Source organism: Vibrio sp. 1457, from assembly GCF_033340195.1.
Taxonomy (GTDB): domain Bacteria; phylum Pseudomonadota; class Gammaproteobacteria; order Enterobacterales; family Vibrionaceae; genus Vibrio; species Vibrio alginolyticus.
The window spans coordinates 57,672-173,014 of sequence record NZ_JAWOWA010000004.1; the positions used below are offsets into that span (position 1 = coordinate 57,672).

The following is a 115,343-nucleotide window of genomic DNA, read 5'->3' on the forward strand; positions in this document are numbered from 1 at the left end:
CACTGAACCTGCTGACATCCCAGCAAGGAATAAGTAAATCGCGATGATCCAATCCCAGACTAACGAGTCAAAGTGGAATGCACTTTCGAAGCCGTTCATGATGACACCTCCCCTTTGCTATGCGGAATTTTGTACAGTTTAGGTTGCGTACCTAAATGCGATTTATCGCGATAGACAACATGGCTTTCGATAGCTTTGCTCACCTCGCTAGTTGGGTCATTCAAATCACCAAAGATGAGTGCTTTTGTTGGGCAAGATTCCACGCAAGCTGGCTGTTTACCTTGCGCTAGGTTGGTATCACGGCAGAAGTTACATTTATCCGCAGAGTGATCGACTGGATTAAAGAAGCGCACTTGGTAAGGGCAAGCGGCAAGGCAATAACCACATCCGACACATTTCTCTTTGTGCACATCCACGATGCCGGTCGCTTCATCTTTGTATGCAGCGCCTGTTGGACAAACGTACACACATGGTGGGTTATCACAGTGCTGACAGGATTCGCGAGTAAACTGGTATTCCACATCTGGAAATTCGCCAATCGGTTCACTGCGATGAATTTTAAGTCGCGTTACGCCTTCAGGGACTTTATTTACTTCGCGACAAGCATCGGTACAAGCGGTACAGCCAATACAGGCATTTTCATCATGAACCATACCCATGCGTTTCGCTTGTTCACTGTTGCTGGCATAGAGAGAGGAGCTAACAACGGAAGTGCCTGCAACGCCTGTAGTTAAAATCAACGCGCCGCTGCCGGCTAAAAAGTTTCTTCTCGAACATTTCATGCTATCTCTCCTCTTCTTTGGCAAGTTCAGGTTCGACGGCAAATTCAGAGTGACAATCCACACACTGCTTGATCAGTTGTTTTCTGTCGTACGACAACGCTTTGGTTTTCGCTGCGTGTACATCGTGGCAATTTGAACAAGTGAGGTTTTTGGCGTGCACATCGTGCGTCCAGTGGCTTTCTCTCAGCTGTGTCGGTGCGTGGCAATCCACACATTGGCTGTTAGCTTTAAGAATCATGCTTGGATCAAGGAACACTTTGTCGTGTACTTCTTTCGATTGCGCTGCAGAAAACTTAATCACATCAGGCGCACCTTCACGATGGTCGGGACCAATGTTGCTATGGCAATTGGTGCAATTAAGTTGCTTCCCTTGACTCAATAACGCTTGCGAATCATGCGATAGGTTCAGAGTCTCTTTTGCATCCTTATGACATTGCAGACACTTGTAGTCTCGGTCACGGATCAACTCGACTTGATGACGCTCAGCTTGAGCACCTTCAATCGGCTCTGAAGAAGTCGCATGGGCGGCGATGGAGAAACCATAGATGGCAAAGACGAAGAGAAGTTTCAGCATTGTCTCTATGGTCAATTTTATATTGCCCATATTGTTCTTTCCTTAGCTCGATAATAATTGATAACTATTCTCAATTATTTATTTGAGCGACAATTAATTTCCTCTGAAGATATTTTTTAGATCTTCAAATGACATCAATTCTTATTTCGGAAAGCCACAACGCTAAACCTATATTTATAATACCTCTATTATTCATAAGGGGTAGAAACGCCTGCTCAAAAAGCGAACCAAATCACCCTATTTTTAAAAAGGTTAAAAACCCAAAGCATTGCAGAACAATGACTTAACAACTACCACTTTAGAGGTATATAAATTCAAACATGACTGAGATCACTGGTGTAAATTGATCTAAAACAAGACAAGATTCACTCACTATTTCATCTATCCAATTAAGCAATATTATTAATCGTAGATCTCCAGTTCTTATTTGGAATAGCTTCTCACAACGCTGCTAATAAAAACGAATATGGAGATAACACCGTGAGCATAAAACACTGGATGAGCGCACCTATCGCGGTTGCGACCTTATTCGCCAGCCAATTATTTTTGGTCGGCGCTCCGTTGGCGGCAGAAGAAAAAGGCCTCATCGATCCTCGAAATGACGCCTTTGAACAGAACCATCCCGAACAATACCACTCTTGGAAGGCAACATCCGAAAGTGAGCACATTGAAGATGCTCTAAGTGAAGACCCAAACATGGTGATCTTATGGGCTGGCTACGGCTTCGCAAAAGACTACAACAAAGCGCGCGGTCACTTTTACGCACTTGATGATGTTCGTCAAACCTTACGTACCGGCGCACCGACTGATGAAAAATCCGGGCCTATGCCGATGGCGTGCTGGAGCTGTAAAAGCCCAGACGTTGCTCGCGTGATTGGTGAACGTGGTGAAGACGGTTATTTCGAAGGTAAATGGGCACGCTTAGGCTCAGAAATCGTCAACCCTATCGGTTGTTCCGATTGCCACAACACGGGCTCTGAAGCCTTCAAGAAAGGCGAACCCGCGCTGGCACTGACTCGCCCATACGTCGAGCGTGCTTTTGATACTATCGGTAAAAACTTTGATGAACAGTCTCGCCTAGATAAGCAAGCATCGGTCTGCGCTCAATGTCACGTTGAATACTACTTCACCGGCCCAACTAAAGCGGTTAAATTCCCATGGGATATGGGCACCACCGTTAATGACATGGAGAAATACTACGACGCGTTGAATTTCAAAGATTGGACGCATGCCGTATCTAAAGCGCCGATGCTAAAAGCACAACACCCAGGTTTCGAAACTTGGAGAGCGGGTATTCATGGTAAAAACAAAGTGGTGTGTGTGGACTGCCACATGCCTAAAGTGACCAAAGAAGACGGTACGGTGTACACAGACCACAAAGTGGGTAACCCATTTGATCGTTTTGAAGACACCTGTGCGCAATGCCATACCCAAACTAAAGAGCAGCTACAAGGCATCGTCTCGACTCGCAAAGCGCAAGTACTGAACATGAAGCTAACCGCCGAGAAGCAAATCGTAGCGGCACACTTTGAAGCAGGCGCAGCGTGGAAAGCAGGTGCAACAGAAGCAGAAATGGAGCCTATCCTACAAGATATTCGCCATGCACAATGGCGTTGGGACTACGCGATTGCTTCTCACGGTGTTCACATGCATGCTCCTGAGGTAGCGCTTGAAGTACTAGGTACTGCAGTTGATCGCGCCGCTGACGCTCGTACCAAGTTGGTTCGTTTACTAGCAGCCAAAGGCATCACTGACCCTGTTCAAATTCCAGATATCTCTACCAAAGCGAAAGCACAACAAGCACTGGGCATGGATATGGATAAGATGAACGCAGACAAGAAACACTTCCTAGAAACAGTAGCGCCAGAGTGGGATAAAGCAGCCGCTGAACGCGAAGCCACGTATTAATCTAACAAGCAGAGATTAATCTATAGATACAACAAGGGGCGTACTGAACGCCCCTTTTTTTGTTTCTTTGTTATCTTTATTTCTTCATCCCCGATTCTATCGAGAGTGAAAATCGAATGTACTAGCGACGAGGAAGCCTAGGTCTCGGTTGAATATTTGGACGTGCTTTAGGCATCTGCACATTTGGACGAGCAACTGGGCGTTGGATCTTCGTTTCCGGTAATGCTTTTCTTTGTTGAACCTTTTCTTTTACCGCTTTGTCTTGTAAAGCCGCTGGCTCAATACGCTCCGGACGATTCTCCCATTTGGTTTGAATCTCTTGCTTTTGCTCGTCAGGCAATGATTGCCAATGATCGTCGAGTTGGCGTTTCATGTTATCGATATTGGCGGACATATCATCGTCCTTCCAATCCTCGACTTTGTCTTTGATGGATTGCTGTTGGTCTTCATCTAAACCATTCCACCACTCTTCCAGTTTCTCTTTGTATTCGTCGTCGTTGTCGCAACAACCCGGATAGTAATAAATCCAGTAGTCGTCATGATCGTACCACCACGGATCGTAATAACCTGAAGAATAATAAACCGAAGAGGAAGAACCAGAATGATCGGAAGAGCTACAACCCGCTAATACAGAGCCGCACAGCAAAACCAATATGCTTAGTGCCTTATTTTTCATTCGTTGCCCACCTTTCCCTCTACTGCTTATTAAATTGTACGCTTACAACAGCTCTTTTGCTTTGTTAATAGAGTTAATGATTTGCACCCTATCTAAATTTGGATCATTAGAATCTAATAATAGTACCCAGGCATCAATCGCTTCCTGAAATCGGAATGACAGAAAATGATCATTTGCGATCAAAGACAAAGCGGCTTCATTGTGCGGTTCTATCTGCAAAGCTTGCTCCAAAAGCAAGCTAACTTCTTGCGTCATTGATTGCTGGTGAATGTAGTACAAGGTCGTCGCTTTTGCGGCAAGTTGCGTGGCACTGACTGGCTCAGTCAGCTGGATCGCGTAATCAAAACAAATCAGCGCGCCATCAAATTCCCCCTCTAGCAGGTAGCCCTGCCCGAGTTGGAACCACAATTCAGCGTTGTTCGGATCTTCACGCAACTGGTCTTGAATCTCTTTCATGATGTCACGAGCAGTCATCATTCGTGACATTTCCGCTTGTATTGGTTTAGGCGGAGTTTGATGCAGCAATAAGAAACTGGCACTCGTCACGACAAGTACTAACAGGCAAAAGCCAAACCATTGAGTAGGTTTAGCTTTTGATGCACTCAGTGATAAGAGTACGATAAACAACCCCATCAGAGTGATGGCAGCGAAAAACCAAACAGACATAACACGTCCTGTAAACAAAGATAACGTCAGTGTACGCATTTCTTACTTTAAATGCGTTGATACAGATACAAAAAAGCCGAGCAACTAAGGCTCGGCTTTTCATATCAAGATAACGGTGTAAGATTACTCTTCGTTACCTTCCTCTGCATCATCAGCAGCTGGAGCTTCTGAAGCGTCTTGCTGCGTATTTTCGTCTGTTGACTCTAACGCTTCTGCATCTTCATCAGCAGGCAGCTCTTCATCATCAACTTCTTCAATACGTTGCAAACCAACAACTGATTCATCTTCCGCAGTACGGATAAGCGTTACACCTTGTGTGTTACGACCAACTTGGCTAACTTCACCCACACGAGTACGTACTAACGTGCCAGCGTCGGTGATCATCATCATTTCATCACCTTCAACAACCTGGATAGCACCAACTACCGGGCCATTTCGCTCAGAAACTTTGATAGAAACTACACCTTGAGTGCCACGACCTTTTGTCGGGTACTCGCTAAGTGCTGTGCGTTTACCATAACCGTTTTCTGTAACCGTTAGGATGTCGCCTTCGTGCGAAGGAACAATAAGTGATACAACTTGGTCATTTTCAGCCAGTTTCATACCACGAACACCAGAGGCGGTACGACCCATAGGACGAACACCTTTAAACTTGATCTCTGGCTGACCATTCTCATCAAGAACTGGTTTACCATTTTTATCAAGTACTGGAATCTCTTCTGCTTCTTTAAAGCGAACCACTTTACCCGCTTTAGAGAACAGCATGATTTCATTTTCGCCGTTAGTGATATCCACACCGATTAACGAATCGTCTTCACGTAGGTTCACAGCGATTAGGCCGTTTGAACGTACGTTTGCAAACTGGTTCAACGGCGTTTTCTTAACCGTACCGTCACCTGTTGCCATGAAGATGAATTTGTCTTCAGAGAATTCATCAACACGTAGAATCGCGGTAATGCGCTCACCTTCTTCGAGTGGAAGGATGTTTACGATTGGCTTACCACGCGCAGTACGGCTCGCTAGAGGCAATTGGTAAACTTTCAGGCGGTATGTTTTACCACGAGTAGAGAAACACAAGATGTTATCGTGGGTATTCGCCACTAGAAGACGCTCGATATGGTCTTCATCTTTCATCTTAGTCGCACTCTTACCTTTACCACCACGGCGCTGTGACTCGTAGTCGCTCAGTACTTGGTACTTAACGTAACCACCGTGAGATAGAGTAACCACAACGTCTTCACGTGCGATCAGCTCTTCCATGTCAATATCATGGCTCGCAGCTGTGATTTCTGTACGACGAGCGTCACCAAAGCCGTCACGAACCGCTTCAAGTTCTTCACGGATAACTTCCATCAAACGCTCAGTGCTCGCAAGGATATGCATGAGTTCAGCGATTTCTTCTAGAAGTGTTTTGTATTCGCCAAGAATCTTCTCGTGTTCTAGACCTGTTAGTTTATGTAAACGTAGATCTAGGATAGCTTGTGCTTGTTGCTCAGTCAGGAAGTACTGACCATCACGAATACCATATTCAGGCTCTAGCCATTCAGGGCGCGCAGCATCTGTACCAGCACGCTCTAGCATTGCTGAAACGTTGCCTAAATCCCAACCACGAGCGATAAGACCCGCTTTTGCTTCAGCCGGTGTAGGTGCCTTACGGATAAGCTCAATGATTTCATCAATGTTAGCAAGCGCTAGAGCTAAACCTTCAAGGATATGAGCACGTTCACGCGCTTTACGCAGTTCGAAGATAGTACGACGTGTCACAACTTCACGACGGTGATCAACAAAGCACTTCAACATATCTTTTAGGTTGAATAGCTGTGGCTGGCCATTGTTTAGGGCCACCATGTTGATACCGAAAGTGGTTTGCAGCTGAGTCTGAGCGTAAAGGTTGTTTAGAACTACTTCGCCCACAGCATCGCGCTTACACTCAATAACAATGCGCATACCGTCTTTATCTGACTCGTCGCGCAGTGCACTGATACCTTCTACTTTCTTATCTTTAACTAGCTCAGCGATCTTTTCGATCAAGCGAGCTTTGTTCACCTGGTAAGGAATTTCAGTGACGATAATGGTCTCTTTACCATTCTTCTCCACTTCGATGTCCGCTTTCGAACGCATGTAGATTTTGCCACGACCTGTTTTGTACGCGTCTACAATGCCTTTACGACCGCTGATAAGCGCCGCCGTTGGGAAATCAGGACCAGGAATGTAATCCATTAGTTCATCAATAGTGATTTCTTCATTATTGATGTATGCAAGACAGCCATCAATCACTTCGCCAAGGTTATGAGGCGGGATGTTGGTTGCCATACCTACTGCGATACCAGAAGCACCGTTAACCAATAGGTTTGGAATTTTAGTTGGAAGAACCGCTGGGATCTGCTCAGTACCGTCGTAGTTTGGTACGTAGTCTACGGTTTCTTTGTCTAGGTCAGCCAATAGTTCATGGGCAATTTTTGCCATTCGAACTTCGGTGTAACGCATTGCCGCAGCAGAGTCGCCATCGATCGAGCCAAAGTTACCTTGACCATCGACCAGCATGTAACGAAGCGAGAACGGCTGAGCCATACGTACGATTGTGTCGTACACAGCACTATCACCATGTGGGTGGTATTTACCGATTACGTCGCCGACAACACGGGCTGATTTTTTATATGGTTTGTTCCAATCGTTGCCTAGTACGTTCATCGCGAATAAAACGCGGCGGTGTACTGGTTTTAGGCCATCACGCACATCTGGAAGAGCACGACCCACGATGACTGACATCGCATAGTCTAGGTATGAACCTCTAAGCTCATCTTCAATGTTTACGGGCGTGATCTCTTTAGCTAAATCGCTCATAGAGCCATTATCCCTCTATTATCTGATCGTAATTACGATACGTGTAAGGTGCAAAAATATAACACACAATTCATCACTTCGGCATCACTTTCCCTCTCCTTTTATCAGGTTGTGAGCTTGGTTATGAATCAAATGTCGAGAATTTGCACACTCATCCCATATCTTTCTGATTAGTGGTTATATTTCGGTCAATATTGAGCAAAATCGGACCCTTTACGCGGAAAAGCGAGGTAAATTCCTTTAACCACACAACGCGAAAATGCAGGTTTTAGAGTTATTATCACTGGCACCAGTTCAAGGATGAACCAAAAACAATAGTTAGCGCTTTACAAATTACAGGCACCTGTCTCGATTGCCGCGCCAGTGAACTCTGTCATTGTCCCTTAACTAAGCACATCGAGGTTGTTTGGGTGTAAAACGTTGGAGTATACTGGCGCCCTCTAAAGGACTCAGATTGAATGCAATAAAACCAATTATGACTAAAGCACAAAACGTCGACCCAAGTGAAATTAAGAAATTCGAGGACATGGCTTCTCGATGGTGGGATTTAGAAGGCGAGTTTAAGCCGCTTCATCAAATTAACCCACTTCGTTTGAACTATGTACTTGAAAAAGCAAATGGCTTGTTTGGCAAGCGCGCACTTGATGTCGGCTGTGGTGGTGGCATTCTTGCTGAAAGCATGGCAAAAGAAGGCGCTATTGTGACTGGACTTGATATGGGTAAAGAACCATTAGAAGTCGCGCGACTACATGCATTAGAAACAGGTACTCAACTGACCTACATTCAGAGCACAATAGAAGACCACGCTATAGAAAACGCAGGAACTTACGATGTCGTGACTTGTATGGAGATGCTTGAACACGTTCCAGATCCTCTCTCCGTTATCCGCTCTTGTGCTGCGCTAGTCAAACCCGGTGGTCACGTGTTTTTCTCAACTTTGAACCGAAACATTAAGTCGTACTTATTTGCTATTGTCGGTGCTGAGAAGCTTCTTAAGATTGTTCCTGAAGGCACTCATGAGCACGATAAGTTTATCAAGCCAGCCGAAATGATGAAGATGATAGACCAAACTGACCTGACGGAAATGGGCATTACTGGGCTTCATTACAACCTTCTAAATGATAGCTACAAACTCGGTCGTAATGTAGATGTAAACTACATCGTTCATACTAAAAAATACTGAACGCTATTAAGTTAAAAAATGAGTTTTGTGATTGACATTTTTTAAAGAAAATGAATCGGAAGCGGTAGCACAAAGTTGCCGCTTTTTTTGTCTTTTTATGGCTAAAATTCGTGCTCTAGATTCCATTTTGACCAAGCCATTTTTCGTAGATAAAAACGGCCAAAGATCAAGGAAAATATTTTTGCATGCGGTTATTTCTAAACCGATCTCGAAACCGTACTTTTAACCATTCAAGTCTGCCCTTTTCTCATCGGTTAGTGTTCACTTACTGATTTTTTTCATTTTGTCAGTTATCCACAAGTCATCCCCGATCTGTACCTTGATAAATCAGTGTAATAGCACTATCTTGTAACCCGCAAACAAATGAACCCCTATATGTTGTGTTTAAGCGACAATATATAGATAGACTTTGATCACAAAGCCGCCGCAAGCTTTACTCATATTGCACATAAACAAACAAAAATACGGCTTTTATCAGTTTTCTTAGGGAAATAAAGCAGAATGAACCAACAACTTACCGTCACCAAGCGTGATGGCCGTAAAGAAAGTATCGATCTGGATAAAATCCACCGCGTTATCACTTGGGCTGCAGAAGGTCTAGATAATGTTTCGGTTTCTCAAGTAGAACTTCGCGCTCACATCCAGTTTTACGACGGCATCACAACGACAGATATTCACGAGACAATCATCAAGTCTGCGGCAGACCTGATCTCTGAAGAGACTCCGGATTACCAATACCTAGCTGCTCGCCTAGCGGTATTCCATCTGCGTAAAAAAGCGTATGGCCAATACGAGCCACCAACGCTTTATGATCACGTGTCTCGCCTCGTCGATATGGGTAAGTACGATCAACATATTCTAGAAGACTACACAAAAGCAGAACTCGACGAACTTGATGCGTACCTCGACCATAAACGCGACCTAAACTTCTCATACGCGGCAGTTAAGCAGCTAGAGGGTAAGTACTTCGTACAGAACCGTGTTACGGGCCAAATTTACGAAAGTGCTCAGTTCTTATACATCCTTGTAGCAGCGTGCTTATTTGCGAAATATCCAAAAGCGACGCGTCTTGATTACATCAAACGTTTCTACGATGCGACATCGACATTTAAGATTTCTCTACCTACGCCAATTATGTCTGGCGTGCGTACCCCTACTCGCCAGTTCAGCTCATGTGTTCTGATCGAGTGTGGCGATAGTCTTGATTCTATTAACGCAACAGCAAGCTCAATTGTTCGTTACGTATCTCAGCGCGCTGGTATTGGTATCAACGCAGGTCGTATCCGTGCATTAGGCTCAGAGATTCGCGGTGGTGAAGCATTCCACACTGGTTGTATTCCGTTCTACAAGTACTTCCAAACAGCAGTAAAATGTTGTTCACAAGGTGGTGTACGTGGTGGCGCAGCTACTGTGTTCTACCCAATGTGGCACGGTGAAGCACGCTCACTAATGGTACTTAAGAACAACCGTGGTGTTGAAGAAAACCGTGTTCGTCACATGGACTACGGTGTTCAGTTAAACAAACTGATGTACCAACGTTTAGTTGAAGGCGGCAATATTACGCTATTCTCACCATCTGATGTACCTGGTCTGTACGACGCATTCTTCGAAAACCAAGAAGAGTTTGAGCGTCTATACGTGAAGTACGAGAACGATCCTTCAATCAAGAAAGAAACGGTTAAAGCGATTGAAATGTTCACTCTGCTAATGCAAGAGCGTGCATCAACGGGTCGTATCTACATCCAGAACGTGGACCACTGTAATACTCACAGCCCATTTGATTCTGAAGTTGCTCCAGTTCGTCAGTCGAACCTATGTTTAGAAATCGCACTACCAACGAAACCATTAACTAACGTTGAAGATGACTCAGGCGAGATCGCACTGTGTACGCTTTCTGCATTCAACTTAGGTGCTATCAAGTCTCTAGATGATTTCGAAGAGCTATCCGATCTTGTTGTTCGTGCGTTAGATGCACTGCTTGATTACCAAGATTACCCTCTACCAGCGGCATACAAATCGACTATGAACCGTCGTACGCTAGGTGTTGGTGTGATTAACTTTGCTTACTACTTAGCGAAGAATGGCGTGAAATACTCTGACGGTAGCGCGAACGGCCTAACTCACCGTACGTTCGAAGCAATGCAGTACTACCTATTGAAAGCATCTGTAGCACTGGCGAAAGAACAAGGTAAGTGCCCTTCATTCGACGAGACGAACTACGCGAAAGGCTTACTGCCGATTGATACGTATAAGAAAGATATCGACCTAATTTGTGACGAAGCGCTGCACTACGACTGGGACAGCCTACGTAAAGAAATTATGGAGCACGGCCTACGTAACTCAACACTGACTGCGCTAATGCCTTCTGAGACTTCTTCTCAGATTTCAAACGCAACTAACGGTATTGAGCCACCACGTGGTTACGTTTCAGTAAAAGCTTCGAAAGACGGTATCCTGAAGCAAGTTGTACCAGAGTTCACAGAACTTAAAGACAGCTATGAACTGCTTTGGAATATCGGTTCGAACGACGGTTATCTACACCTTGTGGGTATTATGCAGAAGTTTGTTGACCAAGCTATCTCTGCTAATACTAACTACGACCCGTCACGTTACGAGACTGGCAAGGTTCCAATGAAGAAACTACTTCAAGACCTGCTAACAGCGTATAAGTTTGGTGTGAAAACGCTTTACTACCACAACACTCGTGATGGCGCGAAAGATGAACAGAAAGACGCTGTTCAACCACAAGATGACGATTGTGCTGGCGGCGGTTGTAAGATTTAATCTTCCCGTACCTAGCGAACCCGTAAAGACAGACTATCGATAACCTCCCCCTTACGGGGAGGTTTAAAAGGAATTGAGGCATTATGGCTTACAGTACTTTTAACCAAAAAAAGAATGACCAATTGAAGGAACCAATGTTCCTAGGTCAATCAGTAAACGTTGCACGTTACGACCAACAAAAGTTTGAGATTTTCGAAAAACTTATCGAGAAACAACTTTCTTTCTTCTGGCGTCCAGAAGAAGTAGACGTATCTAGTGACCGTATCGATTACAACAAACTGCCAGATCACGAGAAGCACATCTTCATCTCTAACTTGAAGTACCAAACGCTTCTTGACTCTATCCAAGGCCGCAGCCCTAACGTGGCACTGCTGCCGCTTGTGTCTCTGCCAGAACTAGAGACTTGGATTGAGACTTGGTCTTTCTCTGAAACGATTCACTCTCGTTCTTACACACACATTATTCGTAACATCGTGAACGACCCTGCTGTAGTGTTTGATGATATCGTTGAGAACGAGCACATTCTGAAGCGTGCAAAAGACATCGCGCACTACTACGACGATTTGATTCAAGCGACGAATGATTACCATCGCTACGGTGAAGGTGAGCATGTCCTTAACGGTGAAACGGTTAAGGTTAGTCTGTACGATCTTAAGAAGAAGCTGTACATCTGTCTGATGTCTGTTAACGCATTAGAAGCCATTCGTTTTTACGTAAGTTTCGCATGTTCTTTCGCTTTCGCAGAACGCGAACTAATGGAAGGTAACGCGAAAATCATCAAGCTGATCGCTCGTGACGAAGCACTTCACTTAAACGGCACGCAGCACATGATCAACCTGCTACGTAACGGTCAAGATGACTTCACTTTCATGCAAATCGCAGAAGAGGCAAAACAGGACTGTTTTGACCTATTCAAAGAAGCGGCTGAGCAAGAAAAAGAGTGGGCAGAGTATCTATTCAAAGATGGCTCTATGATCGGTCTAAACAAAGACATCCTAAGCCAATACGTTGAATACATCACAAATATTCGTATGCAAGCGGTAGGTCTACCAGCAGCGTATCCAGAAGCAACAACCAACCCAATTCCATGGATTAACGCTTGGTTGTCTTCAGATAACGTTCAAGTTGCGCCTCAAGAAGCAGAAATCTCTTCTTACCTTGTGGGTCAAATTGACAATGAAGTTCGCGCAGATGACTTCGAAGGATTCGAGCTGTAATGGCAACACTCAAAATCAACAAACTGATCAGCATTGAATCCAACCCTTCCAATACGATTTTGGAAACAATGGAGCAAGCTGGCCTATTACCAGAATACAACTGCCGTGATGGGCACTGCGGCGCCTGTCGCTGCAAATTGGAGTCTGGTGAAGTGGAGTATGTTGGTTTTGCCATGGCTTACACACAAAGTGATGAAATATTACCTTGTATCTGTAAAGCAAAATCAGATTTGTCACTTAGCGGCGTTAACTACGCGATGAAAGAAAAGCAGCGCGCATAACGTTGACTCGACGGTATAAAATGCAAAAGCCAAGGTAATCACCTTGGCTTTTTTGTCTCTGTTTTTTGTCTCTCAGACTACTGTAGAGAGCTTTGGTTATAAAGCACTGCTCGGGAGGTGCATCTCTTTAACTTTCTCTAAAAATGCATAATGCGCAAACATCGGTTTACGTTCTAGGTAGCGACGCAACAAGTCTAGTGCTGCCGTGCTGATCACTTTAACTTGATCATTGCGCTGATACTTTTTCGAGAGTTTATATAATGCTCCCCACTCGCCTGACGGTGTCGATAAAGCGACGGAAAAAACGCCCTCTTCAATATGGCCAGTGACGAGTGATAAATCCGTCCCACACTTCTCTCGCGTAGCACCAGCCAGAGCAAACGTTTCTGCTAATGGATCTCCGCTGTTGCCCATCGCCTGAGTCAGGCTCGGTAGTACCCAACCATGCCCTAGTTGCTTTTCAGCGTTTTCATCACTGTTTAGCCAGTACGTTAAGTATCCCCTGCTACTTTTTTCGGAGGTCGACACTGTTAGTCCTTTATCGACCAACAACTGGCCGACATTTTCAACCATAGGTAAATCAATACTAACGGTATTACTCTCAAGGTGTTTATTAATTATCTGTACGAGTTTCAAACGCTGTTCAAGCTGATCTGAAGGACCAAAAAGTTTCACTTCAATAAAAGGCAAGTAAGAGCGATACCCTAGCTCATAGCCTTGAGGAAGTTTTAGCTTATCTAGCTTATCTGAAATACCGGATTCAGACAGACCAAACGTGTAGATTCGGCTACAACATGAACCTTGCACATCGGGAAACACTCTTCTCAGATCGGGAAGAATTTGCGTCTCTGCCATGAGCTTAAATTCACTTGGTACACCCGGTGTGAAATAAAAAATGGCATCATTAATCAGCATTTTGAAACCGCAAGCAGTGCCTATCGGGTTGTCCAATATCTCTGCCGTTTCTGGCAGCATTGCTTGCTTTAAATTACTGTCCGGCATAGGGATGCCACGTCGAGCATACAAACTTTCTAGATGCTGCAACCACTCTTTGAATAGCACCAGTTTACAATCGGCGGCTCTCGCGGCGGCGGCAGCACTCATGTCATCCGTTGTAGGGCCTAAACCACCATTAACAATAACCACATCGTTGTTAAAGCTGAGCATTAAAAACTCTTCAACCAAACTCGATAGGCTATCACCAACCGTTGAGCGCTTTGTTAAGCCAAATCCATGTTGATAAAACAGGCTAGACAACCATGCCGCATTAGTATCAACAATATCACCGTGGAGGACTTCCTCACCAGTACTAAGCATTGCTATTTTCACAACTGACTCCTGAACGTAAGCACAATCCTATTTTCGTTATAGCGCTTATTTTTCTTTTTATTTGGACAAATCTCGCCGAGGTTTGTTGGGACTAAATAAGGGTCAAGTGTTTAAATGATTGATGTTTTGAGGGATAATTACGAGCCCGAACATACACCATTAACTCGGAGACCTTTGTGTCAAAATCATCCATGTTCAAGACGACTCTAACAGGCCTTTGCTTGGCTTCGTCAGCGCTTGCGCAAGCAAGTCACTATGACCTAAGCCGTCATACAGAGTTTTCTTACACACCTGATTGCTTGTCAGGTTACTGCGAAACGACGACTCTGTACACCTTCGAGGCTCAAAATCGCGGTGTTATGTATGAACAGAATAATGATGATTCGCTAAACCTTGACGCAGGGCTTCAGCCTAAACATCTCATCATCCCTCAAGATAAAGACTGGGATTATCTGATGGGTCAAACCTACACCATTCTAGGTCTCAGTATCGCGACCGTAGGCATGATGACTTTTCTTCCAGAAAGTATCACCAAATGGGACGAAGAAGACCGGGACATGAGTAAGTTGGGGCAAAAGTGGAAAGATAATGTCTCTGACGGCCCCGTTTGGGATCGCGATGAACATGTCCTCAACTACATCATGCACCCATATTTTGGCGGCGTTTACTACACGGCAGCACGTCACGCTGGCTATAATGAATTTCAGTCGTTTTTGTACTCCGCAACTATGTCGACGTTCTTTTGGGAGTATGGCGTAGAGGCGTTCGCAGAAGTACCATCTTGGCAGGATATTTTTATCACACCGTTCTTTGGTGCTGTTGTTGGTGAAATGATGTTAACGGCTGAGCAAGACATTATTGCCAACGGTGGCGAAGTTATGGGCTCTGAAACCGCAGGTGATGTTTCGCTCTTCTTCTTAAACCCTGTTGGACATATTCATTATTGGGTAACTGATGCATGGGGCGGTAGTGCAGAACTACAATTCAATTCATCACCTTGGTTTGGAAACCAAGATATTGCAAAATTCGCCATGGACGCAGGTGCAAACTACGACAGTCAATTTTATGGTGTCGAGTTAAAAGTAACCTTCTAATCCTAAGTTGATACTCGGTAAAAAGCAGCCTTACGATGGCTGCTTTTTTGTGCTCTGAACATTGTTTTAATTATTTCCATCACGAATTAGTGTTAAAAATTGACTTTCATCAAACATTACCCGCCCTTAGCACCTACACTAAATAAAAGGATTTATTCCAATAACTTAAGTAGCACGTTTATTCGTACTGCGTCCAAACCTTGATTCCAGGAGGGGACATTATGAACACCGTATTTATTGTTAATTTTGTCGGACAAGCGTCACCCGCCACGATTAAAGAGCTCGCTGCAATCACACACGAAAACGGCGGGAAATGGCTGATCAGCAAAGTAAACTTTATCGAAGACCAAGTTGCAGGTGTCATCAAAGTAGAGCTTCCAAGAGAAAATGCCGACATCGTTAAACAGGCGTTCTCTTCTTGTCAGACTCTTGTTGTTAGGTTCGTCGACTCTGAACCTCATTCATATCGTGAAGACACTATCTTCCAACTTCGTTTAGATGCCAACGATAGAGCGGGTATTGTGAATGAAATTACTCACGTTCTCGATAATCAAGGTATCTCAATTTTAGATATGGATTGTCAGCGTGTATTCATTGCTGGAGGCGGAGGGGTAAGCTCTAGCTTATTCAGCGCTAAAATGGCGATAAAACTGCCTAGCGAGCTAGAAATTGAAGACATAGCCAATGAGTTAGAATCTCTGAGTGAAGACACTCGTGTGATTGTGGAGAGTTAATCACGTACTGTTATCGTTTCCCCAATAAAAAGAGCAGCGATTAAGCTGCTCTTTTGGTGCTTATGGCGCGATACGTCTTATTTCACTGACCACTGAGATAGTGAACGTTTGAAATCAGAGTAGTCAAATTCATTCAGTTTTTGAATGTCACCATTCGAGCGTTCACAGTAGACCGACGGCATACGTAGACCGTTAAACCAGTTCAATTTCACCATGGTGTAACCCGCACTATCAAGAATATGCAGACGTTGTCCAATTTCTAGCGGCTGTTCAAAGTTCGCCACGCAGAACTGGTCACCCGCAAGGCATGAACACGAGCCGATCACATACTCATGTTCACCATTTTCAGACGCTTCTAGAATCGATGCAGGCTCGTCGTAAATCAACGTATCAAGACGGTGTGCTTCTGTTGCTGAATCCACAATCGCGGTTTTCTTTACGTTCTCAACGATATCAACCACAGTGACCACTAGGTCAGTCGTCTTGGTAATGATCGCTTCGCCCGGTTCTAGGTACATTTGCACGCCGTGTTTTTCAGCAAACGCTTTCAGCGCTAGGCCAAGCTTTTCGATGTCATAACCCGGCCATGTGAAGAATACCCCGCCGCCCATGCTCACCCAGTCCAGCTTATCTAGGTACTCGCCAAACTGATCTGAAATAGCATCGAGTAAGCCGATAAACGCATCCACGTCTTTGTTCTCACAGTTCATGTGGAACATTACGCCATCAATACCATCAAAAATTTCCGGTTTGATGTGATCAGCCTGAACCCCAAGACGAGAGAATTGACGCGCTGGGTTTGCTAAGTCTTGCCCTGCATAGCTCACACCTGGGTTTAGGCGCAAGCCAATCGATGCTTTACCTTCGACAATATGACGATAAGCCGCTAGCTGTGACTGAGAGTTAAAGATCATCTTGTCACAGATGTCCGCCACATCGCGAACGTCATCTTCGCTGTAACCCACACTGTATGCGTGTGTCTCACCACCGAACGTTTCGTAGCCAAGCTTCACTTCAAACGGGCCAGAACTTGTTGTTCCGTCTAGGTAAGGCTTGATGATGTCGAATACACCCCATGTTGAGAAGCACTTCAGTGCTAATACAAGCTTCACACCAGAGATGTCTTTTAGCTGTTTTGCTTTCTCTAGATTCTCAATCAGCTTGTCTTCATTGATCATGAAGTATGGCGTTTTTAGTTCGTTTTGTTGCATTTTGATACCTTACGTCCCTTCGCCTTAGCAAAGACACTATAAAATCGAACAAAGCCGACGCAAGTGCATCGGCTTAAACGTACAAATAAGAGTCGCTAAATTCTTACTTCAATTTATGGATAACAGGTTGTCCTGGCTCCAGTTCTTGAACATGCCAATCTAGACCAATAGATGGCATGGTTTCTAGGAATGGGTCTGGATCTAGCTGCTCCATGTTGAACACGCCTTTGTCTGCCCATTTACCACGGAAGAACTGCAAAGCCGCAGTGATCGCTGGTACGCCAGTGGTGTATGAGATAGCTTGGTGTTCAACATCTTCGTATGCGACTTCGTGATCAGCGTTGTTGTAAATAAATACACTGCGCTCTTTACCATCTTTCTTACCTTGAACCCAAGTACCGATACACGTTAGGCCAGTGTAGCCTGGCGCGAGTGATGTTGGATCTGGTAGTAGTGCTTTTAGCACGTGCAAAGGTTGAACAACCGTACCGTCGTGAAGCGTTAGTGGATCTGGGCTGAGTAGACCGATGTCGCGCATCACATTGAAGTAGTTTAGGTAACGGTCACCAAAGCCCATCCAGAATTCGATGCGTTTCGCCGGGATGAACTCTTGCATAGATCGAACTTCGTCGTGCGCCATTGAGTACACTTTGTGTGAACCACAATTCGGGAATTCAAACTCAAGCATACGTGAGTGACAAGGTACTTGTTTCCACTCGCCGTTTTCCCAGTAGAACGAATCGCCTTGAATCTCAAGCATGTTCGTTTCTGGATCAAAGTTAGTTGCGAACTTCTTACCGTGGTCGCCTGCGTTTACATCCATTACGTCGATAGTATCGATTTCATCGAACAGATGCTTCACTGCGTATGCGGCAAACACCGATACTACGCCCGGATCGAAACCAGCACCAAGAATACCTGTAATGCCCGCTTCTTCAAACTTCTCACGGTAACCCCACTGCCAATCGTAAGCTTGAGGTACTTGTTGGCCTTCAGAGCACAAATCAACCGCAACAGATGTATCAAGGTATGACACTTTAGCTTGGTAACATGCTTCCATAATAGACATGTTCACCCAAGGAGGACCTGCGTTGATCACTAAGTCAGGTTGTACTTCTTTAATTAAAGCAACTAAAGAATCTACGTCGTCCGCGTTTACCGCTCGCGCTTCTAATTTCTTAGTTGAATCTTTCAGATTGTTTTTCTTCTGAATCGATTCGATGATTTTCTCACACTTACCTACGGTACGTGATGCGATTGTGATATCACCCAGAACGTCGTTGTTTTGTGCTGCTTTATGTGCAACTACCCAGCCAACGCCGCCTGCACCAATCTGTAGAATTGCCATAGTTTTCCGTTACCTTTGTTAAACTAGCTCTGCCGCTAGCGTATTGATTTTTGAGAGCAAAGATTCAAAGTCCGCCGTCGTCAGACACGGGTTCAAAATCGTAAATTTCAATGCAGTTTTATCGTCGACAATGGTTTCACCCAATACCGCAATACCGCGTGTTAACGCTTCTAAGCGCAACGTTTTGTTCAGTTCATCAAGATCCGCTGATTCATTTGTCGCGCGGAACAGAACCGTAGATAGTGATGGTTCAGCCAACAACTCAAAGTGTTTGGTTTCTCGAATCATGTCCGCCACTTCAAGCGTCTGCTCAAGCAAATGATCATACATATCGCCTAGGGCTTTTGGCCCTACGCTTTGCATCGTCATAAACACTTTGAGCGCATCAAAACGCTTAGTTGTCGCAATAGACTTATCCACCAAGTTCGGTAGTTCGTCGTGTTCGCGGTTCAAATAGTCTGCATGGTGAAGCAGGAATTTAAAGTTAGACTTGTCATTTACCAATAGCGCACCACAACTGATGGTTTGGTAAAACAGCTTATGGAAGTCTACGCTGATGGAATGTGCACGCTCACAACCTTTCAGACGCGCTTTTTGGCTACTTAGAATCAGAGCTCCACCGTATGCACCGTCGACGTGCATCCACATGTCATGTTTCGCTGCCATATCGGCGATAAAGTCTAAGTCATCAATAGCACCGTGGTCCGTTGTGCCCGCTGTGCCAACAATGGCAAATGGGATCAAACCTTCTGCTTTGGCCTGATTGAGAACTTCGTCTAATTTAGTGACATCCATCGTTCCATCGGCATTAGCATCGACAGTCATGACCGCTTTTTCACCCAGCCCCATCCAAGACGCTGATTTTTGAACCGTGAAGTGGGATTTTTTTGAACATACAATACGTAGCTTGTCTGCGTATTCAGGAAGGCCAAGCTTTTGAATTGAGTGTGCACTGAGTTTGTCAGCAATCCAGTCACGCGCTAACATCAAGCCCATTTGGTTACTTTGCGTGCCGCCGCTCGTGAAGATACCGTCCGCTTTTTCACCTAACTCATATTTATCGCATAGCCAGTTCACAACTTTCTGTTCAACATAAGTCGCTGATGAAGCTTGATCCCATGAGTCCATAGACTGGTTCAAAGCCGCAATCATTGCCTCTGCCGCAATCGCTGGCATCAAAGGTGGAGTATGCAGGTGAGCAATACAATCTGGATGTTGAGTAAAAATTGCGTTTTTCGCGACCAGCTCAGCAGCATCGTCGATAACGGTTTTAAGAGGCGCATTTCCATTATCAAGATCAACGTCGTGAATCGCTGCTTCCAATGCTTTTGGATCCATACCTGAATACGGTGCAGTCACTTGTTCAAACACTGACTTCATTGCCGTAGTAGTGTGATTCATCACCGAAGCAAATTCATTGCTGCCCATCTCTCCAGTGTGGATGAAATGCTTCTTCCATTCATCTTGTGGCTGAATTTCGATGTGACTACCGCCAGCGGCTAAAATCGCGTCTTCAAATACACGTAAAGCAAAGTCGATTTGCTCAAACGAGATGATAAGAGGAGGAAGGAAACGAATTACTGCGCCTTCGCGTCCACCTTTCTCAACGATCAAGCCACGCTCGAGTGCTGCGCGTTGAATAGAAAGTGTGAGTTCACTATCCGCTTGAGGTTCACCAAATTTATTGAGCTCACCGTTTGGAGTTTTAATCTCCACGCCTAGCATCAAACCTTTGCCACGAACCTCTGCGATACAGTTCACACGCTTTTGAATACTTTCAAGGCCGTAGCGCAAGTACTGACCCGCAATATTGGCATGCTCAACAAGATTATCACGTTGGATAATTTCTAATGCTTTCGCACCAGAGACCATGGCTAACTGGTTACCACGAAATGTACCTGTGTGCTCGCCCGGCTTCCATGTATCATGTTGCTTGTTGATAACCAATAGCGACATTGGTAATCCACCACCAATTGCTTTTGATAAACACAGAATATCTGGAACAATGCCCGACTCTTCGAACGCGAAATTGTAGCCAGTTTTACCAACACCACACTGGATCTCATCGAAGATCAGTAAGATACCGTGTTCATCACAAATACGACGTAACTCTCGTAGCCAGAATGCTGGCGCAGGAACAACACCACCCTCACCTTGCACTGGCTCCACGATAATCGCGGCAGGCTTCATAATGCCTGACTCATCATCGTTTAAAAGACGATCGATATAGCGAATACTTGCTTTCGCACCTTCATCACCGCCAAGCCCAAAAGGACAACGCAGGTTGTATGGGAAAGGCATAAAGTGCACATCCGACATCAAACCAGTTCGACGAGCTTTCGTGCCTAAGTTACCCATCATCCCCATCGTACCATTAGTCATACCATGGTATGCGCCGCGGAAGGCAAACATAGTGTTGCGACCGGTAGTCTGTTTCGCGAGCTTGATAGCAGCTTCAACCGCATCAGCTCCAGACGGGCCACAAAATTGGATAACGCTGTTCTCGCTTAACTCTTGAGGAAGAAAAGACTTAACAGATTGAATAAACGTCGTTTTTGCTGATGTTGCAATATCTAGCGTCTGATATGGCAGTCCTGAATCTAATTGCTCTTTCAGAGCTTGGTTTATTTCAGGATGGTTATACCCCAAAGCTAGAGTGCCTGCCCCCGCAAGGCAGTCTAGAAAGATCTGTCCACGCGTATCTTCAACCAAGCACCCAAAGGCTTGTTTAATTGCGATCGGCAAACGACGTGGATAAGAACGTACTTCAGATTCATGCTCAGCCTGATCAATCAATACTTGATCTGGCGTTAAGTCATACGTTCCCTCAACGATAGGAACCTGAGACGAAAAAATGTTTGCGATATTGCTATCGACTTCAAAGGCAGTGCTCATACTACATAATCCCTTGAATTATAATAATTCTGTATCCTGTATTAATAATCATTAGAATGAAATTACAGGAGGTGTGAATACCCCTCCGCATTTGTCAGTGCATAAATGACAAATACAGATCATCCGCCACGATACTCGCGACTTTATATGTAAAAGGGATTAATCAAGGTTCTGTAATGCACCCGTTTTGTAAAACAGGACATTTCGGCAGTATGAAGCTGATTAGTGTGTGTTTATTCAAAGGTTTCAATGTTGGGTTTCCCATTAATATGCCGCGTTTACAGCATTAGTATCCCGTCTATCGACAAAAGGCTTTGCCGATACCTACCCTACGCAGTGTCACAATCAGCTTGAATGGTCACTACGCGTATCCCCCAGAGATCAAACGTTGTTAATTACGCTCCGAGATTGCGCGCGAATTTATCACAAAATAAAATCTTCTGGCAACGATTTTTCATATTAGTAACAGTGATGTAAATCACAACAAAACATACCCCATCGCAACTGTCGTGCTCATAGTCGTGAGCTATGCTTTTCTGCTTCTCTCAAACAGCTGTTATTTAAACAAATATTCTTGAGATATCATCACCTCATCCAACAGAGGTTTAAGGTTGTGCTGCTTAATCGTAAAACATTCCTTTCTATATCCGGAACATTTAAAAAGATAGCATTCTCGTCACAGCTTTGCCTGGATCAAGAGTGGTTATTCTCCACAAGTGATGGTTTAAACATAGACTAGTAGGAATGGCTAAGATGCTTTGCAATGGCAGAATGAACAATCACTTGAGTCAATGAGACAAAGGGTTCGTTACTTAACGAAGTCTGTGACAGAAAAGAAGTTTGAGATTTTCAAAAAAATACGAAAAAGGCCTAACATTTTCATGTTAGGCCTTAAATCTGGAGCGACACACGAGGTTCGAACTCGTGACCTCAACCTTGGCAAGGTTGCGCTCTACCAACTGAGCTAGTGTCGCATTTAATATGAGATGGTGCCCCGGGCCGGACTTGAACCGGCACAACGCGAACGTCGAGGGATTTTAAATCCCTTGTGTCTACCAATTCCACCACCAGGGCACACAAATATTCTTTGTGATGCCTTTACAGAAAAGTAAAACACCATCTGATATCGCCAATGCCATATCAATAAAATTTGGAGCGACACACGAGGTTCGAACTCGTGACCTCAACCTTGGCAAGGTTGCGCTCTACCAACTGAGCTAGTGTCGCATTTTTCTCGAAAGCCATTCGCTCTCAAAAGAATAATGGAGGCGCCTCCCGGAGTCGAACCGAGGTCCACGGATTTGCAATCCGCTGCATAGCCACTCTGCCAAGGCGCCTCATTTGTGAATAAAGCTAAGCTTTTTCACCACCCTTTTGAGCCGTGCTCTCTTGGGTACGGGATGCATTCTACGGATTCGAGCGATCGAGTCAACACTATTTTTATTTTTTTAAATCGTTTGACTAGAATTTGTGCGAAAGACGATGGATTGCTTAGTTTTAATACTAAAAATCGCTTAAATACACTTGTTTATCATAAAACTTTGGCTACGCCTTACACTGCTGGCCGTGCGTTGCGTGCATTGGAGTATTAATAATCAGAAGACTCGCCTCTCTAAGACTCTCCAAGGACAAAAACAAGACTTAGATCACAAATGGAACTCTATCGAAGCAAAAGCCCCAGATACAAATTGTAAGCATGGCCGTTAGCAAGCATTGAAAAGCGAGAGAAACAAAAAATGCTGTAGATTGTCTTAGATACAAAAAAGCAGGCTATTAAGCCTGCTTTCTAACATCAGAATTTAATGGTGCTCTTCATTCAACAGATCGTCTTTCGCAGCAGCCAAATATTGAATCATTGACCAATATGTCAAGAAAGTTGCCACATACAAGGCCGCAAAGCCTAGCCAAACCATCCATTCATCGTAACGCCATATCAACACCCATAAGGCGAACATTTGCGAAACAGTTTTTACTTTGCCAACCCAAGATACCGCAACACTCGCTCGCTTACCGATTTCAGCCATCCATTCTCGCAATGCTGAGATAATGATTTCTCGCGCAATCATCGTTACCGCAGGAATGGTCACCCAAATTGAATGATAATGTTCCGTGATTAGAATCAATGCCGTTGCCACTAGCACTTTATCAGCGACAGGATCAATAAACGCGCCAAAACGAGAAGTTTGGCCAAGTTTACGGGCCAACATGCCGTCAAGCCAGTCAGTAAAACCGGCTACCCAAAACACCATTGCTGCTGCAAACGGTGCCCATGAATAAGGTAGATAAAAGACAACCACAAAAACAGGGATTAGGAACAGTCTAAGAAGAGACAGAATGTTCGGGATATTCAAACGCATTTTATTATTCTCTTACACATTGCGGCTTAATGTTGCGCGATTTTCCTTATTGTTTCAATGCTTGGAAAATAATTTCTGCTAAAGAGTGACTTATTCCCGGTACTTTGGCGATTTCTTCGACACTTGCACGTTTAAGTTCTTGTAACCCACCCATGTACTTGAGTAACGCCTGACGTCGTTTAGGGCCGATTCCCTCAATCCCTTCGAGTGCACTCGTACGTCTGGTTTTACCTCGCTTAGCACGGTGCCCCGCTATAGCATGGTTATGACTTTCATCACGAATATGTTGGATAAGATGCAGCGCAGGAGCATCGCTTGGTAAATGAAACTCGTCCCCATCGACTGTAATCAGCGTTTCTAAACCTGGTTTGCGAGTAACGCCTTTTGCAATACCAATCATGATAGGACGCTTTGGCCAATCCCCCCAGTACTGCGAAATGATGTCATGCGCACGATTTAACTGACCTTTACCGCCATCGATAAAGATGATGTCGGGAATTTTCTCTACGTCCAATTGCTTCGAATAACGGCGCTCCAACGCTTGTCCCATTGCTGCGTAGTCATCACCACCGGTAATCCCAGTAATGTTGTAGCGACGATACTCTTGCTTAACGGGGCCTTCATTGTTGAACACCACACATGACGCAATCGTGCTTTCCCCCATCGTATGGGAGATATCAAAACATTCCATTCGAGCTATAGACTCCAAATTCAATGTTTCGCGAAGCGCATGAAAACGCTGATTAATCGTCATTTTGTGATTGATTTTGGTGGTAATCGCCGTTAGTGCATTAGTGTTCGAAAGCTTGAGATACCTTGCTCGAGAGCCAGTTGGCGACGTATGAAAATGAACCTTACGGCCTGCCACTTCACTTAACGCTTTCTGTATTGGCGCAATATCTTCTGCCAACTCTTGATTCAAAATAATACGAGAAGGAATTGTACGTGCTTCGTTATGGCTCAAATAGTATTGAGTCAGAAAACTATCGAACACTTCCTGCTGGCTTGTATTTTGTGGGATTTTCGGAAAATGGCTACGGCTACCAAGCACTTTGCCTTGGCGTATCATCAGGATATGGATACACGCGATACCATTCTCCTGAGCAAACCCGAGTACATCCATATCATCCATGCTGTCTTCTGAGACGTACTGCTGCTCTTGAACACGCCTAATCGCTTGGATTTGATCGCGAAATTTAGCGGCATCTTCAAAGCGCAATTGCTGACTGGCAACTTCCATTTTCTCGATCAGTTGTTTGAGTACTTGCTGATCTTTGCCTTGCAAAAACATGCGCACAAAGCCAACCAACTCTGCATATTCTTCATCAGAAATGATGGTATTAACGCATGGTCCTGCACAACGACCAATTTGGTACATCAAACATGGGCGCGTTCGGTTGGAATAGACAGTGTCTTCACACTGGCGCACAGGAAACATCTTTTGCAGCAAATGCAATGTTTCTCTTACTGCACCAGAATCTGGGTAGGGGCCAAAATATTCACCTTTGCGCTTCTTGGAGCCACGGTGGATAGAAAGCCGTGGGTGCTTATGACCGCTAATAAAGATATAAGGGTAAGACTTATCATCTCGCAGCAACACATTGTATTTCGGTAAATACTGCTTGATGTAGTTATGCTCTAAGATCAGCGCCTCTGTCTCAGTGTGAGTCACCGTGACGTCTATTTTGGCGATATTACTGACAAGCGCGCGAGTTTTCTCACTGTCTACTTTTTTTCGAAAGTAGCTTGAAAGGCGCTTTTTAAGGTCTTTGGCTTTACCTACGTAGATTACAACAGCTTCGGCGTTGTACATTCTGTAAACGCCGGGCTGATGAGTTACTGTTTTGAGAAAGGAAGCCGAATCGAAGGGAGGATTCACGCTAAAGGGTCTCGGTGTCCAGCATTCCGTGGCGAATCGCTAAGTGAGTTAACTCAACGTCACCATTAATGTCCAATTTACTAAAGAGTCGGTAGCGATAGCTGTTGACTGTCTTTGGACTTAAATTAAGTTGCTCAGAAATATCCGTTACCTTTTGGCCTTTGGTGATCATAAGCATGATCTGCAATTCACGCTCGGATAAGTCTTTAAAAGGGTTCTCAGAGGCTGGAGAAAATTGACTCAATGCCATCTGCTGCGCAATCTCTGGCGAGATGTAACGCTGCCCACTATTAACTACACGAATCGCATTCACCATTTCGTCAGGGCCAGCACCTTTGGTTAAATAACCAGACGCACCTGCCTGCATCACCTTGGTTGGAAACGGGTTTTCTGTATGAACGGTAAGTACGATGATTTTCACATCAGGATTCACGCGAAGAATTTTTTTAGTGGCTTCCAAGCCGCCAATTCCTGGCATGTTCATGTCCATTAAAACGACGTCAGCATGATTACTGCGACACCATTTTACTGCATCTTCACCGCTGTCAGCTTCTCCTGCTACGTTCATTCCACGGACGTCTTCAATAATACGTCGTATCCCTGTGCGAACCAGCTCGTGATCATCTACAAGGAAAACATTTATCAAACTTGTATCTCCACACTTTGTATTGGTTCTGCACCCACATAACCATTATTTGTTAAATGTGGATATCAGTATGACTGCCTATATACTAACGTAATCGACAAAAAATTGCTTTCTATGAATATGTGCTGAAACGCAAACTTTAGCAAGAACTTATTCATAAACCACTCTATTATTTTAGAGCGTGATGAGCAGAACCGAAATCTAAGAAAAGACAATTAACAACATTAAGTACAATAAATCAAGTAACTAGGTTTCATATTGCCCAGAGAAACACGCTATAACTTAAAATGACACTGTCCCTCTTGCACCAAAGACTAACTTGTAATCACTAATTCCAGCAAAAATTTGAGACGCTTTCTTTACTGGTTATTTTTACAGTTCTTAGTGTTAAACTAACGTTCTTCAAGTTTTCTAAGGTTTCTCACATTTGAATATTCAACAAGGCTTCCTGCTAACTCGACAGGCACGAGACATCAAAGGTCAAACTCAAATCGAGCTGTGGCTTTCGACAGAAGCAGGTCCTACTCAGTTACTTATTAATGGTGAGAAGCCAGTATTTTTCATCGCTCAGAAACACTCAGAGCAAGCAAAGACACTCGCACGAGAAAAAAACATATTCGTCGACATCCGCCTTTTGGACCTCAAAACCTTTGAACATACGCCTCTTGCTGCCTGCTATACCAATGTAACCAGAGACGCTCTCGCACTCAAAGACACATTCGCTCAAAAAGATATCACTACGTATGAAAGTGATATTCGCCTCGCCGATCGCTACCTAATGGAGCGTTTTATCAAAGGCAGTATCGAGTTTACAGGCAATGTGACTCGCACCAATGGCTACCAACGCGTCCAGAGCGCAAAATGCCGTGCGGGGCAATATGAGCCGAAGTTAAACGTTGTCTCGTTAGATCTAGAATGCTCTGAGAAAGGCATTCTTTACTCAATCGGATTAGACAGCGTCATGGATTCCCGCGTTATCATGATCGGAGAACCAGAACCTTCGGAGACACCGATACAATGGGCTAAGGATGAAAAAGCGCTTCTAGAAGCACTCATCGATTGGTTTAAAAAATTCGACCCCGATGTCATTGTCGGTTGGAATGTCATTGATTTTGACTTTCGTCTGCTACACAAACGAGCAGAATGGCACAACATGAAGCTAATGCTTGGCAGAGCAGACCAAGCCAGCTTTTTTAGAAGTTCATCTCAAAGCCAACAAGGGTTTATCTCCATTCCCGGGCGAGTTGTGATGGATGGTATCGATACGCTAAAAACGGCTACTTACCACTTTCGATCTTGGTCATTAGAGTCTGTATCTCAAGAACTCTTGGGGGAAGGTAAAGAAATCCACAACGTGCATGACCGCATGGATGAGATCAATCGTATGTACCGCTCCGACAAACCATCGCTGGCTAAATATAATTTACAAGACTGCGTGTTAGTGAATAAGATTTTCAATCACACTCACCTGCTTGACTTTGCAATAGAGCGCTCTCGTCTCACTGGTGTCGAACTGGATCGTGTTGGCGGTTCGGTTGCAGCATTCACAAACCTATACATGCCTCAGATACACCGAGCAGGCTACGTCGCCCCAAACCTACACCCTGAAAATTGGATTGCCAGCCCCGGAGGTTACGTGATGGACTCCATCCCTAACCTATATGATTCTGTTTTAGTATTGGATTTTAAGAGTCTATATCCATCGATTATTCGCTCTTTCTTGATTGATCCTATGGGTTTAGTTGAGGGGTTATTGCTCCATATTGGAAAAGAAGAAAATCAGGCTGTACCTGGCTTTCGCGGTGGGCAGTTCCATCGTACGAAACACTTTTTACCAGAAATGATTGAAAAGCTTTGGGCAGCACGTGATGTTGCAAAGAAGAACAATGAAAAAGCTTTTTCTCAGGCAATCAAAATCATCATGAACTCCTTTTATGGCGTACTGGGCTCATCGGGATGTCGTTTCTTTGATACTCGGTTAGCTTCTAGTATTACCATGCGCGGACATGAAATCATGAAGCAAACTAAGGTGCTGATTGAGGAGCAAGGATATCAAGTGATTTACGGCGATACGGATTCCACATTCGTGTCGTTGAATCGACCATACAGTCAAGTAGAAGCTGACGCTGTTGGAAATCAATTAGTTGATTACATCAACTCTTGGTGGCAAGAACACCTGCGTTCTGAGTACAACCTAACATCTATGTTGGAAATCGAGTATGAAACCCATTATCGCAGATTCCTTATGCCAACGATTCGTGGCGCAGAAACTGGCTCGAAAAAGCGCTATGCGGGTTTAATCGGTGAAGGAGAGCAAGAACGGATTGTATTTAAAGGGTTAGAAAGTGCCCGTACTGACTGGACCTCGTTAGCACAGAAATTTCAAAATACACTCTATAGCATGATTTTCCATGGTGAAGATCCAAGCGACTATGTCCGAGAGATGGTTGAGAAAACTAACAACGGTGAATTTGATGAACAGTTGGTGTATCAAAAGCGACTGCGAAGAAAACTGCATGAGTATCAGAAGAACGTCCCGCCACAAGTGCGTGCAGCTCGTTTAGCCGATGAGATAAATGCCAAGCTTGGCCGCCCATTACAGTATCAAAACAAAGGGCGAATTGAATACATTATTACCGTGAACGGCCCTGAACCTTATGAGTACCTCAATAGCCCGATTGATTATCAACATTACATTGATAAACAACTCAAACCCGTTGCGGATGCGATTCTCCCTTTCATTGGGACGGACTTTGACAGGCTTTCAGCGCCACAAATGGGGTTGTTTTAGCCGATACGAAACTCTGTTTTCTGGTACTGTTTGACTAACCAATCACCAAACGCATCAATTAGCCCGATAACAGAACGCTTGGGAATACCCCGGCCAGAAAGTAAAATTTCTAGCCGCTCGATCTCAAGCTGCTTTTCAGGATGATAAGTTAAGAATACCTTGCCACATTGTATAGGGTCATCAAACCAACGTTTATCTCGATACATCACCAAAGAGTATGACGCTCTTAGTAACTTTTTTGCAATCACGCGCTGGGCGGCCACCTGCTCTTCTATCGTCTTCGCTTGTACGATTTTTTTGCGATACACCGTAATCCAATCTTCCACATCCATATTCCAGTGCTTAGCAATTTCCCAACTTGGGACGTAATCACCAAAACAGTCTGCTAGATCATCACCATAAACACAGACACAGCAATGCTTAAGCATAAAGCCCCAAGTGAAAATACTGTCTAAATTAGCCACTTCACTCACTAAGGCTGTACGGACCGATACACCATTAACGTGAGGGTAACTCTGCTGCGCACGCCACTTAATTGTGTTGAGCAAAGTCGCGCGATTGTGCTCAAAGGATGATTGAGTAACGACAACCAGGTCTAAGTTCGACTTCCCAACGATCGCTGTTTTACGAGCAACACTACCGTATACATAAACGCTGTGTAAGTTTTGCCCCAATCCACCTTTGAGACAAGCGGTGACTTCCCTAATTAAAGGCGCAAACTCTGGTTGAAATGGTTGTTTAGGATCGATAACAGGCAGAGACATGACTTAAAACGTGTTCTCAGATGGTTCAAGAAGTTGGGCTATATGTTCTCTTAGCCGACTCACCGAATCAAGTCCATTCAGGTGTTTAGTCATGGGAGTAACAACAAATTTCTGCAATGAATTTTAATGCTAGGCGGCTAACTTAGCGCTATAATCACCGAGTTTTGCTTAATAAGTATGAATAGGAATATACAATGCCAAAGGCAAGTGAAATCAAAAAAGGCTTCGCAATCGAGTCTAATGGTAAAACTCTTCTAGTTAAAGACATCGAAGTAACGACTCCTGGCGGTCGTGGCGGCGCTAAAATCTACAAAATGCGTTGTACAGATCTAAACACGGGCGCACGTGTAGATGAGCGTTACAAGTCTGATGACGTTGTTGAAACGGTAGAAATGAACAAACGTGCAGTTGTGTACTCATACGCTGACGGCGATGAGCACATCTTCATGGATAACGAAGACTACTCACAATACACATTCAAGCACAATGAAGTTGAAGACGACATGCTGTTCATCAACGAAGATACACAAGGTATCCACATTATCCTTGTTAACGGTGCTGCAGTGGGTATTGAACTACCATCTTCTGTTGAGCTAGTGATTGAAGAAACTGACCCTTCAATCAAAGGTGCTTCTGCATCTGCTCGTACTAAACCAGCACGCTTCGCTTCAGGTCTTGTCATCCAGGTTCCTGAGTACATTGCAACTGGTGACCGTGTTATCATTAACACAGCTGAACGTAAATACATGAGCCGAGCATAAGCATGTCTGATTTGATTTCTTACGACGACGTCATCGACGCAGCGTACGACATTTTCCTTGAGATGGCTCCAGATAACCTAGAGCCTGCTGACGTGATTCTGTTTACTGCGCAATTTGAAGATCGTGGTGCCGCAGAACTTGTTGAAACCGGTGATGACTGGGTTGAACATGTTGGCTTCGAGATCGACAAAGAAGTATATGCAGAGGTTCGTATCGGCCTAGTAAATGAGGAAAATGACGTTCTTGATGACGTATTTGCTCGTATGCTAATCAGCCGAGACCCTGAACATAAGTTCTGCCATATGCTTTGGAAACGCGATTAACGTTTCTTCATCATGAACAAAAATACCAGCCTAGTGCTGGTATTTTTTTATCTGTTGTTTTCGTCTAGCTGAGATATTTGTTTATACAAAGCACCCTGCTCTATATCGGCTTTAGATCCTTTTGTTATGTAACAGATAAGAAAAAGGCTTGCCGAATTGGCAAGCCTTTCTGATGTTTTGCTATCGATTAACGATGCTTGTTGCGTGCGCCTTGGTCACCAGCAGTCTTCTTCGGCTTACGACGAGAAGGGTTGTTGCTGCGACCTTTTGGCGTGTTAACACGCTCTTCATGGCGCTTAACTGCGCGACGAATTTTTTGGCTGCGTGCACGCTCACGTTTGCGTGACGTGTTGTCTTTGTTCAGATCAAGCATGGTTTCTTTCTCTGGACGAAGCTCTACAAGCTCACGCAAGTAGTTTACTTCTTTCAGGTCAAGCTCCATCCAACCGCCACGAGGCAGTTTCTTGTCTAAGAAGATGTCGCCGTAACGAACACGTTTCAGACGGCTAACGGTACACTCTTGCGATTCCCATAGTCGACGAACTTCGCGGTTACGACCTTCATTGATAACAACGTAAAACGTGTGGTTCATGCCTTCACCACCCGCGTAAACAACATCTTCAAAGCGAGCTAAACCGTCTTCCAGTTCAACACCTTTTACTAGATTACGAACTTTCTGTTCAGTTACTTCACCGAACACACGTACTAAGTATTCACGTTCAACTTGGCGGCTTGGGTGCATTAAGCGGTTCGCCAGTTCACCATCCGTTGTGAAAAGTAGAAGACCAGAAGTGTTCGCATCCAGACGACCAACTGAAATCCAACGAGAGCCACGAATTTTTGGCAGACGATCAAAAACAGTACGACGACCTTCTGGATCGTGACGAGTACACAGTTCACCCTCAGGTTTGTAGTACGCAAGTACACGACAAATCACTTCTTCTTGAATCTTTGCAGAGACAATGTGACCATCGATACGAACTACGCTGCTCTCGTCTTCAAGTCTTTCACCAAGCTTAGCGACTACACCGTTCACGCTAACGCGACCAGATTTAATTAACGATTCAATCTCACGACGAGAACCGTGACCAGCACGTGCTAATACTTTTTGTAACTTTTCGCTCATTTATCTACCTATGTGTCGTCTTCACAGACGTCTAGACCAGGATTGGTCTGCATTTTGCTATTTACCCATTTCAGTGGGATTTTTCGGTCGGACATTATACGTAACTTTCTTAGTTAATGTAAGCTAAATAGGCGCCATTCTCCACACCAAAATTCACTTCAAAAATGACCGAAATATTTGTCCTATTCTGCAACTTTTTTACTACTTAATGCAGGCATTGCTCAACGAGAATCCCACTAATATCGGTCTTCCTGAACCACTTTAACCACGCTGTACCTGATAAAATTGTCAGGGTTACAACAATAACCACTTGGGGTGTGTTTACTGTTCGTATTGCTAGAAAGCAACGAAGAATAAGCCGTCCCTGTTTGCTGCTAAGTAATACCAATCACCGCAGACAATGAGCGCTCATAGCAAAACAAGGTCGTGGGTAGCAAGACAAAAATTGTCTTTAAGTCATTAGTTCACATCAAAAAATAACACTAATGCTATCGTGTACTCTGACTCTCTAGGTTCGCTCTGCACTCTCGGCGATTGGCATAAATCAGACAAAAAGGAATAGAACAATGTCTATGCTAAATCTCGACCTAAATTGGATTTTTGGGACATCTCAAGATGACGATATGACAGGCACAAAAGGCTCTGAAACAACCGATATTTTCTTCGGCTTCTGTGGTGATGATAAGTTTGTAGGATACGGAGGTAATGATATTGTCTTCGGTGGCTGGGGAGATGATACCTTGCTTGGTGGCCGAGGTAACGACTTTGTTTCTGGCGGCTTTGGAAACGATTTCCTATCCGGCGGATTAGGAAACGACAAACTCTTTGGTGGCTGCGGCGACGACACAATTTTTGATTATTCAGGCAACAACTACTTGAGTGGTGGCTGGGGTAACGACACGCTCGTTGTTGGTGATGGTGAATCAGTACTGAGCGGTGGCTGTGGAGACGACACCTTCGTGCTTACAAACCGCCTGGCTATTGGTGTACCTGATCAGCCAGTGTCTTCCAACGATATTGATGTTAAAGCCGACATTGTCGATTTTAATATTTTCCATGACAAACTTGTCTTTGATATGGGCCGAGACACTGATAACGATGGCATTCGAGATACGTTCTTGGATTCAGCGGATGATCTGACTTTATCTTACAATGAATGTGGCTGGGCAGTATTCTCAAGTGATGAATACAATGTTGAAGTGACACTAAACGGTGTGAGCTCTGCATACATCAACTATGCAGAACAAAATGGTATCGACATTTTCGATTTCGCTTAACCTCAATCAGTTAAGTTCAATGAGATATTCGATATGATAACAAAAATAGGAGGCGCGATACCTCCTATTTTGTTTGACGGTGGTGTGCGTCTACTATTCGAATGGTGCAGGGTCACCAGATCCCAAACGAACCACAACAGGTTCACCTTCGCTAAAGTCAATTACAGTCGTAGGTTGTTCACCTAGGTAACCGCCATTAAGAATCACATCAACCGCATGTTCTAGTTTATCGCGAATATCCTCTGGATCAGATTCTGTTACGTCACTGCCAGGTAGAATCAACGACGTAGACATCATCGGCTCACCTAATGCTTCCAACAAGTCCAAGGCAATTTGATTGTCTGGAACACGGATACCGATGGTCTTACGTTTTGCATTCATCAAACGACGCGGCACCTCTTTTGTGCCTTTGAAGATGAAGGTGTAAGGACCTGGTGTGTTATTTTTCAGCAGTCGGAATGCAGAGTTATCCACTCGCGCATAGAGAGAAAGCTCCGACAAATCACGACACAGTAAAGTAAAGTTATGCTTATCATCCAGACGACGAATCTGACAGATTCGTTCCAATGCCTGTTTGTTCTCCAACTGACAGCCAAGTGCGTACCCTGAATCAGTAGGGTAAACCACAACGCCGCCGTTACGAATGATTGCTACTGCTTGATTAATCAAGCGAGCCTGTGGGTTTTCTGGGTGAACGTAAAAAAACTGGCTCATTGTAATTCCTCATTATCGAGCCTCTCGGCTCTATATTTTTATGGGTTCTCGACTTCGTATTACTGAGTATTATTCAACGAAGGATCTATTCCCCAATCTTTCCAAACTGGTTCGACGCCAGCAGGCAACCATAGGTTCCTTCCTAGCTCCATCCACGGTGATGGGTAGTGAAAATCACTGCCTTGAGAGGCTAATAGTTTGTATTGTATAGCATAATCAGCCAAGTTGCGCCTTTCTTGTTGCGCTTGCTGTGGCTGTGCAACTTCCATCGCATCACCACCCGCTTCGACAAACGCTGCTAGAAGACGCTTAATCCACTTCGCTGTCAACTTATATCTACCAGGATGCGCTAATACCGCCATTCCACCAGCCGCATGGATAGCATCAACCGCATCCTTCATCGAACACCAATTCGGTGGTACATAACCTGGGTTATTACGCGTTAGGTATTTTTTAAACACCATTTGCATGGTTTTTGCGTAACCATTATCTACCAACCATTTCGCGAAATGCGCTCTTGTCACTGGAGCATCACCGGCGATTTGCCTTACCTCTTCAAGCACACCTACTCGAGTTGCTTTTTGTAGTCGCTCTGCAATTAACTCAGATCGTGTTATGCGATGCTGCTTCTGCTGTTCTATGAGGGCAGATAATTGTTCATTTTCCGGATCGATATTCAGGCCGACAATATGAATGTCTTTGTTTTGCCAGACGGTCGATATCTCAATGCCATTGATGATTTTTATCGGCAAATTATTATCTTGAACGTATTGCTTAGCTAACGCCAAACCGTCAACCGTATCGTGATCAGTGATCGCCAAAACCTCGATATCAAAACTCAGCGCCCTTTCCACTAAATCTTTAGGCTCTAACCGACCGTCCGATGCAGTGGTGTGACTATGTAAATCAATTCTCATATTTTTATCGTTTTAATGCCGTTTTGGGGTTGACTTTTTACTCTCGCACTAGTTAACTAGTACACAAATACAAAGTACGTAATTTAAGGTTCACCATGTTACAAGAATTTAACCAAAACCAAAAAGCGAAAGTTGCGGTTTGTCTTAATAAGGCAAACTCATCAGATCTTGCTTGGTGGCGCACTTGGACTAGTTCTTGGTGGGCAAACGTATACTTCTAGTTTATAGAACCAAACGTTGTAAAGCCCGCTACTTAAGCGGGCTTTTTTGTTTTGTTGCTCATTTCACATTCAACTGCCTAAACATTAATCGAATATAGCCAACTCTAGATTGGGAGAACGTTTGCTTTATGCGACTATGTACGGCAGGAAGATTTAAACAGCTACAAGGAGGTCTTGTGAACAAGGCCATTGAAATTAAGAAACTTGGACAGCTTGAAGCGCTAACGGCTTCCGTCCCTTATACTCAAGACCCGACTCGCTTGTTCCACACACTATGTGAGAACAAAACTGACAGCCTATTGCTGGAATCTGCTGAGATCGATTCAAAGCAAAATTTAAAATCCCTGCTGATCGTAGATTCAGCGGTTCGCATTGTTTGCTTCGGCCATACCGTTAGCATGCACGCCTTGACCAATAACGGTAAAAACCTACTGTCTCACCTAAACCAGAACATCCGTGGTGACGTTGAGAGCAAGTTCGATGGCGAAACGCTAACTTTGCAGTTTAACCAGCCATGCGACACGTTAGATGAAGACTCTCGCCTACGTGAAGCCTCTTCTTTCGATGCGCTGCGTTTGGTTCAGCATAGTTTTGATATTTCACAGCAAGACAAACACGCAATTTTCCTTGGTGGTCTGTTTGCCTACGACTTAGTCGCAAACTTTGAGCCGCTTGGTAATGCCGAAGCAACAAATCAGTGTCCAGATTACGTTTTCTACGTCGCGGAAACACTACTTGTTGTCGACCATCAAACGGAATCTTGCCAGCTTCAAGCGACGTTGTTTGTTGATGGTTCAGAGAAAACAACGTTGGAGACTCGTATTGCAGAAATTAGCGCCCAGTGTGCAGCGCCAAAACTGTTGCCGAGTGCAGAGCAAATAACAGATGTAACGGTAGAACCTAGCGTGTCTGATGCAGACTTCTGCCAAACCGTTCGCGACTTAAAAGAGTTCGTAGTGAAAGGCGATGTATTCCAAGTTGTACCGTCTCGTAGATTCACTCTACCTTGTCCTTCTCCACTGGCGGCTTATAAAGAACTGAAACAAAGTAACCCAAGCCCTTACATGTTCTACATGCAAGATGAGCTGTTCACTCTGTTTGGCGCATCACCAGAAAGCGCGCTTAAGTATGAAACCGATACCAACCAAATTGAAATCTACCCAATCGCAGGCACACGTCGCCGTGGTAAACGCCCGAATGGAGAGATTGATTTCGACCTAGATAGCCGCATCGAACTTGAACTGCGCACAGACATGAAAGAAAACGCAGAACACATGATGTTGGTTGACTTGGCACGTAACGACGTCGCTCGTATTGCTCAAGCTGGTACTCGCCACGTAGCAGACCTTCTAAAAGTCGACCGCTACAGCCACGTAATGCACTTGGTGTCTCGTGTGGTTGGTCAACTGCGTGAAGACCTAGACGCCCTGCACGCATACCAAGCATGTATGAACATGGGTACGCTCACCGGCGCACCTAAGATTCGTGCCATGCAGTTGATTCGCGATGTAGAAGGCGCACGACGCGGTAGCTACGGCGGCGCTGTTGGCTACCTCACTGGTGAAGGCACACTCGACACCTGTATCGTGATCCGCTCAGCGTACGTTGAGAACGGCATTGCTCAAGTTCAAGCTGGTGCTGGCGTGGTGTTCGACTCTGATCCACAAGCGGAAGCAGACGAAACGCGCGGCAAAGCACAAGCGGTAATCTCTGCTATCCAAGCAGCGCATAAGTCACAATAAGGAATAGGGTTCAGAGATGGCTAATATCATTTTTATCGATAACTTTGACTCGTTCACCTACAACCTTGTGGATCAGTTCCGCTCGCTAGGTTACTCAGTCAAGATTTACCGAAACAACATCCCAGCAGAAACCATCGAACAAGCGGTAAACGAGCTTGAAAACCCAGTGGTTCTGCTATCACCAGGTCCTGGCGCACCGTCAGAGGCAGGCTCAATGCCAGAGCTTATCCAACGTATGAAAGGCAAAGTGCCAATGATTGGTATTTGTCTTGGTCACCAAGCGATTGTTGAAGCATACGGCGGCACCGTTGCTGGCGCGGGCGAAATCATTCACGGTAAGGTCTCTATGATGGAGCACCAAAACCATGCGATTTACCAAAACCTACCATCACCACTTGCAATTGCACGTTACCACTCGCTGGTTGCGACCAAGGTTCCTGAGAGCCTAACCATCACAGCAGAAGTGGATAACTTGGTAATGTCTGTTGTACATGAAGAAGATAAAGTTTGCGGGTTCCAGTTCCACCCGGAATCTATTATGACGACCTACGGAGCAACACTGTTGGCCAATGCCATCGAATGGGCACTTGAAGAACAAACTTCAGCGAACCCACTCACTGCTTAAAAAGCACTTGGCACATAAGAAATTTAGGAGAGGAAATATGGAAGCAATCATCAACCCTATTATTACCAAACTGTACGAGCAAGAATCGCTTACTCAGGAAGAGAGCCAACAGCTATTCGACATCATTATCCGTGGGGAACTAGACCCAATTTTGATGGCGTCAGCACTAACTGCACTAAAAATCAAAGGCGAAACGCCGGATGAAATAGCAGGTGCGGCAAAAGCGCTGCTGGCAAATGCAAACCCATTCCCTCGCCCAGATTACGATTTCGCAGATATCGTAGGTACTGGCGGCGACGGTCACAACACCATCAACATTTCAACCACTGCGGCGTTTGTTGCTGCAGCATGTGGTCTAAAAGTAGCGAAACACGGTAACCGCAGCGTTTCAAGCAAATCTGGTTCTTCTGACCTTCTTGATTCATTTGGTATCAACCTAGCTATGAGCGCAGAAGATACGCGCAAAGCGGTAGACGATATTGGTGTTGCTTTCCTATTTGCACCTCAGTACCACGGTGGTGTACGCCATGCGATGCCAGTGCGTCAAACCATGAAAACACGCACCATCTTTAACATTCTTGGCCCACTGATTAACCCTGCTCGTCCTAACATCGAATTGATGGGCGTTTACAGTAAAGAACTGGTTCGTCCTATCGCAGAAACCATGCTACAAATGGGTATGAAGCGCGCTGCTGTAGTACACGGCAGTGGCTTGGACGAAGTAGCAATTCACGGTGAAACAACCGTTGCCGAAATCAAAGACGGTGAGATCACAGAATACAAATTAACGCCTGCAGACTTCGGTCTAGACGCGCACCCACTAGAAGCAATCAAAGGTGGCGATCCTGAAGAAAACAAAGCGATCATTACCAACATTCTGACGGGTAAAGGTACAGACGCACAATTGGGCGCAGTGGCAGTGAACGTTGCTCTGCTAATGCGTCTATTCGGCCACGAAGATTTAAAAGCCAACACGCAACAAGCGATTGAGGCAATGAACTCAGGCAAGGCGTACCATTTGGTACAACAACTTGCCGCACACGCTTAAGGAATTGAAGAAGATGACTGACTTCAACACTCAGCAAGCTGACAACCTGTCTGAACACGTTTCTAAGAAAGAAGCAGAAATGGCAGAAGTACTGGCGAAAATTGTCCGCGACAAATATCAGTGGGTAGCAGACCGTAAGGTGTCTCAGCCGCTAAGCACATTTCAGTCTGATTTACTGCCATCGGACCGCAGCTTCTACGATGCTCTGAGTGGCGAAAAGACGGCCTTCATCACCGAATGTAAGAAGGCATCTCCTTCTAAAGGTTTGATTCGTGATCACTTCGACTTGGATTACATTGCATCGGTTTACAACAACCATGCTGATGCGATTTCAGTCCTAACAGACGAGAAGTACTTCCAAGGTAACTTTGACTTTCTTCCTCAAGTGCGTGGCCAAGTCAAACAACCGGTTCTGTGCAAAGACTTCATGGTAGATACCTACCAAGTTTACCTAGCGCGTCATTACAGTGCTGATGCCGTGCTACTGATGCTTTCTGTCCTGAATGACGAAGAGTACAAAGCGCTAGAGGAAGCAGCGCACAGCCTGAACATGGGTATCTTGACCGAAGTCAGCAACGAAGAAGAGCTTCATCGTGCCGTTAAGCTTGGCGCACGCGTTATCGGCATTAATAACCGTAACCTTCGCGACCTAAGTACTGATTTGAATCGTACTAAAGAACTGGCACCGACCATTCGCGAACTGGCTCCTAACGCAACAGTAATCTCAGAATCTGGCATTTATACGCATCAACAAGTTCGTGATTTAGCGGAATACGCAGACGGCTTCTTGATTGGTAGTTCACTGATGGCGGAAGACAACCTAGAACTTGCTGTACGTAAAGTGACGTTAGGCGAAAATAAAGTGTGTGGCTTAACGCATCCAGATGACGCAGCAAAAGCATATCAAGCAGGCGCAGTATTTGGTGGCCTGATTTTTGTCGAGAAGTCGAAGCGTGCGGTCGACCTTGAAGGTGCGCGCTTAACCATGAGCGGTGCTCCACTGAACTATGTAGGCGTGTTCCAAAATCACGATATCGATTTTGTTGCTTCTGTCGTGACCTCTTTGGGTTTAAAAGCGGTGCAACTGCACGGTCAAGAAGACCAAGCTTACGTAAACCAACTCAAAGCCGAACTGCCAGCAGCGGTAGAAATTTGGAAAGCTTACGGCGTGACTGATGCCAAGCCAGAACTGCTAGCAGACAACATTGATCGCCATTTATTAGATGCGCAAGTTGGCACTCAAACTGGCGGAACTGGTCAAGTGTTCGACTGGTCACTGATCGGCGACCCAAGTCAAATTATGCTAGCGGGCGGACTGTCGCCAGAAAATGCTCAACAAGCAGCGACACTAGGTTGCTTGGGATTAGATTTAAACTCTGGTGTAGAAAGCGCACCAGGCAAAAAAGATTCACAGAAGTTGCTCGCGGCCTTCACCGCCATTCGCAGCTACTAAAGCTGGATATCAGCTAAAAAATTTAAAGCTATTCGTAGCGAAAAATACGAGAAGGAATATAACGATGGCAAAACTGAATGCCTACTTTGGCGAATACGGCGGTCAGTACGTTCCGCAAATTCTAGTTCCAGCACTGGAGCAACTAGAGCAAGCGTTTATCGACGCGCAAGAAGATCCAGAATTCCGCAGCGAATTCATGACGCTTCTCCAAGAGTATGCGGGCCGTCCAACGGCTTTGACTCTAACTCGTAACCTAACCAAAGGTACGAAAACCAAACTGTACCTAAAACGTGAAGACCTACTTCACGGGGGCGCGCACAAGACCAACCAAGTGTTAGGTCAAGCTCTGCTTGCAAAACGCATGGGTAAAAACGAAATCATCGCAGAAACAGGCGCAGGCCAACACGGTGTAGCAACTGCACTAGCGTGTGCGCTGCTTGGCCTTAAGTGTCGCGTTTACATGGGTGCAAAAGACGTTGAGCGTCAAAGCCCGAACGTATTCCGTATGAAGCTAATGGGCGCAGAAGTTATTCCTGTCCACTCGGGTTCAGCAACGCTTAAAGACGCATGTAACGAAGCGCTACGCGACTGGTCTGCAACTTATGAAGACGCGCACTACCTACTAGGTACAGCGGCAGGTCCTCACCCATTCCCAACCATCGTGCGTGACTTCCAACGCATGATTGGTGAAGAAACGAAGAATCAGATTTTGGCACGTGAAGGCCGTCTTCCTGATGCGGTTATCGCATGTGTGGGCGGTGGTTCAAACGCTATCGGCATGTTTGCTGACTTCATCGAAGAAGAAAGCGTTCGCCTAATTGGTGTTGAGCCAGCAGGTAAAGGTATCGATACTGACCAGCACGGTGCACCACTTAAGCATGGTAAAACAGGCATCTTCTTCGGTATGAAAGCGCCATTGATGCAAGATCCAAACGGCCAAGTTGAAGAGTCTTACTCAGTATCTGCTGGTCTTGATTTCCCTTCAGTTGGTCCACAACACGCCCACCTAAACGCAATCGGCCGTGCTGAATACGACAACGTAACAGATGATGAGGCGCTAGAAGCATTCCAAGAGATTGCGCGTCACGAAGGCATCATCCCTGCTCTTGAATCTTCTCACGCCGTGGCACACGCACTACGTATGGCTCGAGAGAACCCAGAGAAAGAACAATTATTAGTCGTTAACCTATCAGGTCGTGGTGACAAAGACATCTTCACCGTACACACCATCTTAGAAGAAAAAGGAGCAATCTAATGAGCCGTTATGAGAAGATGTTTACGCGCCTAAACGAAAAGAACCAAGGCGCATTTGTACCGTTCGTAACGGTTTGCGATCCAAACGCCGAGCAGTCTTACAAAATCATGGAAACACTGGTCGAGTCTGGCGCAGATGCCCTTGAACTCGGTATTCCATTTTCAGATCCTCTTGCGGATGGCCCGACTATCCAAGGTGCGAACATTCGTGCTCTAGATTCAGGCGCAACACCGGATATCTGCTTCGAACAAATTGGTAAGATCCGAGCTAAGTACCCAGAGCTACCTATTGGCCTTCTGATGTACGCGAACCTTGTTTACTCTCGTGGTATCGAGAACTTCTATGAGCGTTGTGCAAAAGCAGGCATCGATTCTGTTTTGATTGCAGATGTGCCAACTAATGAAAGTGCCGAATTTGTTGCTGCTGCAGAAAAGTTTGGTATTCACCCAATCTTCATCGCACCACCAACCGCAAGTGATGAAACACTGAAGCAAGTATCAGAGTTAGGTGGCGGCTACACTTACCTACTCTCTCGTGCAGGTGTTACTGGCGCAGAAACCAAAGCAAACATGCCTGTAGGTCATATGCTGGATAGACTGAACCAATTTGATGCACCACCAGCGCTACTTGGTTTTGGCATCTCTGAGCCAGCACAGGTGAAACAAGCACTAGAATCTGGCGCCGCTGGTGCAATTTCTGGTTCAGCCGTGGTCAAAATCATTGAAGCGAACGTTGAGCAGCCACAAATTATGCTCGACAAGCTAGGTGAATTCGTTTCTGCAATGAAAGCTGCCACTCAAAAATAATTTCAGTTTGATATGACACAACAACGCCCGCTTAACATTATGTTTAGTGGGCGTTTTCTTACTATCGCGTTTATACCACGTCATTTTTTGTTCAACGCCCGCACTTTCCAAATCTATCTCAAGCAGAGCACTCAAAGAGTGTTAAGCTTGGGTAACTTAACTAACTCAATAAAGCAATGTGCAGTAAGGTTGCTACATGGAAGAAGTCAAAACACTGCTAGCCAAATGTCCTGTACTATCAGGGCTGCCAGATAAAGGGCTTAGTGAAGCAGCGCAAATGACTAAGGTTCGCAGCTTCGACGAAAAAGCACTGATTTGCAATAAAGGTGCGCTTCAATCTTCTCTTATGGTCATAGCTCAAGGTGCAGTGAGAGTGAACTCAATTAGTTCAAAAGGCAAAGAAGTCACACTGATGATTTTCGAAGCTGGTGGCTGGTTTGGAGACAATGTTTTTTCTCCCGGCATGCCTCGTATTTTTGGTGCGACCGCGCATTCGGACGTGACTGTAATGGAGCTTCCTGGAGATAAATTTCGCCAATTACTCGCCAAATACCCTCAAAGTTACCCCACTATACTCGACTTACTTAGCCGCCGCTTGTGGTCTGCTATTTCTGTTATCGAAGATGACGCGATTAGAGGAATTGAAGAACGAGTCGCCAAAAGGTTGCTGCTACTTGCTGAATACCAACTTAATCAAGCGATCGATACTCGACCATGCGTTGTCAGGGTAACAAGAGAACATATCGCTAACATGATGGGGCTAACTCGTCAGAGCGTACACAAGATACTAAAACGATTAGAAAGTATTGGGATGCTAGAGCTAAACTATGGCTCAGTAACCATTACCAATCCGAAACGCTTAGAAGAATACTTTAAAGAACTCGAGCAATAGATCCATTCAACAAACGGTAAGTATTGTCTAACGATAGCTAAAAACCTTATGCATCTAATTGGTCAAGAGCACAACACCATTTGCACTTAGGCAAGTGGCGCTGCGACACAAAAACCATTGAATTGACTAAGCTATATTCAATTCAGATTTCAACTCACGTTTCAAAATCTTTCCTGTCGCACTCATCGGGAGGTGTTCACGAATTTCGACATAACGAGGATATTTAAACGAGGCTAATTGCTCTTTACCCCACTTTTGTAATGAATCGGCGTCAATGTATTCTTTTGGTTTAAGTACAACGTAGGCTTTTATCTCTTCGCCATACTCTTCATTTGGAATCCCTATCACCGCGACCATTGAAACGGCAGGATGAGTCATGAAAACTTCTTCAATTTCTCTGGGATAAACATTAAATCCACCTCGAATGATCAGATCTTTCATTCTATCGACAATAAATAAATTACCTGAACTGTCAAAGCGGCCCACATCACCAGTATGGAACCAACCATTTTGTAGCGCAGATTCAGTAACTTCTGGGCGGTCAAGATATCCCTTCATAACATTATGACCACGCACAACAATCTCACCTTCTTCGCCTATCGGTAGTGCATTGCCTTCAATGTCGATAACTCTTACTTCGACGCCTTGAACCGGTTGACCTACCGAGCCTGGTATTCGCTCCTGATCTAAATGATTAAAACATGCAATAGGACTTGTCTCCGACAACCCGTATCCTTCTAAGATCGGCACATTAAATGTTTCTTCAAAGGTTCGAAAGATTTCGGTTGGTAATGGCGCACCACCGCTTACTGCAACACGCAATGACGAGGTATCAAATTGATGCTGCACATGAAGCAGACCGATGTACATCGTTGGCACACCAGCAAATATCGTCACCCTATGTTTTTCCACCAGCTCAAGAACATGTTTAGGCTCAAACCTAGGCACTAACACCAATGCTGCCCCGCCCAAAACACTAGCATTTAAGTGGACGGTTTGACCAAATGTATGAAATAAAGGCAAAGTTACTAAGTGAATATCATCGGCCTGGCTGCCCATAATGTTTTGTGCCACCAGAGCGTTCATTATGATGTTCTGCTGAGTCAGTTCAGCGCCTTTTGGTAAGCCTGTCGTCCCTGATGTATACAAAATCACACATGTATCATCCGCATTACGCGGTATATAATCCGGCAACGGTTGGACATCGGCTATAAACGCATTGAGAGTTATTACACCATTCCAATAGCTTTCATCTTGAGATTGAGTCAATACGACTATGCCTTCGCATGTATCGACTTGTTCAAAGGCTTTGACACCCTCTTTTGCCATTGGCAGTTCTTTCGTCCCTTCAAAGCAGAAATAAAACTTCGCTTTTGAATCTTCTAAGTGATACTTAATTTCTCGCGCTTTCAAAAGCACATTTAATGGGACTGCAACCGCGCCAGCTTTTTGTATTGCATAATAAACAAACGCGAAAAAAGGAATGTTTGGGCATGAAATCGCAACGCGGTCACCTGGCTTTACGCCTTTATTGATTAAAGACGCTGCGATCTTGCCGGCGATCGCATCAAACTGCGCATAATTTATCTTTTCAGTGCCACATATCAACGCCGTTTTATCTGGTTTACTCGCAGCATTTCTTTGTAACGCAGCAGCAAGATTCATCATAGTCTCTTCACCTCTTACTTGTCTTTCTCGTCTAATCAGCTCAGGAGCATTAACTAAGCAAGTTATCCTTAACACTGGATCGTCAGCATTTGATTCTCACCAGTCATTACCATTTAACATTATGTTTACAACGCAATCAGGACTAAGAATGTAAAGCAATTAACATTTCAGAAGGCAAATTAATAAAAGTGTGAGCTTGAAAGAGATGAATTGTTATAAATATCACCCCAAGTCACTAAAAACTCTGACTGCAATAGCAAATACAAAAGCGGTTAAAATTAACAAAAAGAAAACAAATAAAGAAAAATAAACTTGAACAATCCCAAGCGTAACCCTTATAAGAAAAATCAATAGCAAACGTTTGCTATTGAACAAAACTTTATCGTTCGTCAATAAAATATCGATTAATCCATCAATAATACCTTGCTGCATATTGCCAATTGTAAACGATAAGTGTAAAAAGCAGGGCGAGATAATTATCCGTAAATCCATTTATGGTTAGTGGGTAATTTTAGGATTTTACATTTTATTAGCACAGAGGTTATGGAAGTGTTAAAAGAAAAGAGTTTGCTAAACAACATTGGCGTACAAGTCGTAATCGCCATGATCGTGGGCACAGCCGTTGGTGCCATGATGGGTCATGATGCGACAGTGTTCGCTCCTTTAGGTGCTATCTTTATCAACTTAATCAAAATGTTGGTTATTCCTTTGGTTGCTGTAGCCTTGATTTCTGGCGCCGCTGGTCTTGGGAACAGCCAGTCAGCAGGTAAAGTTGGTATCGTCACTCTAGGTTATTTTGGTTTAACATCCGCCCTAGCCGTTGCGCTTGCACTATTTATGGGTGAAGTATTCCAACCAGGCATGGGTATCGACGTCTCTGGCGTTGAAGGCATGTTCTCAGCAGAATACGCTTCAAAAGGTGAACTACCGACTTTCTGGGCAACCATCACTGGTATGATCCCAACCAACGTTTTCCAATCACTAAATGAAGCAAACATCCTACAGATCCTCGTTTTCTGTATGTTCTTTGGTATTGCGATTTCTAAGCAAGCAAAAGAGCGTCGTGAACCAATCATCAATGGTGTTAACTGCATCGTTGACGCAATGGTTTGGATGATCAACAAAGTAATGATCATTGCACCTATCGGTGTATTTGGTCTGATGGCAGAAGCCGTCGGTACGTTCGGTTTTGGTGCGCTAATGGTGGTGTTTAAACTGTTCGTTGTTTACGTTGCCGCCATCCTAATCTTCGGTTTCGTTGTTTACCCAGCAATGGTGCATGTTTTCACGAAGACATCTGCGAAGAAATTCCTGTCTTCAATGAAGAAACCGCAAGCAGTTGCGCTTTCAACAGCGTCTTCTATGGCAACACTGCCTGTTACAATGGACACCTGTGAAAAAGAGCTGGGCGTAAAAAATTCAACTGCATCATTTGTTCTGCCTCTAGGCGCAACGATCAACATGTCAGGTAATGCGATTTACTATGGCTTGGTTGCTATCTTCTTTGCTCAACTGTTCAATATCGATCTAGGCATGGGCGCTTACATTGCAATTATCGTAACGTCTACATTGGGTGCGGTTGGTCAAGCGGGTGTTCCTGGCCCTTCTTTCCTAGTGGTTGCCGTGCTTCTTGCCGCTGGCATTCCAATTGAAGGTCTACCGCTGCTATTCGCTCTTGACCGTATTTTCGATATGATTCGTACAGCACTGAACATCACAGGTGATGCTGCATGTGCAGTTATCGTTGATGCGCTAATTGAAGAAGAAACGGCAGAAGCTGAGCTAAAAAAGCAAGAAGCCTAACCCTTTCTTGAATAGACCAAAAACCGCTCATAATGAGCGGTTTTTTTGTCTTTTCTTGCATTACGTAACTATACAAATAGAAACCGATGGCATAAATTTTTCAAAATGATATAAACCATTACAAAATATAACAAAACGTTAGAGCTAGGTTATATCATGAGTCTTGAGCAATCTTTGGAATATCTCACCAAAATAAATTTGCCGATCGAATCAAAGCAGCAGGCCCTGGTTGACTCAGTTATTCTTACCCTAACGAAACAAAAACGAGATGCTCTTTTTCAACAGGTTGCTCTGTATCGAATAAAACTGCTTAAATCTCTCTTTCCTAAACACGCATCAAAAAGTCTTTCTGCACTATTTGAGTTAATGGATTATCGAGATTTAGTGCAACAGTATCCGACAGGTTTCTCCAAAGAGATTCGTTTACTTGAACAACTTGCCGCAGATTGTTACCCGCATTGGATGGTTTTCTGGTGTCAATGCGAGATCGAAGCAATCAAGCAAAAATATCCTTCAAACGAAGCTGCGATTCCTACTCCGCTTCCGTTTGACGACCACAGCTATACTAGCGTGTTAATTGAAGATATCGCAGATTGCGATCTTGAGGTAATGCTGCCAAATCATGCAGCGTTAATGCCGATTTCCGAAGCGATCACACTGAGTAATCTTGAGCTTTTCGTCCAAACTGAACAATGGTTTGAAATCTTGCCTCTTTTATCACTCTCGCAAAAAGGGCAGCACTTTGCCCTCTTGCTCAAATCGTCATCTTCACCAATCATGGTCTCCTCCGCTTTAGTGCAAAGCTGGCATCAACGAAATAACTGGCTCAGTTACTCACCACAGTTTAGTAACGAACAATGGCAGTTTTGCTTTCCTAATCATGGGTACAGTGTTCTCAATCAACTGGGTATTTTGAAGTGTCGTGCTCTAACTCATGAGCACACTCTTATTGAGTTTGATGCTCAGTTTCAATCTCGTGTAAAGAACAGTGAAGCGGTTTGCGAAGTACTGCGTCTTACGGTGGGAGGCAACATTCAACAAAAGCTGTATTTTTTGTATCTGGCGCAAAAAACTATGATGAGCGAGCTCTATAAAGCAGGCTATAAGCTCGGCTTTACCATTATTGAGCAAGTATTTATGTTAAATTTCTATCAATCTATTGATTTAAGTGCCTACTTTCACTCAGGATACCGCGACATTAACGGTGACGGTACCAAGACATACCGCGGTTTCTGGAATTTAGGTATGATGGTTGAAGCATTTCAAGACATACAATTTCGCGACTACAAACATTGCGTACGAACAAAAAGAATGGATAAAAAGGTGAATGAGCATGCTTGATGTTCATTTGCACGGTCTCTTTTACCCAAAAGCAATGGCATTGTACGCGACTGTACTAATAGTATTCGCTTGGCTACTGTATTACTGCTATCGCCTAAAACAGAAGAGTGAATCAATCTTAGGCTCGCATCACGCGCCTTACATCGCTTATTCCAGCTGTATCATTGTTTGGATAAGCAGCAACGCCTATTTCCATACCGATTTATTGCCAGAATTAGGCTCTGTTGGTGGCATTTTTATGGCTAAGTTAGCGAACTTAGCGTCTTTTTTCGCCTTTGCGTTTGCATTCTATTTTTCTTGCCAGTTAACCGCAGATGTTAAAAAAACAGCGGTCAAAGTCTGGCAAAAAGTCGTCTTTGTCGCACTAGCAACGTATTCACTGTACATCAACTTAGTGCCGAATCTTACTGTCGAAAATGTCACCATTAGTGGTCCAAGCCAGTTCGTCATTGAATTTGGCCCACATACCTCATATTTTTTCATTAGTTTGCTAGCTTTCGTGGTACTAACGCTGCTTAACTTGATTGCCATGCGCGCTAACAGCAGCAAGCTCACGCTAGCAAAAAGCAACTATATGATCGCTGGCATTTTGGTATTCATGTTATCTACGGCAGTGATACACCTTGGAATGACGTATTTCCTTGGCGACTTCTCCCTAACTTGGTTACCACCAGCACTTTCAATCAGCGAAATGTTGTTTGTGGGCTATGCCCTACTTACCTCTCGCTTCTACAGCGCTAAATATCTCACGTACTTAACGGTAAGCGCGCTCTTAGTCTGCGCCATTTTTGTTCTACCGCTAGGGGCGATATTTATTCCTATCTCTGAAGATAACCAATGGCTTGTTGCGGTACCTTTATGTGCGCTTATCGGTATCACTTGGCACTTGCTTTTTAAGCGAGTCAGTCGTTACGCTTCGTATTTTATTTATGGGAAACGACACACTCCCGTTCAGCAAATCCTTGGGTTAGAGGAAGAGTTTAAACGCTCAATAGATGATGCTATGCGTCAGTTGGCATCGTTACTTAACATACCAAACAACAAGCTACAGCTAGTCACTAGCAATTACACAGAAACGTTTTACGAAGAGTACCTGCCGTCAAGCAAGTCAGTTCTCGTGCTTGATGAGTTGTCTGAAGAAATTGATTATGCCTCCTCTTCTAAAGGGTCGATGAGAAAGCTCTACGAGCGTATGCGCTCAAGCAATACTGCGCTCGTTATGCCTCTCTTCGGTCGTGGAAAATCTGTTACTCACTTGCTGATTTCTTCACATAAAATAGATAATAAGCTGTTTTCTAATGAAGAAATCTCAGCTCTGCAAACGTTATTAGTTCGCATCCAGAGCACCATTGAAGCCGATAGAAAGGTACGCCAAAGCCGTGCGCTGGCTAACTCCATTGCACATGAAATGCGTAACCCTCTCGCTCAAGTACAATTACAATTTGAAGCTTTAAAACAGCATATAGAGTCAAACGCCTCACTGGATACGCTAAAAAGAGAAATTGATAAAGGTGAAGCCGCTATACAACGCGGTCGACAACTTATCGATATTATTTTACGAGAAGTTAGCGACAGTTCACCAGAGCATGAGCCTTTAGCTCTCACTTCCATACATAAAGCCATCGACCAAGCAGTAAGCCGTTATGGTTTTGAAAACGATCAAATAATAGAGAGAATTAACCCGCCACAGGCACACGATTTTGTCGCGAAGTTAAATGAGACCCTGTTTAACTTTGTCATTTTCAATTTGATTCGTAACGCTATCTACTATTTTGATTCTTATCCCGACAGTCAAATTGAGATTCGTACCCAGACGGGGGCTTACGAAAACATTCTGATCTTCCGAGATAGTGGGCCAGGTATAGATAGCAGTATCTTACACAAGATATTTGATGACTTTTTCTCGTATCAAAAAAGCGGAGGCAGTGGCTTAGGTTTGGGCTATTGCCAACGTGTTATGCGCTCCTTCGGAGGACGAATAGAGTGCCAGTCTGAATTGAACGAGTTCACAGAATTCTACTTGTATTTCCCAGTCGTACCAAACGCACCAAAACCAGAGACATTAAGAGCACCGGACTTTGATAGCTGGAAAGCAACTGCATCACATTCTGAAAATCATTCAGCTCAACACGTACAAGTATGTAAAGATGCACCAACAGTGCTCATTGTAGATGACAAAGAGGTGCAACGCACCTTGGTACAGATGTATTTAAAAAGATTGGGAGTCAACAGCTTACAAGCAAATAATGGAGCCTCTGCGGTAGAACTATTCCACTCTCACAAGATTGATCTCGTTCTTATGGATGTCCAAATGCCGGTAATGAATGGATTTGACGCAAGCCAACGGATTAAGCAAATCACATCCTCCGTTCCAATCATTGCCTTATCTGGTGAGTCTGGAGCTAGAGAGTTGGAGCTAATTTCGACACTCATGGATGACAGGCTCGAAAAGCCCACCACGTTAAATGCACTTCAAGTCGTCATCCAAAGATGGTTACAGAACGAGAATTTTGCACCTTCCAACACTTTTTAATTTGCAAATATAGAATTGGCACTAGATGTGCATTATTGGAGTAAATCGAATTATCCAGAAGGTCAAGCAGGCTGCAAATGAGTAGCGTATGAGCTTGATAAGGAGATCGCCATGTTACTTCATCGACATACATACTACGGCTTGATTCATCATGGAATCAAAACACTGTTAATTGATCGCTTAGGCCACTATACAGAAGAAGAGTATCATCAATATCTGACCCTGATGACTGGTAAATCCACTTGCTTCACGATGTCTCTCGAAGAGCTAGAAGCAACGGTCGATAACTTACTGCGGGAAGGCTATTTAGAAGATGTAAAAACGCTTATTTCCCAATATCAACGTGTGGCTTAAGGTTTAAAACTCTCAACTCTATTGCCGCTTCACGCGGCAATTTTTATTCCTTCCATTTGCTGTTTCGACGTGGAAGAAGCTTGCGGTCTATACGATATACTAAGCGTTACTATTCTTACCTTAACTTCCTCAGTATTCACATCTTGTCAGATTCCGTTAGACTGTCTTCAATTCAATAATTAGGTAGATTTTGCCATCATGAAGCAGATCCTAGACTTTATACCACTCATCATTTTCTTCGCTTTATACAAGCTGTACGACATCTACGTGGCGACAGGTGCACTGATCGTAGCAACAGCCATTCAGCTTGTCGTCACCTACGCGCTGTATAAGAAAGTCGAAAAGATGCAACTAATAACATTTGTTATCGTCACTATCTTCGGTGGCATGACCCTTTTCTTCCACGACGACAATTTTATAAAGTGGAAAGTCACCATCATTTACGCGATTCTGGCGATTGGCTTAGCAGTGAGCCACGCATTGGGAAAATCAGCCATCAAAGGTATGCTAGGCAAGGAAATTACGTTACCTGACGCTGTTTGGGCAAAGATTAACTGGGCTTGGGTTGGCTTCTTCTCATTCTTCGCTGGCCTAAATATTTATATTGCTTACGAATTGCCGTTGGATGTTTGGGTTAACTTCAAAGTATTTGGAATGTTGATCGCGACATTTGCCTACATGATTGTGACTGGCTTTTACATTTATAAACACATGCCAAAAGAACAAAAAAATAACTCATCCGATGTGTCCACTGATGATTAAAAACTCAGTTTTGCTATAATCCGCGACTTCACAGCGACCTTAGGGTCGCTGTTTTGCTCCATGTATCAGTAAACCGCTCAAACAACGTACCGTTTTCAGACCATTCTTGCTGCTGTAAACCAACTTTCTCTGGTCCGGTATCTGCGGTTTTTTAAGGACCTTTGGTTCTAGGTATTTACTATGTTGGCGCTTAGTTTGAGCGCCTTTAAGATTTAGGATGTCACAATGAGTCAAGAAATTAGCTCTCCGAAAGGTCAAATGCTGCTTCGTACCCTTGCAATGCCTGCAGATACAAACGCCAATGGCGATATTTTTGGCGGTTGGATAATGTCTCAGCTCGACTTAGCGGGCGCGATTCTGGCAAAAGAGATCTCTTGTGGTCGCGTTGTCACCGTTTCGGTATCAAGCATTACGTTCAAAAAACCTGTTGGTGTGGGCGATGTCGTATGCTGCTACGGCGAATGCACTAAGATCGGCCGCACATCCATGAGTGTCGATTTGGAAGTATGGGTCAAACCCGTCAAAGCTCACGGTGTTGGCGAACGCTTCATGGTTTGTGATGCGACCTTCAACTACGTAGCCATTGACAGTGAAGGTAAACCACGTCCGGTTCAGAATTAGTCAACCTACAACGCTAACAGTTAGAAAGGATCTCACATTTTCTGTTGTTCACTTGTGAGAGACACAAAAAAGGCGTTAAATTAACACTTTACCCTACCAATTAAGGAACTATGCTATGTGGTATGTCATCTTTTCACAGGACGTTGAGAACTCGTTGGAAAAACGCATGAGCGTTCGCCCACAACACTTGGATCGCTTACAAAAGCTACAAGACGAAGGTCGCCTTCTTACAGCTGGTCCGATGCCTGCGATAGATTCTGACAATCCTGGTGAAGCTGGATTTACGGGCTCAACTGTCATCGCTGAATTCGCCTCGCTAGAGGATGCTAAAGCGTGGGCAGAAGCCGATCCTTACGTAGCGGCTGGTGTTTACGATAATGTAATCGTGAAACCGTTCAAAAAAGTGTTTTAATTTATGAAAAAATTACTGTGTCTTTTCTTGGTATTTGGTGCTCTGGCTGGCTGCTCATCAACCGATGATAAGCAGCGCCAACTTGAGCTTATGGCATCAAACCGAGCAGGAGTCTTGTCAGCTGGTCTCCCTTTAGAGTACGGTCCACTGCAAATAATGCGTGTCTCATCCAACAAAAATGTTGTAGAGATGATGATGATTTATAACGATGGCGCCCTCGGTGCAAAGCCGTTAAATCAAGTACTGAATACCAGTATCTATACCTACTGCAGCAACCCAGAAGTTCGCAAGCAAATTGATATGGGCTTGATGTATCGTATTAAGGTACGTAATTCTCGCGGTCAGTTGATGGCAGATGAGTTGGTTTCAGCACAGACTTGTACTCAGGTGAAGTAGCTACAGTAATTTTTGTTGCTTTCGGCATGAGACGATGATTCGCTATTATTGGATAATCTGAAAACGAAAGTTAACAATTAAGAATAGAAAAACGGAGACCACAGTCTCCGTTTTTATTTGCTGTAACGACGTGTTACGCCAGCTCAGCACGGAGCTTCTTCGCCGCTGAAACCAGATTTGCCAATGCGGCTTCTGTCTCCTTCCAGTTTCGTGTTTTCAGACCACAATCTGGGTTTACCCACAAACGTTGAGCCGGAATTTTTTCTGCCGCTTTCTTGATTAAACCTTCAATCCATTCTTCCGTAGGAATGTTTGGTGAGTGAATGTCATAAACACCAGGGCCAATTTCGTTCGGGTAATTGAACTCTTCAAATGCTTTCAGCAACTCCATATTCGAGCGAGATGTTTCAATGGTAATGACGTCCGCATCGAGTGCCGCAACCGAATCAATGATTTCATTGAACTCGCTGTAACACATATGAGTGTGAATCTGAGTTTCTGGTTTTGCACTTGCCGCAGAGACCTTAAACGCATTTACGGCCCATTCTAAGTACGCTTTTTGATCGCGTTTTTTGAGTGGTAAACCTTCTCGAATGGCTGGCTCATCAATTTGAATGATATTGATGCCTGCATCTTGCAGGTCAGACACCTCATCACGCAGTGCCAAAGCAAGTTGCTGCGCAATTTCTTGACGTGTGATGTCTTCACGTGGGAACGTCCAACACAAAATCGTAACTGGTCCAGTCAACATGCCTTTCATCTGTTTGCTGGTTAGCGACTGGGCGTACGTCGACCATTCAACCGTGATCGGTTTTTCACGTTCAATGTCAGCAACTACAATGGCAGGTTTCACACAGCGAGAGCCATAACTCTGTACCCAACCAAATTTGGTCGTTTGAAAACCCGCCAAGTTCTCAGCGAAGTATTCCACCATGTCGTTACGCTCTGCTTCACCATGAACAAGCACATCTAGGTCGAGCGCCTCTTGACGTTTTACTGCGTCAGCAATATGTCCTTTAAGTGCTTGGATATATTCAGACTCAGATAATTGACCTGTACGATAAGCACTGCGCTGAACACGAATTTCACCCGTTTGAGGGAAAGAACCGATTGTCGTGGTTGGCAACAGAGGCAAGCCCAATACTTCAGCTTGATGCGCAGCACGCTCCGCGTAAGGTGCGCTGCGCTCGGCAAGTGACGCAGTAATACTGTTTAAACGTGCTTGAACTTGTGGCTTATTCACATGCGTTGCCGTTTTACGTGCTTTGATTGGCTGGCTGTAGGTATCACAAGCGAGAATCGCATCTTGATCACCATCGAGTGCCCGGCCAAGCAAGGCGACTTCTGTTACTTTTTGTTTTGCGAACGCAAACCAGCTTTTCACTTCCTCACTGAGTTCTGTTTCCTGTTCCAGATCAACCGGGCTATGTAGCAAAGAGCATGAGCTCGCAACCCAAAGGTTGTCGCCCAGTTTTTCTTTTACTGGCTGTAGACGTTCAAGTTGCGCACTCAAATCCGAGCGCCACACGTTACGACCGTTGACCACGCCAGCAGACAGCACCCACCCCTCCGGTAGTTTGGCAACCACGTCGTCAAGCTGCTGAGGCGCGGCAGATAAATCGATATGTAAACCATCCACTGGTAGCTTTACAATTTTGTCTAGCGTATCGCTTATAGAGTCAAAGTACGTCGTTAGCAGCACTTTTACATCGCTTCGAATCACTTGGTACGCTAGCTTGAACGCATCAGCCCATTTGCTTTCTAGCTCCAGTGACAAAATTGGCTCATCAATCTGAACCCACTCAACACCTTGACTTGCGAGCTTTGCCAAAATAGCTTGGTAAGCCGTAAGCAATCGTGGCAGTAGCGTCAGGCGATCGAACCCTTCTTCTACCTCTTTACCTAAGTAAAGATAACTGACTGGACCAAGCAAAACTGGCTTCACTTTATGCCCAGCTTGGGTTGCTTCGTTGACTTCTTCAAACAGTTGAGGCCAACTCACTTCAAATGTATCGTCCTTGCTAAATTCAGGTACGATGTAGTGGTAGTTTGTGTTGAACCATTTAGTCATATCCGATGCTGCAGCGCCCGCACAGCCGCAACCCGCTTGAGATTGACCGCGACCCACTTTGAATAGCGTATCCAAATCAGGGAAACCGTCTGCGTGACGTTTTGGCACGTGACCCAGTAACAACGTGGTCGTCAGTACATGATCGTACCAAGCAAAATCGCCAGCGGTGGTAAAACTCAAGCCAGCATCTGTTTGCGTTTGCCAGTTTTTAGCGCGCAGATCTGCTCCAACCTTTTTAAGCTCTGCTTGATCAATTTCTCCGCGCCAGTATTTTTCCTGAACGAATTTTAATTCTCGTTTTTCACCGATGCGTGGATAACCTAGTACGTGCGTTGTTGTAGCCATGTCCCTATTCCTTTTTCAATCTTGTTTAATTTGTTTGGGTCAGAGTATCTTTCGTCATGAAAGATGTCTGGATGGCTAAACTATCGCTCTCATCTGCGGTTTGAACAACGTCCATTTATTCAACTTGTTTATTAAAAAAATTCATCATGAGGCGACATGATTCGCAAATAAACACAACAAATAGACGTCTAGACGTTTACATATCCATTTTTTGTCGTTAAGTTATTTACACGATTGCTATTCTGTTCATAGCGAGCAACAAAGGATGAAAGGAATTCATGATAGAGCTAAAACATTTGCGGACACTCACTTCGCTTCGAGACACTGGCTCTCTAACGGCAACAGCGACCGCTTTACATCTCACTCAGTCGGCACTGTCTCATCAGATCAAAGATTTGGAGGCGCGAATTGGAGGGCAACTGTTCCTGAGAAAGACTCGTCCGGTGAAGTTCACTTCAGAGGGAGAAATCCTATTGCGTCTTGCAGAAGATATCCTTCCGAAACTCGCAAGAGCAGAAAATGATTTAGCGAGCTTGAAAGAAGACGTCAATGGCCGATTACATATGGCCATTGAATGTCACTCTTGCTTCCAATGGCTAATGCCTGCACTTAGGGAGTACCAACTTGCTTGGCCTAGCGTAACATTGGACTTTTCCTCTGGTTTTGGCTTTGAACCACTCCCAGCTCTATTGGCAGGCGAACTTGATCTCGTTATTACTTCCGATATCCAACCTCGATCTGAAGTCCACTACGAGCCTCTATTCGACTTTGAAATGCGTTTAATTACCGCAACCAATCACCCATTGGCGGAAAAAGAAATTATTGATCCGCAAGATCTCGCAGATCAAACCATGCTCTCTTATCCGGTTCAAAAACAAAGGCTGGACGTCGTAAAACACTTTCTTCAGCCAGCAGGAATAGAACCTGCGAAATGGAAGCAAGCCGACAACACTCTCATGTTAGTTCAGATGGTCTCTGCTGGATTAGGGGTGGCGGCACTACCCAATTGGGCGATTTCTGAATTTTCTCGCCAAGGTCTTATTACCAGTAAACCTTTCGGCCAAGGCTTATGGCGTCGCTTGTTTGCTGCAACGCGTCACTCAGAGAAAGAAAAGCGTTACTTACAAGCTTTTTTCGCAACCGCGAGGCTACAATGTAAAAGCCACCTTGACGGAATCAAGGTGGCTTAAAAGATTTGGATTATGAAAGGCTTAGCGTTGATATGCTTTAAATTGGTTAGTCAATGGATCGTACTGATAACCGAGCATATCAAGCTTGCCGACTACAGACTCTACATCCATCTCATACACTGATACTAACTCGTCAAAACTGTCGCACTCTAAACGTAGCTTTTCGTTGACGATACCTAGCAAAATAGTGCTGTCCAGATTACCTACATTGCTTAAATCCATCGCGACTCTCCTCTTCGACAAGGTATATAAACAAGCGTAGTAGCAATTATGCGAATTTAAAGTGAGTGCGATCTAAAACGTGATCACCTTATACCCAAGCACCAAGAAAGCACTTGGATATAAGCTGTCTAGCTTTGTCTTTAGAATAGAGGTTAAGCCGCGAGAGAGAATAAACCTTGCAGGCTCGTCATCGACGCGAGTGCTAGCAACAAGGCAACGCTCAGTTGCACCTTTTCTGGTTTCTTATGCGTAAAAATATGCCAACACCACACAATAATTGAAGAAATTAGCATAGCTAAAGACAGCAAGATCGGCTGTGTTGCAGCGTTTAGTGTGGCTTCATTTAACTGGTAAGAAGCAAACAACGTTGCGATGACTAATAGCATTCCAGACACAATGCCCGTAACTGGTAAAATACGGTGAAATGCCTGTAGTCTGCTGCGAGCTATCGTAAGCAGCAATTGAGAAAATGACGCCCCAAGGAAAAATATCATTAGCGCCATCGCTATCGATGCTGGCCAGCTTGATTGCTCAAATACTTGAATACTCACATACGCAAAGGCCAAACCATTCGCTAAATGCATCGCCCATAGTGGCCCTTTCTCACGCGTTTTCTTGGTTTGAACCTGAGAATAAAAGTAGAAAATAGCAAACACGATCATAAATGCTTCAATGCGAAGTGACGCAACAGCGAGCCACAATACAGCTACTGCTGGCAACATTTTATGAAGACGTCCTCGCTGACCAGGACAAATATCGCCCTTTATTAGAAGCAAAGTCAGTAGCGCTTGTGCGCCAAATAGCATCGGAGGGAAAGTAACCAGCAATTGTTGAATCATGTTGAATGCACGCTCAAAAGTCATTTTGGGGGGCGATAATATCAAATCAACTATCGCCAAACCACCGAAAGTCGGCCCCCAAATGAGCTAAAACGGTAAGACAATTTTATTCACAGAGAGGCAAGATACTTCAACGCGTCTTCCTGCGTTAAAACTCCACGGTACTCTTCTTTGGTATTACACAGTACCCAAGGGAAACGAATCCCGGTTTTAACCAACTCTCGAATAACAGAGACAGGTAAATCCTCATCAACCAACACAAATTCGGTGCTCATTATCTGATTAACAGGACGTTTCCAAATTCGGCTTTCTCGTTCAGTTTCTCGCTCTGTGCCCATCGAGGGCGTTAGGTGTAAATTCACCGTCTCTTTCGTAATTAACCCAACACAACGATTTTCATTGAGAACAACTAAAGGCGAGCTTGGATTCAAATTCATGTACTCCACTGCCAAGGAGAGCGGTTCTCCAGGGTCCATAGACCTGACTTGTTCATGGCTCACAGATTGCAACACATCACTTTGCTTAGACTCAATCGCGATGTCAGAGAACAGATGCTCATAACTGTTCGCTTTATCCATCAAATCGACAGGCACGGCAGCAGAAAATAGAAAGCCCTGCATGTAATCGACACCGATTTCTGCCAATACTTGAAGTTCTTGCTTGGATTCCACGCCTTCAGCAACCACTTTTACATTCATTTGCTGTGCAAGCTCGGTGACCATTTTCACAATGTTATAGCTGGTGCTCCCTTTATGAATGTTCTTGATGAATTTTCGGTCTATTTTCAGTAAATCAAACTGCCCTTTTTCTAGATAAGAAAAAGAAGAATACCCAGTACCGAAGTCATCAATCGCGATCTCAATGCCCTCTTTCCGCACTTCCTCTAGAGCTCGAGTATGCTCCTCATCTTGTTCAAAATACGCGGTTTCTGTTAGCTCGATAGTTACTCGCTTAGGGTCTACACCACTGGCTTTAATCAAATCATGCGACCGCTGAAGGATCTGAAGAGAATCCAATTTCGTATTGAGGGAGCGATTGATGGTCACGCCCACTTCCTCGCCATAAATTTCTTGTAAGCGCGGAAAGTGCTTCAACGCAGCTTGGCAGACCACATCATCAAGTGCCGCTATGAGTTCTAGATCTTCAATAATAGCGATCATCTTCTGCGTACAATACGCATCATTTTCATCATAGAAGCGTGCGAGGGCCTCGAACTTAACCACTCTTCCGGTTTGAACGTCGATAATCGGTTGAAAGTAAACGTCCACTAGTCCACTCTCTATTTGCGCCTCCAAAAACGCCTCGAGATGTTGGCGCTTCACTAATTCAGAGTGAAGTTCACTGTCGTAAAAGTTGAAATAGCTGCCTTCACCGGAAATAGAGGACAACATCGCTTGCGCTGCATGTGCTAGCGCTTGTCTTGGTCGGTTCGTATCATAGCCAAGGATTGACACACCAGTTTGGCCTTTAACGATAGTGGCATGCATTTTTGTGCCCATTTCATTTCTAAGCTCATTAAAGAACCCTTTCATGGCAATTTGGATCAAACGAACCGGGCTCAACCATTGACAATGAGGGGTCTGCAAGCATACGACAAACACATCCCGAGATAACTGCCCCGCAATACTGGTGTAGCGACTTCGCATAATAAAATCTGCAAAACCTAATTGCTGTTCAAGCAAGTATCTCTCCGAAAACTTGGGTCTGAGTGTCATAACAATGTTGAGTTCTTTATTTCTGCTTTCATTCGCTAAGTTCGCTAATTGGAGTTCAAATTCTTTCCTCGTTGGTAAAAAGGCAGCCCAATCATGCTGTTGTTCACAACGATTTTTCATCCACAACAACGAAGCAGAAATATCCGTAGAAAATCCGAGATAGAGAATTCGTCCAGAATGAAACGTAAGTCGGTAAATACAAAGATGATGAGCTTGGTTGCTACCGTTTGCTGTTTTGCTCAGCAAGTTACCACACCAACATCCTTCATCATTAATTTGCTGCCACAGCTGATCATAAAACGCTTGGCTATGGTGAGAGGTACTGAAAATATGAGTTTTAAGCCCAACCAGATCTCGGTTTTGATAGCCCATTTGTAACTCAAAGGCACGGTTACAACCTAAGATGCGCGTATCTTCATCGGCAACTAAAACGCCTACATTTGGCAAATCAAAAATCGTTTCGAGAATTTTCGCTAACTCCTCGCAACCAGTGATTGTTAATTGCGGAATGATAGTGCCTTGGATAATGCGCTTATTGAGCCTTTCAAAACTAATAGTAACGTGCACTAAGTTAACGTTTTTTAGCATCATGCAACAAGAAAACCGCCCCCGTCCGCCAAAGAGTTCCACTTCTAGAATTCGTTGTTTTAGCGTTTCTTGTTGCCCCATCAGCATATGATCAAACAAGTTATTTCGCTGGTTACTGGCGTACTTATCCCAAATGCCTTTGCCATTCCTTGCTGATCACATTCGAACTCGCGAGTATCAATATCGTAAGACCACTCTATAACAGGAGTTAGACTGGAAGTCGTTTGCATTTTTGGATGCACTGTTGTCGTAGATTCACTCATACCCTAGCCCCTTTTTTTGTAATTAGCCCAAGGCTCAAAATTCACAGTCAATTCGCGACATTCCAGTTGGGACCTGCCGATCCTCTTTATAGATGGATTGTGTCAACGATAAGCCTATCGACTTAGAACTATTTCCAGAGCAGCTCAGCCTTTTGCATTTAATATGCACTAATTTGATTATAGGCTTTACCCCATATAAGCACACCATTGCTTATGCTTTGTATTAAGATTGCGACATTTTTCATGAACCGATCTATAACCATGAGGCTTTCAAGGTGAAATTAGACAGAAAATCGCCGATAGAGCATTGATATTTTTACAAACCAAATAAAACTCGATGAACTAAGCTTGAATAGATGAGTTTGTTATAGATACCTGATAATCAAATCGCTATAATTCGCGCTCCCTGGAACAGAGAGCAAAATATGACCAATAACATCACTCCTATTCATGAGTACAAAAAATACTGGGCAGAGTGTTTTGGTACGGCACCTTTCTTGCCGACCAGTCGCAAAGAAATGGATGCCCTAGGATGGGATAGCTGTGACATTATCATTGTAACCGGTGACGCTTATGTGGATCACCCAAGCTTTGGTATGGCTATCATTGGCCGCCTGCTAGAAGCACAAGGTTTCCGTGTCGGTATCATTGCTCAACCAGAATGGCAAAATAAAGATGCGTTCATGCAACTTGGTAAGCCAAATCTGTTCTTCGGGATCACTGCGGGTAACATGGACTCCATGATCAACCGTTACACCGCGGATAAAAAGCTTCGTCACGATGACGCGTACACACCGAATAACGAAGGTGGTAAACGCCCAGACCGAGCAACGTTGGTTTACTCTCAACGTTGTCGTGAGGCATACAAAGAAGTACCTATTGTTTTAGGTGGTATCGAAGCTAGCCTACGCCGTGTGGCACACTACGATTACTGGTCAGATAAAGTTCGCCGTTCTGTACTGTTTGATGCAAAAGCAGACATCCTACTTTTTGGTAACGCAGAGCGCGCACTTGTCGAAGTAGCACATCGCATCGCAAACGGCGAAGACATCAGCACCATGACCAATATTCGTGGTACTGCCGTGAACTTGCCAGCGGCGCCAGAAGGCTACACGGTTATTGATTCTTCTCGCATTGAAAAACCTCGTAAAGAAGCGTTCGTACCAAAGAACCCATACGAAGTAGAAACTCAGTGTGAAACTAAAAAAGACGAGCCAGTTGCACAACCAATCACAATTCGCCCATCACGCCACGATGCTGCGACGACTGCGGTCCGTTTACCTTCGTTTGAAAAGCTAAGAAACGATCGCATTCTTTATGCGCATGCAAGCCGTGTACTGCATTTAGAAACGAACCCGTACTCTGGTCGAGCGTTACTTCAAAGCCATGGTGATCGTGAACTTTGGGTAAACCAAGCTCCAATTCCATTGACGACCGAAGAGATGGACTTTGTGTTTGGCCTGCCTTACGCGCGTGTTCCTCATCCTATGTACGGCAAAGCAAAAATTCCTGCGTACGACATGATCAAGACGTCTGTGAACATCATGCGTGGTTGCTTTGGTGGCTGTTCTTTCTGTTCGATTACCGAGCATGAAGGTCGAATCATTCAAAACCGTTCGAAAGAGTCTATCATCAACGAGATTGAAGAAATTCGCGACAAAGTTCCGGGCTTTACCGGCACAATTTCCGATCTTGGTGGCCCGACTGCAAACATGTACCGCCTGGGCTGTAAAGATCCAAAAGCGGAAGCGAACTGTCGTCGTCCTTCTTGTGTATTCCCGGGCATCTGTAACAAGCTAAACACAGACCACAAACACACGATCGATTTATACCGCGAAGCGCGTAAAGTTGAAGGCGTGAAGAAAGTGATGGTTGCATCTGGCGTACGTTACGACCTTGCGATTGAATCACCAGAATACGTGAAAGAGCTCGTGACTCACCACGTAGGCGGTTACTTAAAGATTGCACCGGAACATACTGAGAAAGGTCCTCTTGATCTGATGATGAAGCCAGGCATGGGTACGTACGATCGCTTTAAAGAGATGTTCGAGAAATACAGTGCAGAAGCAGGCAAGAAGCAGTACTTAATCCCTTATTTTATCTCTGCGCACCCAGGCACAGAAGACGAAGACATGCTGAACCTTGCTCTGTGGCTGAAAAAGAACAACTTCGAATGTGACCAAGTACAAAACTTCTACCCTTCGCCAATGTGTAACGCAACGTCGATGTACTACTCAGAGACAAACCCTCTGAAACGCGTGAAGTACAAAAAACGTGAAGATGTACCTGTAGCAAAAGGTGAACGTCAACGTCGCCTGCATAAAGCGCTGTTGCGTTATCACGATCCAGCAAACTGGCCAATGATCCGTGAAGCCCTAGTCAGTATGGGTAAAAAACATTTGATCGGTGACAAACAAGGCTGTCTCGTTCCTGCAGAAGACATTGAAGCACAAACACCAGCGCAACGTCGTAAATCTGGTCGTCACGGGGCAAACCGCTTTGCAACCAAACATACCAAAAACCAACCAGGCTTCGGTGGTCATTTGAACAAACGTTCTGAAGGCGGTTCAAAAGATGGTAAACCATCTGGCAACCGTAACGGTTCGGGTAAAGCTACAGGTGGTCAACGCCCTGCAAGCAACGGCCAACGTCCTAGCGGCAACGGTGCAAACCGCCCTGCAGGTAGCAAGCCGCAAGGCCAAGGTCGCCCACAAGGACAAGGCAAACCAGCTGGTCAACGTAAACCAAAGCGTCGCTAACTCTTTAGCACTTAAATACTAGAAAGGGCTCCAGAGGTAACTCTGGAGCCCTTTTGTTTTGTCGGCTCATTGAGGCATCACTCACAACTCAAACTTTGATTCAATCAATACAAAAAATGGTAAACACCAACCAACTTATTGGAAAAACAAACAATTATTTGATTGACGCAAAACCATAAAAATCTAACTCATTGATTTTTAATCACTTTATTTTGGTGCGATATTTGCGTAACAGAGTAAAACTCTTAAACATGGGCTAACGATGAATAATCCACTTCCCCCAAAAACTTCTATGTTCTGGTATGACAACAGCTATACCTATGAGGAGGCCGTTCAGGCATTTGAAAGCGATGGTACACTGAAATCGCTGAATATCGTTCCAACCACGGAATCCGATGATCTTGCTGGCTCCCCCCCAGAGCGCAGTATGTTTTGGGAGGGAGAAACAAAAAAAATCGATCCGCCACCGCCGTCTGAACCAGAACCTCTCAATTTAAAAACTGAGAAAGAAGCAACGGAAGCATCACCTGCGCACTTTATCCCAGTCCGCTATGCCATCGATCAGCTAGAAACAGAAGAGACACAACCTTTTGGTTTGCCTGAAGAATGGAAAGGCCAAGGCCCAGCCAAACTCAATACCGTTGGTTACACCCTGCGTCAACTGCGCGACGGTTGGCTGTATGTCTATGATGCAATCAACAAAAGCTTAGACGAATACGAAATCAAAGGAACGCAATTCACGCTCTATAAGTTGGGAGAATCAGAAAGCCCAAAATCAGAGCAGCGTGGGACACCACAAGATGCAAAACCCTTCCTTACTTACATCAACGGAAGCGTACTATCGATTTGCTTCTCTGAGCACCGGTGGACATGGCACACGTTCATGCGCGTACTTAACAATCCGAGTAATCATATCGATCGCATGCAAACCATTGTTCTGTCCTCAAACGAGAATCAGCACAACATTGCACCAATAGATAAGTTAACCCAAGTCGCTGATATTGAATCTTCTGCCGTCGATGATGGTCGCTTTGCGGATTCTGGCATCGCCACCAAAGCAGATGAAGATGGTTCTGTCTTTAAACCTGTCGCAGTCAAAAGCGATTTAACCTCTGCGATTCCAGAAGAAGAATCAGGCTACTTCGTCGCGATAAAAGATTACGCCGCAGACATTCAAGATATGTCACTGCATTTTGTTGGTGCCGCAAGCCCTTACCGCCTTTTCACTGACCAGTTTTCAAACCAGTGGAACTTGATGCAGACCGCCATGCAACTGTGTATGTTTGGTGCAAGTGACGAGATAGACATGCCAGCTAGCGTTAAGCGTAACGGCGAAGAGCTGTCGTTTTATACCGACATGGCTGACTATTATGACTCTTCTCACCAACTTGATTTGGCAGAGCAGAACAAAAGCTCAGTTCAGTCCGGCTATCCTGCTAAATTTTCCGCTGGAGCGATTGAATCACACCAACATACCCAAAGTGACATTGCTAAAGCGATACAGGACAAATATCGAATTTCTGCGAGCCGTTTTGGTAAATACGAACAATGGATAGCGACTGAACGCTGGCGTCAGCAGCTCAACTGGAAGCAAATGCTGAGCGAGATGCAAGAGCTGTCAGAACAAAAAGAAACCATGCTAGCCCAAGTGGTTTCGGTCAAACGCGACTTTATCGCAGTAATGGAGTCCTTAACACCTCATCATCTTGAGAGAACCTTCGACCTATACAGCGAAGACACGCAGTACAGCTTGTATCAACTGCACAAGCAAGCGGTTGAGTCATTTACTTTGGTGATGCAAGAAGAAGACCGCCAATGGGCAGAAAGCCAATGGGAGAAACCAACCAGTTTACTAGCTCTCTATGCCTCTGGGTTTAGTCGTAGTTTATTTAAAGTGATGGAGAAGAATATTACTGAGGCGCAGAATGAACAGTCGATCGTCTCAGACAATCCTGAACCTGATAATCAGTTGATGGACCAGATATCTGATACCAGCAACCGCGTGAATATGTACTCTAAGATCATGGACTTTGTTTCCAACCCAAACACTGCGGAAACAGCCTTTCTCAAAGATATCGCCAAAGGTTTCCAAGAGCTGGATATTATTTTTAAATCTGCAATAGGTGCGCTTGCAAAAGGCGTTGTAGAGTTTGGTGTTAGCATGACCTCACAAGTATCAATTTCGCTGATGCCTGTTTTCGCTAAACCTCTGAACCGTCATAGCTATTATTTATTTGCCGTTATTGCAGAACATATGGCACACAATATGCCCGTAACAATAAAAGAAGGTTACGCTCACGATTTTAAAAAATGGAAAACACGCGTAAGTGATTATCTGATTAAGCTCGAAAAAAACGATGCAATCATTGCTGACTTCCAGAAAAATAACCGCAAAGCTGACTCTAAATACACAACAGCTTTAAAAAATAAAAAGACTATTAAGAAGGCTCTCGCTGTAGCTACATTGGAGTACCCGCAGTACATTGAGTTACCTGATGATCTACCTCAAAGAACCATCGAGCTTAGAACGCGGATCGTGATGAATAAGCTCAATGATTTGAATAAACTGTTCGAGAATGCCGGTGGTCTAGGCTTTCTGGCATTAGTATTTAACTGCATCGCGCTTGGTGATGCCATGAGCAGTATCCAAGACACTGGATTAATGTCCTCAGATGAATTTTTGGATATCCAACAAAAGCTTTTTTATACAGTCAACGCTTGGACGGGTATTCGCACCGGTAAACTTTGGGACAACGTAAGAGTAGATAAAACGCTACGAGCACGTTCTTTATCTGCCCTAAAAGAAATGGCGAAACGTGATACCACAATACCTATTTCTTCTTTGAGTGATCTTAAAATTTTCAACAAATGGCTTGCGGTAACAGGAATAATAGGTGCTTTAGCTTCAGGGATAGAAGCTTACCGGTCGTTACAACAACTTGATAGTTTGAATGGCACTGCAAAAATTGCGGGATACTTCAACTTTTCTTCTTTAGTTGGACTTACAGCAGTAGGGACCTTTCAAGCTGTAGGAGGAATAACTGGCGTATGGTCAGCAAACGTTCTTTTCGGTGGGCCAATCATGTTTGTCATTATGGGGCTAACTGCAATTTACCTTTTGAGCAACTATGTAATGAGCAAGTTCAAACAAGACGATTTTCAAAAATGGTTAGATAAATTACCGTGGGGATATAATTCCGCCAGAGCACAATGGAGTCAGTCTCCAGATCTGTTAGAACGAGAAAAACACAACTCTTCATTAGTACAAAAGGCACTATTTGATTTACAAACCATCATAGATAAACCATCAATCTACCAAGTGCCAATGATGCGGGTTGTTCCCAATTCATCAACGCAATACCCATCAGCAATGCAGGAGCTGTTTGGTATTGAGTTGCATATCCAAGTTCCTACCAAAATAGCAAGAGATGGAATTAAACTTCGGACAAATACTTCTGTAACTAAGGGAGAATTGATATCAGGAACTTGGTACACCGGAGTAGATCTAGAAACCTTGAATAGCCCGATGAACTCCGCAAACTCTCAAAGCGTGTATAAATTGAGTTTACCTATGAAAGACTCAGCTGACTATCTAGCATTTGAGATAGAATACATCCTCGATGATGAAAACGAATTAAGCCGTAAGTACTGGTTCCAAAATAATGCAAAACAGCGTGCAACTTATACGGCGATTTCAGACAATACTAAACAAGCAACGATCAGAAGTTCATTAACTTCAGATACTAGTGAACTTAGCTTACAGGAGTAACCCTTGGCTTATTTACCTTTTTACATCACGCCAGACGAGTTTTCGGCTTATCAAGAAGAACAAGAGCAACAAATTCTAAAAGGGAAAGAGCTCACAACCTGGCACAAGCACGATATTGAAGAGCCTTTTCGATACTTATACTTATCAATTGCTATAGCCGCAGTCAGCCCGTTATTTTTCCTGACCTACTTTCTCCACGATAGTAGTCAGATGCTCTTGACCTACATATTATCAGGCTTAACGATAATCATGTCCGGTGTTTCTTATCTTACATTTGGTTTAGACAATCGTTATGACTACACCATATCCGAGCAAGGCATGGTCTTGAGAAAGAGACGTGATCTCCCTACTTGGGTGAACTCAGCAGCGCAAGTGATGGGTTGGTTTGGAGCAGTAGTCTGCGTATTTATGGTAATCGCAGTAGGACCAATGGCTCTAGTCGGTGCTGGTGGATTTATTTTAGTTTCATTTCGCATGCTGAAGCGCCAACCTGAAGAAGAAACTGAAGTACGAGTGGGGCTTCGCAAAGATTCATTGTTTGCTCAATACAACAAACAGCGAAAACTCATTGTGATTTATCACAAATTTGACGACTGCTATTTCTTTGACATTGAGCATAAAGAAGTCAGTCGAAACCAAACTCGTGGTCGAAGTTATATATTTTGCAAAACTGAATCAGAAGTGAATTACTTGTTGAAGTTGTTAGTTAACAAGTGGAACATCGAATGCTCTGAAGAAAACAATATTAAACAGCTTTTCAATACAGACCTAATGTACGAAAAACTTCAAGATGTTCCAGTAAGAGGAACTAAATATCTACTAAGCGAAGTAGATAGCCTGAGAAATAAGAATGCCACATTACCCGAACTAAAATACTTGCGTGGTGACTTATGGCTAAGCGAAGCGGAAATCGACCAGCGCAAAGCAGAACTGAATACAACCAAGGAGTAACCCTTGGCATATTCACCATTTTACGTCACCCCAGAAGAATTAGCAGTTTATCAAGAAGCGCAAGAGCAAGAAATACTCGCAGGCGATAATGTCAGAACATGGCACAAGTATGATGTAGAGGAACCATTTCGCTATTACTTTAAACTTTTTGCGCTTCCCTTTGTGATCGCCCCATTCCTATTAACTTTGTTTATACACACGAGTGACACGGTTGGCGTAACTATTTTTTCTTTTATTTTATCGGTGATGGTGTCTGGTGCCTTTTACCTTACGATTGGCCTCGACTATCGCTATGACTATATTTTTTCTGACAAAGGCTTTGTGATGAAGAAACGTCGCAACATGCCTAAGTGGGTGAATACCGCCACGCAAGCCGTTGGCTGGATAGGTGCAGTGGTATGTGTGGTGATGGTAGCGATGGTTGGCCCGATGGCGTTAGTAGGTGCAGGTGCTTTTATATTAGTCTCCTTTAAAATGCTTAAACGCCAACCAGATGAACCAACAGAAGTGAGAATCGGAGAGCGTGAGGATTGGCTGTTTGCGGACTACAATAAAAAAAGGAAAGTGATCCAGTTCTATTTTAAGCATGACATATGCAGATATCGAGATACTGCTCATAAGACTATCTTTCGCTCACAAGATAGATCAGATTGTTATGTTTTCTTTAAAACTGAAGCGGATTTAGAATCCATGGTCACACAACTGTCAGAGGTCTACAAACTGGATTGTAAAGAGGTCGATGATCATAAAAAGCTGTTTGAAGCAAAGCCAGAATCAAGGCTCTTTAGTATTCCAGTTTGTAGTAGAGAATATCAAACCGAAGAGGTATTTGATTTAAGGGCGTCAAATGCCCCACTTCCTGAGCGTGAATACCTTTACAACGGCAAGTGGCAAACGGAATCTGAAATCGAACAATCAAAATCTGAACTAACGGCAGCCAAGGTATAAACCTTGGCTTATTTACCTTTTTACATCCCCCATGAAAAGCTTTAGGTTTACTCTGATGTACAAAAAGAAAAATTGGTTCAAATAACGAATTTTTAACTCGAGGATAGGAGAGTAAGCCCGAACCTTTCTATCCTCTACTAAACACCCATTTTGCACTGAGCAAATAATTGCTCACCATGCCTGCCAATATGCCTAAGCTCAAAGCCAAATAGACCATCAACCCTTGCGTTCCTAGGGCGAGCGTTACGCCTTTGAACACAATAAAGTTCGGCAAAGCACTGATACAGGCACTCGCCATAAATTTTTGCCATTGAGCGAAAGGGTTGGTTTTTTCTGCTTGAGAGAAAGTCAGCCAGCGATTGCCAAGCCAAGTCGTGGTTGCTGCAAACAAAAATGCTATCCCACGAGCCAGCATCAGATCCAGACCAAACCAATGGAACAACACAGAAAAGATAAGGGTGTCGACCATAAAGCCGACACCACCTACTAGAGCAAACCTTGTTAACGAAGCAAACCTTTCCAGCGAAGCAAATTTTGGTAATTTGCGCATTCCGTTACCCAACCACACAAGTGTAGAGTGAGCGTTTCGATTTTGCTGTGAACTCATTGGTACAACTCAACGCATTTTCATGAATCATGCTATCCACTTGCTGCGATTTACCAATCAGGTGGAATTTCTTCAGATTGTTTAAGTCATTCTTATCTTCAAGCTTTTTCGCCTGACCATGACTATAGAACTGACCTGAGAACGGGCGCTTACCAATGTAGAAGACCGGAGCGTTGTCATTAATTTGCGCGAAGATGATGCGATCGCTGCGGCTATCTGCTTTGCCCATATTCAAAACCAACATCGCAATCATAAGCAGGGCTGGCAACACCGCTGCCGTTCCGGTCAGCCATTTGAAATCGTGTTTATCCACCAGCATTGCAATCAAGATACCCAATGCAGGCACACCCGGTAGCACGTAAGCAGGCAAAATATTCCCAGCCATGGTGAACAAGATCATTGGTGAAATCAGCCAACACATCAGGAAGCTAAATAGACCTTGATGATCCGTTTCAATGGCTTTGAGTACCTTACGACGTTTCCATGCCAAGATAGGCAATACAATTGACCAAGGCGCAGCCGATTGCAGCCAGAATACCCAGATCATCCCACGTGGTTGATCATGAGCAGAGCCATACAGGTCCCCTTCCCAACCGCTGACAACAAAACGCTTAAAGTGCTCGCCAACAATAAAGTAATCAATAAATCCAGGCGTCGCCATTTCAGCCATGATGTACCAAGGTAGAGCAATCGCCAGCATGAGCGCCACCCCCAACACAATTGGAAAACGCTGCCACAAGGCTTTGAAGGCACCGAAGAAACCATGCTGAATCACAAGCCAAGGAAACACTGCGATGCCCATGATCACGATCGCCACCGGACCTTTTGCTAACAGCCCGCAAGCCAAGCCAAAGAAACCGAGATAACCCCACAATCGGCTGTGTTTGTCTTTGCCAAGCCAGCAGTAGTAAAAGCCGACCATCGCCATGGTCATTGCCAATGTCAGTGCCATGTCTGTCATCACTGCACCCGCCGCAATTGAAAAGATGCCACACGTCGCCAATACCAACGCTGCGATGACTGCGTTAAAGCCAGCGCGATGCGCCATGGCTGCAACAAAAATAATAGTCGCGACACCCGCCAACCAATGAGGCGCGCGCACTGCGAATTCATTCAATCCAAACAACTCAATGCCGTAAGCACTCATCCACGTGAACAGGGGTGGCTTCCCCCAAAAAGGCACGCCATAATCAAACTGTGGGGTAAGCCAATTGCCTGTTTCCACCATTAAGCGCGCCATTTCGCCGTAGCGGGCTTCGGTGGTGTCCATCAAAGGGTAAGCGGCAAGTGAAATAAGACGGAGTAAAAGAGCAAACGCCAACAACAACCACAGATGGGTTTTATTAATACTCATGATTACGCGGTTTCTCCCAGTTTAAACTTCATGGTTTGGATGGATTGATGTTTTGCAGGCTGCTCGTAAACAGACTGAACAAGATAAAGAGGACGTTGCTTGGTCTCGATAAAAATGCGGCCAATGTATTCGCCCAAAAGGCCAATCGACAGCAGTTGCACACCGCCCAATGCAAGTTGGACGACCATCATGGATGGGTAGCCAGTGACAGGCTCACCAAATACAACAGTTTTCATCACTATGAATGCGCCATAGATAAAGGCACTGAACGCCACCAATGCACCGGCAAGTGTCGCTAAACGCAAAGGACGAATGGAAAACGAGGTAATGCCGTCCATTGCAAGGCCAATCAGCTTGAGGTAGTTCCATTTGGTTTCACCACAGAAACGAGCGTCACGCTCAAACTGAACCGTCACTTGCTTGAAACCCGGCCAAGAAAAAATACCTTTCATGTATCGGTTACGTTCTGGCAGCGCATTGATGTGTTTGACCACTTTTGCGCTCAGTAGACGGAAATCGCCCACATTCTCAGGCACATCCAATTTCGCCATGCTATTCAGCACTTTGTAAAAGCAAGCGGCCGAGAAGCGTTTGAACCAAGTTTCGCCGTGGCGTTCACTGCGCTGCATGTTCACCACGTCATACCCTTCACGCCATTTTGATACCATTTGCGGGATTAACTCCGGCGGGTCTTGCAAGTCAGCATCAATCACGATCACCGCTTCACCTTGGCAGTGTTCCAGCCCCGCACTCATGGCGGACTCTTTGCCGAAGTTACGGCTTAGTGCAATACAACGAACGTCGCTAGAAGATTGAGAAAAGTTTTGCGCGATCATTAGGCTGTCGTCTTTGCTACCGTCGTCGACATAGACGATTTCGCAGCGTTCTGGCATTTCATCCAAAACGGCGGCTAAACGACGATGAAATTCAGGCAAGACTTCTTGCTCGTTAAAGAATGGCACCACAACAGACAAAACTGTTTTAGGCTCAGTGTGTTGGCTCACCTTTGAAAAGGTTGCAGCGTGAATGTTGAAGGTTGACATGCTACTCTTCCACTAAATCCGATGAATGAATCCAGTCTACAAACATCAATGTGAAAGAGATGTTGTTGACATCTTTTTCACGTTCTTAGTGAATAATGTTCGGTTAAGACGAAGTCTTATTTTCGAAAACCCGCCCACTTGGAGAGAAATACATGAAACGCGTACTTTTAGTCGAAGATAATCGAGAAATCGCAGGCATGCTGTTCGATTATTTTGAGTGTGCAGGTATGGAACTCGATTATGCAGACAACGGCGAGCTCGGCCTGAAACTGGCGATGGAAAACACCTTCGACATCATCTTGCTCGATCTCATGCTGCCACGCATGGATGGCCTGACCATGTGTAATAAACTTCGCGACGCGGGCAACAACACACCGGTACTTATGCTGACTGCACTCGATAGCCGTGACGATATGCTCAAAGGCTTCCAACACGGCGCCGATGACTATCTGACCAAACCTTTCGATCTGGATATTCTAGAAGCGCGCATGATGGCACTGATCCGCCGTTACCGTGGCACTGTCGCATCGAGCAAGTTGGAATACGGTGAAGTGTCTATCGACCAAAAAACGCGTAAAGCTTATCGCCAAGATAAACTGTTGGCGCTAAACCCTACCACTTACACCATTCTGGAAATGCTTGTGAAAAGCGCGCCAGACGTAGTGACACGCGAAGAAATTGCCTTCCAACTTTGGCAAGAGAACGAGCCGAACAACGACGTTCTGCGCAGCCACATTTACCAACTTCGCAACCAACTTGATAAGCCATTTGAACAACATGTGCTTATCACCGTGCCGAAAGTTGGCTTCCGCTTGGAGACAGGTGCATGATCAATCGCTTACTTGCTAGCACGCAAAGCACACAAAGTATGACAGGGCGACTCGCTCTGTTTTTCTCTTTTGTGTCGGTCGTGATTGGCATCTTCTGCTTTTTGTTGATTACCGGCTCCCTGCTTTGGTCTGAAGACCGCGTGGGCGAGCGTCGTATTATGGTCGACAAAAAAGAAGCAATTGAACATTTCCAGTCCCACCCAGAGCAAGGCAGTATTCAGCTTGACCTGCTCACCACTGCATACAACGACATCTCATTGGTTGCCGAGCGCTATCAAAAATACCTGATTGGTCAAAAGCACTTTCTTGATGAAGTAGAAGACGGTGAATACTCGCGCATGGTTTACATGAGCACTTACACCTACAAAGGCGTTGAACATCCCGTTATTCTGGTTTCCTTGATTGATGAAATCGAGATCACCTCAGAGGAATTCATTCTCGTCGTCGCTATGGTGCTGTCCATTGTCGCCGTGCTGGTGTTCCTGTTTGGTAGCCTCCTGCTGCGCTTATCACAACGCTTGATTGAACCCGTCAATGCGCTTAAAACTCAACTCGACCATCATCAAGGCGATGCTACGCAAACTTTTAGCGTGCCAGAGGGCTCGGCCAAAGAGTTCCAAACCCTCGCGGATGAGTTGAATGAGTATCGCCACAAAATCAACCAAGTCATCAAGCGTGAGCAAGCCTTTGCACGATACGCAAGCCATGAACTGCGTACACCGTTAACCGTAATGAAAGGCTCAAGCAGTTTACTGGCAAGAAGTGCGAACACGGATTTCCAGACCCGCCAGGTGAACCGAATTCAAGATGCAACGCAGCAGATGTCGACTATGGTGGATGCCCTACTCGGCTTAGTGCGTTACGAGCGTAATGCAGATGATTCACCAGTGCGCAGCATCACCGAAGAAGAACTCATCCAAATCATCTTCCAAAGCCAAGCTCAGGCGGATGAGAAAGCACTCAGCTTTGATGTACAGATCGACGGAAACCCAAAAACGCGCGCTACCAATGCTGTGTTGACCATTATTCTTGGCAACCTGATTCGCAACGGCATCGCCGCGACACCATCGGGATCAATTCATATCAGCATCGGGGAAAACACCATCTCGGTACGTGATGAAGGCGAAGGCTTTTCGACCATTCCACATTCTGATGGGCACGGATTGGGTTTGATGATTGTGGATGATTTATGCCAGCGTTATGGCTGGCAATTTAAGATTGGTACACATCCAGAAGGTGGTTGTGAGGCGGTGATTGACCTTACGTCAGAGCATCAGGAATAACCGAAATGGTTGTACTGAAACCCAGACTTTTTATCTGGGTTTAATGGCGTTACACTACGCGCCCTTTTTAACGGCAAGGTCGCGTGGTTGGACACGTCAGCAGTAGCATGAAACTCTCTGAAAGCCCGATAACTCAACACAACTTCAACGGTCATACGTTTTTCCTTAAGCGTGATGACATGCTGCATTCTCACTTTTCTGGGAACAAGGCACGTAAGTTTATGGCGTTGATGGAAACGCAGAACAGCGACATCAAAACCCTCATCAGTTATGGCTCTGCTCAATCCAACGCGATGTATTCGCTTGCCGCTCTGGCGCAAATCAAAGGCTGGAACTTCGAATTCTACGTTCAACACATTCCTTCTTGGCTTAAAGACTCCCCTATCGGCAACTATCGTGGTGCGCTTGATTTGGGTATGAAAATCACCGCCATGCAAGACATCGGTAGCGAACTCCACCCTAGTGAATACGTCCACCAGGTACAAAGATTAGATGAGTCGACATTGCTTATTCCAGAGGGTGGACGTTCCCACCTCGCTGAAGCTGGCATCAAACAGTTAGCACGAGAAATTCTTGATTGGACGCGATTGAGAGGTAAAGAACAGTTTACCGTCGCCCTGCCATCAGGCACTGGCACGACCGCTTTATATCTTCATAAACATTTAAGCCCACACGGCATAGAAGTGCTAACTTGCCCTTGCGTAGGCGATGCAGATTACTTAACTGAGCAGTTCAACCAGCTCGGTGAAAACAGCCACCCAACCATTTTAACCGTGCGCAACAAACACCATTTTGGTCGCTTGTACGAAGAAGATTACATCACATGGAAAGCACTCTTTGAGCAAACCGACCTCGAATTTGACCTGTTATACGACCCGTATATGTGGCAATGCCTCACCCCTTGGTTGGAAGAGAACACAGATAAAACGGTGATTTATATTCACCAAGGCGGGTTACTTGGCAACGAGTCGATGTTGCCAAGATATCAACGAGAATTTGAATAGCGTGTTCAAATAAAGTTGTTGCTGATTACAGTGATTCCACTATTTGATGAGCGCCAGAATTTCTTTGAATTCAGGTGCTCGGCAATCTTCGACCATTTCATACAAGCACATTTCTAACCCAGTGAGCACCACACCGTTAGCGGTTAACTTCGCAAGAGCGAGCGCTTTATTGGCAGCGGTTCGGGAAGAGACACAATCCGTGACTAATTCAACGCGATAACCGGACTGGCGCAGAGAAACCGCGGTTTGATAGACGCAAATGTGGGATTCAATACCGCAAACCAACCAGGTATCAACTTTCGCGTTCTCCACCGCGACCTTAAACGTCGCCTCTTTGCAACCATCAAACGTGTACTTGGTAATAGGTAAATGCGTGCTTTCAAGCACTTCACGAATCGGCTCCGCGGTTGGGCCCAACCTTTCTGGATTCTGTTCTAGCCACAGAATAGGCAAATCTAGTGCTTTGGCGCCCTTTACCAGTTTCGTGATATTTTCAATCAGTGCGTCGCTTTCATGCATTAATGTAGCGAGTTTGCCCTGAACATCCACCACAATCAGGCCCGTGTTTCCTTTCGATAACATTTCCATCTCCTATCTTGTGCGACCACAAACCATACTCAACAAGTTGAGCAAAAGTTAATGTATCAGAACCCTTTCATGTTAGAGCAATAAAACCTAGAAAGATGACCTTCGCTCACACATTTGCCCTTAGGTAAGAGTGGTTTGAACTGACTATTTAAATTTCTCTCGAATTAGTTCAATCAAGGCTTTGACTTTATTGGGCAGAAATAAGGCCGAGGGATAAATCAGAGTAAGATGCTGCTTCGGATGCGCGAATTGAGGCAGCACCTCGACCAACAAACCGTCTCTCAGTGCAGGCTTGGAATGAATTTGAGGAATAAACGCGATGCCGTTTCCTGCTATCGCCATCGAGCGCAGCAAGTTGAGGTCATCCGAACGCAACGCCACATGCAGATCTGAATCGAGCAAATCGGCATTGTAACGATTAGTTAAAAGGCGATGCTGCTTAAGATCTTCCACCGTTTTTACTGGCGGATGCGATTCTAGATAGGCTTTTGACGCAACAAAGTGACTACGATAAGGCAAAAGACTGAACTGCACATAGCTGTCATCGGTGACTTTGACCACGCTCGGAAGAAGCTGTAAATCAAACGATTGACGCTTGAGATCGACACTCTCTTGATGGTTTTCAATCTCGACCGAAATCTCCGGATACCGCGTTGTGTACTCGGTGATGATCGCGTTAAACGCGGCAGAGCTCATCAATGCGGAAGGAATGGCTAAACGCACCTTGCCCGTCAGCTCTTGTTGATATTCGTGCATGGCATTTAAACCTTGCTGAATATGGTCAATAGGCTGCCCCACCAACTCAAACAAGCGTTTCCCGTGCTCCGTCAACTCAATGCTGCGTGTTGTGCGAATCAAAAGCTGTACCCCGAGCGATTTCTCTAATTCTTGCAGACGACGACTCACTTTTGAGCGTTGTAGTTGATTCGCCTCTGCCGCTGCACTTATACCGCCGTGAACCACCGTCTGAGTGAATAGGTAAATATCATCAAAATTAACGTTCATTGTCCTATTTTTAGGTCATTTATGTTCGTATTATCATTCTACTGAATTGTGAGTGACTTCTCTATAATCCGCTATCCAACATGTTTAACGGAACTTGTAATGACGGCTGACCAAAAATTCAAACACTGGATGCGAACTTTGATTGTCCTGTTCATCGTACTATTTTTGTACATTATCATTGCTGACCGCCACGCCCCCTTAACGACCGAAGGACGAGTGCAAGGATACGTTGTCCAAGTCGCACCCGAGGTATCTGGTAAAGTGACCGACGTTCTCATCGAGAATAACCAGTCCGTTCAAAAAGGCGATGTGTTGTTTACGATTGATGATCGTAAATACAAGATAGCGCTTGAACAGGCGGAGCTGTCTCTGCAATCCGCTTATGAAAAAGAAGCAACGCTGTATTCTCAACGCGAAGTCGCTCTTGCCAATATTGCCCGCGCACAAGCGACATTTGATAATGCACACCGCGAGTACAACCGCTTACTGACACTATCGAAGCAGAAAGTCATCTCTCAATCGACACTCGATAATGCCTTTGCCCAAAATCAGGTATCACGTGCAGCGCTTAAAGCGGAACGACAAAACTTAAAAGTCATTGAGGCGCAATTAGGCGATCAAAAAGGTCAAAGCACCGCCGTTCGAATTGCCAAAAACGGCATCGAAAAGGCGCAACTTGATTTGGCAAATACCGCGGTACTCGCTCCCAGTGATGGTGTCGTGACCAACCTGCAACTAGAAGTTGGCACGATGGCAAACACCAACATGCCATTGCTGACGTTTGTACCAACAGGATCACTCTGGGTAGCCGCTGATTTTCGTGAAAAGTCCGTCGCGAACGTAGACAAGACTTTCCACGCCTTGGTCACATTTGATGCCAACCCAGGTTCGGTGTACGACTTTGATTTAGCTAGCCGCGATTACGGTGTAGCAGCCGCACAACAAACGCCTAATGGCGCACTGCCCAAAGTGGAAGTGAACAACCGCTGGGTACGTGATGCGCAGCGTACACGAGTGAACCTAACCAGCAGCGAAGAGTTACCACCAGCACTGTTTGTCGGCTCTCGCGCTACCATTGTTTTGTACCCAGACAACAGCATTTTCTGGCAGTTGATGGCGCAAGCACAGATTCACCTCGCAAGCTGGTTCCACTTCATTTACTAGGCGGCGACAATGAAAACCTTACGAATTTGGTTCGGCTGCTCTTTAGGGCTCGCGCTAAGCATGATCTTCGGTTGGTCTTACGGATTTTTTACCATCATGATGCCGCTGTTTATATTGGGCAGAATGGACAACTTTAATATTTCGGCTTTATTGATCGTGTTTTTCTCTGCGGTGTGGACAACCATACAAGCCACATTTTTGCTGGAATACTTGCAGTTTCATCCAACATTAATGACCGTTGCCGTCGGAATCATGATGCTGTTCAAGTGCATTGCAATGATGAACCAGAAAACCTATTTGTTTGGTTACATGGGGCTGTTGGTGGGTTCAATTGTGTTGAATTTTGCCAGCTATAACTTCATGGATATTGAAGAGTTCAACGTCAACATGTGGGTGATGGCGTTCAGCAATATTTTTGTTTGCGCATTCGCGTATTGGTTGTTCCCGGAGCCAAAATCCCCCGCCGAGCACATTGAGATGTCGACCCCAGTAAAAAGCGATATTGACTACATCAGCCAAGTTGCTATGGGTTGGGTAGTGGCGATGGCGGCATTTATCGTATTCCAAGTAGCGGACTTATATGACTCGCTGTCCGCACAAGCTTCCATTTTGATCATCCTAACCCCAATGACTTTAGCGGGCTCGCTCGCCATGGCAAAAATTCGCATCATCGGCACCGCACTAGGCTGCATCGCAGGGATGGCTGTTCAGCTGATATTGGGCAGTTGGTATGGGCATGGGCTACTCTTTTGGCTCGCCTTTACCATTGCAATGGGGCCATTCTGCTTGTGGCTCACCAAGGGGCAAATTAAAGCGGCTATCGCGTTTTCTGCCATGTCTGCCCTATCGGTTCCGCTGACGACTTCATTGGTGCCAGAACAAAAAGACGCGTTCTTTTCGATCTTGTACCGTTTCAGCTCGATTTTCGTCGCGGTTCTGCTCACCGCGATGGTGATGTGGGTGGTGCATCACTGGATTCGTGTGATGTTGCTAAAGCATCCTGAGATTAAGAACGTAGAGTTGAATTAAATCTGGCCGAGGCTGGAAACGGGAAATGTATGCCGCTCACTATACTGTGAGCGGCATTTTTATTTAAAACGGTCACCCTGAACAACGAGGGACGAGGTGATTCAGGAGCTACCCACCGAGTGCTGTGAAGTTCTAAGGTTATCGCCATTTTCCAGTGAGTTGTTAGTATATTCCTAGTCTCGTTTAGACTCGCTGGAATGACCCAACTTTGGATACAAACCAAATAGTTGTGTACATGAGTAACGTATATCTCAACAACCGTCATCCTGAACAGCGAGGGACGAGCGTGATTCAGGATCTACCCACCGAGTGCTTTGAAGTGCGAAAGTTATCGTCATTTCCTAGCGAGCTGTAACCCGATTCCTAGTCTCGTCTAGACTCGCTGGAATGACGCTATCCTGAAACTGCTCTAATAACTAGGGTTGTGGCGAGCAATATATCTTCCAACATCCGTCATCCTGAACAGCGAGGGACGAGCGTGATTCAGGAGCTACCCACCGAGAGCTTTGAAGTGCGAAAGTTATCGCTATTTCCTAGCGAGCTGTAATCAGATTCCTAGTCTCGTTTAAACTCGCTGGAATGACTCTAACTTTAGTTCATGGTGCGGAGCCTAAGTATTAATATCAACCCACCAACTCTTTACGAATGATCTCCGCACCCGCACTTAACGCATTGAGCTTAGCGGTCGATACTTCACGAGACAAAGGTGCCATACCACAGTTGGTACATGGGTAAAGCTTGTCGGCATCAACGTACTTCAACGCCTCTCGCAATGTGTTCGCTACTTCTTCTGGCGTTTCAATTTCGTTAGTAGCGACATCAATCGCACCAACCATCACCTTCTTACCGCGAATCAACTCAAGCAACTCAATAGGCACTCGCGAGTTATGACACTCAAGCGAGATAATATCGATATTTGACTGCTGCAATTTAGGGAATACTTCTTCGTATTGTCGCCATTCAGTGCCTAGCGTTTGCTTCCAATCCGTGTTCGCTTTGATGCCGTAGCCATAGCAGATGTGCACTGCAGTTTCACATTTCAGCCCTTCAATCGCACGCTCTAAACACGCAATGCCCCACTCGTTCACATCATCGAAAAACACATTGAACGCAGGTTCATCGAATTGAATAATGTCGACACCCGCCGCTTCAAGCTCTTTCGCTTCTTGGTTGAGGATCTTTGCAAATTCCCAAGCCAGCTTTTCACGGCTACCGTAATGATCATCATAAAGTGTGTCGATCATCGTCATAGGGCCTGGCAGCGCCCACTTGATAGGTTGCTTAGTTTGCTGACGCAAGAACTTGGCATCTTCAACAAACACGGGCTTTGTGCGGCTTACTGGGCCAACCACCGTCGGAACACTTGCTTCATAACGGTTGCGAATGGTCACCGTTTTACGGTTTTCAAAATCTACGCCGCTTAAATGCTCAATAAAGGTCGTCACAAAATGTTGCCGAGTTTGCTCGCCATCACTGACGATATCAACGCCTGCCAGCTCTTGTTCTTGCAAAGCGACACGTAGCGCATCGCGTTTGCCATCAATCAGTTCTTCACCTTGCAGTTTCCACGGTGACCAAAGTTTTTCTGGTTCGGCCAGCCAAGAAGGTTTCGGTAAGCTGCCAGCCGTTGAAGTCGGTAATAGTGTTTTCATCGTCATTCCTTTCTAGATTCTCGTTATCGATTACGCGTAGCTTGCAGACCATTGTTCAAGCACAGATTGATAAGGTTTGATGAAATGCTCCTCGGCAAATTTCCCTTGTTCAATCGCCAGTTGGCTGCGCTCTTCTCGGTCGTAAACGATTTGAGTTAGCGAGTGGTCTAGGTTTTTTAAGTTTGGCTGGTAGCAATTACCGGCAACCGCGTTGGCATTGTAAATCTCAGGTCGGTAAATCTTCTGGAATGTCTCCATCGTGCTAATCGTACTGATAAGCTCTAGGTTTGAATAATCGTTCAACAAGTCACCGAAGAAGTAGAATGCCAATGGTGCAACACTGTTTGGCGGCATAAAGTAGCGCACCTGTAAGCCCATCTTTTTGAAGTACTGCTCCGTCAACGAAGATTCGTTCGGCTGATATTCAAAGCCCAAAACAGGATGTTGGTTTTCGGTGCGTCGATATACCTTGTTGTCCGATACGCTCAGACAAATCACTGGCAGCTTTTTGAAATGCTGTTTGTAAGACTCAGAATTAACGAAAGCTTTGAACAGTTTGCCATGCAAATCACCGAAGTTCGCTGGGATACTGAACTGTGGCTGGTTTTTGTTGTGGTCCAACAGCAAAACGCTAAAGTCGTAATCACGCACGTATGAAGAGAAGTTGTTGCCCACAATGCCTTCGATACGCTCGTTAGTGTTGTGGTCAACAATGTTAGTTTTGAGCACTTCAATCGATGGGAATGCTTCTCCACTACCTTGGATATCCATATCAACAGAGATGATTTCAAGTTCAACTGAGTAGCGGTCACCTTGCGCGTTATCCCAATATGCCAACGCATTAAAACGATTATCGATCATTCGGAGCGCATTGCGCAGATTCTCTCGGCGGTAGTTTCCGCGAGCCAGATTAGCAAAGTTGGTAGTGATTCGCGTGTTGTCTGATGGTTGGTAATTCTCATCAAAGCGAATGCTTTTGATAGCAAATGTGAAATCGTTATTCATCGTGAGTTGGTATCCTATTTCCTTAGATAAAGCAGACTTTTCCTAACTCTGTGCATGGGGACATTTTTTGTTTTTTGGTTTTCCCAATCGTTAGGTTGCACAGCACTTACGACGAACGGTTCGTACAAAAAACGACCGTCGCAGTGCCTAACACCAGAGCAGTCCTTTTTTTATACTTGCTTCACGAGTTGAGTAATATTGGTATTGTTTCACATTGAACATGAAGGAAATTCATAGTGGCAGTTCCAACCCTGAGAGAGCTATCGTAGATACTGTTTTTCATTGACACCAATACACGTAACTTGGCGAGCATATTGCCAATATGTGTAATTAAGAAACGGATAAGAGATTAGCAGTACGTAAACCAGTTTAAGCCGAGAAAACGCATTGTATAAACAAGACGCCAACTAGAATATAGGACAGCGTAACTTAAATAGCACGTTTCACATCCCATCGTTTATTCAAGCATTCGTTTAATTAGAAGTACGTTACATTTTATATTCTCGAAACATGATTATTTAATTATCTTATTTATTTCTTTTTCTATCTTTATCATCTTAAACGTAAAGTTTAATTTCCTGCTGTAAAAGCACATATAACTTCATACACGAACATGACAACTTCATTGACGGACTTTATCACTCAACTATTACATTAAGCTCTAAAAAAATAATAACAAAAAACATAAACCACTGTTTTAATTTGAATTGAACTCATAAACCCGAGATAACCACATAACGATACTTTACTTAGTTTGGTATAACAAAAACCCTAAAAATAACATGGCTAACATTTATAAAATTCACTTTTATCAATAAAAAAGCTCAATATAACATTAGAAAGTTAAAATTAAGCAATAACTTAAAAAGGCAAGACTTAATAACCAAATTCTTATTTATTATAGTTGAGAGGTAAATTTAAAAACTATGAGACATTAATCCCACGAATCTATCCTTTTTCTTTTTTTAATAAAAAACAAGATGCACTATTTCACCGCTCATTTATTGAGCTTGAATTTATAACCTGTCCATAATTATAAAGTGCCCATCAAGATAGTTTAAAACAAAAGTCTTTATGGGCTGACTAATAGGAAACAATAATGGAAAAACAGCATCTTTCCGCGAGTATTATCGCACTCGCTTTACTTGGTTCTTTAGCACCAGCACATGCTGAAGATACATTGAAATCTTACACTTCGACGTTGCTTCAGCTTGATGATGGTGATGCACGCTCGAAAAAAATCCGCTTAATTTATTCTTTAGAAAATGTCTGGAACCAATCTTTGCTACCAAATGGCGCTAAAGAAGCCAAGTTGATCCTAAATGGCGGTTCTGGCTTCGACATGACTAATGTTCCAAACAAAGAACAAATCTATGGTTTTGCCACTGGGGGAGATTACCGTTACACCGTTCCAACGGCTTTTAAGCTGGCACTGAGCTATTTAAATGGCGCCCCTTTACGCCACATGAGCCATGCTCCCGAAAACACCATTGCAACGGCATCTGTCAGTGAGTCTCTAGATTTTAACCTTGGATTTAGTGCTTCTACTTCTCCAAATATTAGTGGGGGAATCTCCTGGAGCAACCGTGTAACGTACGACCAGCCAGAGTTTCAAACGGTTGCCGATTTTAACCAAGCTAACGAAAGCATTAATTGGTTAATTGAAAACAAGACTATCCGCCATAATACGCCAGCTAAAGACTGGTTATTGTATCGTTGGACCAGTTGTGACATGGGTAATTTGATTGATTACAATGAGTTACCTGTCGTTATGCGTTCAGATTTTAAACCACAAGTCGGCGTCGTATATAGAAAAAATGACATTCAAGATGGCCTAGATACATCAGAGGTCAAGCTGGTTGCTGGTTGGCGAAAAACCAATTACTACTTTGGTCGCGACTGGTGTAGCTGGTATACCACACCAGAAAATACCTGGAAGAAAAATCGTGATAGCAGTCAATGGACAGAGACTAGCCGAGCCGTAACTATCTCTTGGAATGACGATCTCTACCACTAACTTATTAGCCTGCGGCCACGGAATAAATAAGTGGCCGCCGTATTTACTAATGAAATAAACGGTAAGACATGACACATGACAAGTAACAAAAAACTCTTGACTGGATCGGCGCTAGCACTTGGTGCAGTACTCGCCATATTTCTGATTAATTCAAATAACAAGAATGCCCAGACCGAACCTGTTGCAAGCCTTGACGAGCAAATCAAGACAGAAGACGCTGCGACAATAAGTGTAACGCCTCCTGAGAGCAATGCTGCTCAAAAGGTGGTTACCACTCCAACACCACAAAGTGGCAATGATGATACTTCCGACGTCATTCCAGCTACACCTTGGATATCTGCCCCATTAAATGAACTGAGCAATGAACTGTACGATTTTATTGAAGCTGAACAGGTAAGTTACATCAGTACGACCGACTATCCATTCGACGAGCAAAAGCAAAAACAATTGCGAACATTAGCTAGGCAAGGGGTTCCTATCTTGTTTGACAATACGGAGTCATCCTATTTGGATAGCTACGGTGTCAGCGAAACCAAAGTCGTATCAGAGTATTTTGGTACGGCGTCTGAAGGTGATGTCATCATCGCTACCGGAGTACAGAATGCAGATGGCAGCATTCATTATCTAGTTTTGCCTTTGAAGAGCAAAGATCTCAACGATAACAGTAAATTGATTGAGGACACTAAGCTCGCAATCACTCTACTTAAAGAACAAAAGCATGACTTGATAAAAGAGAGACAAAACGAACATCGCGAATAAAAGTAAAGGGAGATAGCCTCTGTATCGCTATTTCCCTTAAAACTCAGTTCTCAATTAAGAAAAGCTCATCTCTCCCTACTTACCGGCGCTCTATCCGAAATCACCTTGCCATCTTTGATCGTGATGATGCGTTTGGTGCGTTCTGCGAGGGCGTTATCGTGCGTCACGATGATCAATGTTCTGCCTTCAGCGTGAAGTTGATTGAACAAGGCTTCAATCTCTGCGCCGGATTTTGAGTCCAATGCACCCGTTGGTTCATCCGCTAAGATGATTTGCGGATCGTTGACCAAGGCTCTGGCGATAGCAACTCTCTGCTTTTGACCACCAGAAAGCTGGTTTGGTTTATGGTCTAAACGATCCCCTAGCCCGACTTGCTCTAGCAATTTAGCTGCGCGCTGGCGACGTTCTTTGGCTTTGATGCCAGAGTAAACCAACGGCAGTGCCACGTTATCAAGCGCCGTCGCGTATTCCAATAAGTTAAAGCTTTGGAAGACAAACCCGATCTTTTGGTTACGAATGCCAGCCAACTCATTCGCACTTAAACTTGCTACGTTTTGGCCGCCAAGTTGGTACTCGCCATAGGTGGGCTTATCTAAACAGCCGAGCATGTTCATTAGCGTTGATTTACCCGAGCCAGACGGGCCAAGAATCGAAAGAAACTCACCTTGATTGATGGTTAAGTCTACGCCGTCGAGCGCACGTACTTCCGCCTCTCCGCTTGAGTAGTATTTGCAGATGTTGGTTAGCTCAACAAGCGGCTGGTTCGACATGTTCTCTCCAGAGTTATTGTTGTTATTCACTTTGTAGCGCCTCCAATGGGCTGACTTTTGCGGCTCGGTTTGCAGGTAACCATGCAGATGCCACACCAATTATCACTAAGGTGAGGATGACAATCGCGACAACGACCCACGACAACTCAGGGACAGGTTTACCCAGTTGCTCATAAAAGGCATTGCCCTCTAAAGGAATGGAACTGATGGCAGACACCAGCGCGTACGTCACGCCTAAGCCAAGCGCGCCCCCCATCATCATTGTCAATAAAGACTGCACTAAATAGTGCATGCGAATGGCCGTTGGGGTTGCACCGACCGCCATGCGCACGCCGATATCACGCGTAGATCGCTTTACGGTGGCATACATCACATTGGCGATGCCAACGCCAGCAACAGCTAACGTCACGAAGCCGATAATGCCAAGAAAACTCTGCAAACCTATCAGAAACTGCTGCATACTCTTTTGTTTAAGGAACATATCATCGACTTGGACGACCTGTTCATCACTGACACTTGCCCCGTGCTTACGGGCAATCACTTGCCTGATCGTCTTTGCTAAGGCTTCTCGGTCTACATCTGCTTGTGGTTGCACATTGATGCCACCAATTTCACCGTTGACATGAAATCGCTTCCACGTCGCTAACGGCACAAAGCTGGAATAGTTGATAAGATCCCCCAGTTCTATTTGGGCGCTGTTTTTCTCCAATACGCCCACAACGGTGAACTGCTCATTGCCGATTTTTACCTTTTGCCCCACAGGGTTGACTTGCAATGTGACTGTCGCAAACCAACTAAAGTCCTCATTCGGGTTGAATAAGTCGGCTGCCAGTTCATAACCCAGTACAACGACTTTGCGCGTCTCTTTTTGATCGAGTGGATTTAACCATCGTCCCCCCGCCATCGGCACCAAATTGGTCATGGATTGAAACTCGCTCGTGACTGCTAACGGCTCTTGCCACGAGCTTCTGTCACCAACGGTGATGCGCTCTTTCCACTTCGCCGTTGGCGCAACGCTTTTTACATCGGGTAACGCTCGAACAACCTCTGAATCGTCCATTTTTAGTGTCAGAAACTTACCTTGGTGAAAAGCACCGTGGTCGACGGTGGCCATCCCTCCGGTCAAATAAATCAAGTTGCCGTTACCATTTTGTGCGGTTTTCAATACGCCCTGACGAATACCCTCACCTACCGCCAACATAGCAGCGATACAAAGGGTCGCCCACGCTACTGCTAGAATGGTCAAACCCAGTCTCAGCTTTTCTGCGGCCATTTCTTGGAAAATTTGTCTCATCGGTAACAACATGGCTAAGCCCTCGCACTCAAAGCAATGACTGGCGTGAGACGTGATGCTCGCCTTGCTGGGAAATACGATGCCATCAATGCCAAGATAAGCGTCACAAGTAAAGACCAAGCAATGGAATCTGGCGTGATCACAGGCAAACCAATCCATTCCGGTAATCCCATGCTGCTTAGGACAGATACCACGGCATACGAAAACATCAGACCTAATGCCGTGCCCACAGCTACCAAAATAAGCCCCTCAAGAATAAACTGACTGAGTATGGATTTTTGAGTCGCCCCGATCGCCAAACGCACACCGATTTCACGCGTGCGCTCAGTGACGGATAAAAACATGATGTTGGCAACACCAAGCGCACCGACCGCCATGGTCATCGCACCGCTCGCTCCGAGAAAAATCTGAATGCCACGCAAAATTCCACTGATGACCGCCGCACCTTCACTAAAATCGGGTAATTCGACCGCATCTTTATCACTTGGGTCAAAATGAAGCTGCTTGGCGAAAAAGTTCACGATATTTTGTCGAAATGACGATGCATCCATCCCGTCTCTCGGCTTCATCAATACCATCCAAGGTTTCGCATCCCACAAATCGCGGTACGTTGTTTGAGGAATGAAAACCGTGCGGCTATCGCCGAATGAAATGCCAGTGTCCTCACCAACGGTTATCCCAATCACCAAAAACGGAATGCCGTTGACTTTGAGCCTATCCCCGATTTGGATTCCGCCCATTTGCGCAATTTGATCGCCTAACACTGCCACGCGAGTGTGGTTTTTCATATCACTTGGTGACAGGTTTCTCGAACCGGATTGCAGCTTGCGTTGCATTAAAGGAAAGTAAGACGTATCAATACCGCTGACCGTACTCGATAAGTTCTGTCCTTTGAGATTGGTGATATTCGCATCCCATTTGGCGTAAACGCTCGACGCCTGTTGCACGAAGCCCGACTGTTTGATCATGTCGACTTTTTCTTGTGGAATATCAATTTGTCGTCTTGAAGGTAACCCTTGCCACGGTTTACTGGTACTCGACGGAAACACCACTTGCACATTGTTGATCATAAATGAAAACGACTGGGTCTGATGGCGATAAAAGCCTTCGCCAAGTGCGATTAACACCACCACAGAGATCACGCCCCAAGCAATCGCGATAATGGCTAGCACGCTCTTCATGCGGTGCGCCATCAACGTTTGCCAAATTTGCTGCAACAGGCTGCTCATGAATGAAAAGCCCGAGAGATCAACACCATGGTATCGTCATCGAGTTTCCCTGCGGTTTGCAGTAAGCCGATTCTCTTACGCCAATAGCTGTACAAGTTGGTTTGCAGACTGTTTTTCGCCTCAAACAAGCTGTTGTGTGCACTGATAACTTCCGACACTTCAAGCAGGCCAGCGTCGTAAAGTTTCTCTTTGCTTTGCAACACTCTGGCGCGCGACTCAACTAGCTCGTTCGCTATTAAAACTTGATTCCAGTTGATATCGACCTGCGTAAACTGCTGAATAACTCGTTTCTGAATATCAATTTCCACTCTACGCATATCTTGCTTGGCGCCTAAAATGTTCAACGATGCTTCGTCCACTTTCGCTCGCACTGCACCATTTAGGTCAATCGGCAAACTCAAACTAATCCCAGCGTTAAACTCGCCGTTTGAACGATTGTCACCATCGCTGTAGCCCACACTGCCTTTGACGGTCGGGTAGTATCCACCTTTAGCTGAATCTTTCGCGAACTCGCTCGCTTTCACCATCTGCGCCGCCACCAACAGCTCTGGACTGCTGTCTTTCGCCAGCTTTAGCCATTGCTCCTGAGAGTCCACCAGCATCGGTGGCTGAATCAAAGAATCCGTTCGAATTTGGTCGACACTCTCGGGCATTTGATTGATTAACGCCGCAAGCTCTGCTTTTTTAACTTCGAGATCGGCTTTTGCATTGAGGATACTTGCTTGCTCAGAGACTTGATTCGCTCGCATCTCTTCAACATCAACCGACTTCACTTTGCCTGCTCGATAGCGTTTCTCGATGATGTTGAGAAGTTCTTTCCCCTCCTCCAGCTTGGACTGCGCCAATTTGAGGTCGCCCAGTGCGCTTGCCACATCTAGGTAAGCGGTGAGCAACTTTTGCGCAAGCTCGTTATGCGCTTGAGATAACTCTAACTGTACTTTGAGATAATTGGCATTCGCTTGATCCAGTTCCGACCACAAACTGCTATCCCAAATAGTTTGAGTTAAGGTAGCGCCGTAACTGTTGGAATGGCTTGAGGACTCATTCCAATCCGCTGACGCACTGGCACTTAAGCCCGGCAATAACGCACTGCGGTTACTCTGTACGCCAACCTCGCCAAGCTGGACGCCGATTTTCGCTTTTTCGTAATTTGGATCGTTCTGCTTTGCTTGTTGCCAAGCTTGTTCAATAGAAATTGCGTAGGTCGGCAAACTGAGCGTGGCAGCCAACAATGCAAAGGCGATTGTTGATCGTTGCAGCTTAACCATGCGCCGCTCCCATCATGCTGTTGTCGATAACCTCTTCATCAAGCTCCACGCCGTCAAGCACTTCGACATTGATGCCATCTGACAGACCGAGTTTCACAGGTTGTTTATGAAACCCTTGTTCTGAGCTGTCGGGGATCAGAACATTCGGTGCGTCACCATCAAATTGCAGAGCGCGCTCCGGTAGAGTGAGCACGTTTTCAGACTTCTTCAGAATGATTTGAGCCGTCGATGAAAAACCAGAACGAAGCAACACATCTTGTGGGATCTTGAGTTCTCCCACTTCAACCTCAAAACCGTTATCAAAACTTTTTGCCGAAGCATTGCCCTCTGGTGAGTTAAGGTTCTCAGATTGAATCGCCACTTTGGTTAGCACACCAGAAATCGCCACATCAGGATAAGGCGCAACCGTCAACATAACGGGCATTCCCGGAGACAACTGCGCAGCATCATGCTCACTGACGCTACCTTTAAAAATCAGACTGTTCATGTCGGCCAATGACATCATTTCAGTCGCGGCTTGGCTTGATTGAGTCGAGATGATCGGCTCTCCGACCTCTACTTTCTGGTTGAGTACTGTGCCATCAATTGGCGCGTAGATCGTCGACGTTAAACGCGCATCGCCGATAGACGCCTCACCACTGCGGATGAGTTCGAGATTCTGGCGCTTTTGCAATACGTCCGCTTGCGCAGATTTGACTGCCGAGCGCGCACTTACGTATTCGTCGTAGTTACTTGGAATAATGTCCTGCTTGACCAAGCTTTCTAAGTTGGACAGTTTTTGTTTGGCGGATTCCAGATCGGCTTCGCTACGCATGAGTTCTGCCGATGCATCCGTTAATGCTTGGGGTGTTGGGTTTGGACGCACTTTGATCAGCGGCTGGCCTTGCTTCACCTTTTCACCAACTTTCGCGTAAATTTCACCGACGATACCGTCGATTTGTGACTTGATAGACACAGAGTGTGCAGGGACAATTTTACCAACAGCCACCGCTTGTTTTTCAATCGTGCCTTTTTCCACAATCAATGTAGGCAGCAATTCTGGTTGAGCAGCAGATTGGAGATAGAAATACGTACCACCGCCGAGCAGCGCGATGCTCACAGCGGAGACAAGCCAACGTTTCGTCATTATTTATTCCAACAATTATTGGGTAGTCTAATGACTACTCCTAAAACACAAAGTTGAAGGAATAATATCCTGCTTTAATAGCGGTTTGGTTGTCACAGTTGGTATGGTTTTGTCAGTCGCCTCTGACAATCAAAGACTAAAAAATCTCGACGAATCATTCAGCAAAGACGCTGTCTACGATGGCAACTAACATGCTCTGTAACCGCTCATTTCAACCGCTATCAATTTCATTCTGAACAATGTGCAAAATGGCGCAGTTCGATATCCTCCAATTGCATATCCATACAGTCTTGCGCCTCACGTCCTAGAGCAGGAAAAACTGCATGCGCTTTTAAAATGCCTTGGCTGATAAAGCCGCATTTCTCCAACACACGGATACTCGCGTGGTTGCCAATATGCGGGGCGGTGCGAATGCGCGTTATACCCAAGCTTTGCAGGTAGACAACGCCAAGTTTGCAGGCTTGGGTTGCATAGCCTTTTCCCCGATAGCGAGCAGAAATACCAAAATGGATTTCACTGCTGTCTTGCTCAGGTATCAGCACCAGACAACCAATAGGAGTTTGAGAAGTGAGTTCTTCAATAGCGAAGACTAATAGATTGGGAGACTTTTGATCATATTGAGCACACCATCTTTCGATGGCTTCAAGGGTTTGATTAACATTTTGGTGGGCTTGGCGATTGAGGAAGCGGCATGCTTGCTCATCGCCTAAATAGTTTTCAAACAGAGGAGCAGCGTCTGTTGTTTTGAGGTATCTGATTGCCACTTGTTGAGATTCAACTCTCATCATGATTTAGCTCTGATAAACATTCGGTTTCCAGATTTGCATGAAGTTTTCTACTGGAGCAATAGGAGTGAACCCAAACTGTTCGTACAACCCATGAGCATCGCGGGTTGCAAGCATCATACGGCGTAAGCCTTGTAGTTCTGGATGAGCAACAATTTCTGATATCAACCACTTACTGATGCCTTTACCACGGTGTACCTCCACAACAAACACATCGGCAAGGTACGCAAACGTGGTACGATCGGTAATTAACCGAGCAAAAGCAACGAGTTGATTTTCATCATCCAAAACCGCGAAACAGAACGAATGGCGCAATGACTTCTCAAGGCGTTCTCTTGGAATGCCCTTTACCCAATAACTGTTTGAAATGAACTGGTAGATAACGTCTAAATCCATGTCATCTAACAATGTAGTAATTCGAAACCCTTGCATTGTATCCCTCAACATTGGTTTATATTTTCTCAGCCACACAGACAAGCGAGTTGGCATTCGCCTCAAATACTTGCGCTGACCAAGATTGGTACTTCTCTGTAATTCTGAATCCCGCTTGTTCAAGGAAAACCTCTATGTCTTCCAGCGGGCGATATTTTAAATCAATGCTGGAATGCTCAATCGTTCCACTTTCAAAATGGCGCTCTTTGTTCAAATACATGATGGACGTTTGCAAGTCATACTCGGCCTTCATACCGAAATAATTCACTTCACCATAGGTTGGAGAAACATAGGTTTGCCACAGCGCCATCTCATGATCCAATTCTAGATTCTCTGGCGTTGGTAACCGCGTATCGAAGACAAATCGCCCACCTTTTTCTAGGTGCTTTGATATTGAGCTCAGTGCGCCTGCCAGCATGTCGTCACTTAAAAAGGCTTGGAATGCATTCCCTGTCATTATGGCTAGGTCAAACTTCTTACCTAACGAAAACTGGGTTGCGTCTAGATGAAGAAAACGCAAGTTACTCCTGCTTTTGGCTTTGTCCTTTGCGTGTTTGAGCATCCCTTCAGAAATATCAATGCCAATGGCTTCGTTGAGTTGCTCAGAGACTGGAATCGTGACAATGCCGGAACCACAACAGACATCCAATACATTTCGAGCATTGGTTTCTTCGATTAACCTTGTGATGAAAGCAATGTCGTGATGGTAATGCTGGTCGTATTGAGCATCGTATTCAATTCCAGACCCGAACTCGGTTAAATCTTGTGTTTTCAAAAACAATCCTTGTTTGTTACTTATTTCAGCGGTGTGACTTTTTCAGCTCTAGCATCAAGTATCGACACACATAACCAACACCAGATACGTAACCAATCACGTTTTCTAGTGAAACCACTTCCAACCCAGCTTGCTGACAGAGTTGCTCAACTTCACTTTCGGTATATGCCTTATGCACGACCGATCCACTATAAGTATTTCGAGGCAAATCTTGTCCATCCGGATCGTGGTATTGAAAGCTGATAAAACATCGTCCATTCGCAGTTAGCTTATGCGAAATACACTCCAGAAGTTGTTGAGGCTCGGCTAGAGACTCAGTAAAACCAAGTGCGGTGATAAGGTCGAAGGTTTGCTCAAACAAAGGGGAAAATGGCTCATCGAGGTTATGAACCGCGACGCTTTGATAGAGGTTAGTTTGGCGCGCTTTATCAACCATTTTGGACGAGATGTCTAAGCCATGGATGGCGAGTTCTGGATAGTGACTTTTTACGACATGTCCGATACTGCCAGTCGCACAGGCTAGGTCGAGAACCGAGCCTTGCTCGATGGGAGAGGTTTTTAACTTCTCAGAAATCCAACGTGGACCGACGTAGTGACTGTCATCCACCAACTTTTGATAGCGATCCGACACATCATCATACATTTTTGCTACGTTCATCGTTTCCTCCTTGATAACCAGAACGATGCTCGAATGTAACACGCAATAAGCATCTAGACACTTATTGATTGACTAGTTCTTTATGGTATGTGACCGACTGGTTGTTTAGGACAACAAAAAAAATCCGATACTCAATATTTTGAATATCGGATTTTTATTGCGTTATCGAGCTAACCAAACTCTCGCTAGTATTCCTATCGGAGTGGTAACGCCAGTTGTGACGGAGGAAATTTCACCATTTCTTAAAATATAAATGGTTGGAGTCACGCTAATTTTCCATTCACGCATAATATAGCTTGAAGGATCGTTTATGTTTTCAAAACGATATTCTTTTGCCCTCATAAACTGCGCCACACGCTCATTCGGTCCCGACGAGCCAGAAACGCCAACTACGGTGTAGTCATCACTCAGCCAGCTCACGCTTGGGCTTACAAATTTACAAGCGGGACACCAAGTCGTCCAAAAGTAAACAACGACAGGTTGTTCATGACTTTGCGCGATTGCATCGAAGTATTCACCATCGCTCAATACGGAGCTCAATGGTGGAGCCTCCTGTTTAGGAATATCTTTGGTGCGATACCAATCCATCGCGATAGAAATCGCGGTGACAATGAGCACCATCTGTACGATTTGAACGAGCCAATATCGGAATGTTCTACGCCGCTTTGTCGAACTCATTGAATAGCTCCCCCACTCGCTTGCTTCACCGCACTTAAAACAACATCATCAGTCAGAATCACAGGTAACGGGATACCTTGTGGCGCTGCCGGGCCATAGACGATGTTAAACGGCACACCGTAACGCCCATGAGCTCGTAAAAAGTCAGTTACCGAGCCGTCCGGATGTGTCCAATCCCCTTTTAACGTCGCTACATTAGGGCTTTGCAGCAATGAGTAGACAGGATCTTGCCAGATCACACCGATCTTGTTCGCTTTACACGTGACACACCAATCCGCAGTGACATCCACAAACACCACTCGCCCATTATTGACGTGATCTTCAATCGCCGAGTTAGAAAGCTTCTGCCACGCTAAGTCCTCAGGAAGCGGTGTCGCCCATTGGTCGGCAGTGACACTACCAAGTAACAGGCCACCAGCTATCAACACTAATGACGCAGTTCCGGATACAGCAAGCGCTTTCTCACCATACACTTTCTTAACTCTTGCCATCATTACAACAAAAGCAGCCACAGCGATAAGTGCAATCCATAACATCGGAACATGATTTGCCATTAATGAAAGTAGCCAAACGCTGGTTGCCAACATCATTATGCCAAACACTATTTTAACGACATTCATCCACGAGCCAGGCTTTGGTAGTTTCAGCGCGATACTTGGAAACACAGCGACTAAGATCCAAGGCAGTGCCATACCCAATGCTAATGCTGTAAAAGTTGCAAATAACGTTAATACGTCGGCACCCAAGGCAAACGCCACGGCTGTTCCCAGGAAAGGCGCGGAGCAAGGCGTCGCAAGCAATGTGGCAAACATACCTTGAACATAGTGACCAACTAGGGAGTTATCACCTTTCGAGGCCAGCCATGTATTGGTACCCGATGATAGACGGATTTCAAACAGCCCCAGCATATTGGCCCCAAACAAAGTGGTGACCAACACCATAAAACCTAAGAACCAAGGGCTTTGAAATTGCACGCCCCAGCCAATGGCATTACCTGTTAGCTTGAGCACCAAAATAAAACCAGCGAGAATCCAGAACGACGTTAATATACCAAGTGACGAGGCAACAAACTGAGCGCGAATTTGACGACGCTCGATACCTTGAGCGGCAACAATACTACTTAGCTTCATCCCCAAAACCGGAAGAACGCAAGGCATAATGTTAAGAATTAAACCGCCGAGCAACGCGAATAGAAAAACACTCGTTAGAGACGTGCTCGGCAACGGTTCAACTATTGCCTCAGCAGTTGCTTGAGTGGTTTCTTCTGCTAGTAAATTGGTGTCTTTGATGGTCACAAACAGCGACTGATCATCTAACTCCACATCGCCCAGCCAAGTATCAACGATATAGCTCGCGGTGACGATGTTTCCTTCTTGATGCATTCCTTCAAGCTTGAAGCTATAGTCTCGCGTTGCTTCATCGACACCATCCACCAGCACTTGTGGTTGTTGCCAACCCTGACTGTTCTTTAGCTTGATTTGTAGTTTCGATTGGTTCGCATCCCAACTCGCCTGAGTAACATCAATAAACGGCGATGGCTGCGGCACGTTACTCACTGCTTGAGCGTAACTGAACATCACGTCTTCATCGACTTTTAGATCAGAAGGCAAGAACGTCAATTGAATTTTATAGTCGGTCAGCACACAAATCGTCGTACAAGAAGAAAGTGTCAGTACCGCATCAATCGTGACAGGTTTTGACATGTCTTCGACGTGCAGCGTCATGGGGAACAAAGTATCGCCTTTATACCCAAGAGTCTCGATACCTAATAGTTCGAATTTTTGTGGATGCGGCCATTGCCAATCCACTTTGGATAAATTTTGTGAATTTTGCCAATCAATAGATGGCGCTACGCCGCCCTCACCAGGTGAACGCCAGTAAGTTTTCCAGTCTCCGGTTAACTTGACATCCAAATAACCTGTAAGTGTTTTGGCTTGCGGATCTTGTTGACCAGTGAGCACAAAGCGCGTTTGCACTGGAGGATGTTGTGGGTTGGTTAGCCAACCTGTATCAGTAATTTGAGCTAAAACACTCAGAGAGAGCAAACTCAAAGCAAGCGTAATAAAAAACATGGACGCAAACTGAGTCAGTTTAGTAATTTGATTCATAGTGATTCCTAGTTAAAAGACAAAGGTGCTAAATAACTGACGCTAGTGGTCAGAAAGCACGCTTTTATTCTCGGAACACACAGAAAGTCAGATGGACTCGATACTTACGGCCTATCGGTTCCGTCCAATGTTGCGCACCAATATAGGCACTGCACAACCAAATTGCCGAAGCAAAAATACCCACAAACAGAACAACAATAAATACATCGAGTTGATGTTGAGAAAACTGAATTAACTTTTCAGACAATTCGCACTTGCTGGTTTCTTTAGTATCAATCGACTTGACGCTCGAACGCTCATCAGTAAGTGAAACCGCGGGCGATTCCGTCTCATATTTCATAGAGCATGACGATGCAAAACCTGAATTTTGCATCAGACACACAACCACCACCCAGCCAATAATCGCTAGTAGCCATTTTGCCCGCTTATGTGGCGTGTGATGTCGTTTAGTCAACAAACTCATAAGAATTCAGATAAAGTAAGAACGAAGAAGATAATACGCGAGTCGTCATAAAGCTCAAGTTGTATCCTCTAAATAGCCTTAAGAGGCTTCACTCGGTAAGCTTTAATCTAGCTTGCCATAAATATATGCCAACTCTGCAACGGTTTTTGCCGAGAACTTCTTCAATAGATTAGCTCGGTGTACTTCAACCGTTCGCATTGCTATGCAAAGTTCGTCAGCAATACGAATGTTGCGCTTTCCTTCAATGATCAAACGTAAAATGTCTTTTTCTCTAGGTGTGAGCGATTCATAAGCCGATTTTGCTGCTGCCATATCGAGGTTTGTGGCAGACTGCGCCTGTCCCTGCAAAATAGCTCGTGCCAGTTCATCGCCTTTGACTGGTTTTTGGAAGAAATTGACCGCCCCAGCTTGTAATGCATCGACCGCCATCGGGACATCACCATGCCCTGTCAGATAAATAACGGCCAACGGGCTGTTGGCTTGATTTAAAATTTGGTGCACTTGCTGACCACGAAGGTTGGGCATTCGACTATCAAGGATCACGCATCCGGCCTGATGAATGTTCACTTTATCGAGAAAAGATTGCCCATCAGCAAAAGTCGTCACGTTGAAGTCATGCTCTTCCAGCATAAAAGCGAGCGAGTCACGCACCGATTCATCATCATCGACTACAAAAACAGGTAGCTGCTTTTCACCGCTGCTCATTGAATGATCCTATGTCTAGTTCAGATTAGTTTTGATATGGAAACACAAGCTCAACCAAACAACCATGTGGTGCTATCGAGCTGATGACAAACTCGCCACCATGCATTTCCATCACATCGCGACAAATGGCCAACCCCAGCCCAAGCCCTTCTTCTTTGCTACTCACAAACGCTTGAGTCGGATTCTCTTGCTGCAACCCTGTACCATTGTCTAACACTCGAATAGAGAGTTGACTGATTTGGTAATCGCAATGCAGGGCAATTTTACCTTGATAACCTGATGAGTGATATTTCTCTTGGAACAAAGTACACGCATCAATCGCGTTGCTGATCACATTAACTAAAACCTGTTGTACGCCAACTGCATCGACAAGTAACGGACGAATGTTCCCTTCTGTACTGGCCACAATAGAAATGTTTTGCTTCTGCATCCGAAAATGGAGTAACTCAATCGTGTCATCAATGAGTACTTGAAGATCGCACGACGTTTTGTCGACACTGCGCTTGCGAATCAACGTTCTTAATCGCTGAATAATTGCATCGGCTCTTTCAACTTGGCCCTGTATTTTCTCAAGCACAGGGACAATATCTTCATGAGGGCGCTTTTTGGCCAAGCGAAGTAAACCGCCTTCACTATAGTTGCGAATGGCTGCCAGTGGCTGATTGAGTTCATGGGCAAGACTAGTGCCGATTTCTCCGACAATCGCGACCCTTTGTGAATGTTCTAACTGTTCACTTTTCTCTTTTAATCGCAACGATGTCTGCTCCAAAGCTTGCTTACTCTTGCTAAATCGATACTCAAGCCAAAAGTGGTACGCGTTCAACACAATCACAAACATGAACAGCGCCCATGCCCATTCTTGATGACTACGCAGCCAGCGTAGAGCCTCACTCCACCAAGGTTGTTGCAACGGATGGAGATCCAACGCCTGATAAAGTTTGTCGATGCTCAGCAAGCTGACGGGGGACGTCCAACCTGACGCGCCTGCCGCAATAACCGCAGGGTGTTCAGGTGGCATCGCTAACAATACTTGCGCAATCTGTTTGGCGATCTGAGCTGAGCCGCGCTCTGTTTTGGCAAATGACCAGTTAGGATAAAGCGGTGTGGAAACAGCGCATAACGAGCGCTCGTTCGGCTGTTGATTTAAAACTCGATAATTACTCGGTTGTAAAAGCCCTTCACTTAGCATCTGTTCCAATAAACAAGCAGGGACAACGGCCGCTTCCACATTGCCATCACGTAATTGATACAGGTTGGCATCAATAGGAAAACCAAGATAGCGGACATCAGAAAAGAAATCGTTTGGATTAAGCCCCATTTTGACTATTTGATAGCGCATCGTTAGATAACCACCAAACGCTTTTTCTGATACCGCCGCAACAGGACGTCCTGAGACATCTTGCACCGTTTGATAACTTGAATTGGCTCGAACCACAAGCGCCGAACCAATGCCGTAATTCGAGTTTTGTGGTGCTCTGCTGGTTAGCGTTGCCATCCACGACAGCGCGTATTGCCTGCCCAACCGCACTGCCTGACCTGGGTTGGTTAAGATGGAATCCATGGTCTGAAACTTCACCGCTTCGCCCATTTCATCCAAGTTAAGGGGATGAAGGACAAAATGCACATCGGAAATTTGCTGATTGAGCCAATCAATGGTCGGTTGCCATCTCTGCTCGGCATAAAGATGACCACGTATCGCTAACACGCCCACTTCGACTTTTTTCTTGACCTGTGGCTGCTCTGCTTTTTGCTCTTGCATTCCTTGCAGATCTGCTTGTTCAGAAACTGCGCCCTGAGCCAAAGATGCAAAGGCAACTAAGCAAAGAACCCAAAACTGAAGCAACCGTGGCGTTTTGTTCATGATGAGTAGAATCGTTCCTTCGAAAGTAATGGAGCAAGAATAACAGCTACCCTTGGTAAACCACATTTGTTTTAGATCAAGTTTGATCTGGGTATGTGGAAATCCACAATATAAGCCTCGCAGTGCATTTCTCACAATGGAATCAGTCAATTCAAATACAACAAAAAAAGCAGGTGAGTTATGGATTCCACCAAACGTCGCTTTCTCAGCGCGGTCACAGCCGGAGCCGCGTTAATTCCAGTCGCTGGCATTGGCACGGCAACTGCGGGAAACATTATTCGAAATAACCAGTCCGCTGACCGAAAAGGACAAGTCGGCAAGCGTTATGCCATGGTGATAGATTTGCGTAAATGTGTCGGATGCCAGGCTTGCACTGTGGGTTGCAGCATCGAGAACCAAGCGCCAATCGGTCAGTTCCGAACCACCGTAAAGCAGTACGAAGTTACGTTAGATGATGGCTCTACAGCCACGCGAGAAGCAAAAGCCTTTATGCTACCGCGCCTTTGTAACCACTGCGAAAACCCACCCTGCGTGGCTGTCTGTCCGGTTCAAGCGACCTTTCAGCGCGAAGACGGCATCGTCATGGTGGATAACAGTCGCTGTGTCGCCTGCGCGTATTGCGTACAAGCTTGCCCTTACGATGCTCGTTTTATCAATGAGGACACCCTCACTGCAGATAAGTGCACCTTCTGTGCTCACCGTCTAGAACAAGGCCTATTACCTGCTTGCGTGGAAACCTGTGTTGGCGGTGCACGTGTGATTGGTGATTTAAACGACCCAACAAGCGAGATTCGCCGCTTAATCAAAGAACATCAGGACGACATCAAAGTATTGAAACCCAATGAAGGTACCAATCCACATGTATTTTATATCGGCATGGATGAACGCTTTACCAGCCATATCGACGGGCAGCCAGCTATTTACGACCCACAAGGAGAGCACGCATGAACATCACCGAAGTGTTAGTCCAACCTCAAGCGATGGCTTGGCTCCCGTGGGCGGTACAGTATTTCTTCTACATCGGTTCGGCTTATGCTGCCGCTATTTTATTCCTAATCGCCCTATTATTTGAAAAACACACCAGCCACAGACTGCGCGCTGCACTTGTGCTGACGCTGGCCATCGGTGCCATCGTGGGGCCATTGGCGTTAACTGGTGATTTACACCAACCGGGACGCGCATGGCATTTTTACGCGCACATCACGCCGTGGTCATGGATGTCTTTAGGGTCGCTTTTCTTGCCTGTTTTCTCAGGTTTAGCGGTAGTGACTGCATGGCTGTATCTCCGCCAGGATCTGATCAACTTACGTAATCAGCCAAGGAAAGTACTGCCTATAATTTCAAAGCTGTCACTGGGTGAATGGGTGCTCTCTCGTAGAGCCATGCTTATGGTGTCCGCCATCACGGTGCTATCAGGCATCACCATTGCAGTCTACACTGGCGCTGAAATTGCGGTCGTAAAATCACGCTCGTTATGGCACCAACCAGCATCACCGATTCTTTGGTTTGTTACTGCTTTTATGGGCGCGGTTGGCTTCTCTCTGCTGATTTGGCTCTTGCTGCCTAGTCAGTCAAAGACGCTAACATCTGGCGATACTAATTTACTGAAAAAATCGGTGGTTACCAGCGGTGTATTAACGCTGATACTGCTACCGATTTGGGCATCCAACAATTCCGCATTTTCGCTCTATTCTAGCGAACGATGGATGCACAACATTGCCTTGCTCACTTTTGTCGTTTTAGGTTGTGTTTTGCTCGCTTTCATCTTCTTCTTGCGCGATCCCCAAAAGTCCGCATCAGCCAGATTTCGTCACGTCATAGGACTCAGTTTTGTGTCTGGTGCCGCACTGGCAAGTGCGTGGCTGATACGCTGGTTTACCATCATGGAAGTACAAACCATCGCCAAGTTCGATGCAGGGCTGTATCCATACCAACTCACTATGGATGGAAATGGCTTGATAGGCATTATCGGCATGCTCGGATTATGGCTTGCACTGGCATTGCTCGGATCAGAGCTGGTTCAACCAAAACCAAATATAGAAGCAAAAGCATCATCACTCACCTTAACTGAACGCTAATCAAAGAGGATCTCATCATGGATAACAAACGCCGTCAGTTTTTGAAATCAGGCATTGCAGTGGGTGGGCTTGGCGCATTCGCTGCGGGTTACGCCACCACAACCAAACATATGGTCGAGGGTGCGCTCGAAGGCACCGCAGGAGAAAAAACGCGTGATATTCACAATGGTAATTCTCTTGAACCAGAGTACACGGTCAACAACAAAGGCAACCTGATCCCTAATCCAAATCAGCGCGTTGCGCCATCCATGTGCTTTGGCTGTTGGTCACTGTGCGGGTTGCGTGTGCGCATTGATAACCGTAACGATGAGATTTTGCGTATCACTGGCAACCCATATCACCCATTGTCTCATCAGCAACACATTCCGTTCGAAACGCCAGTCAAAGATGCTTATTTAAGTTTGGCTGGAGAAGCGGGCCTTGAAGGTCGTTCAACAGCATGCGCACGTGGCAATGGGATGCTAGAAATTCGCAACAGCCCGTACCGCATCACTCAACCGCTGAAACGAGTTGGCAAACGCGGCGAAGGAAAATGGATTCCGATCAGCTACGAACAATTGATAGAAGAGGTCGTAGAAGGCGGAGATTTATTTGGTGAAGGCCATGTTGATGGCTTGCGCGACATTCGCGATTTAACAACGCCCGTTGATCCTGAAAACCCAGAATATGGCCCGAAAGCCAACCAACTGTTAATGACCAACGCCGGTAACGAAGGCCGAGACGACATCTTCAAGCGCTTCGCGTTCAACAGCTATGGTACGCGAAACTTTGGGCACCACGGTTCGTACTGCGGCTACGCATTTCGTGCTGGCAGCGGCGCATTTATGAACGACTTAGATAAGAACGCACACTTAAAGCCAGATTTCGATAATGCGGAATACATTATCTTCATCGGTATGTCGCCAGCTCAAGCTGGCAACCCTTTTAAGCGACAGGCGCGCCAACTCGCCAATGCGCGAACAGAAGGCAGCTTGGAATACACCATCATCACGCCAAGTTTGCCTGCGGGTTCATCGAGCTTGGCAGCCGGTGACAACAACCGCTGGATACCAATCAAGCCGGGCACCGACTCTGCCCTCGTGCTTGGCATGATCCAATGGATCATCGAAAATCAACGCTACAACAAAACCTTCTTAGCCCAACCGGGGGCGAACGCAATGAAACGAGCAGGCACCGCGCACTGGTGTAATGCGACACATCTCGTGATAAGCGATGAGCAGCACCCGAGAAACGGCACGTTTTTACGCGCGTCGGATCTGAATCTGCCATTCGAGGGCGAAGCGTTGTCTGATTCCGATCCGTACGTCATCGTGGATGATCAAAGCGGCGAATTTGGTGTGCATACCCAGACAGGAGAAGCGGCACTGTTTGTCGATAAAACGGTTTCGCTTGCATCAGGCGAAGTACGAGTAAAATCGTCTCTACAAAGGCTCAAAGAAGAGGCGTTCAAATACAGTTTTGAGTTCTACAGCCAACAATGTGAGATCCCTGTTGAGCAAATCGCAGAACTAGCAAAACGCTTCACCAGTCACGGAACCAAAGCGGTGGTCGATACCCACGGCGGCAACATGCACACCAATGGGTTCTATAACTCGTTTACCATCATGATGCTCAATGCGTTGATTGGTAACATCAACATGAAAGGCGGCGCGATGGCGAAAGCGGGTGGCTACCCAACTTCCGCTGCGGGTCCTCGTTACGACTTCACCAAGTTTGCTGGCAAAGTCGGCCCGAAAGGCGTCTTTTTATCGCGCAGTAAATTCCCATACCACAAAACCAGCGAATACAAACGTCGCGTTGAGGCAGGAAAGTCCCCTTACCCAACTCGCGCACCTTGGTATCCGTTTGCAGCGCCACTGCTGACGGAGCATCTGTCTGCGGCTATTGATGGGTATCCATATCGCGTTAAAGCGTGGATCAACCACATGGCGAACCCGATGTATGGTGTACCCGGTTTGAAAACACTGCTGGAAGACAAGCTTAAAGATCCAAAACAACTCGGTTTGATTGTGTCTGTTGATGCGTTCATTAACGAAACCACCGCGTTGTCGGATTATATTGTACCTGACACGGTCACCTACGAAAGCTGGGGTATGGCAACGCCTTGGCACGATGTTCCGGTGAAAACCGTCACCGCTCGCTGGCCGATTGTGGAAGCGCGAACAGAGAAAACCGCCGATGGTCGTTCGATTTGCTTAGAGAACTTTCTGATTGATGTCGCTAAGAAAATACAGCTGGGCGGCTTTGGTGACAATGCAATTCAAGATGCACAAGGCAACTGGCACGCTCTCCATCGCGCCGAAGATTTCTATTTGCGAGCTGCGGCAAACTTGGCTTATGTGAAAGGCGGCGTGCCTGAAGTTTCGGCAGAAGACATTGCGTGGTCAGGCTTAGAGCGTTTAATGCCAGCGATGCAAAGCACGCTAACAGCGGATGAGATGAAACGAGTGGCGTTTATTTTTGCTCGCGGCGGACGCTTTGAAAATGCAACCGAAGCGTATCAAGGTGAGCAAATGAAGCACAAATGGACACGACCAGTTGCGATATGGAATGAACGTGTCGGCAGCGCAAGAAACACCATGACCGGTGATTTCTACACCGGTTGCCCAACATGGCATCCACAAAAGCTGGCCGATGGCACACCAATGGAAGAACAGTTCCCAAGCTCAGAATGGCCATTCAGCTTGACGAATTTTAAATCCAACATTCACAGTGCGGTATCCAACCTATCGCCAAGGTTGAACTCGATTAAAGGCGTAAACCCAGTGTACATCCATCCAATCGATGCCGAGCGCGCAAGCATTAAAACGGGTGATGAGTTTATGATCGAAACCCCATCAGCAAGCACCAAAGCACTTGCGATGATAGTCAGCGGGATTCGCCCTGGCACACTCGGGTTTGAACATGGGTTTGGCCATACCGAGCTAGGGCAACGCTCACACTGGATCGGTGATCAACAGCAACCCGTAAAAACGCGCAGCCAAGATGGCGTTAACATTAACGACATTGGCTTAATTGATCCTACCCGAGAAGGTAAAGGTGTATTGTTGGATTGGGTAGTGGGCGCGGCGGCACGTCAGTCCTTGCCGGCCAAAATCCGCAAAGCGTAACGCCGCACGTTAAGACGTCTCTACCACTTAGAGCTGCCGATTTGTGCAGCTCTTCACCACTTTGTTTTTATAGCTTATAGAACAACCAATAAAAACAAATACGGCCATTTACACTTATTAAATATGTGGAAATCCACAATACCTTTCATTATTGACAAGGCCGACAATATCGTCCGAGTGACTACCAAGTAGCACTTAGACATATTAATAAAAATTAAAGTGAGTCAGCATGTCAAAAATTCTTCCAGTGGTGGTGGCCTGTTTGTTAGCAACCACTATGGGCGCAAGCGCCTCGTCTATTCCGGAAAAAGCCAGCGTATGTAGCGGTTGTCACGGCCAAGATGGCATGGGACAGCCAAATATCGCGCCGATGATCGCTGGTTTAAACGCGAATTATCTCAACACTCAAATCGAACTATTCCTTAGTGGCGAACGCCAAAATGTGGTCATGCAAGGCATGGCGAAGGAACTCAGCGATCCCGCAGGCCGTAAGGAAGTTATGGAGTACTTTGCTAACCTCCCGAGCTATGAGTTCACGAATCCAGAACAACGCGGCGACCAAGCTGATATTCGTAACCCGTATCGTAAGTTAATTTTCCAAGGCGATTGGGATAGAAATATTCCAGCTTGCGCAACTTGTCATGGAGCCAGCGGTATGGGCGTCGACAAGTTCCCTCGCCTCGCAAGCCAACATGCTGATTACTTAAAAACGCAATTGATGGCATGGAAAAACGGCACTCGCAGTGGCGACCCGCTCAATATGATGGGGACCATCGCAAAAAATCTCACTGACAAAGAGATCGAAAATCTTGCTTACTACTTTGCCTCATTACGTTACTAGGAGCAGTCATGAAACGTTTCTATTCTTTGTTCGCACTGCCTTTCATTTCTACGCTCGTACTAGCTAACGCTCCATTACCGGACCGCCAGAAAGAGCTACCTGCGATAGAAAAAGAAAAGCACGGTGAATACTTAAAACCGCGTGATCTCAGCACAATCCCAAACACCGCATTTGGTGAGCAAGTAAAACGCGGTTACTCGCTCTTTGTTAACTCACAACAAATGCGCGGAAAATACGTTGGCAACGAACAAAACTGTGTGAACTGCCATATGGAGGCAGGACGAAAAGCAAACGCTGCGCCACTGTGGGCAGCTTACATGGCATACCCGGCATATCGTAAGAAAAACGATCGCGTAAACAGCTATGCTGACCGTATCCAAGGTTGTTTCGAGTATTCCATGAACGGTAAAGCGCCCGCTTACGATTCGACAGAAATTGTTGCCCTTAGTGCTTACGCCTACTGGTTAGCGATGGGCGGCTTGCTTGACAAACATGGTATGGCGGATGAACCCATTCCAGAACTAGACGCAAAAACGTTGCAAATTGGTGGAAAAGCAAAAGACTTCCCGTTGCCCGAAGCCATCGCACAAGCATTACCAATTGAAAAGCGGGGTAATCTCTCTGGGCGTGGCTACCCAAAAATCGCCGCCCCTGAGCAAGAACCATCAATAGAGCGAGGCGCATTGGTCTACGAAAAGAACTGTGAAGCTTGCCATCGCGCCGACGGTTCAGGCATCAAAGACACCAACGACCATTCATACATTCCACCACTTTGGGGCGAATATGCGTATAACTGGGGCGCAGGTATGCACCGGATTAACACAGCGGCCTATTTTATTTACGAAAACATGCCGCTTGGGAAAAGTGTGCAGCTGACAGAGCAAGAAGCTTGGGATGTCGCAGCATACGTCAACAGCCATGAGCGTCCACAAGATCCTCGATTCAAAGGCAATGTCACCGCAAACGCGGAGAAATATCACCAGCACCAAGGCTATTACGGCAAAACGCTCAACGGTACGCAAGTCGGCTCCAATGCCTTTAAGAGCGGAACGGTCAAGTAAAGTACAACTAAGTACCTTAAATAAAATGCTCTTTTTCTCTGCTCAGATTATCTGGGCAGGGTTACTTACCCTTAAAAACAAGTAGTTACCCCCTCCAATAAACAAGCAACATCATATTACTTTCGGCTTCCAACATATTCATCTTCGCCGTAAAATCTTGTACCAAACGCGACTTCGTTTATGTCTTAGATCTCCCATATCCTCTAATGCCAAAAGTAAGAAACTCGTAAACTCCTGAATCAAAACAAGCGTGCCTAGTGAAAAAAGAGTATTCTTAAAGCAAATGAATCTAAAACCTACCCGATGAGTATTCAACCTAATTCCCGTCAGTTAATTTCATGCGAAGAGTGCGGCCTTGTTGTTCGCATTCCCGATATCGAACAGGGGCAAAAAGCACAATGTCCTCGATGTTCGCATTCGCTGACTAAAGTGAATGCCAAGCCTTACCAAAGCGTGATCGCCATATCATCGGCATGTTTGATCATGTTAGTGCTAAGCATTTCTTTCCCTTTTATGTCGTTCAGCGTGCAAGGGTTGTCGCAAGAAATCACCTTGTTGCACGCTGCCAAAATGCTGGCTGAGTTTCAAAATGTGCTTTTGGGTGTGCTGCTACTCGCAACAGTTATCGTTTTGCCTGCAATCTATGTTGGTCTCATTCTCTTTCTTCACCTTGAAGCATTAAAAGCACGTAAACATACCCCCTCTAGAAAGCAGCAACGAATGGCAAAAGTTTTATGCCGTCTTCTGTTTCGAGTCGAACCCTGGTTAATGGTGGATGTCTTTTTGATTGGCGTGTTGGTCAGCTTAATTAAAATCGCTTCCCTCGCAGACATAGGAATGGGCACTTCATTCTGGGCGTTTTGTGTATATACCGTTCTGGTAGTCAAATGCATATCAATGGTCGACAAAAGCTGGCTCTGGGGGCACTTTATTCCAGCTATCGAGCTATCTGATGTAAAAGAGGGTGATACGCACCATAACCACAACCATATTGGTTGTCATACGTGTCACCAGCTCAACCCTATTGAAGCTAAAAAACACCAACACTGCATTCGTTGTAAAAGCCCTATTCACAAATACAACCCCGCAGACAACTTACAAAAAGCTTGGGCGCTTTTGTTTGCTTCAGTCATTTTCTATATCCCTGCAAACCTCTACCCTATGATGTACACCGTAAGTCTTGGACATGCAGAAGGTTCAACTATCATGGAGGGGGTAATATTGCTTTGGCATTTAGGTTCTTACCCTATTGCGATGGTAATTTTCTTTGCTAGCGTATTTATTCCAATGGCGAAAATGCTGGCACTCGCGTGGCTGTATTACAATGCGCAAAAAGCGCGATATCTTCCGCACGAAGAGAGTATTTCACGCTTAAAGATCTACCGTATAACTGAGTTTATTGGCCGTTGGTCCATGATCGATATCTTCGTCGTCGCGATCTTAGTTGCACTGGTTCAACTGCAAAACTTAATGGCGATTTATCCAGGTCCTGCTGCGCTCTCTTTCGCGGCAGTGGTCATTTTTACTATGCTTTCTGCAATGATATTTGACTCACGTTTGTTGTGGCAATTGCCACAAAACGAAGTGCAGGAGCCGATTTCTGACAACTTAAACGAGAAAGCCAAATATGAGTGATGAGAACAACGTAACCGCTCAAATAAAACCGCAAAAGCAGATTTCTGCGATATGGATTGTCCCGATCCTTGCGCTAGCCATGGGAGCGTGGATGCTGTTCCAATATATCAACAGTACAGGCCCACAAATTACTCTCCAACTGCCAACCGCAGATGGGATTGAGGTTGGCAAAACCGAAATCCGAGCATTGAATGTAAAAGTCGGACTGATTACTGAAGTCACTCTCAGTGAAAATTACGATCACATCATCGCTAAGGCACAAATGAACAAGGATGCAGAACGCATGCTGCGAGATGACACCATGTTTTGGGTGGTGAAGCCTCGTATTGGCCGTGATGGCGTTTCAGGTTTAGAGACCTTGCTCTCTGGCGCTTATATCCAACTTCAACCGGGTAAATCTAAGATAGAGAAAGAGCGCTTTACGGTCTTAGATGTTCCCCCAGTGGCCTCTCCTGATGCAGAGGGGTTACGCCTTGTGTTAACACACCGCGAGGCCGGTAAACTAGGCGTTGGTGACCCCGTCATTTATAAAGGCTTTACGGTTGGTCGTGTAGAGAAAACCAGCTTTGATGTTGACACTCGCAAAGCGTTATACCAACTCTTTATTTTCAAGCCTTATGACAGCTTAGTGCGCACTCGTACCAAGTTCTGGCTGAATTCTGGCGTAGATTTACAGCTCAATGCTGAAGGGTTCGAAGTCAAGTTTGGCTCATTAGAGAGCATGCTAACGGGTGGTGTTACCTTCGATACCGTTCCAGGTCTTGAATCCGGTGAACAGCTCACTGAAAATATGGTCAACTTCCGCTTGTACGATGATATTAAACAACTTCGAGAAGGCATGTACGATGATTATATTGAATTCGTTATGCTTTTTGATGAATCGGTACGAGGACTTAAACGTAAGGCACCTGTCGAATATCGAGGCTTGAGAATTGGTACTGTGATGCGTGTACCAATGCGACTTCCAACCCCAGAAGAGAACTTTTCTGCGAAAAAAATTCCTGTATTGGTACGTATCGAGCTCGGCCGTGTTTATGGCGATTTCCAATCCCAATCTTTACCAATGTTAAAAGATAAATTGAAGAGTGAGTTTGCTAAAGGCCTACGTGGTACTTTAAAAACAGGTAACTTATTAACAGGCGCACTATATGTTGACGCCGACTTCTATCCAAATGACGAGCCTTACGTACCGAGTAAGTTTGCTGATTTAGATGTTTTCCCAACCATGCGTGGTGGTTTTGCGCAGGTTCAGCGCCAAGTGAACGACTTCCTAAATAAGATTAATAACTTACCGATGGAAGAAACGCTAGATTCTCTCAATTCAACGTTAAAAACGTCTGAAAAAACGTTAGCTTCAGCAGAACGCGTGGCGGACAGTATTGATAAACTTTTGAATCAAAAAGAGACGCAAGAGATCCCAACAGATATTCGCCAAAGCTTACAGCAATTACAAAAAACACTCGATGGTTATGGGCCCAACTCAACCATGTACAGCGAAATGGAAGCCACGCTAAAAGAATTAGAAAGCGTGATGACAGAGTTTAAACCCGTACTTAAACAGCTAAACGAAAAGCCAAACTCTCTTGTGTTTGGAGAAGATGAAATCAGTGACCCAATACCAGTTAAAGGCCAAAACTAATGAAACGAGTATTCTTTCTGTCTATCGCGCTATTTGTCGGTCTAACGGGTTGCAGTAGCGCTCCGCAAACTAAAGGAGCTATGTACCTTCTACCTAAGGTGGAACCAGTGACGCTGAGCTCTTCTGATATCGCTCAGCGCCCAACTTTAGTTGTTCGTCCAGTGACATTGGCGAGTTATTTGAATGATAGTGGCATTGTTTATCGAACCTCTGAGACCCAAGTTATTCAGGCGAAACACAATCAATGGGCGCACAGTATTTCTGAGCAAATCACTCAGAGAGTCGTCGCGGAGCTGCGTCACAAGCAAAGTCATTACTGGCCGGCTGAAATGAATAATCTGTTGGATCAAAGCGGTGAAGCCAAACTCCAGCTTACGTTAAATAAATTTAATGGCAGCTACAAAGGTAATATCGAAATTGAGGGGGAATGGTTACTCATTAATGCCGAAGGTAAGGTAGAAAACAGCGCGCCAATACAAATCTCTCAGCCGCTTCAAGATGAGGGCTATGAAGCGCTCGTCAACGCTTTATCCATAGGCTTAGAAAGCCTAACCTCAGACATTGCCAAACAACTCTAAGTCAATGTTAATTACAGGGAAGCAAGTTGCTTCCCTTTTTTATGCAGAGTGTAGCGACTTCTACTAAGCTGAAAGCTGACGAAAAGCCGAAAAGGAAATTGGATGAAACCATGTAACCTGCTATCACTCTCCTCACTCATTCTTGTATTACCTACATCAGTAGCGCTCTCAGCCGAGACACAAGAATCTCGTTGGCGAAATAGCATAGAAGTGTACATGCTAGGACTGAATATCCACGGGGATACCAGTATTGGTCGCTTTTCATCAGAGGTGGATGTCGATCCTAAGTTCATCGTAGACCACCTCGATATTGGGGCGATGTTGCGATTCGAGAGTATTTACCAAAGTAAGTGGGGCTACTACATAGATTATAGTTTCATGAACTTAAGTGGTGATGTTAATAATATCAAGGGCGCTCTGCCTAACGCTCGTTATCGTGCGGACATCGAAATACGGCAAGGTGTTCTAGAAGCAAAGGCATTCCAACGCGAACAATATTCATTTGGTAAACTGGATTATATGTTTGGATTACGTTGGTGGGACAATGACATCACCGGCAAGCTGTATCGTAATGATAACCGGGTACTAGAAGATAGACTGTCATTACAAGAAGATTGGGTCGATTTTTTAGTTGGCTTGCGACTCATTGATGAATTGAGCGAAAACTGGCGACTTCATGCCAGCATCGACGCCGGACTTGGCAACGATACTCACTTCACTTATGCCATTCAAACTGGTGTTCGTTATCGCTTTAACGAATGGTCTGATCTCAACTTAGCTTACAAGTCGACCTGGGTCGATTACAAAAATGAAGAGGTATTTGAATATGATACGGCTTCTCAAGGGCTTTTAGTCGGACTTGGCTTTTACTTTTGATCAGGTGAAACCCTAGCCTATATTCAAGCGTTGTAACGTGTACTAGCTCTAGGTACACGTCTAGTGCCGCGTTACAGATGCTTAAATAAGGCAAATTGATCTTCATCAGACTATAAATTGCTCTTCGGTGTTACTCTCTGTCGCAAAATATAAAACCCCACTCTATGACCTCATATAGGTCTTGTTGATAAGGTTCCCGAGTAGCAATGTCGATTAACATTTCCGATTTAACCACCGCCCTAAATAAGGTGGAGCATATTCATAAAGTGCAGCTTGAAAACATACATCAGTTCTTCAAAGCAAACGAAGCTTTCTCGTTGCAAACATTCAGCCAGCTGATATCCAGCGACTCGCTTGATGATCGATTTAAAACCATCGATAAAGCGTTCTCTTTGCTTGGTGATGCAAAAACCTACCTTTTAGAAGTGTCTTACCTTATTAAGTAAAAAAAGAAAGCCCCGATAAAATTCATTACCGGGGCTATCATTTTCTATCTAAACTAATGACTTACAATTTGTAACGATCATCAATTACCGTTAATTCTGGGAAGGTTTTACCCTCGGCCATCGCTTCTTCTGTCTCTTCTTTTACTTGGTTATCAATCCAGAAATTACCGATATCCATTGGATGAAGCACCCATTCTGTCGCTTTTGTCATGCCGTTTTTAGGAATTTTAACCCAGCGCCAATGAGCAACTCGAGAATAAGGCACCATGTAGCCAGGAACGATGATATTCGCTTTGCTGACATAGTTTTGGATTTGATGCGACAAGTCATAACGCTTCTCCTGATCAAACTCAGAATCATACGCTTCAATTAACTTGTCTAGCTCAGGGCTGCTGTAGTTGGTGTGAGCATTCGTTTGTGGTCGATTTGCATTATCCGAGTGTAGGTATTCCCAATACGCAGGGATCTCACCAGAGCCCATATTCAAAAACGCTAACTGATGCTTTTTCTCAAGAATGTATTTAAACGCAGATGAGCCATCCACCAAGTTTAACGTGAACTCAAGACCAGCAAGTTTCGCTTGCTCTTTCAGGTATGCAATACGCGGTGTCCAAGAGTTGTATCCGTAGGTGATAGCAAAGCTCAAGCGTTGGCCCTTGTCGTTAACACGAATACCATCTGCGCCCACTTTGTCAAAGCCCGCTTTTTCGAAGTGTTTAACCGCCGCATCAGCATCAAACTTTGGCGGTGTATTGTTAGGATCATCGTATTCGCCATGACCAAAGCCGAGTCCATGCGGTTTACGTGAATAATCTCCACGCATGATGTTTTCAATCATGCCGTCATAGTCAGTGGCTGCCATAACACCTTTACGCACTTCTAGGTTATCCAACATCGGCATCACTGTGTTCATCCAAAGACCACCAGCTCCTTGCGGTGCTTCGTTAAAGCCCCAGTACTTTTGGATATAGCCTTTTTTGTACACATCACTATTGGTTTTGTCATGCCAAAAGCTTGGTAGCACCATCTCAAAGTAGTCTAAGTTGCCTTTCTCAAAGTGCTTCATGGCAATATCAGGATCGCGAATTACCTTAATGCGAACCTTTTCAACGTTATAACGGTTTTTATAGTAGCGGTTGTTGTATCCCCACCAATCTTCACCGACATGTTTGAATGTCACGCTCTTACCTTTCTTCACTTGATCAATGTAGTAAGGCGCTGCGGTTGGCTCAGATTTAAAGTTAAACTTTCTGACGAAGTTATCAGGCATGCCATCGTTATTTGCGTCCTTTTCTCCTTCAAAGAAGTGTTCAGGACGAGGCTGAAAACCATTACTTGGCATGTTAATCATAACCATAAGTGAGTCATGACTTTGAGCTACAGCAAGATTGACTTTGATCGTGTAGTCATCAATTTTTTCAACACTCACAATACTGTTTGTGAAGAAGTCGTTATACCACGGGTCGATAATGTCTTTTGACGTGTAGTACTTCATCATAAAGACGTAATCATCTGCTGTAATTTTTTCACCATCTGACCACTCGGCCGTTTCGTCGAGTTTAAAGAATACGGTTTTGTTGTCTTCTCCAAATGCCCATGACTTAGCAAGTTGAGGGATCCATTTGCCAGTATTTGGATGACGCTGAGCCAGTTTTGGTGAACCATCCATTAAGTATTGGCGCAAACCTGAGTTCGCATCTGGACCAACACTTCGTAATGTTTGCGGAAAGCTCTGAATGTAAGTGCGATAGGTGCCACCTCGTACCGCTTCTTCAGAGGCAAATAGAGGTTCGTTGTTGTTTGAAATCCATTCGATATCAGCTGGCAATTCTGCCGCACTCAGTTGAAAACTGGCAGCGGTCAGTGTTGCTAGTACTGAAAATGGCAGTTTTTTAGTCATGTTTCTTCCTTGTTGTGTTTGCGCACTAAGGTCGTAACAAGGAAGACAGCGTGTGAAAGCTCACAGAAAGCTGCGATTTAAAATACGCAGATAGGAAATAATAGGAACGTAATATGAAGTGACGTCCTGCCAGCTTCTATATTAATTTCAAAGAGTTTCACTAGGTCATCCTAGACCTTACAACGCAGTGAATGCATCTTCGCCATAGTATTCTTTAGACATTTGTAACGCAAGCCATCAATAACACATGGTTGCATTTTCGAGGCATCACAGTGAGTTATGTTACAAAAGTGTGATCGGCATAGTACCAAGCCCTACTTTACTCAGAATAAACCGCAGAACCTTTATCTCAATTGGCCCCGATATACCAGTTAAAGCGAGTAAATGATCAGACATAGCTGGTTAAAAGGAATGGTTGTTTACCGCGATCAGTATTTTCATTCGATGTAAAAAGTGAGGCATCTTAGCCTCACTTTTCTCCATACAATCGAGACAGTGCTTACATGTTAGATAAGCTCTCATTGATCGACTTCAGCACTTCTGCAGGATTTGACGCTTGAGTGATAGGGCGACCAATCACAAGATAACCTGAACCTGATTGGATAGCGTCTACTGGCGTCATGATACGGCGTTGGTCACCTTGTTCTGAGCCAGCAGGTCGAATACCAGGGGTCACTAACTTAAATTCTTGGCCTAGTTCGCTCTTCAGTAATGAGGACTCTTGCGCTGAACATACCACACCATCTAAGCCTGCGTTTTTGGTCAAGGTTGCTAGACGAATCACTTGCTCCTGAGGCGCAACATTCAAACCAATACCAGCTAAATCACTTTGTTCCATACTGGTTAGTACCGTTACACCGATAAGAAGTGGACGATCTTTACCATATGGCTCAAGAATTTCACGTGATGCCGTCATCATACGCTCACCACCGCTCGCGTGTACGTTCACCATCCATACACCCATTTCAGCCGCAGCGCGAACTGCTTTCGAACAGGTGTTTGGAATATCGTGAAATTTTAAATCTAGGAATACCGAGAAACCACGTTTATGGAGTTCACGTACAAAATCAGGACCAAATAGCGTAAACATCTCCTTGCCAACTTTTAGTCGGCATGACGCAGGATCAATTCTATCTACAAACGCAAGTGCATCTGCTTGGTTATCATAATCCAGTGCGACAATAACTTTTTGGTCGATCATTTCATCTCCTAACTGTTTTGGTTCTTATTAAATAAAAAGTTAAAAAAATACAGCGGACAGAAACTCTGCCAGCTGCATTAAGAATTATTCACCATCCAATCCGCGGATTGGCTTGATCGTCCCCCATCCTTTACAGGACGGACAATGCCAATAAAGGGAATGGGTAGAAAATCCACACTTCCGGCATCGGTAATGTGGTTTCACTTTTAACTGTTCACCCACCATCGCTTGTAGTGTTGATAGGCTGTCTTTCGCTCGACCATCTTCTGCTTCTGCAATGTGGTAGTCAATTAAACGGTAGAAGCCCTTCATGGTTGGGTTTTTCAGCAATTGTTTCGTCAGTAACTCTTGAGCAGCCCCAACGTTCTCGTGATGAGCAACTAATTGAGCCAACATCAACTCGGCTGATACGCCTGCTTTCTTATCAATACAAGCTCGCAGAAACTCGACAAGTTCATCTTCCTGACCCAGATGATGATAGCATTCTGCAATAGTTGGCAAGACATCACTGATAAAGTCTTTATCTTGCTCAAGTACCCCTGTCAGATATTTGATGGTGTGCTTATAGTCTTCAGACTCTAGATAAATTCGTCCCAAAGCAATACTTGCTCGAACACACTTCGGGTCTTCCGCTAACGCTTTTTTAAAATGCTGTATTGCCTTATTAGTATTCCCATCAGCTTGGTCGAGCATGGCTATTTCACACCAAAAATGGGCAATATTTGCACGCATCCTTGAGCGTTTATTACCTAACTTAGCCAATTGGTTCGCGTAATAAATCGCCTTTTCCCATTCTCGTGTTTGCTGATAAATGGTCACTAATTGTTGAAGAGCCGCCTCTTTGTAATCTGGCTCTTCGACTAACTGTTCGAAGATTTTCTCTGCACGATCAAGAAAACCTGAGACCATGTAGTCTTTCGCTAACTGTTGAAGGGCGAGGTTCTTTTGGTCCAGTGTTAAGCCTGAACGAGAAATAAGATTTTGGTGAATTCTGATTGCGCGGTCGACTTCACCACGAGACCGGAACAGGTTACCCAACGCAAGGTGAGTATCGATGGTCTCGTTATCAACTTGGAGCAATTCAATAAAGTGATCGACAGCCTTATCTGATTGGTCAGAGAGCAGCAGATTAAGACCCGTCATATACTGACGAGAGATTTGATGAGATTGCTTCTGCTTGTCTTGCTGAGCGCTGCGATGCCCCATATACCAGCCATACGCAGCAGCTATAGGCAACAACAAGAAGAGTAGTTCAAGCATTAAAGTTAAGCCTTATCCTTATGCCTGTTTTTCAATGGCTGGCTTATCAGCAGCGTTGTTTGATTCAGTTGGTTCGTACTTTTTCAGTTTTTTCTTTAAACGACGGACCTGTAGCTGAGTTTTCAGTTGGATGCTACCAAAGATAACCCACGCTAAAGCAAAGCCAACCACAAATACTACACCTAATAGCGTAGATAAGTGGAACTCTCCTTTTGCTAGAAGATAGTTAAAAGTCACGAGCTCTTGGTTTTGGGAACCTAACGCCAATGCAATTAAAAAGAGAGCTAAAACAGCAACGATTTTTATAATTTTCATGTTACATCACCCTTCTAGGAGTAAGTCGGTAAGATTATGCAGGAAAATGCTTCTTCAGACTACGTATATTAGCAATAATCTATACCCAAGTAACCTCAAGATGCTTAGTTTGTAGACATGCTTAGAAGTTAAAGTTATTTGGGTATAGAAAGCAGCAAAGAAAACAGCCGAATCCACAATTAGATTAGTAAACGATCTTGGATGTATGACTAACTTGGATACATTACAAAAAAGCGGC

The 115,343-nt window shown here is 45.0% G+C and carries 95 protein-coding genes, 4 tRNA genes, 1 pseudogene and 1 other annotated feature (1 of these 101 only partly in view); of the genes and pseudogenes, 49 read left to right on the forward strand and 51 right to left on the reverse strand.

What is annotated here, in order from left to right:
* The 3 genes in view from nrfD (R7Z41_RS05540) to nrfB are tightly spaced (at most 1 nt apart) and all read right to left on the reverse strand, a layout consistent with a single transcriptional unit that may run on beyond the window.
* A protein-coding gene (gene nrfD / locus R7Z41_RS05540; protein WP_225477567.1) for a cytochrome c nitrite reductase subunit NrfD crosses the window boundary here: on the reverse strand, positions 1-99 show its beginning. It extends 873 nt beyond the left edge of the window; 99 of the gene's 972 nt are visible here — the first part of the coding sequence; its start codon is at positions 97-99; its stop codon lies off the left edge, out of view.
* On the reverse strand, positions 96-782 hold the full coding sequence (gene nrfC / locus R7Z41_RS05545) for a cytochrome c nitrite reductase Fe-S protein (protein ID WP_017636123.1): 687 nt from the start codon (positions 780-782) through the stop codon (positions 96-98). The genes nrfD (R7Z41_RS05540) and nrfC overlap by 4 nt, the downstream gene beginning before the upstream one ends.
* Position 783: 1 nt before the next feature.
* A complete protein-coding gene (gene nrfB, locus R7Z41_RS05550; protein ID WP_064354129.1) occupies positions 784-1,386 on the reverse strand; it encodes a cytochrome c nitrite reductase pentaheme subunit in 603 nt (200 codons plus the stop codon).
* 450 nt (positions 1,387-1,836) lie between these two features.
* Here nrfB and nrfA point away from each other — a divergent pair, with 450 nt between their 5' ends.
* The gene (gene nrfA / locus R7Z41_RS05555) at positions 1,837-3,264 is read left to right on the forward strand and encodes an ammonia-forming nitrite reductase cytochrome c552 subunit (protein ID WP_225477564.1); all 1,428 of its coding nucleotides are present in this window, start codon (positions 1,837-1,839) and stop codon (positions 3,262-3,264) included.
* 121 nt (positions 3,265-3,385) lie between these two features.
* Here the strand turns inward: nrfA and R7Z41_RS05560 are convergent, their stop codons facing one another.
* The 3 genes from R7Z41_RS05560 to gyrA all read right to left on the reverse strand — a co-directional run bounded on the left by R7Z41_RS05560 (position 3,386) and on the right by gyrA (position 7,450).
* The gene (locus R7Z41_RS05560) at positions 3,386-3,940 is read right to left on the reverse strand and encodes a hypothetical protein (protein ID WP_009706900.1); all 555 of its coding nucleotides are present in this window, start codon (positions 3,938-3,940) and stop codon (positions 3,386-3,388) included.
* A gap of 42 nt (positions 3,941-3,982) precedes the next feature.
* Entirely contained in the window at positions 3,983-4,606 is a 624-nt protein-coding gene (locus tag R7Z41_RS05565; protein WP_053306577.1) for a tetratricopeptide repeat protein, read from the reverse strand.
* Between the two features lie 123 nt (positions 4,607-4,729).
* Entirely contained in the window at positions 4,730-7,450 is a 2,721-nt protein-coding gene (gene gyrA / locus R7Z41_RS05570; protein WP_053306578.1) for a DNA topoisomerase (ATP-hydrolyzing) subunit A, read from the reverse strand.
* 475 nt (positions 7,451-7,925) lie between these two features.
* On the opposite strand from gyrA, the gene ubiG reads away from it, so the two are divergent.
* From ubiG to yfaE, 4 genes are all read left to right on the forward strand, one after another.
* Positions 7,926-8,633 (forward strand): bifunctional 2-polyprenyl-6-hydroxyphenol methylase/3-demethylubiquinol 3-O-methyltransferase UbiG, encoded by a 708-nt coding sequence (gene ubiG / locus R7Z41_RS05575; RefSeq protein ID WP_054577035.1) that lies wholly within the window; start codon positions 7,926-7,928, stop codon positions 8,631-8,633.
* A gap of 501 nt (positions 8,634-9,134) precedes the next feature.
* On the forward strand, positions 9,135-11,417 hold the full coding sequence (gene nrdA, locus R7Z41_RS05580; RefSeq protein ID WP_005376819.1) for a class 1a ribonucleoside-diphosphate reductase subunit alpha: 2,283 nt from the start codon (positions 9,135-9,137) through the stop codon (positions 11,415-11,417).
* A gap of 83 nt (positions 11,418-11,500) precedes the next feature.
* Positions 11,501-12,634 (forward strand): class Ia ribonucleoside-diphosphate reductase subunit beta, encoded by a 1,134-nt coding sequence (gene nrdB / locus R7Z41_RS05585; protein ID WP_005376818.1) that lies wholly within the window; start codon positions 11,501-11,503, stop codon positions 12,632-12,634.
* The gene (yfaE, locus tag R7Z41_RS05590; RefSeq protein WP_005376817.1) at positions 12,634-12,915 is read left to right on the forward strand and encodes a class I ribonucleotide reductase maintenance protein YfaE; all 282 of its coding nucleotides are present in this window, start codon (positions 12,634-12,636) and stop codon (positions 12,913-12,915) included. Before nrdB ends, yfaE begins: the two co-directional genes overlap by 1 nt.
* Before the next feature lie 96 nt (positions 12,916-13,011).
* On the opposite strand, the gene R7Z41_RS05595 is transcribed toward yfaE, so the two are convergent.
* Positions 13,012-14,244, reverse strand: coding sequence for a CinA family nicotinamide mononucleotide deamidase-related protein (locus R7Z41_RS05595; RefSeq protein ID WP_225477562.1), 1,233 nt, complete (start codon positions 14,242-14,244; stop codon positions 13,012-13,014).
* 191 nt (positions 14,245-14,435) lie between these two features.
* On the opposite strand from R7Z41_RS05595, the gene R7Z41_RS05600 reads away from it, so the two are divergent.
* Together R7Z41_RS05600 and R7Z41_RS05605 are read left to right on the forward strand one after the other, a co-directional pair.
* A complete protein-coding gene (locus tag R7Z41_RS05600; RefSeq protein ID WP_225477581.1) occupies positions 14,436-15,338 on the forward strand; it encodes a DUF3943 domain-containing protein in 903 nt (300 codons plus the stop codon).
* A 221-nt stretch (positions 15,339-15,559) separates the two neighbouring features.
* Positions 15,560-16,072, forward strand: a complete 513-nt coding sequence (locus tag R7Z41_RS05605) for a glycine cleavage system protein R (RefSeq protein ID WP_005376814.1) — start codon at positions 15,560-15,562, stop codon at positions 16,070-16,072.
* A 77-nt stretch (positions 16,073-16,149) separates the two neighbouring features.
* Here R7Z41_RS05605 and nspC read toward each other — a convergent pair whose 3' ends face one another.
* From nspC to uvrY, 10 genes are all read right to left on the reverse strand, one after another.
* Entirely contained in the window at positions 16,150-17,283 is a 1,134-nt protein-coding gene (gene nspC / locus R7Z41_RS05610) for a carboxynorspermidine decarboxylase (protein WP_054577687.1), read from the reverse strand.
* Between the two features lie 103 nt (positions 17,284-17,386).
* Positions 17,387-18,631, reverse strand: a complete 1,245-nt coding sequence (locus R7Z41_RS05615; RefSeq protein WP_012841628.1) for a carboxynorspermidine synthase — start codon at positions 18,629-18,631, stop codon at positions 17,387-17,389.
* A gap of 18 nt (positions 18,632-18,649) precedes the next feature.
* A complete protein-coding gene (locus R7Z41_RS05620) occupies positions 18,650-21,526 on the reverse strand; it encodes a pyridoxal phosphate-dependent class III aminotransferase (RefSeq protein ID WP_225477560.1) in 2,877 nt (958 codons plus the stop codon).
* Positions 21,527-22,424: 898 nt separating this feature from the next.
* Positions 22,425-22,500, reverse strand: a tRNA-Gly gene (locus R7Z41_RS05625).
* A 13-nt stretch (positions 22,501-22,513) separates the two neighbouring features.
* Positions 22,514-22,600 (reverse strand) — tRNA-Leu (locus tag R7Z41_RS05630).
* A gap of 77 nt (positions 22,601-22,677) precedes the next feature.
* Positions 22,678-22,753, reverse strand: a tRNA-Gly gene (locus tag R7Z41_RS05635).
* A 36-nt stretch (positions 22,754-22,789) separates the two neighbouring features.
* Positions 22,790-22,863, reverse strand: a tRNA-Cys gene (locus tag R7Z41_RS05640).
* Positions 22,864-23,325: 462 nt separating this feature from the next.
* Complete coding sequence (gene pgsA, locus R7Z41_RS05645) at positions 23,326-23,883, reverse strand: CDP-diacylglycerol--glycerol-3-phosphate 3-phosphatidyltransferase (protein WP_005394805.1); 558 nt, start codon at positions 23,881-23,883, stop codon at positions 23,326-23,328.
* Between the two features lie 46 nt (positions 23,884-23,929).
* Positions 23,930-25,762, reverse strand: a complete 1,833-nt coding sequence (gene uvrC / locus R7Z41_RS05650) for an excinuclease ABC subunit UvrC (protein WP_206970706.1) — start codon at positions 25,760-25,762, stop codon at positions 23,930-23,932.
* Between the two features lies 1 nt (position 25,763).
* On the reverse strand, positions 25,764-26,408 hold the full coding sequence (uvrY, locus tag R7Z41_RS05655; protein WP_005386783.1) for a UvrY/SirA/GacA family response regulator transcription factor: 645 nt from the start codon (positions 26,406-26,408) through the stop codon (positions 25,764-25,766).
* 427 nt (positions 26,409-26,835) lie between these two features.
* Between uvrY and R7Z41_RS05660 the strand changes: the two genes are divergently transcribed.
* The gene (locus tag R7Z41_RS05660; protein ID WP_213896692.1) at positions 26,836-29,199 is read left to right on the forward strand and encodes a DNA polymerase II; all 2,364 of its coding nucleotides are present in this window, start codon (positions 26,836-26,838) and stop codon (positions 29,197-29,199) included.
* Here the strand turns inward: R7Z41_RS05660 and R7Z41_RS05665 are convergent.
* Positions 29,196-29,963 carry an elongation factor P gene (locus R7Z41_RS05665; protein WP_017635724.1) on the reverse strand — a complete coding sequence of 256 codons (768 nt, stop codon included), beginning with the start codon at positions 29,961-29,963 and terminating at the stop codon, positions 29,196-29,198. The two genes, R7Z41_RS05660 and R7Z41_RS05665, sit on opposite strands and share 4 nt — an antisense overlap.
* 194 nt (positions 29,964-30,157) lie before the next feature.
* On the opposite strand from R7Z41_RS05665, the gene yeiP reads away from it, so the two are divergent.
* The gene (gene yeiP, locus R7Z41_RS05670) at positions 30,158-30,724 is read left to right on the forward strand and encodes an elongation factor P-like protein YeiP (protein ID WP_005376801.1); all 567 of its coding nucleotides are present in this window, start codon (positions 30,158-30,160) and stop codon (positions 30,722-30,724) included.
* A gap of 2 nt (positions 30,725-30,726) precedes the next feature.
* Entirely contained in the window at positions 30,727-31,047 is a 321-nt protein-coding gene (locus tag R7Z41_RS05675) for an HI1450 family dsDNA-mimic protein (protein WP_005376800.1), read from the forward strand.
* Positions 31,048-31,234: 187 nt separating this feature from the next.
* On the opposite strand, the gene rluB is transcribed toward R7Z41_RS05675, so the two are convergent.
* Positions 31,235-32,173: a 23S rRNA pseudouridine(2605) synthase RluB gene (gene rluB, locus R7Z41_RS05680; protein WP_005376798.1), complete on the reverse strand. Its 939-nt coding sequence runs from the start codon at positions 32,171-32,173 to the stop codon at positions 31,235-31,237.
* 566 nt (positions 32,174-32,739) lie between these two features.
* Here rluB and R7Z41_RS05685 point away from each other — a divergent pair.
* Positions 32,740-33,450, forward strand: a complete 711-nt coding sequence (locus tag R7Z41_RS05685; protein ID WP_005376796.1) for a calcium-binding protein — start codon at positions 32,740-32,742, stop codon at positions 33,448-33,450.
* 93 nt (positions 33,451-33,543) lie between these two features.
* On the opposite strand, the gene R7Z41_RS05690 is transcribed toward R7Z41_RS05685, so the two are convergent.
* Both R7Z41_RS05690 and rnm read right to left on the reverse strand, forming a co-directional pair.
* Entirely contained in the window at positions 33,544-34,164 is a 621-nt protein-coding gene (locus R7Z41_RS05690; RefSeq protein ID WP_005376791.1) for an L-threonylcarbamoyladenylate synthase, read from the reverse strand.
* A 59-nt stretch (positions 34,165-34,223) separates the two neighbouring features.
* Entirely contained in the window at positions 34,224-35,081 is an 858-nt protein-coding gene (gene rnm, locus R7Z41_RS05695) for an RNase RNM (RefSeq protein ID WP_005386777.1), read from the reverse strand.
* A 95-nt stretch (positions 35,082-35,176) separates the two neighbouring features.
* Between rnm and R7Z41_RS05700 the strand changes: the two genes are divergently transcribed.
* From R7Z41_RS05700 to R7Z41_RS05735, 8 genes are all read left to right on the forward strand, one after another.
* A complete protein-coding gene (locus tag R7Z41_RS05700) occupies positions 35,177-35,302 on the forward strand; it encodes a trp operon leader peptide (RefSeq protein ID WP_005376787.1) in 126 nt (41 codons plus the stop codon).
* Positions 35,249-35,352: a sequence feature (Trp leader region), on the forward strand. It overlaps the preceding gene by 54 nt.
* 126 nt (positions 35,353-35,478) lie before the next feature.
* On the forward strand, positions 35,479-37,044 hold the full coding sequence (locus R7Z41_RS05705) for an anthranilate synthase component 1 (protein WP_065274672.1): 1,566 nt from the start codon (positions 35,479-35,481) through the stop codon (positions 37,042-37,044).
* 16 nt (positions 37,045-37,060) lie between these two features.
* Positions 37,061-37,669, forward strand: coding sequence for an aminodeoxychorismate/anthranilate synthase component II (locus tag R7Z41_RS05710; RefSeq protein WP_005376785.1), 609 nt, complete (start codon positions 37,061-37,063; stop codon positions 37,667-37,669).
* 37 nt (positions 37,670-37,706) lie between these two features.
* Positions 37,707-38,717, forward strand: a complete 1,011-nt coding sequence (gene trpD, locus R7Z41_RS05715) for an anthranilate phosphoribosyltransferase (protein ID WP_206953364.1) — start codon at positions 37,707-37,709, stop codon at positions 38,715-38,717.
* A 13-nt stretch (positions 38,718-38,730) separates the two neighbouring features.
* Positions 38,731-40,170 (forward strand): bifunctional indole-3-glycerol-phosphate synthase TrpC/phosphoribosylanthranilate isomerase TrpF, encoded by a 1,440-nt coding sequence (trpCF, locus tag R7Z41_RS05720; RefSeq protein ID WP_171346203.1) that lies wholly within the window; start codon positions 38,731-38,733, stop codon positions 40,168-40,170.
* Between the two features lie 64 nt (positions 40,171-40,234).
* On the forward strand, positions 40,235-41,425 hold the full coding sequence (gene trpB, locus R7Z41_RS05725) for a tryptophan synthase subunit beta (RefSeq protein ID WP_206970709.1): 1,191 nt from the start codon (positions 40,235-40,237) through the stop codon (positions 41,423-41,425).
* The gene (gene trpA, locus R7Z41_RS05730; RefSeq protein WP_130545111.1) at positions 41,425-42,231 is read left to right on the forward strand and encodes a tryptophan synthase subunit alpha; all 807 of its coding nucleotides are present in this window, start codon (positions 41,425-41,427) and stop codon (positions 42,229-42,231) included. The genes trpB and trpA overlap by 1 nt, the downstream gene beginning before the upstream one ends.
* Before the next feature lie 196 nt (positions 42,232-42,427).
* Complete coding sequence (locus tag R7Z41_RS05735) at positions 42,428-43,123, forward strand: Crp/Fnr family transcriptional regulator (RefSeq protein ID WP_206970710.1); 696 nt, start codon at positions 42,428-42,430, stop codon at positions 43,121-43,123.
* A gap of 126 nt (positions 43,124-43,249) precedes the next feature.
* Here R7Z41_RS05735 and R7Z41_RS05740 read toward each other — a convergent pair whose 3' ends face one another.
* Entirely contained in the window at positions 43,250-44,791 is a 1,542-nt protein-coding gene (locus tag R7Z41_RS05740) for a long-chain-fatty-acid--CoA ligase (protein ID WP_206970711.1), read from the reverse strand.
* Positions 44,792-45,334: 543 nt separating this feature from the next.
* On the opposite strand from R7Z41_RS05740, the gene R7Z41_RS05745 reads away from it, so the two are divergent.
* The 8 genes from R7Z41_RS05745 (at position 45,335) to R7Z41_RS05780 (ending at position 53,013) form a co-directional block, all read left to right on the forward strand.
* Positions 45,335-46,594, forward strand: a complete 1,260-nt coding sequence (locus R7Z41_RS05745; protein ID WP_005376774.1) for a dicarboxylate/amino acid:cation symporter — start codon at positions 45,335-45,337, stop codon at positions 46,592-46,594.
* Between the two features lie 156 nt (positions 46,595-46,750).
* Positions 46,751-47,935: an acyl-homoserine-lactone synthase gene (locus R7Z41_RS05750; RefSeq protein ID WP_213896693.1), complete on the forward strand. Its 1,185-nt coding sequence runs from the start codon at positions 46,751-46,753 to the stop codon at positions 47,933-47,935.
* Positions 47,928-50,468, forward strand: coding sequence for a hybrid sensor histidine kinase/response regulator (locus R7Z41_RS05755; RefSeq protein ID WP_206970713.1), 2,541 nt, complete (start codon positions 47,928-47,930; stop codon positions 50,466-50,468). The genes R7Z41_RS05750 and R7Z41_RS05755 overlap by 8 nt, the downstream gene beginning before the upstream one ends.
* 111 nt (positions 50,469-50,579) lie before the next feature.
* On the forward strand, positions 50,580-50,822 hold the full coding sequence (locus R7Z41_RS05760; protein ID WP_206970714.1) for a hypothetical protein: 243 nt from the start codon (positions 50,580-50,582) through the stop codon (positions 50,820-50,822).
* Positions 50,823-51,020: 198 nt separating this feature from the next.
* The gene (locus tag R7Z41_RS05765) at positions 51,021-51,584 is read left to right on the forward strand and encodes a septation protein A (RefSeq protein WP_149192439.1); all 564 of its coding nucleotides are present in this window, start codon (positions 51,021-51,023) and stop codon (positions 51,582-51,584) included.
* 225 nt (positions 51,585-51,809) lie between these two features.
* On the forward strand, positions 51,810-52,205 hold the full coding sequence (yciA, locus tag R7Z41_RS05770) for an acyl-CoA thioester hydrolase YciA (protein ID WP_005376768.1): 396 nt from the start codon (positions 51,810-51,812) through the stop codon (positions 52,203-52,205).
* 115 nt (positions 52,206-52,320) lie between these two features.
* Positions 52,321-52,617: a YciI family protein gene (locus R7Z41_RS05775; RefSeq protein ID WP_005376766.1), complete on the forward strand. Its 297-nt coding sequence runs from the start codon at positions 52,321-52,323 to the stop codon at positions 52,615-52,617.
* Between the two features lie 3 nt (positions 52,618-52,620).
* On the forward strand, positions 52,621-53,013 hold the full coding sequence (locus R7Z41_RS05780; protein ID WP_005376765.1) for a GspS/AspS pilotin family protein: 393 nt from the start codon (positions 52,621-52,623) through the stop codon (positions 53,011-53,013).
* Positions 53,014-53,146: 133 nt separating this feature from the next.
* Here the strand turns inward: R7Z41_RS05780 and metE are convergent, their stop codons facing one another.
* Positions 53,147-55,429, reverse strand: a complete 2,283-nt coding sequence (gene metE / locus R7Z41_RS05785) for a 5-methyltetrahydropteroyltriglutamate--homocysteine S-methyltransferase (RefSeq protein ID WP_025767259.1) — start codon at positions 55,427-55,429, stop codon at positions 53,147-53,149.
* Between the two features lie 278 nt (positions 55,430-55,707).
* Between metE and metR the strand changes: the two genes are divergently transcribed.
* Positions 55,708-56,619, forward strand: coding sequence for an HTH-type transcriptional regulator MetR (gene metR, locus R7Z41_RS05790; RefSeq protein ID WP_005376763.1), 912 nt, complete (start codon positions 55,708-55,710; stop codon positions 56,617-56,619).
* Positions 56,620-56,640: 21 nt separating this feature from the next.
* Here the strand turns inward: metR and R7Z41_RS05795 are convergent, their stop codons facing one another.
* The 3 genes and pseudogenes from R7Z41_RS05795 to R7Z41_RS05805 all read right to left on the reverse strand — a co-directional run bounded on the left by R7Z41_RS05795 (position 56,641) and on the right by R7Z41_RS05805 (position 60,246).
* Entirely contained in the window at positions 56,641-56,841 is a 201-nt protein-coding gene (locus tag R7Z41_RS05795) for a DUF4250 domain-containing protein (RefSeq protein WP_005376762.1), read from the reverse strand.
* A gap of 152 nt (positions 56,842-56,993) precedes the next feature.
* Positions 56,994-57,704, reverse strand: a complete 711-nt coding sequence (locus R7Z41_RS05800; RefSeq protein ID WP_005389354.1) for a hypothetical protein — start codon at positions 57,702-57,704, stop codon at positions 56,994-56,996.
* Positions 57,705-57,790: 86 nt separating this feature from the next.
* A pseudogene (locus tag R7Z41_RS05805) lies at positions 57,791-60,246 on the reverse strand (EAL domain-containing protein).
* A gap of 425 nt (positions 60,247-60,671) precedes the next feature.
* Between R7Z41_RS05805 and R7Z41_RS05810 the strand changes: the two are divergent.
* The 4 genes from R7Z41_RS05810 to R7Z41_RS05825 all read left to right on the forward strand — a co-directional run bounded on the left by R7Z41_RS05810 (position 60,672) and on the right by R7Z41_RS05825 (position 68,673).
* Positions 60,672-63,005, forward strand: a complete 2,334-nt coding sequence (locus R7Z41_RS05810) for a YgiQ family radical SAM protein (protein ID WP_064368606.1) — start codon at positions 60,672-60,674, stop codon at positions 63,003-63,005.
* 262 nt (positions 63,006-63,267) lie between these two features.
* Positions 63,268-66,774, forward strand: coding sequence for a T6SS effector BTH_I2691 family protein (locus R7Z41_RS05815; RefSeq protein ID WP_206970719.1), 3,507 nt, complete (start codon positions 63,268-63,270; stop codon positions 66,772-66,774).
* Between the two features lie 3 nt (positions 66,775-66,777).
* Positions 66,778-67,725 carry a hypothetical protein gene (locus R7Z41_RS05820; RefSeq protein ID WP_138940436.1) on the forward strand — a complete coding sequence of 316 codons (948 nt, stop codon included), beginning with the start codon at positions 66,778-66,780 and terminating at the stop codon, positions 67,723-67,725.
* 3 nt (positions 67,726-67,728) lie between these two features.
* Positions 67,729-68,673, forward strand: a complete 945-nt coding sequence (locus tag R7Z41_RS05825) for a hypothetical protein (protein ID WP_206953372.1) — start codon at positions 67,729-67,731, stop codon at positions 68,671-68,673.
* Between the two features lie 127 nt (positions 68,674-68,800).
* Here R7Z41_RS05825 and R7Z41_RS05830 read toward each other — a convergent pair whose 3' ends face one another.
* The 3 genes from R7Z41_RS05830 to R7Z41_RS05840 are packed head-to-tail and all read right to left on the reverse strand — an operon-like array spanning position 68,801 to position 71,677.
* Positions 68,801-69,223, reverse strand: a complete 423-nt coding sequence (locus R7Z41_RS05830; RefSeq protein WP_033905699.1) for a GtrA family protein — start codon at positions 69,221-69,223, stop codon at positions 68,801-68,803.
* A 4-nt stretch (positions 69,224-69,227) separates the two neighbouring features.
* Positions 69,228-70,634 (reverse strand): ArnT family glycosyltransferase, encoded by a 1,407-nt coding sequence (locus R7Z41_RS05835; protein ID WP_033905700.1) that lies wholly within the window; start codon positions 70,632-70,634, stop codon positions 69,228-69,230.
* 2 nt (positions 70,635-70,636) lie between these two features.
* Positions 70,637-71,677 carry a glycosyltransferase family 2 protein gene (locus R7Z41_RS05840; RefSeq protein WP_203345894.1) on the reverse strand — a complete coding sequence of 347 codons (1,041 nt, stop codon included), beginning with the start codon at positions 71,675-71,677 and terminating at the stop codon, positions 70,637-70,639.
* Positions 71,678-71,829: 152 nt separating this feature from the next.
* On the opposite strand from R7Z41_RS05840, the gene R7Z41_RS05845 reads away from it, so the two are divergent.
* The 3 genes from R7Z41_RS05845 (at position 71,830) to R7Z41_RS05855 (ending at position 74,794) form a co-directional block, all read left to right on the forward strand.
* Positions 71,830-72,507, forward strand: coding sequence for a response regulator transcription factor (locus tag R7Z41_RS05845; protein WP_005389368.1), 678 nt, complete (start codon positions 71,830-71,832; stop codon positions 72,505-72,507).
* Positions 72,504-73,790, forward strand: a complete 1,287-nt coding sequence (locus R7Z41_RS05850; protein WP_017820496.1) for a sensor histidine kinase — start codon at positions 72,504-72,506, stop codon at positions 73,788-73,790. Before R7Z41_RS05845 ends, R7Z41_RS05850 begins: the two co-directional genes overlap by 4 nt.
* A 107-nt stretch (positions 73,791-73,897) precedes the next feature.
* Positions 73,898-74,794: a 1-aminocyclopropane-1-carboxylate deaminase/D-cysteine desulfhydrase gene (locus tag R7Z41_RS05855; RefSeq protein WP_206970722.1), complete on the forward strand. Its 897-nt coding sequence runs from the start codon at positions 73,898-73,900 to the stop codon at positions 74,792-74,794.
* A gap of 39 nt (positions 74,795-74,833) precedes the next feature.
* Here R7Z41_RS05855 and R7Z41_RS05860 read toward each other — a convergent pair whose 3' ends face one another.
* Both R7Z41_RS05860 and R7Z41_RS05865 read right to left on the reverse strand, forming a co-directional pair.
* Positions 74,834-75,376 (reverse strand): hydrolase, encoded by a 543-nt coding sequence (locus R7Z41_RS05860; protein ID WP_005457944.1) that lies wholly within the window; start codon positions 75,374-75,376, stop codon positions 74,834-74,836.
* A gap of 150 nt (positions 75,377-75,526) precedes the next feature.
* Positions 75,527-76,387: a LysR family transcriptional regulator gene (locus R7Z41_RS05865; RefSeq protein ID WP_017634710.1), complete on the reverse strand. Its 861-nt coding sequence runs from the start codon at positions 76,385-76,387 to the stop codon at positions 75,527-75,529.
* Between the two features lie 99 nt (positions 76,388-76,486).
* Here R7Z41_RS05865 and R7Z41_RS05870 point away from each other — a divergent pair, with 99 nt between their 5' ends.
* Together R7Z41_RS05870 and R7Z41_RS05875 are read left to right on the forward strand one after the other, a co-directional pair.
* Positions 76,487-77,551: an HlyD family secretion protein gene (locus tag R7Z41_RS05870; protein ID WP_318136337.1), complete on the forward strand. Its 1,065-nt coding sequence runs from the start codon at positions 76,487-76,489 to the stop codon at positions 77,549-77,551.
* Between the two features lie 9 nt (positions 77,552-77,560).
* Positions 77,561-78,580, forward strand: a complete 1,020-nt coding sequence (locus R7Z41_RS05875; RefSeq protein WP_225477556.1) for a DUF2955 domain-containing protein — start codon at positions 77,561-77,563, stop codon at positions 78,578-78,580.
* Between the two features lie 623 nt (positions 78,581-79,203).
* Here the strand turns inward: R7Z41_RS05875 and R7Z41_RS05880 are convergent.
* Both R7Z41_RS05880 and R7Z41_RS05885 read right to left on the reverse strand, forming a co-directional pair.
* The gene (locus R7Z41_RS05880; protein ID WP_031780992.1) at positions 79,204-80,232 is read right to left on the reverse strand and encodes a methionine synthase; all 1,029 of its coding nucleotides are present in this window, start codon (positions 80,230-80,232) and stop codon (positions 79,204-79,206) included.
* A 30-nt stretch (positions 80,233-80,262) separates the two neighbouring features.
* Entirely contained in the window at positions 80,263-81,237 is a 975-nt protein-coding gene (locus R7Z41_RS05885) for a DUF1852 domain-containing protein (RefSeq protein WP_139059381.1), read from the reverse strand.
* A gap of 1,099 nt (positions 81,238-82,336) precedes the next feature.
* Here R7Z41_RS05885 and R7Z41_RS05890 point away from each other — a divergent pair.
* Both R7Z41_RS05890 and R7Z41_RS05895 read left to right on the forward strand, forming a co-directional pair.
* Positions 82,337-83,254 carry a leukocidin family pore-forming toxin gene (locus R7Z41_RS05890; RefSeq protein WP_005376731.1) on the forward strand — a complete coding sequence of 306 codons (918 nt, stop codon included), beginning with the start codon at positions 82,337-82,339 and terminating at the stop codon, positions 83,252-83,254.
* 75 nt (positions 83,255-83,329) lie between these two features.
* Positions 83,330-84,013: a topoisomerase I gene (locus R7Z41_RS05895; RefSeq protein ID WP_206970724.1), complete on the forward strand. Its 684-nt coding sequence runs from the start codon at positions 83,330-83,332 to the stop codon at positions 84,011-84,013.
* Positions 84,014-84,078: 65 nt separating this feature from the next.
* Here R7Z41_RS05895 and R7Z41_RS05900 read toward each other — a convergent pair whose 3' ends face one another.
* The 14 genes from R7Z41_RS05900 to R7Z41_RS05965 all read right to left on the reverse strand — a co-directional run bounded on the left by R7Z41_RS05900 (position 84,079) and on the right by R7Z41_RS05965 (position 98,165).
* Entirely contained in the window at positions 84,079-84,783 is a 705-nt protein-coding gene (locus tag R7Z41_RS05900) for an ABC transporter ATP-binding protein (protein WP_206970725.1), read from the reverse strand.
* Positions 84,784-84,805: 22 nt separating this feature from the next.
* Entirely contained in the window at positions 84,806-86,089 is a 1,284-nt protein-coding gene (locus R7Z41_RS05905; RefSeq protein ID WP_025787555.1) for an ABC transporter permease, read from the reverse strand.
* Between the two features lie 2 nt (positions 86,090-86,091).
* Entirely contained in the window at positions 86,092-87,306 is a 1,215-nt protein-coding gene (locus R7Z41_RS05910; protein ID WP_225477554.1) for an ABC transporter permease, read from the reverse strand.
* Positions 87,303-88,574, reverse strand: coding sequence for a TolC family protein (locus R7Z41_RS05915; protein ID WP_206970727.1), 1,272 nt, complete (start codon positions 88,572-88,574; stop codon positions 87,303-87,305). The genes R7Z41_RS05910 and R7Z41_RS05915 overlap by 4 nt, the downstream gene beginning before the upstream one ends.
* Positions 88,567-89,700, reverse strand: coding sequence for an efflux RND transporter periplasmic adaptor subunit (locus R7Z41_RS05920; protein WP_005376722.1), 1,134 nt, complete (start codon positions 89,698-89,700; stop codon positions 88,567-88,569). Before R7Z41_RS05920 ends, R7Z41_RS05915 begins: the two co-directional genes overlap by 8 nt.
* Before the next feature lie 227 nt (positions 89,701-89,927).
* Positions 89,928-90,488: a GNAT family N-acetyltransferase gene (locus R7Z41_RS05925; protein WP_080960112.1), complete on the reverse strand. Its 561-nt coding sequence runs from the start codon at positions 90,486-90,488 to the stop codon at positions 89,928-89,930.
* Between the two features lie 3 nt (positions 90,489-90,491).
* Positions 90,492-90,917 carry a GNAT family N-acetyltransferase gene (locus tag R7Z41_RS05930; protein WP_054702057.1) on the reverse strand — a complete coding sequence of 142 codons (426 nt, stop codon included), beginning with the start codon at positions 90,915-90,917 and terminating at the stop codon, positions 90,492-90,494.
* Positions 90,918-90,936: 19 nt separating this feature from the next.
* Positions 90,937-91,692 (reverse strand): class I SAM-dependent methyltransferase, encoded by a 756-nt coding sequence (locus R7Z41_RS05935; protein ID WP_054702059.1) that lies wholly within the window; start codon positions 91,690-91,692, stop codon positions 90,937-90,939.
* A 25-nt stretch (positions 91,693-91,717) separates the two neighbouring features.
* A complete protein-coding gene (locus R7Z41_RS05940) occupies positions 91,718-92,350 on the reverse strand; it encodes a class I SAM-dependent DNA methyltransferase (protein ID WP_054702062.1) in 633 nt (210 codons plus the stop codon).
* A gap of 162 nt (positions 92,351-92,512) precedes the next feature.
* A complete protein-coding gene (locus R7Z41_RS05945) occupies positions 92,513-93,028 on the reverse strand; it encodes a protein disulfide oxidoreductase (RefSeq protein WP_225477552.1) in 516 nt (171 codons plus the stop codon).
* Positions 93,025-95,136 carry a protein-disulfide reductase DsbD family protein gene (locus tag R7Z41_RS05950; RefSeq protein ID WP_053304249.1) on the reverse strand — a complete coding sequence of 704 codons (2,112 nt, stop codon included), beginning with the start codon at positions 95,134-95,136 and terminating at the stop codon, positions 93,025-93,027. The genes R7Z41_RS05945 and R7Z41_RS05950 overlap by 4 nt, the downstream gene beginning before the upstream one ends.
* A gap of 64 nt (positions 95,137-95,200) precedes the next feature.
* Entirely contained in the window at positions 95,201-95,599 is a 399-nt protein-coding gene (locus R7Z41_RS05955) for a hypothetical protein (protein ID WP_080996681.1), read from the reverse strand.
* A 102-nt stretch (positions 95,600-95,701) separates the two neighbouring features.
* Positions 95,702-96,304, reverse strand: a complete 603-nt coding sequence (locus R7Z41_RS05960) for a response regulator transcription factor (RefSeq protein ID WP_025767241.1) — start codon at positions 96,302-96,304, stop codon at positions 95,702-95,704.
* Between the two features lie 25 nt (positions 96,305-96,329).
* Positions 96,330-98,165: a sensor histidine kinase gene (locus R7Z41_RS05965; protein ID WP_225477550.1), complete on the reverse strand. Its 1,836-nt coding sequence runs from the start codon at positions 98,163-98,165 to the stop codon at positions 96,330-96,332.
* Between the two features lie 180 nt (positions 98,166-98,345).
* Between R7Z41_RS05965 and dsrO the strand changes: the two genes are divergently transcribed.
* The 10 genes from dsrO to R7Z41_RS06015 all read left to right on the forward strand — a co-directional run bounded on the left by dsrO (position 98,346) and on the right by R7Z41_RS06015 (position 110,429).
* Positions 98,346-99,113: a sulfate reduction electron transfer complex DsrMKJOP subunit DsrO gene (gene dsrO / locus R7Z41_RS05970; RefSeq protein ID WP_225477548.1), complete on the forward strand. Its 768-nt coding sequence runs from the start codon at positions 98,346-98,348 to the stop codon at positions 99,111-99,113.
* Positions 99,110-100,243 (forward strand): NrfD/PsrC family molybdoenzyme membrane anchor subunit, encoded by a 1,134-nt coding sequence (gene nrfD, locus R7Z41_RS05975; RefSeq protein WP_318136338.1) that lies wholly within the window; start codon positions 99,110-99,112, stop codon positions 100,241-100,243. The genes dsrO and nrfD (R7Z41_RS05975) overlap by 4 nt, the downstream gene beginning before the upstream one ends.
* A gap of 17 nt (positions 100,244-100,260) precedes the next feature.
* Entirely contained in the window at positions 100,261-103,353 is a 3,093-nt protein-coding gene (locus R7Z41_RS05980; protein ID WP_225477544.1) for a tetrathionate reductase subunit A, read from the forward strand.
* Between the two features lie 277 nt (positions 103,354-103,630).
* The gene (locus R7Z41_RS05985) at positions 103,631-104,194 is read left to right on the forward strand and encodes a c-type cytochrome (RefSeq protein WP_372059261.1); all 564 of its coding nucleotides are present in this window, start codon (positions 103,631-103,633) and stop codon (positions 104,192-104,194) included.
* 8 nt (positions 104,195-104,202) lie between these two features.
* Positions 104,203-105,255, forward strand: coding sequence for a c-type cytochrome (locus R7Z41_RS05990; RefSeq protein WP_318136339.1), 1,053 nt, complete (start codon positions 104,203-104,205; stop codon positions 105,253-105,255).
* A gap of 303 nt (positions 105,256-105,558) precedes the next feature.
* Positions 105,559-106,890: a paraquat-inducible protein A gene (locus R7Z41_RS05995; protein WP_005385807.1), complete on the forward strand. Its 1,332-nt coding sequence runs from the start codon at positions 105,559-105,561 to the stop codon at positions 106,888-106,890.
* Positions 106,883-108,529 (forward strand): intermembrane transport protein PqiB, encoded by a 1,647-nt coding sequence (gene pqiB / locus R7Z41_RS06000; RefSeq protein WP_005376682.1) that lies wholly within the window; start codon positions 106,883-106,885, stop codon positions 108,527-108,529. Before R7Z41_RS05995 ends, pqiB begins: the two co-directional genes overlap by 8 nt.
* Positions 108,529-109,107, forward strand: coding sequence for a membrane integrity-associated transporter subunit PqiC (locus R7Z41_RS06005; RefSeq protein WP_158156711.1), 579 nt, complete (start codon positions 108,529-108,531; stop codon positions 109,105-109,107). Before pqiB ends, R7Z41_RS06005 begins: the two co-directional genes overlap by 1 nt.
* A gap of 102 nt (positions 109,108-109,209) precedes the next feature.
* On the forward strand, positions 109,210-109,983 hold the full coding sequence (locus tag R7Z41_RS06010) for a hypothetical protein (RefSeq protein ID WP_130545143.1): 774 nt from the start codon (positions 109,210-109,212) through the stop codon (positions 109,981-109,983).
* A 206-nt stretch (positions 109,984-110,189) separates the two neighbouring features.
* Positions 110,190-110,429 (forward strand): hypothetical protein, encoded by a 240-nt coding sequence (locus R7Z41_RS06015; RefSeq protein ID WP_158156713.1) that lies wholly within the window; start codon positions 110,190-110,192, stop codon positions 110,427-110,429.
* 61 nt (positions 110,430-110,490) lie between these two features.
* Here R7Z41_RS06015 and R7Z41_RS06020 read toward each other — a convergent pair whose 3' ends face one another.
* From R7Z41_RS06020 to R7Z41_RS06035, 4 genes are all read right to left on the reverse strand, one after another.
* Positions 110,491-112,329, reverse strand: a complete 1,839-nt coding sequence (locus R7Z41_RS06020; protein WP_158156715.1) for an extracellular solute-binding protein — start codon at positions 112,327-112,329, stop codon at positions 110,491-110,493.
* Positions 112,330-112,828: 499 nt separating this feature from the next.
* Positions 112,829-113,530, reverse strand: a complete 702-nt coding sequence (gene pyrF, locus R7Z41_RS06025; RefSeq protein WP_225477542.1) for an orotidine-5'-phosphate decarboxylase — start codon at positions 113,528-113,530, stop codon at positions 112,829-112,831.
* 84 nt (positions 113,531-113,614) lie between these two features.
* Complete coding sequence (lapB, locus tag R7Z41_RS06030) at positions 113,615-114,790, reverse strand: lipopolysaccharide assembly protein LapB (protein ID WP_005376665.1); 1,176 nt, start codon at positions 114,788-114,790, stop codon at positions 113,615-113,617.
* Positions 114,791-114,808: 18 nt separating this feature from the next.
* The gene (locus R7Z41_RS06035) at positions 114,809-115,105 is read right to left on the reverse strand and encodes a LapA family protein (protein WP_005376663.1); all 297 of its coding nucleotides are present in this window, start codon (positions 115,103-115,105) and stop codon (positions 114,809-114,811) included.
* Between the last annotated feature and the right edge of the window lie 238 nt (positions 115,106-115,343).

Coding starts and splice junctions, on each gene's coding strand:
- R7Z41_RS05850 (WP_017820496.1), top strand. CDS start 72,504: ATGATCAATCGCTTACTTGCTAGCACGCAAAGCACACAAAGTATGACA.
- R7Z41_RS05945 (WP_225477552.1), bottom strand. CDS start 93,028: ATGAGTTCGACAAAGCGGCGTAGAACATTCCGATATTGGCTCGTTCAA.
- R7Z41_RS05675 (WP_005376800.1), top strand. CDS start 30,727: ATGTCTGATTTGATTTCTTACGACGACGTCATCGACGCAGCGTACGAC.
- R7Z41_RS05795 (WP_005376762.1), bottom strand. CDS start 56,841: ATGGATTTAAGCAATGTAGGTAATCTGGACAGCACTATTTTGCTAGGT.
- nrfC (WP_017636123.1), bottom strand. CDS start 782: ATGAAATGTTCGAGAAGAAACTTTTTAGCCGGCAGCGGCGCGTTGATT.
- R7Z41_RS05840 (WP_203345894.1), bottom strand. CDS start 71,677: ATGTCAACCTTCAACATTCACGCTGCAACCTTTTCAAAGGTGAGCCAA.
- R7Z41_RS05565 (WP_053306577.1), bottom strand. CDS start 4,606: ATGTCTGTTTGGTTTTTCGCTGCCATCACTCTGATGGGGTTGTTTATC.
- R7Z41_RS05830 (WP_033905699.1), bottom strand. CDS start 69,223: ATGCGCAAATTACCAAAATTTGCTTCGCTGGAAAGGTTTGCTTCGTTA.
- R7Z41_RS05885 (WP_139059381.1), bottom strand. CDS start 81,237: ATGAATAACGATTTCACATTTGCTATCAAAAGCATTCGCTTTGATGAG.
- R7Z41_RS05950 (WP_053304249.1), bottom strand. CDS start 95,136: ATGAATCAAATTACTAAACTGACTCAGTTTGCGTCCATGTTTTTTATT.
- R7Z41_RS05995 (WP_005385807.1), top strand. CDS start 105,559: ATGAGTATTCAACCTAATTCCCGTCAGTTAATTTCATGCGAAGAGTGC.
- R7Z41_RS05865 (WP_017634710.1), bottom strand. CDS start 76,387: ATGAACGTTAATTTTGATGATATTTACCTATTCACTCAGACGGTGGTT.
- R7Z41_RS05985 (WP_372059261.1), top strand. CDS start 103,631: ATGGGCGCAAGCGCCTCGTCTATTCCGGAAAAAGCCAGCGTATGTAGC.
- R7Z41_RS05905 (WP_025787555.1), bottom strand. CDS start 86,089: ATGTTGTTACCGATGAGACAAATTTTCCAAGAAATGGCCGCAGAAAAG.
- nspC (WP_054577687.1), bottom strand. CDS start 17,283: ATGCAACAAAACGAACTAAAAACGCCATACTTCATGATCAATGAAGAC.
- R7Z41_RS05960 (WP_025767241.1), bottom strand. CDS start 96,304: ATGAGCAGCGGTGAAAAGCAGCTACCTGTTTTTGTAGTCGATGATGAT.
- metR (WP_005376763.1), top strand. CDS start 55,708: ATGATAGAGCTAAAACATTTGCGGACACTCACTTCGCTTCGAGACACT.
- R7Z41_RS05735 (WP_206970710.1), top strand. CDS start 42,428: ATGGAAGAAGTCAAAACACTGCTAGCCAAATGTCCTGTACTATCAGGG.
- R7Z41_RS05895 (WP_206970724.1), top strand. CDS start 83,330: ATGACAAGTAACAAAAAACTCTTGACTGGATCGGCGCTAGCACTTGGT.
- R7Z41_RS05880 (WP_031780992.1), bottom strand. CDS start 80,232: ATGAAAACACTATTACCGACTTCAACGGCTGGCAGCTTACCGAAACCT.
- R7Z41_RS05875 (WP_225477556.1), top strand. CDS start 77,561: ATGAAAACCTTACGAATTTGGTTCGGCTGCTCTTTAGGGCTCGCGCTA.
- trpD (WP_206953364.1), top strand. CDS start 37,707: ATGGAAGCAATCATCAACCCTATTATTACCAAACTGTACGAGCAAGAA.
- lapB (WP_005376665.1), bottom strand. CDS start 114,790: ATGCTTGAACTACTCTTCTTGTTGTTGCCTATAGCTGCTGCGTATGGC.
- R7Z41_RS05890 (WP_005376731.1), top strand. CDS start 82,337: ATGGAAAAACAGCATCTTTCCGCGAGTATTATCGCACTCGCTTTACTT.
- pyrF (WP_225477542.1), bottom strand. CDS start 113,530: ATGATCGACCAAAAAGTTATTGTCGCACTGGATTATGATAACCAAGCA.
- R7Z41_RS05600 (WP_225477581.1), top strand. CDS start 14,436: ATGTTCAAGACGACTCTAACAGGCCTTTGCTTGGCTTCGTCAGCGCTT.
- rnm (WP_005386777.1), bottom strand. CDS start 35,081: ATGAGAATTGATTTACATAGTCACACCACTGCATCGGACGGTCGGTTA.
- R7Z41_RS05775 (WP_005376766.1), top strand. CDS start 52,321: ATGTGGTATGTCATCTTTTCACAGGACGTTGAGAACTCGTTGGAAAAA.
- R7Z41_RS05900 (WP_206970725.1), bottom strand. CDS start 84,783: ATGTCGAACCAGCCGCTTGTTGAGCTAACCAACATCTGCAAATACTAC.
- R7Z41_RS05740 (WP_206970711.1), bottom strand. CDS start 44,791: ATGATGAATCTTGCTGCTGCGTTACAAAGAAATGCTGCGAGTAAACCA.
- R7Z41_RS06015 (WP_158156713.1), top strand. CDS start 110,190: ATGTCGATTAACATTTCCGATTTAACCACCGCCCTAAATAAGGTGGAG.
- R7Z41_RS05940 (WP_054702062.1), bottom strand. CDS start 92,350: ATGAACGTAGCAAAAATGTATGATGATGTGTCGGATCGCTATCAAAAG.
- R7Z41_RS05560 (WP_009706900.1), bottom strand. CDS start 3,940: ATGAAAAATAAGGCACTAAGCATATTGGTTTTGCTGTGCGGCTCTGTA.
- R7Z41_RS05955 (WP_080996681.1), bottom strand. CDS start 95,599: ATGAGTTTGTTGACTAAACGACATCACACGCCACATAAGCGGGCAAAA.
- R7Z41_RS05925 (WP_080960112.1), bottom strand. CDS start 90,488: ATGATGAGAGTTGAATCTCAACAAGTGGCAATCAGATACCTCAAAACA.
- ubiG (WP_054577035.1), top strand. CDS start 7,926: ATGACTAAAGCACAAAACGTCGACCCAAGTGAAATTAAGAAATTCGAG.
- R7Z41_RS05810 (WP_064368606.1), top strand. CDS start 60,672: ATGACCAATAACATCACTCCTATTCATGAGTACAAAAAATACTGGGCA.
- R7Z41_RS05855 (WP_206970722.1), top strand. CDS start 73,898: ATGAAACTCTCTGAAAGCCCGATAACTCAACACAACTTCAACGGTCAT.
- R7Z41_RS06035 (WP_005376663.1), bottom strand. CDS start 115,105: ATGAAAATTATAAAAATCGTTGCTGTTTTAGCTCTCTTTTTAATTGCA.
- rluB (WP_005376798.1), bottom strand. CDS start 32,173: ATGAGCGAAAAGTTACAAAAAGTATTAGCACGTGCTGGTCACGGTTCT.
- R7Z41_RS06005 (WP_158156711.1), top strand. CDS start 108,529: ATGAAACGAGTATTCTTTCTGTCTATCGCGCTATTTGTCGGTCTAACG.
- yeiP (WP_005376801.1), top strand. CDS start 30,158: ATGCCAAAGGCAAGTGAAATCAAAAAAGGCTTCGCAATCGAGTCTAAT.
- R7Z41_RS05845 (WP_005389368.1), top strand. CDS start 71,830: ATGAAACGCGTACTTTTAGTCGAAGATAATCGAGAAATCGCAGGCATG.
- R7Z41_RS05745 (WP_005376774.1), top strand. CDS start 45,335: ATGGAAGTGTTAAAAGAAAAGAGTTTGCTAAACAACATTGGCGTACAA.
- R7Z41_RS06010 (WP_130545143.1), top strand. CDS start 109,210: ATGAAACCATGTAACCTGCTATCACTCTCCTCACTCATTCTTGTATTA.
- yfaE (WP_005376817.1), top strand. CDS start 12,634: ATGGCAACACTCAAAATCAACAAACTGATCAGCATTGAATCCAACCCT.
- R7Z41_RS05965 (WP_225477550.1), bottom strand. CDS start 98,165: ATGAACAAAACGCCACGGTTGCTTCAGTTTTGGGTTCTTTGCTTAGTT.
- R7Z41_RS05860 (WP_005457944.1), bottom strand. CDS start 75,376: ATGTTATCGAAAGGAAACACGGGCCTGATTGTGGTGGATGTTCAGGGC.
- R7Z41_RS05665 (WP_017635724.1), bottom strand. CDS start 29,963: ATGTCTCTGCCTGTTATCGATCCTAAACAACCATTTCAACCAGAGTTT.
- R7Z41_RS05760 (WP_206970714.1), top strand. CDS start 50,580: ATGTTACTTCATCGACATACATACTACGGCTTGATTCATCATGGAATC.
- trpA (WP_130545111.1), top strand. CDS start 41,425: ATGAGCCGTTATGAGAAGATGTTTACGCGCCTAAACGAAAAGAACCAA.
- R7Z41_RS05910 (WP_225477554.1), bottom strand. CDS start 87,306: ATGAGCAGCCTGTTGCAGCAAATTTGGCAAACGTTGATGGCGCACCGC.
- gyrA (WP_053306578.1), bottom strand. CDS start 7,450: ATGAGCGATTTAGCTAAAGAGATCACGCCCGTAAACATTGAAGATGAG.
- R7Z41_RS05685 (WP_005376796.1), top strand. CDS start 32,740: ATGTCTATGCTAAATCTCGACCTAAATTGGATTTTTGGGACATCTCAA.
- R7Z41_RS05750 (WP_213896693.1), top strand. CDS start 46,751: ATGAGTCTTGAGCAATCTTTGGAATATCTCACCAAAATAAATTTGCCG.
- yciA (WP_005376768.1), top strand. CDS start 51,810: ATGAGTCAAGAAATTAGCTCTCCGAAAGGTCAAATGCTGCTTCGTACC.
- R7Z41_RS05690 (WP_005376791.1), bottom strand. CDS start 34,164: ATGAGCCAGTTTTTTTACGTTCACCCAGAAAACCCACAGGCTCGCTTG.
- R7Z41_RS05620 (WP_225477560.1), bottom strand. CDS start 21,526: ATGAGCACTGCCTTTGAAGTCGATAGCAATATCGCAAACATTTTTTCG.
- R7Z41_RS05780 (WP_005376765.1), top strand. CDS start 52,621: ATGAAAAAATTACTGTGTCTTTTCTTGGTATTTGGTGCTCTGGCTGGC.
- R7Z41_RS05700 (WP_005376787.1), top strand. CDS start 35,177: ATGTTACAAGAATTTAACCAAAACCAAAAAGCGAAAGTTGCGGTTTGT.
- dsrO (WP_225477548.1), top strand. CDS start 98,346: ATGGATTCCACCAAACGTCGCTTTCTCAGCGCGGTCACAGCCGGAGCC.
- R7Z41_RS05915 (WP_206970727.1), bottom strand. CDS start 88,574: ATGGTTAAGCTGCAACGATCAACAATCGCCTTTGCATTGTTGGCTGCC.
- trpCF (WP_171346203.1), top strand. CDS start 38,731: ATGACTGACTTCAACACTCAGCAAGCTGACAACCTGTCTGAACACGTT.
- trpB (WP_206970709.1), top strand. CDS start 40,235: ATGGCAAAACTGAATGCCTACTTTGGCGAATACGGCGGTCAGTACGTT.
- R7Z41_RS05930 (WP_054702057.1), bottom strand. CDS start 90,917: ATGCAAGGGTTTCGAATTACTACATTGTTAGATGACATGGATTTAGAC.
- R7Z41_RS05710 (WP_005376785.1), top strand. CDS start 37,061: ATGGCTAATATCATTTTTATCGATAACTTTGACTCGTTCACCTACAAC.
- R7Z41_RS06020 (WP_158156715.1), bottom strand. CDS start 112,329: ATGACTAAAAAACTGCCATTTTCAGTACTAGCAACACTGACCGCTGCC.
- R7Z41_RS05980 (WP_225477544.1), top strand. CDS start 100,261: ATGGATAACAAACGCCGTCAGTTTTTGAAATCAGGCATTGCAGTGGGT.
- R7Z41_RS05920 (WP_005376722.1), bottom strand. CDS start 89,700: ATGACGAAACGTTGGCTTGTCTCCGCTGTGAGCATCGCGCTGCTCGGC.
- R7Z41_RS05615 (WP_012841628.1), bottom strand. CDS start 18,631: ATGGCAATTCTACAGATTGGTGCAGGCGGCGTTGGCTGGGTAGTTGCA.
- R7Z41_RS05815 (WP_206970719.1), top strand. CDS start 63,268: ATGAATAATCCACTTCCCCCAAAAACTTCTATGTTCTGGTATGACAAC.
- R7Z41_RS05870 (WP_318136337.1), top strand. CDS start 76,487: ATGACGGCTGACCAAAAATTCAAACACTGGATGCGAACTTTGATTGTC.
- nrdA (WP_005376819.1), top strand. CDS start 9,135: ATGAACCAACAACTTACCGTCACCAAGCGTGATGGCCGTAAAGAAAGT.
- nrdB (WP_005376818.1), top strand. CDS start 11,501: ATGGCTTACAGTACTTTTAACCAAAAAAAGAATGACCAATTGAAGGAA.
- pqiB (WP_005376682.1), top strand. CDS start 106,883: ATGAGTGATGAGAACAACGTAACCGCTCAAATAAAACCGCAAAAGCAG.
- R7Z41_RS05835 (WP_033905700.1), bottom strand. CDS start 70,634: ATGAGTATTAATAAAACCCATCTGTGGTTGTTGTTGGCGTTTGCTCTT.
- R7Z41_RS05990 (WP_318136339.1), top strand. CDS start 104,203: ATGAAACGTTTCTATTCTTTGTTCGCACTGCCTTTCATTTCTACGCTC.
- metE (WP_025767259.1), bottom strand. CDS start 55,429: ATGGCTACAACAACGCACGTACTAGGTTATCCACGCATCGGTGAAAAA.
- nrfD (WP_318136338.1), top strand. CDS start 99,110: ATGAACATCACCGAAGTGTTAGTCCAACCTCAAGCGATGGCTTGGCTC.
- pgsA (WP_005394805.1), bottom strand. CDS start 23,883: ATGCGTTTGAATATCCCGAACATTCTGTCTCTTCTTAGACTGTTCCTA.
- R7Z41_RS05765 (WP_149192439.1), top strand. CDS start 51,021: ATGAAGCAGATCCTAGACTTTATACCACTCATCATTTTCTTCGCTTTA.
- R7Z41_RS05605 (WP_005376814.1), top strand. CDS start 15,560: ATGAACACCGTATTTATTGTTAATTTTGTCGGACAAGCGTCACCCGCC.
- R7Z41_RS05800 (WP_005389354.1), bottom strand. CDS start 57,704: ATGACTTTTGAGCGTGCATTCAACATGATTCAACAATTGCTGGTTACT.
- R7Z41_RS05755 (WP_206970713.1), top strand. CDS start 47,928: ATGCTTGATGTTCATTTGCACGGTCTCTTTTACCCAAAAGCAATGGCA.
- nrfB (WP_064354129.1), bottom strand. CDS start 1,386: ATGGGCAATATAAAATTGACCATAGAGACAATGCTGAAACTTCTCTTC.